The organism is Variovorax paradoxus (assembly GCF_030815855.1).
Classification (GTDB): domain Bacteria; phylum Pseudomonadota; class Gammaproteobacteria; order Burkholderiales; family Burkholderiaceae_C; genus Variovorax; species Variovorax paradoxus_M.
The window spans coordinates 3,362,303-3,472,165 of sequence record NZ_JAUSXG010000001.1 but is presented as its reverse complement, the minus strand read 5'-3'; the positions used below and the strand labels follow the sequence as shown (position 1 = coordinate 3,472,165).

The window sequence follows — 109,863 nt, the reverse complement described above, 5'->3', positions numbered from 1 at the left end:
CGCACCCTGTCGATTTCTGCGGGCGTGTGGACGACATATGGCAATTTCTGTTCGGCGATGACTCGAAGAAACTCCATGGACATGAGCCGTCTCCTTGTCTAGATGGCAGGTACAAACATTTTGCGGAAAAATTCACGTTTGTGCCTAATCCCTGCAAGGCACATGACTTTTGATGTGTACGGAAGTGTTCTTTTTTTGCCGATGCTCGAAACGAAGGTGCCGATTTTCCTCGGCCGACACCGATTACCTGGCGATCTGGATCGGCGCCGGAGCCCTGTCGGACGGAAGAATCCGCCAGCGTGCCGGGTCGATGCCGTCGAATGCAGCCGCATAGCGCTCGGCGCGGCTGTCTTCACCGGTGACGTCGCGGATCGCGATGCTGTCGATGCGATGGGGATGGGCGCGCGCCACCTGCGCATAGATCTCCGGATCGCTTTCGCCCGAATCGCCCACCAGCATGAACCGGCGCTGCGGGAAGTCGGCCAGCAGCCGCTCGATGACGCCGAGCTTGTGGGTGCGCGAATCCTGGTCGCCCGGAATCAGCGTGCGCCAGGTGGTGCTCTCGCGCAGGTGCATGCTGCCTGTCGGAAAACCCGCGTCGCGAACGAAATCCGCCAGGGCAGGGTAGAGCTGTATCGGGCTCGCGGAAAGATAGTGGAACCGCGTGCCCGGCGCTTGCGCCAGCGCGCGGTAATACGCCGCCATGCCGGGCGCCGCTTCGAAGCGACGCGCGAAAGTGTTCAGCAGCATCGCGCGCCGGTCGCGCACCTGCGTGCGCTTGATGGTGTCGTCGATGTCCGAAATGATCGACAGGCCTTGCGCAGGAACGATCAATGCTTCGCCCCTGAAACGGTGCAGCAGCTCGCCGGGGCCGGTCACGGCATGGAACTTCAGCCATTCGTCCGAGGGCGATAGCCTGGGTACGTCGATCACGAGCCGCATGTTCATGCGGCCGTTGGCACCCGAAGGCGGCGAGCTCACGCGCCCGGGGCTGCCGTCGAAGTCGATCTCGAACACCTTGCCTTCTTCCGATTCGGCATGGAACAGCGCGGTGCGCTGGTTGAAGCGCAGGCGCGCCGCGGGCGAGAGCTTGTGGAGGCTCAGCCCCAGGTAGCGCGCGAAGGCGGCGTTCAGGCCCCAGCGCCGCTCGGGTTCGTAGACCCAGGCGTGAATGTCGACCTCGAGCCGGCCATCGTCGGTGGGACGCGCCGTGCCCGGCATGAAGAGCGCTTCTTCGCCGGGTTCGAGCCGCTGGGCCGCGTGCACGGCCTGCAGGGGTGCGAGGCCGCAAAGCAATGCGGCGCCGGCCAGTAACGAGCGGCGCCGCAGCGGCGGGGAGATGGACCCTTCGATGCCGCCGCTCATGTCTTCGCGGGTCCGACGCGTTCGTAGGTCACGAAGCTGAAGTTCAGGCCTTCCTTGGCCGAGACGTGCGGTTCGCGCTTTGTTTCGCGCCACTCGGATGGGTCGAGTTCCGGCGCATGCGCGTCGCCTTCGTAGTCGTGTGCAAGCTCGGTCACGACCGCGTACTGTGCGAGCGGCTCGGCTTCGGCATAGATTTGTGCGCCGCCGATGACCCATACATCGGGCACCTGAGACTCTTCGCAAAGAGCGAGCGCTTCCTGCAGGCTGCCCACACGGTGCGCGCCTTCGGCTTTCCAGTCGTCCTGCCGCGTGATGACGATGTTGTGCCGGCCCGGCAGCGGCCTGAAGCGCGGCGGCAGCGAATCCCAGGTCTTGCGGCCCATGACGACCGGCGCGCCGGCCGTCTGCTGCTTGAAGTGCACCATGTCTTCGGGCAGATGCCACGGCATGGTGCCCTTGGCACCGATCACGCCGTTGGCGGCGCGGGCGAAGATGAGGTGCAGGCGCGGTGTGGGCATGAGGCGGCGCAATCAGGTCAGACGGCCACGGGCGCCTTGATCGCCTCGTGGTGCCGGTAGTCGAGCACTTCGAAGTCTTCGTACTGGTAGTCGAAGATCGAAGCCGGCTTGCGCTTGATGTGGAGCGTGGGATACGGATGGGGCGTGCGGCTCAGTTGCAGCGCCACCTGCTCGGCGTGGTTGCTGTAGATGTGGCAGTCGCCGCCGGTCCAGATGAAGTCGCCCACGTCGAGCTCGCACTGCTGCGCCACCATGTGCGTGAGCAGCGCGTAGCTCGCGATGTTGAACGGCACGCCAAGAAAAATGTCGGCGCTGCGCTGGTAGAGCTGGCAGCTCAGCTTGCCGCGCTCGCCGGGCGCTTGCGGCGGTGCCACGTAGAACTGGAAGAAGGCGTGGCAGGGCATGAGCGCCATCTTCGAGAGCTCGGCCACATTCCATGCGCTCACGATGATGCGGCGCGAATCGGGGTTGGTCTTCAGTGTCTTGATGACCTCGGAGATCTGGTCGATGTGGCCGCCATCGGCCGTGGGCCAGCTGCGCCACTGCACGCCGTACACGGGACCCAGGTCGCCGTCTTCGCGCGCCCACTCGTTCCAGATGGTGACACCGCGCTCCTTGAGCCAGTTGTTGTTGCTGGAGCCGGTCAGGAACCACAGCAGCTCCTGGATGATGGACTTCAGGTGCACCTTCTTGGTGGTCACCAGCGGGAAGCCTTCGTTCAAATCGAAGCGCATCTGGTGGCCGAACACGCTCTTGGTGCCCGTGCCGGTGCGGTCGCTCTTGAGCACGCCGTGGGTGTCCACGTGGCGCATGAAGTCTTCGTACTGGGAGCGGACGGGGCGGGTGGGCGAGGTCATGTTGGGAATTTTACGGGGCGGCGCTAGCATTGGGCGATGACCGGCCATGACCACTCCGACGACCACTCCGACGACCACAGCGAACTCGGCGAAATGGACCTGCGCGTGCGCGCCCTTGAAAGCGTGCTCACGCAGAAGGGCTACATCGACCCCGCCGCGCTCGACGCGCTGATCGACACCTACCAGACCCGCATCGGCCCGCGCAACGGGGCGAGGGTGGTGGCGCGGGCCTGGGTCGACCAAACCTTCCACGAGTGGCTGATGGCCGACGCCACGGCCGCCATCGCCTCGCTCGGCTACACCGGCCGCCAGGGCGAGCACATGGTCGCGGTGCAGAACACCAACGAGCAGCACCACATGGTCGTCTGCACGCTGTGCAGCTGCTACCCCTGGCCAGTGCTCGGCCTGCCCCCCACCTGGTACAAGAGCGCGCCATACCGTTCGCGCGCCGTGAAGGACCCGCGCGGCGTGCTGGCCGATTTCGGCACCGCGCTGCCCGAGACGACACGCATCCGCGTCTGGGATTCGACCGCCGAAGTGCGCTACCTCGTGGTTCCCCAGCGTCCCGCGGGCACCGAAGGATGGAGCGAGGACCAACTTGCCTCCCTCGTTTCGCGCGATTCGATGATCGGCACGCGCCTTGCCGATGCGCCAGCCGACGCAAGGAGCGCCGCATGAGCTACGTCACGCAAGCCGACCTCGGCGGCCTTCCGGGCTTCGGGCCGGTCACGCCCGAGCCCGAAGGCGAACTCTTCCACGCCGGCTGGGAGCCGCGCGCGCTGGCGCTCACGCTCGCGATGGGCGCAACCGGGTCCTGGAACATCGATGCGAGCCGCGCGATGCGCGAGACGCTGCCGGACTACCGCGACCTGAGCTACTACCAGATCTGGCTCGCGGCGCTCGAGCAGCTGATGCTGCAGCGCGGGCAGGTTTTTCCCGACGAGATCGCGACCGGCGAGATGCGCCATCCGGCCGCGCCGGTCGCCCGCGTGCTGCAGGCCGGGAACGTGCCCGCGGTGCTCGCCAAGGGTTCGTCCACCGAGCGCGCCGCGCCGGGACCTGCGCGCTTTGCCGTCGGACAGGCCGTGCGCATGCACATCGGCAAGGTCGACCATCACACGCGGCTGCCGGGCTATGTGCAGGGCAAGCGCGGCACCATCGAACATGTCCACGGCGCGCATGTGTTCGCCGATGCGAACGCGCAGGGCCTCGGTGAACAGCCACAGTGGCTCTACACCGTGGTGCTCGATGAAGCCGAGCTCTGGGGCGATGCAGCGCCGCGCCAGAACCTCTCGGTGTCGGTCGATGCATGGGAGAGCTACCTGGTCGAGGCCGCCGCATGAAGATCGACATGCCACCGCTCGCGCTCTCGCCTGGCATGCCGCGCGATGCCGAGGGCCCGGTATTCCGCGAGCCGTGGGAAGCGCAGGCCTTTGCAATGACGCTTGTGCTGCACGAGCGCGGCCTTTTCACCTGGGTCGAGTGGGCCGAAGCGCTTGCGGCGCAGATCACCGCCGCGCAAGCCGCGGGAGACCCCGACGCCGGCGACACCTACTACCGGCATTGGCTCGCGGCGCTCGAAGGCCTGGTGGCCCGCAAGGGCGCGAGCTCGGGCGACGAACTCGCACGCTACCGCCACGCCTGGGACCACGCGGCCGACCGCACGCCGCACGGCCAGCCGATCGAACTGCGCGGCGAAGACTTTTCGGGCTGAGTCGTCTGGTATTGCTCCTTCCCCCTCCGGGGGAAGGTCGGGATGGGGGTTGCCCCCGCATCTCGTTGCAGCGCCCAATCGGAGGCCGTGTGCCCCACCCCGGCCCTCCCCCGGGAGGGGAGGGAGAAAAACACTAGACGCGGATCACGCGGCCCGGGTTCAGGATGTTCTGCGGATCGAGCCCGCGCTTGATGGCGCGCATCATCTCCAGCGCCACCGGCGACTTGTGCTTCTCGAGCTTGTCGACCTTGAGCGAGCCCACGCCATGTTCCGCCGAGAACGAGCCGCCGAACTTCTCGACTGCGTCGTACACCAGCGTGTTGATGCGCTCTTCCTCGTTCTTCAGGAAAGCCTTGGTGTCGATGTTCTCGGGCGCCTGCACGTTGTAGTGCAGGTTGCCGTCGCCCAGGTGGCCGAAGTTCACCAGCCGCACGCCGGCGATCTCGCGCGCCAGCAGCGCATCGGTTTCTTCCACGAAGGCCGGAATGCGCGAGACGGGAATCGAGATGTCGTGCTTGATGTTGAGGCCTTCCTCGGCCTGTGCGAGCGGAATGCTCTCGCGGATGTGCCAGAGCTGGTGCGCCTGCGCGAGGTTCTCGGCCACGACCGCGTCGGTCACGCAGCCGTCCTCAAAAGCGGTTTCGAGCAGCGCCTCGAAGCGCGCCCGCGCATGGTCTTCGGATTCGCTGTCGGAGTTCTCGAGCAGCACGCAGTACGGCACGGCTTCGTCGCCGACGAAGGGCACGCGCAGTTGCGGCATGTGCTTGTCGACCAGGCTCAATGCAAACCTGCCCATCACTTCGAAGCCGGTGAGGCCCGAACCCAGGTGCTTGTGCGCGAGGCCCAGCAGCGTGACCGCATGGTCGAGCGAGGGCACCGCGGCCCAGGCCGTGAGCTGCGCGGCGGGCAGCGGGTAGAGCTTCAGCGTCGCCGCGGTGATGATGCCGAGCGTGCCCTCGCTGCCGATCATCAGGTCGCGCAGGTCGTAGCCGGTGTTGTCCTTGCGCAGGCCGCTGGTGCCTTCCCAGATTTTGCCCTGCGGCGTGACCACTTCGAGGCCCAGGCACAGCTCGCGCGTGTTGCCGTAGCGCACGACTTGCGTGCCGCCGGCGTTGGTCGCGAGGTTGCCGCCGATGGTGCAGCTGCCCTCGGCCGCGAGGCTCAGCGGGAACAGAAAGCCCTGCTTCTCCGCCGCTTCCTGCAGCGTCTGCAGGATGCAGCCGGCCTCCACCGTCATCGTGAGGTTGGCGGCGTCGATGGTGCGAATGGTGTTCAGCCGCTGCAGGCTCAGCACCACCTGCGTGCCGCTCTCGTCGGGAATGGAGCCGACGGCCAGGCCGGTGTTGCCGCCCTGCGGCACGATGGCCGTGCCGGCCCCGGCGCAGGCCTTGACCACGTCGGCCACCTGCTGCGTGTTGGCGGGCCGCACCACGGCGAGCGACTTGCCGCGCGCGCGCTTGCGCCAGTCTTGTTCGTAGGCGGTGAGGTCGCCTTCGTTCAGCACGTGCGGGGCGCCGACGATGGTGCGCAATTGGTCGATCAATGCGATGGAAGAAGAAGTCATTGGGTCGAAGCCTCCAGTTGACGGGCAGCCTTGGCGTTGCGCAGACGCAGCCTCACGTGCCAGGCGCAGGCTGCGAAGAGCATGAGGCAGAGCAGCACCTCGACCAGCGCAAGCACCTGGCCGACGCCGTTGGTGTCGCTCCAGGCGCGCACCACGCCCTCGGTGAAGTAAAGCCAGATCATCAGGCTGACCCAGCGGTAGGTGTACATGCGGTTCTTGTAGAGCCCCGCGAGCGGAATGACAAGCGGCAGCACCTTCAGCGCCAGCAGCGAACCGCCGGGCCGCAGCGGCGCCAGCCACAGCTCCCAGGCCAGGCCCAGCACGATCAGGCCGACGAGGCTGCCCACGGCAAGCCATCGGGTGGTGCGGACGGAAGAAGAGGCTTGCGGCGTGATGGTTTTCATAGGAGGACACCGCGGAACCGGCTTCGCCGGACCGGCCCTTTCGAAGGGCTGGCGGGGCGACACGAAGCGCGCGAAGACGGGGGGAGGGTTCAGGTTCTTATGATACCGGCCATGAATCGTCGTCAGCTCTGGAGGGATCTTTCACGCTTTCCGTGGGGCAACACCGCGGCGGTGCTGGGCGAGCGCTTCCGCGAAGACCGGCTCGGCCTGACGGCCAGCAGCCTGACCTTCACCACCACCATTGCGATGGTGCCGTTCTTCACGGTGGCACTGGCGCTTTTTACCGTGTTCCCGATGTTCGACAAGCTGCAAGGGCGGCTACAGCGCTGGCTCATCGAAAGCCTGATTCCGGACAACATCGCGCGCCAGGTGCTGGGCTACCTGAACCAGTTCTCGAGCAAGGCCGGGGGCCTCGGCATCGCGGGCCTGGCGGTGCTGCTGATCACCGCCATCGCGCTGATCCTCACCATCGACAAGACGCTCAACAACATCTGGCGCGTGCGCTCGCCCCGGCCTCTTGCGCAGCGCGTGCTGATCTACTGGGCCACCATCACGCTCGGTCCGCTGATCCTGGCGGTGAGCCTGTCGACCACCTCGTATGTGTTTTCTTTCTCGCGCGACGTGGTGGGCGGAAGCATCGTCAAGCTGTTCCTCGACAGCTTCGAGTTCGTGCTGCTCGCGGGGGGCATGGCGTCGCTCTACCACTACGTGCCGAACACCAATGTGCGCTGGTCGCACGCGTGGGCCGGCGGCATCTTCGTGGCCGCGGCCATCGAAATCGCCAAGCGCGTGCTGGGCTACTACCTGAGCCTGGTGCCGACCTATTCGGTGCTCTACGGCGCCTTTGCCACGGTGCCGATCCTGCTGGTGTGGATCTACGTGGCCTGGGTCATCGTGCTGTCGGGCGCGGTGATCGCGGCCTATCTGCCGAGCCTGCTCACCGGCGTGGCGCGCCGCGGCGGCCGGGCGGGATGGCCGCTGCAGCTGGCCATGGAGGTGCTGCAGCATCTGGCGCGTGCCCAGGCCACTCCGGCCAAGGGCATGGGAGCCACCGAACTCGTCACGCGCATGCGGGTCGACACCTTGCAGCTCATGCCGGTGCTCGAAACGCTGGTGGTGCTCGACTGGATCGCGCCGCTGGCCGAGGAGCCGGCCAACGAGGATCCGCGCTATGTGCTGCTGGCCGATCCGTCCACGCCCATCGAGCCGCTGCTCAAGGAACTGCTGATGCCGCAGGCGGAGCCGCTCGAAGACCTGTGGCAAAAAGGCCCGTTGCGCACGCTGCGCCTGGGCGATGTGCTCCTGATTTAGGAGTGGCGGTCAGATCTTGACCTTGCCGAGCCAGATGTCGCGGTACATCGCCCAATCGCCCATGAAGCTGTAGAGCGGGCGCTTGAACGAGGCCGGCTTGTTCTTCTCGAAACCGAAGTGCCCGACCCAGGCAAAGCCGTAGCCCGCCACCAGCCCGGCGAGGAGCCAAAGCGGATTCAGCGTGACCACCAGCGCCGCCAGGCACAGCAGCGAAAGGGTCGAGCCCGCGAAATGCAGGCGCCGGCAGGTGCGGTTGGCGTGCTCGGTCAGGTAGAACGGGTAGAACTCCGCAAAGCTCTTGAAACGTCGCGGATCGACAGCAGATTCCGGGGCGGTCGTGGTGTTCATCGTGCGAGTCTCCTGGGCGCCGGAGGCGCTTTGTTCATAATAGCCACGACGTTCCGGCCGCACCACTGCGGCTTCGTATTCACACCTTCACCGCATCCGCTTTGAGCGCCCTTCCCGCCGCTACAGATTCCGCCGAGCCGGCCAGCGATGCGCCTTGGGTCGTGTGCCTGTGCGCCGAATGGTGCGGCACCTGCCGCGACTACCGGCCGCTGCTCGAGCAGGTGGCGCGGGCGCATCCGCAGTTCCGCTACGCCTGGGTCGACATCGAAGACCATGCCGACATTGCCGACGCGTTCGATGTCGAGACCTTTCCGACGCTGCTGATCGCCGGTGCCGACGGCACCCGCTTTCTCGGCCCGCTGCTGCCGCACGCCGAAACGCTCTCGCGCATGCTCGGCGCGCTGCAGGCGCCGCAACCTTCCAGTCTCGACGTCGACCTGCTGTTGGCGGTGCTGGAGAAGCGTCCCGCCGACTTCGCGGTCTGACACTACAGCGGCGCGCCGGAACGCGCGCGGCCCAGCTTGCGCCGGCCTGCGCTGGCAATGGCGTTCACCATGTGCCGTACGAACTCTTGCGCCAGCGGCGTGAGCGTGCGGCCTTCGAGCGCCAGCACCTGCAACTGCCGCTGCTGCAGCGGCGCTTCGGCGAACGGGCGCGCCACCACCGTGCCCGCATCGATGAGATGAGTGACCGTGAGGTGACCGGAAAGCATCACGTCCGGCGTGCGCAAGAGCGGCAGCAGTACCGATGAAAAGTTGCTGACGAAGATCGCGCGGTATTGCAGGCCCTGCAGGCTGCACGCCTGGTCGAACAGCTGCCGCGCGGTCACGCCCTTGTCGCCGACCGCCAGCGGGTAGCGCACGGCGTCCGCCACCGACACCACACGTTGCCGCGCCAGCGGATGGTCCGGTCGCAGCACTGCAAAGACCGGCGCATTGGCCGAGTGCTCGATCTTCAGGCCGGGCTCCGGCGCCACCACGTATTTCAGCGCAATGTCGGCTTCGCCGCGCGCGAGCAGTGCGCTCACGCCGTCGGGCGAGCCCACATGGAGTTCGAGCTGCGTGCCCGGGTGCGTCGACTCGAAGCTGCGCATGAGCTGCGGCATGAAGTGCGCCGCGAACCCTTCGGTGCACGCGATGCGGATGCGGTGCGCGCTGCGGCCGCCGAGGTCGCGCACCTGTTCGATGACCTGCTCGATGTCGAGCTGCGCATTGCGCAAGTGCGCCGCGAGCCGCTCGCCGGCCGCGGTGAGCGCCATGCCCCGGGCGTGGCGCTCGAACAAGGATGTGCCTAGGCTGTCTTCCAGCTTGGCGATCTGGCGGCTGACCGCCGACGAAGCCACGAACAGCCGCGCAGCGGCCTGGCTCACCGAGCCGCTGCGCGCCACTTCCAGGAAATGGCGCATCGGAATGCTGAGGAGCGGTGGTGTCGTGGCCATGCAAGTGTTGCCTTGAAGGCAATGGTAGCTTGCCAAAACGATGCTGGAAGCATCGCCCGCCAGGCCTTGTACTTGCTGCACCCCACGGAAACAGGAATCCCTTCATGCAACGTACCGAGAGCCTCGCCGCCGCCGCCGCTTATTTCGACGATGGCGGCTTCTTTGCCGACCTGCAGCGGCGCGTCGCCTTTCGCACCGAAAGCGACACCGGCGCCGCCACGCCCGCGCTCGGCGCCTACCTGCGCGACGAACTGGCGCCGCCGCTGGCCGCGCTGGGTTTTGCGTGCCAAATCATCGAGAACCCCGTGGCCGGCGGCGGGCCTTTCCTGATCGCGCGCCGCATCGAAGACCCCGCATTGCCTACCGTGCTGAGCTACGGCCACGGCGATGTGGTGAGCGGGCAGGACGCGCAGTGGGACGACGGCCTCGGCCCATGGGTGCTCACCGTGCGCGGCGACCGCTGGTACGGGCGCGGCACGGCCGACAACAAGGGCCAGCACACCATCGCCCTCGGGGGACTGGCGGCCGCACTGCGCGCGCGGGATGGGCGCCTTGGCTACAACATCACATGGCTCATCGAGACCGGCGAAGAGGCCGCGTCGCCGGGACTGCATGCGGTGTGCGAGCAGCAGCGCGACAAGCTGCGCGCCGATCTGTTCATCGCCAGCGACGGGCCGCGCGTGAGCGCCGCGCGGCCCACGCTGTTCCTGGGCTCTCGCGGTGCTGTCAACTTCAGCCTGCGGCTGCGTGCCCGCGCCCGGGGCTATCACTCGGGCAACTGGGGCGGCGTGCTCGCCAATCCGGCCACGGTGCTGAGCCACGCCGTGGCGTCGCTGGTGGACGCGCGCGGGCGCATCCTGGTCGACGCCTTGCGCCCGCCGACGATTCCGCAGGGCGTGCGCGAGGCGCTGGCCGACATCGCCATCGGCGGCGGCGCCGACGATCCTGCGCTCGACGAAGGCTGGGGTGAGCCCGGCCTGAGCCCGGCCGAGCGGCTCGTGGCGTGGAACACCATCGAGGTGCTGGCGCTCGGTGCCGGGTCGCCGCAGCGGCCGGTGAACGCGATTCCGCCCGAGGCGGTGGCGCATTGCCAGCTGCGCTTCGTGGTCGGAACGCCGTGGCGCGAGTTGGCGGCCATCGTGCGCGCGCATCTCGACGCGCACGGCTTCGGCAATGTGGAAGTGCAGGTCACGCTGGAAGGCGCGGCCACGCGGCTCGATGTGGAGAACCCCTGGGTCGACTGGGCCCGGCGCTCCATCGAAGAGAGCAGCGGCCAGCGCGTCGACCTGCTGCCCAATCTCGCGGGCTCGCTGCCCAACGATGTCTTTGCCGACCTGCTGGACCTGCCCACGCTGTGGGTGCCGCATTCGTACCCCGCCTGCGCGCAGCACGCACCCAACGAGCACCTGCTGGCGCCGCTCGCGCGGGAAGGCCTGCAGATCATGGCGGGCCTCTACTGGGACCTCGGCGAGCCCGGCCTGGCGCCGTGGGCAGCCGGAAAAACACCCCACGCCCGGGCCATTTCCTTCTCCTGACTTTCTTCCTGGACGAACCATGAAAACTGCTCTCGCTACCCGCCTTCGTGGCTTGCTTGTTTGCGCTTCGGCATTCTTCGCGCTCCATGTTCCCGCGCTCGCGCAGGACAGCTGGCCCGACAAGGCCGTGAAGCTGGTCGTGCCTTTCCCGCCGGGCGGCGGCACCGACATCGTCGCGCGGGCGATGGGGCAGGGTTTGTCGGAGCGGCTCGGCCAGCCGGTGGTCATCGACAACAAGCCCGGGGCTGCCACGATCATCGGCACCGACGCGGTCGCCAAGGCCGCGCCCGACGGCTACACGCTGCTGCTCTCGGGCTCCACCAGCTACAGCGTGAACCCCGCACTGCGCGCAAAGCTGCCCTATGACCCGGTGCGCGATCTCGCGCCGATTGCCATCGTCGCGCGCACGCCGCTGGTGCTGGTGGTGGGCGCCGGCACACCGTGGCGCTCATTGCCCGAGCTGGTCGCCGCCGCCAAGGCCAAGCCGAAGAGCATCCGCTACGCCACCTTCGGGTCGGGCTCGGGGCCGCACCTCGCGGGCGAGCTGTTTGCGCTGGCCGCGGGCATCCAGCTGCAGGACATTCCATACAAAGGCAGCAGCCAGGGCTCGATGGCGGTGATCGGCGGAGAGATCGAGATCGGCCTCGACACCGTGGCCGCCGTGGCGCCGCATGTGCGCTCGGGCAAGCTGCGCGCGCTGGGCATCGTGGGCGCGGCGCGCTCCAGCATGCTGCCCGAGGTGCGCACCCTGGCCGAGCAGGGGCTGCCCGACGCCACCTTCGATGCCTGGTACGGCTTTGCCGCGCCGGCACGCACGCCGGCACCGGTGCTCGAGAAGCTGGCACGCGCGGTCACGGCGAAGATGGGCAGTCCGGCCTTGCAGGCGCAGCTGCGCGCGCAGGGCATGGAGCCGGTCGTCATCGGCGCGGCGGCATTCCGCAGCCAGATGGAGGGCGAGATTGCCCGCTACCGCGCGCTGGCCCACCGCACCGGCATCGCGCCGGAATAACGAGCGAGCGGTTGGCTCAGGCCGGCGCGCCGACGAAGTCGCGCAGCGCGAACAGCACTTCGTCGGGCGCCTCGCTCATCAGCGCGTGGCCCGCATGCACGGTGATGACCTTGGCTTGCTTCGCCTTCGCGACGAGCGCTTTTGTGGCACGCGGCGGCGTCATCTGGTCGGCATCGCCGAGCAGGAACAGCACGGGGCACTGCACGGCTTCGATGGCGTTCTCGCCGTTCGCGTAGTCGTTGCAGGCCTTGAAGCCGATGTGGAACACGTTGGCGTCGCGGTTGCTCGCAAGCACGCGGCGCATCAGCGCACGCGAGCTGCCGTAGAGCCAGGTGCCGGGGCCGAGCGAGGAGGGCGGCGGCGCCAGCAGCGAATGCGAGAAGGTGTTGACCATGGCGATGGCGCGCTGCGGATCGTTGAGCGCGCCGTCGAGCAGCGCGGGCGACACCACCATCGGGTAGGCCGTGCCGACCAGCGCCAGATGGGTCACCCGCTCGGGCGCGCGAGAAGCGGCTTCGAGGGCGATCAACGAGCCGAAGCTGTGGCCCACCAGTGCGGCCTTCTGCACGCCGGCCGCGTCGAGCAGCGCAAGCACGAATTGCGCCGCTTCTTCCACGCTCACGGGCGGCGAGCCTTCGCTCTTGCAGTGGCCGGGCAGGTCGATTGCCAGCACATTCCAACCATGGTTGGCGAACCAGCGGCTTTGCAAGATCCACACGCTGTGGTCGTTGAGCACGCCGTGGATGAACACCACGGTCGGCTTGCTTGCATCGAAGGTCTTGCCGCCGGTGTAGCAGTAGGTGGCGTGGCCGTTGACGGTGTAGTTCATGTCAGTTGCTTTACCGTTGTGTTGCGGGTTGCGCGTCGTCTTGTTCGGGGCGCGTGCACAGGCCACCGGGTACTCCCCTCCGCGAATGTCCCCCGGCTTCGCCTCCTCCTTGATTTCGCTGCGGGGAGCACCCGATGCCCTGTGCACACCGGGCGTTGCGCTTGTGCTGGCTGATCAACGACTGCTCTGAATCACGCTCCCGCTGATGGGGTGCCTTGCGCAGCGAAATCAAGGGGGAGGCCGCAGGCCGGAGGACATTCGCGGAGCAAGGTACCCCGTCGGCGGGTGCGCGACCCGAACGAACCCCAGAGCGCTGAACACGAACACAAAGCATCCTTAACCCCCCGCCTTTTCCGCAGCCTTCAACGCACGCTTCAGGTCGTCGATCAGATCGGCCGGATCTTCGAGGCCGATGGAAAGCCGGATCGTCCCCTGCGAAATGCCCGCACCCGCCAGCGCCTCGTCGGTCATGCGGAAGTGCGTGGTGCTGGCCGGATGGATCACCAGGCTGCGGCAGTCGCCCACATTGGCCAGATGGCTGAAGAGCTTCAGTGCTTCGATGAAGGCCTTGCCCTGTGCGCGGCTGCCCTTGATGTCGAAGCTGAACACGGCACCGGCGCCGCGCGCGCCGTGGCGCAACAGTTTCTGCGCCAGCGCATGGCTGGCATGCGATTCGATCAGCGGATGGCCGACTCGCGACACGAAAGGGTGGCTCGCAAGGAACTCGACCACCTTCTGCGTGTTGTCGATGTGGCGTTCCATGCGCAGCGGCAGCGTTTCGATGCCTTGCAATATCAGCCAGGCAGTGTGCGGGCTCATCGAGGCACCGAAGTCGCGCAGGCCTTCGCGCCGGGCGCGCAGCAGGAACGCGCCGACCGTGCTTTCTTCGCTGAAGACCATGTTGTGGAAGCCGTCGTAGGCCTGGGTGAGCTCGGCGAACTTGCCCGACCTTTCCCAGTCGAAACTGCCGCCGTCGACCACCACGCCGCCGATCACGGTGCCATGCCCCGAGAGAAACTTGGTGGCCGAGTGATAGACCAGGTCGGCGCCCCAGTCGAAGGGCTTGATCAGGTAGGGCGAGGTGAGCGTGGAGTCGACCAACAGCGGGACGCCGGCTTCGTGGGCGATGTCGCTCACCGCCGGAATGTCGAGCACGTCGAGGCCGGGGTTGCCCACGGTTTCGCCGAACAGCAGCTTGGTTTCGGGCCGGACCGCGGCGCGCCAGCCGTCCAGGTCGCCGGGCTTCACGAAGGTGGTTTCGATGCCGAAGCGGCGCATCGTGTAATGCAGCAGGTTCTGCGAACCGCCGTAGAGCGCGGTGCTCGCCACGATATGGGAGCCTGCGCCCATGAGCGTGGCGATCGACAGATGCAGTGCGGCCTGGCCGCTGGCGGTGGCGATGGCGCCAATGCCGCCTTCGAGCGCCGAAACGCGCTGCTCGAGCACCGCATTGGTCGGATTGCTGATGCGCGAGTAGACATGGCCCGCGCGTTCGAGATTGAAGAGCGCGGCTGCATGGTCGCTCGACTCGAAAACGAAGGAAGTGGTGAGATGGATCGGCACCGCCCGCGCGCCGGTGGCGGGGTCGGGCGCGGCGCCGGCGTGCAGCGCCAGGGTGTCGAATCCGGGGTCGGAATAGCCGGGCATGAAGGCCTTTCTGGGTTCGTTCGCAATGCCCCGTTACGTCTGCTGATCATGCGCGCGCGTCATGGGTGCATCATGGGCGTCGGGGAGTCGGCGCCGATTGTGGGCTATATTCAATTTCGGCACGCCGCCGAGAACGATTTCCGAGAGGAGCACACGATGAAAGTCAGCGACATCCTTCGCGTCAAGGGCAGTACGCTCTTCACCATCACGCCTGACGACCTGCTGGCCGAAGCAGTCAATACCATGGCGGAAAAGGACATCGGCTCCCTGGTGGTCATGGAACACGGCGATCTGGTCGGCATGCTCACCTTCAGGGAAGTGATCCTGGCCCTGGTCGCCAACGGCGGCCAGGTGGGCGGCACGCTCGTGCGCAAGGCCATGGACGACGCGCCCGTGACCTGCACGCTCGAAACCGAACTCGATGAAATCCGCCGCATCATGCTGGAGCGCCACGCGCGCTACATGCCCGTGATGGACAAGCGCATGCTGATGGGCGTGATCAGCTTCTACGACGTGGCCAAGGCCGTGGTGGACAGCCAGAACTTCGAGAACAAGATGCTCAAGGCCTACATTCGCGACTGGCCTGAAGAGCAGTAACCCGCCGCGATCTGGCTGTGGCCGGCGAGCTCATTCCTTGATATTGGCCGACTGCACGATCTTCTGATTGCGGGCGTATTCGGCCTCCACGAACTGGCCGAATTGCGCCGGCGTGCCGTTGCCGGGCAGGGCGCCTTGTTCGTTGAGTTTGCTGCGCACCTGGTCTTCGGCCAGCACGGCGTTAAGTTCCTGGTTGAGGCGAGCCACGACGGCGGGCGGGGTTTTGGCGGGGGCGAAGATGCCGGTCCAGCTCACCATGTCGTAGCCCTTGAGGCCCGGCATCTCGTTGAAGGTGGGCACGTTGGGCAGTGCGGCCAGGCGCTGGCTGCCGGTGATGCCGAGCGCCTTCAGGCGGTTGCCGTTCACATGCGGAATGGCGCTGGTGCTGACCAGCATCGCCAGGTCGACCTGGTTGCCGATCACGTCGGTGGCGATCTGCGCGCCGCCGCGGTAGGGCACGTGGGTCACGAAGATGCCGCTGCGCTGCTTGAGCAGTTCCATGGCCAGCTGTAGCACCGTGCCGACGCCCGAGGTGGCGTAGTTGTAGGCACCCGGCTTGGCCTTCGCGAGCTTCACGAAGTCGGCGTAGGTCTTGGCTTCGAGGCCGGGCCGTGCGACCAGCACCATCGGCGCGGTGTTGAGCATGCCGACGGGCGCCAGGTCCTTGAGCGGGTCGAACTTGAAGGCCGAGGGGTTGACCAGCCGTCCGATGGCGATCGCGCTGTCGGGGCCGACCACCAGCGTGTAGCCGTCGGGCGTCGCATTCACGGCCTTGGCCACGCCGATGGCACCGCCCGCACCGCTCACGTTCTCGATCACCACCGACTGCTTCAGCCGCTCGCCCAGCCGCGTGGCGACGAGGCGGGCGTTGACGTCCACGCTGCCGCCCGCCGTGTAGGGAACGATCAGCGTGATCGGCTTGGCGGCGGGCCATGCGCCTTGCGCGAGCGCCGCGGCAGGCAACATCGAGCAGACGGTTGCGGCCAGAAGCTGGCGACGGGATGTGTTCATGGTGAGGGTCATGGCAGGTGGTGTGGATGCGGGTCTTGCGCAAGGCGGGCGCGCAGCGTGTCGAACTCGCGGCTCCATTGCGTGCGCCACTCGCGGCGTTGCGTGTCGTCGATCCACGCGCCGTCGAGCCCGTTGTGCATGAAGCCGCGCAGGTCGTCGAGTCCGAAGCCGAAGTCGCGCACCATCATCAGCCAGGCCTGCGTGGGCGTGACCTTGTGCAGCGTCGGGTCGTCGGTGTTGGGGTGGATGCGCAGGCCCAGGGCGGGCATGCGGCGAATGGGGTGGTCGAGCGCCCAGCGCTCGGGCGGCAGTGTGCGAAGGTAATAGGAGTTGGTGGGCACGACGGTAAAGATGACGCCGCGCTCGGCGCACTGGCGCGCGAAGTCGGGCTGGTCGACCACTGTGTAGCCGTGGTCGATGCGGTCGACCTGCAGCACGTCGACCGCGGTGCGCACGTTGGTCCAGGGCATGCCGAACTCGCCGGCGTGCGCGGTGGTCTTGAGCCCCGCGCGCCGCGCTTCGGCATACGCCTGTGCGAAGAGTTCGGGCGGCCGGTCGACCTCTCGGTAGTCGATGCCGATGCCGATCACCTCGTCGCAGCGGTGCGCCTTGACCCACTCCACCATTTCCACGGCCGCCTCCGGGCTGGCCTCGCGGTCGATGGCGGCGATGAGCCGGCCGGTGATGCCGAACTCCTGCTGGGCGTCCTGGATGGCGCGCACGATCGCGCATTGCGCCGTTGGGTAGGCAATGCCCGAGCCGTGCACGGTGCCCGTCGGATTCCAGAAGAACTCGGCGTAGCGCACGTTGTGGGCCGCGGCGTCCTCAAGGTATTCGCGCGTCAGCTGGTAGAGGTCGCCTGGGCCGCGCACCAACTGCGCGTCGAGCGCGCGCAGCACGCGCAGCACGCCGACAGGTTTTTCTCCGCGCGTATAGAAGCCTTCGATCTCCTCGGCCGCGAGCGGCGAACCCGCGCGATGGTTGAGCTGCTTGAAGGTTTCGTGGCGGACCGTGCCGAACAGGTGGCAATGCAGTTCCACCTTCGGAATCGCATGCAGCATGGATTCCAGCGTGAGGGGCGGCGAGGTGGGGCTGGTCATGCCGATCAGTCTAGGGAGTGGAGTGCCATAAGCAAAATTTTGAATTTCTATAATTTGATTCATCGAATCGATAACCAGGACGCCATGGCCTCTTCGCCGCTTCGCGCGCTCACGCTGCGCCAGCTTCAGTTCTTCTCGGTGCTGGTGGAAGAGGGGCACTTCGGCCGCGCCGCGCGCCGGTTGGCCATTACGCAGCCGGCGCTGAGCAACGCCGTCAAGCAGATGGAGAAACTGCTCGGCACCGAGTTGCTGACCCGTTCCACCCACCGCCTGGAGCTCACGCCCGTGGGCGCCGAGGTGCTGGCGCGCACCGATTTCCTGGTCAACGCCTTCGACGTGGCGCTGCGCGACATCGAAAGCACGGTGCAGCGCGGCCGGGCCTTCGTGCGCGTGGGCGTGATTCCGTCGGCCAGCGCGCGCGTGACGGCGGCGGCGAGCGAATTCCTGCAAGGCGGGCAGCGCGAAATCGAGATCGCCTGGCGCGATGCGCCTTCGACCGAGCTGCTGTCCGAACTGCGCAGCGGCCAACTCGACATGGCGGTGGCCGCCATCACGGAGCCGCCCGGCGGCTTGGCCTGCGTCGACCTGTTCCGCGATCCGCTGGTGCTGGTGGTGCGGCGCGACCATGCATTGGCCGCAGCGGCGGACGCGAGTTGGGAGGCCATCGGCAAGGAGCGGCTGGTGCTGTTCGAGAGCGGCAGCATGCCGGCGCTCGGCAACCCCGCACGGGCGCAGTTCGAACAGGGACCCGAACCCTACCGCGTGAGCTATTCCGAAACGCTCTACGCCCTGGTGCGCAGCGGGCAGGCCCTGGGGCTGATGCCGCGGCTCTACACCTCGTCGCTGCGCGATCCCGAACTGGTGGTGCTGCCGCTGCTGAAGCCGCGCATCGAGCGCCGCGTTGTGCTGGCGTACCTGCCGGGCCCGATGCGCAACGTGGCGGCGCAGGAGCTGATCGCGTTCCTGCGCGAGCGGCTGCCGCAGGCCGGAGAAGCGACGGTACGGCGCGTGGCATCGAAGGAGCGGCGCGGCCGGCGCTGAAGCCGGGCGCGCAGGCGCTGCGGTCAGTGCAGCTCGGCGGCCGCGTGAATGGTTTCGCGCACGCGCGGGTAGATCTGCGCGTTCCACTTGCTGCCGCTGAAAACGCCGTAGTGCCCCACGCCGGCCTGCAGGTGATGGGACTTGAGATACGGCCGGATGCCGGTGCACAGGTCTTGCGCCGCCACTGTCTGGCCAACGGCGCAGATGTCGTCGCGCTCGCCCTCCACGGTGAGCAGCGCGGTGCGGCGGATGGCCGCCGGGTTCACGGTGCGGTCGCCCACGGTGAGCACGCCGCGCGGCAGGTCGTAGGTCTGGAACACGCGCTCCACCGTCTCCAGGTAGAACTCGGCCGGCAGGTCGTTCACCGCCAGGTACTCGTCGTAGAAGGCGCCGATGGTGCGCGCCTTTTCGACCTCGCCCTCGACCAGGTGATGCACCATGTCCTGGAACTGCTTCTTGTGGCGTTCGGGGTTCATGCTCATGAAGGCCGAAAGCTGCAGGAAGCCGGGGTACACGCGCCGCATCATGCCGGCATGCGGCCACGGCACGTGGCTGATGAGATTGCGGCGGAACCATTCGATGGGCTTGCTGGTGGCGAGCTTGTTCACACCGGTGGGGTTGATGCGGCAGTCGACAGGGCCGGCCATGAGCGTGAGGCTGCGCGGCGTGGCGGGGCTGTCGTCTTCGGCCATCAGTGCGGTGGCGGCCAGCGCCGCCACGCAGGGCTGGCAGACCGCGACCATGTGCACGCCTGGGCCGATGGCTTCGAGGAACTGGATGAGCTGCAGCGTGTAGTCGTCGAGGCTGAAGCCGCCATGCCACAGCGGCACGTCGCGCGCGTTGTGCCAATCGGTCAGATACACGTCGTGGTCGCGCAGCAGGGTGCGCACGGTTTCGCGCAGCAGCGTCGCGAAATGGCCCGACAGTGGTGCGACCAGCAACACGGGAGGGTGCGTGGCCCGGGTGTCCTTGCGGAAATGCAGCAGGGTGCCGAAGGGCGAAACCAGTGTTTTCTCTTCGTGCACGGCCGTTTCCGCACCGTCGACGGGGACGCTGGCAATGCCGTAGTCGGGCCGCGAATGGGTCAGCCGCAGGCGCGAGAACACCTCGAACTGGGCCGCCATGCGCCGCAGCATGGTGCGTTCGGTGCCGTCCTTCCAGAAGGCGCTGCCGAGGTACTGGGCTGCGAGCCGGGAGGGCGAGAGCAGGTCGGCTTGGTTCTGGTAGGCCCGGTACAGCATATGAGCCGTACAGGCAAGTTGCGGGCCAAGCGGTGGCACAGGCCTTGCACGGCCATGGGAGCCAACCCGGCAGCAAGGCAACCCGCCAAGGAGACCCACGATGGCCAAACCCGTTCTCACCATCAGCAGCAGGAACTACGGCGCCTGGGCGCTGCGGGGTTGGCTGATGTGCAGGCTGGCCGGACTCGACTTCAGCGAGAAGATCATTCCGCCCGACGACCCGGCCATGAAGGCCGAGATGCTGCTGCTCTCGTCGTCGATGCTGGTGCCCTCGCTGCAGCACGGCGGCGTCAAGGTGTGGGACACGCTGGCCATCGGCGAATACCTGAACGAGATCAAGCCCAAGGCCGGGCTGCTGCCGGCCGACATCCAGGCCCGCGCGCATTGCCGCGCGATCTGCGGCGAAATGCATTCCGGCTTCGCTTCGATGCGCGGGGCGTTGCCCATGAACATCAAGGCCCGCTTTCCGGGCTTCAAGATCTGGTCCCGCGCGCAAGCCGACATCGACTGCATCGTCGCCATCTGGCGCGAATGCCTGAAGAGCTACGGCGGCCCCTTCCTGTTCGGCAAGCAGCCAGGCATGGCCGATGCCATGTACGCGCCGGTGGTCACGCGGTTCCTGAGCTACGACGTGCCGCTCGACACTGTTTGCGTCTCGTACTGCAAGCGCGTGATGGAGCTGCCCGCCATGCAGGAGTGGGTGACCGCCGCAAAGCAGGAGCCCGAGGAAATCGACGAACTGGACGCGGAGTTCTGACCGGTTGCGGCGTTGCGGCTAGTGCCGGAACATCCGCAGGTCGAGCGCGCTTTCTTCCCCCAGCCACATGGCATGCGCCGTGTGGTCGGCCAGGTCGTCGCCCGTCACGCCGTGTACAAAAATGTCGAGTCCGTCGCGATGGGCCTCCAGCCATTCGATGACTTGGTCGAACTCGGCCGCATCGAACGCCAGCTGGCAGCTCCAGTGCGGATGCGGGCCGACCAGCCGCTCGTGCACCCGGCCCACCACCACCATCAGCTCGCGGCCCGCGCTCTCGCACAGCTGCCTTGCCTGCGCCACCGTGTCGGGGCCGAAGTAGACATGGGCGTGGTATTGCGGATAGAGGTTTTCAGGGCGGCGCGGCATATCGGCTCATTGTGGCCCTAACCGGAAGCGCCCGCTGTAGCGGAACACGTCGCCGAACCAGCGGTGGCGCAGCACCATCTTCATGGTGAAGCCGTCGGCATCGGCCGGATCGGGCCGCTCCTCGACATAGGCCGTGCCCACCAGCAAGCCCAGCGGCAGCGGCAAGCGCAGCCTGCCAAGGCGCCAGATGTAGCCTTTGTCGCGAAACACCAGCGCGCCATCTTCCGCGCTCACGGCCAAGCGCATGCCGATGCCGAAGCGCACGTATTCGATCACCTCGTTGCCGCGCTCCGCCACATGCGCCATGTGCGAGCGAAAGTGAAACGGCGCCCGGGCTTCGAAACGGAAGACGCGGTCCCAGTACAGGAGGGCGTCGTTCGGTCGGCAGCGGTAGTGCACTTCGATCGGCACGCCGGTGCCGGTGTAGGGAACGAGCGCGCCGAACAGGCGGCCGAAGGGCATCAGCATGCGCGCCCACGGTGCGTGGTGCACCTCGTCCATCGTGCCGCGCACGCACACGTGGGCGTTGGAGAACGGCGCCATCGTGTAGTGCCGGCGGATCACGTCGCCCAGCTGTGCCCAGCCGGGGCCGAGCACTTGCTGGAAGACGGGCCGTGTGTCGTTCATGCGGCCGCCGCGGCGGCTTCGCTGCGCACTTTGTAGAAGCGCAGGATGTGCTCGGAAAAATCTCCGAGGAGAAGCTGTGCCACGCGGTCGGCGTACCAGTTGAAGCGCGTGCTCACGCGCCATGACACGTCGATGCGAAGCTCCGTGCCGCCGTCGCGCGGCGTGAGCGTGTAGGCCGAGTCGCGCAGGTCGAAATAGTGGCCGCCGATGAGCACATGGTCGTCCAGGGCTCCGGCCGGAAAAGAGTCCGGCGAGAAGCGGTAGCGCCATTGCACGCGCTGCAGCGGCTGCCAGTCGGTGACGACTTCGTCGAAGTGCACGTTCTTCTGCCACTGCACCTTGCGCACGCGGCCTTCGGGCGTTTCTTCGGTCACGGCTCCCACCGGCATCGGCACGCCGATGCGGTAGGCCCAGGCATCGCCGACTTCGCTCGGCTGGATGTTGCGTGCATCGTTGAGTTCATGCCACACCCGCTCGGCGGGTGCCGCGATGAAGAGCGTGCGCGACGTGTTTGAAATCTGCTCCGGGTTGGGCAGCTGCGGTTCGATGGCGCCCAGCATGAGCGGCAGCACCGCAAAGCTGTACAGCGCGGGCTTCGGCCACCGGGTCACGCGGCAGACCAGCCCCATGACGAGCCCGCCGACGCTGCCCATGATGGCGAACAGCGGAACGATCACGATGGCGCAGATCATTCCCTCGATGAAGACCAGCAGCGTGCCGACCACGAACAGCGCGGTGGCAACCCACGGTGCCCAGATGTAGTAGCCCCAGCTGCGCCGCTCGATGCGCTCGGCCATGTAGACCGTAACGGCACCGCACACCGCGGGAGCAAGGTAGATGAAGGAGCCCAGCATGGCCGAGAAGCGTTGCCCCGGCAATCCGCTGAAGGCAATGCGCAGCACGAAAGCGGCCGCGGCGCCCACCAGCAGCGGCCAGAACCATGCAAAGGGCATGCGGCGCCTGGGTGCGTCGTGCATTTCCGCGGTGCCGGCCGCGGCGGGTGGCAACTCGCGCGGTGCGGTTTCTTCGGGTTCGGTGCTCATGAAGGTTCCTTCTCCTCGTTGTGTTTGCTGTCTTGTCGTTTTGGCGGTTTTCAGCCGCTGCGCCTGGCGGTGACCATGCAGTAGTCGAAGTCGCGCCAGAAAAGGCCCAGCACCAGGGCGCAATAGCTGGCCACGATGTGCTTGCGGCGCCAGGGGCTGAGCTTGCCGCGCGCCTTCCAGAGCTCGGCCAGCGCAAAGCGCGTGGCCAGCGCCGGGATGTGCAGCGCGCTGGGTGCCACGCGCCAGCGCAGCGATTGCACTTCGATGTCGTCGAAGCCGTTGTCGCGCAGCGCGGCCACGAAGTCGTCCTGCACGGCCAGCGTGGGCACGGCCCAGCTGTCGGCCCAGAGGCGGTGCAACCACCCCGCGACGCGGCCGGGCTGGCGCCGCAGCAGAAAGCCATCGACCACCGCGAGCCGCGCGCCGGGCTTCAGCAGGCGTGCCGCCTCGCGTACGAAGTCGGCCTTTGCCGTGCCGCTCGCATAGCAGGCGCTTTCCACCGCCCAGGCGCCGTCGGCCTGCGCGGCGGGCAGGCCGGTGCGCGTGTAGTCCGCCTCAATGTGCGCCATGCGATCGGCCACGCCAGCACGGGCATCGAGCCGGGCCGAGATGCTGTTCTGCACGGCCACGTTGGTGACGGTGACGGCATACAGCGATGGGTCTTCGCTCACCAGCGTGCGCGCCGTGGCGCCGGCGCCGCAGCCGAGGTCGATCACGCAGCGGCGGCGTGCGGCCGCATGCTTCGGCGCGATGGTGTCGGGTTCATCGAGCTTCAATGCACGGCCGACCGCGCGATTCATCTCCACCAGCATGCCTTCGCGCCGCAGCGGATTGAGCCCGAGCCGCCAGAAACCGAAGTGCATGTTGTAGCTGGGGCTCCATGCGCGGTAGTCGTCGGCCACCTCGGTGAAATAGTCGCGCGTCTCGGCCGTGGTGATGGCGGGGTTGGACAGCGGTGCTTCGGACGGGGCAAGCGCCTGCGGCGCGCGGAAATCGGGCTGGAAAACGTTGGGCACGAGAAGCTCCTTTTTTATTCAGATCCGGCAATTGCCACCGGCGCAGGTGGCGGACGAGCGCGCCGCCTTTCCGGCAAGAAGGATGACCAGCCAGCGCGGCAGCCGATAGCGGTTGCGCGCCAGCAGCGCATAGGCGCGGTCGGCCAGCGGCGCGACGAGCGGCAGATCGAGCAGAAAGCTGCCGCTCGGCAGCCCGACGGCGTCGCGGCAGGCCCGGATGGCAGGGACGCCCGTGAACACCTCTCCACTGGCGTCGACGGCGTGAATCGCTGTCATCAGCGCTTCGCGCGGTCCAGGCCCGGCGTTGAATCCGGCAGGGGAGCAGTCGACGAGGTTCAGGCGCCCGGCGGAATCGCGCGCCTTCATCCCATTCATCTCGGCCGTGCAGAGGTCGCAGGTGGCGTCGTAATAGACCGTGAGGGGATAGGTGACAGCAGGGCGCATGGTTTGTTTCGTTATTTCTGTCAAAACAGAAATGAATAGGCAAAAAAAGAGAAGCTCAGATCATCGGCAGGCTGGCATGGTGGGCATCCGGGTCGTCGTCGTTCTTCCTGGGCGAGGCAGAGGCTGCAGGAGCCGCATCGCCCCGCACGAACTTCTGCACGCTGGCACCGAGCGTGAGCACCTTGTCGAGCGTGCCGGGCGAGAGCCGCAGCATTTCGTCGGCCCAGGTGGCGAGTTTGCTCATCAGCTCCATGGTGGAGCGGATGCGGTCTTGCGCGTCGGCGGGCTCCTTCTGGAAGTCGGGGCTGGCGACGAGTTCGCGCAGCACGCGAATGGTGGGGTCGAACTCTCGTTCCTTGCGCTCGCGCACCACGGTGCGGAACAGCTCCCACACATCGACGCTGGTTTCGAAATAGTCGCGGCGGTCGCCGAGGATGTGCGTTACGCGCACGAGGTTCCAGGCCTGCAGTTCCTTCAGGCTGTTGCTCACGTTGGAGCGGGCCACGCCCAAGGTGTCGGAGAGCTCTTCGGCATGCATCGGCTTGCCGTGCGCGAACAGCAGCGCGTGGATTTGCGACACCGTGCGGTTCACGCCCCACATGGAGCCCATTTCGCCCCAGTGGAGGACGAACTTGCGTTGGATGTCGGTGAGTTCCATGCCTCGCAGTCTAGGATTTTAGAAATTTCTGTCAATAGAGAAATAAAAATTAGTTTGCTGGTTTGCCTGGATTGGATACTGTACAAATAAACAGTACTCAACGAGAAAGAATCTGCCATGCCGGCTGCCCATATCCCCATTCATGCCATCAAGGGCCGCGGTGCGGCCACGCGTCTGGCGCACCGCTTTTCGCGCGACGAGCGCAATGCCTTCGACGACGGCTGGGGCACGCTCGAAGAGGGCGCGGCCGAAGCCGAAGACCTGCCGCCGCTCGCCACCGAAGTGCGCTTCGAAGACGTGAAATCGGTGCTCAACGAAAACGACTCGCCCGACGTGTCGTTCGACCGTTCGCTGAACCCCTACCGCGGCTGCGAGCACGGCTGCATCTATTGCTTTGCGCGGCCCACCCACAGTTATCTCAACCTCTCGCCGGGGCTCGACTTCGAAACCAAGCTGATTGCCAAGCGCAACATCGTCGAGGTGCTGCGCAACGAACTTGGGCGCAAGGGCTACAAGCCCAGCCACATCGCCATCGGCACGGCCACCGACTGCTACCAGCCCATCGAGCGGGAACTGCGGCTGACCCGTTCGATCATCGAGCTGCTGAAGGAGACGCGGCATCCGTTTGCGCTGGTGACGAAGTCAAGTGCCGTCGAGCACGACCTGGACCTGATCGCGCCCATGGCCGCCGAGCACCTGGCCGCGGTGTACGTCACCGTGACCACGCTCGACGGAGAACTGGCCCGCAAGCTCGAGCCGCGTGCGGCCGCGCCGCATCGACGGCTGCGCACCATTCGTACCCTGGCCGAGGCGGGCGTGCCGGTGGGCGTGAGCGTGGCGCCGCAGATTCCGTTCGTCAACGAAGACATGGAGCAGGTGCTCGAAGCGGCGTGGGAGGCCGGCGCGCGAAGCGCCTTCTACACGGTGATACGGCTGCCGTGGGAGGTGGCGCCGCTGTTCAAGGAATGGCTGCAGCTGCACTACCCACAGCGCGCCGACCGCATCATGGCGCGCATCCACGAAATGCGCGGCGGCAAGGACTACGACGCCGACTTCGCCACGCGCATGAAAGGCACCGGCCTCTGGGCCGACCTCATCCGCCAGCGCTTCGAGAAGGCGGCCAACCGCATCGGCTTCAACCGCGAGCGCATTCCGCTCGACCTTGGCGCTTTCCGGCCGCCCGGCGCGGCGGGGCAAGGGAGTCTTTTCTGAAGACTGTTCGTGTGCGGAGGCGGGCGGCGGGCGGGTCGAATTCGTTTCAAATACGCGTTAGATTCAAACCCCCGGGCGGCAGCGGCCGTCCGGCATGGCTGCAAAGGTACGCATGAACGGGATATGGCTGGTGGTAATGGGAGTTTCAGGCTGCGGCAAATCGAGCCTGGGCGCGGCGCTTGCCACAGCCTTCGCGCTGCCGCTGATCGAGGGGGACGACCACCACCCGGCGGCGAACGTCGAAAAAATGCGCCACGGCATTCCGCTGACCGATGCCGACCGCACCGGCTGGCTTGCCACGCTGGGGCGCGCGCTTGCCGCTGAACCGCAAGGCGCGGTGCTGACATGCTCGGCGCTGAAGCTGGCTTACCGCGACCAACTGCGTGCGGCCGTGCCTGGCCTGCGTTTCGTGTTCATGGCCATCGAGCGCGACGAGTCCGAGCGGCGCGTGGCTGCGCGCGCGGGCGAGCACATGTTTCCGGCCAGCCTGGTTGCCAACCAGTTCGCCACGCTCGAGTCACCGGTGGGCGAGCCCGGGGTGGTGGCCGTCGACGCGACCGCACCGCTGATCGAGCTGGTGGCGAAGGTCCAACGCGAAATCGCGGCCGCCAGCCGCTAGGCTCAGATCACTTCGGGCCAGTTGGTGTGGAAGAACTGGCCTTCGGGCTTGTCGATGCGCTCGTAGGTGTGCGCGCCGAAGAAGTCGCGCTGTGCCTGCAGCAGGTTCGCCGATAGGCGCTCGGTGCGGTAGCTGTCGTAGTAGGCCAGCGATGCGCTGAACGCCGGCACCGGAATGCCGTTGCCCACCGCGAGCGCCACCACCTCGCGCCAGTTCTGCTGGGTGCGGTTGAGCAGGTCCTTGAAAAAGGGGTCGAGCATCAGGTTGCCCAAGGCAGCATTGGTGCGGTAGGCCTCGGTGATGTGGTTCAGGAAGCGCGCGCGGATGATGCAGCCGCCGCGCCATATCGCCGCGATGCGGCCGAGATCGAGCTTCCACTCCTTCTTTTCGCCCATGGTCTTGATGAGGTCGAAGCCCTGCGTGTAGCTGATCACCTTCGAGGCATAGAGCGCGTCGTGCACCTTGGCCACCAGCGCCTTCTTGTCGAGCGAGAGTTCGACCTTCGGCCCTTGCAGCACTTTGCTGGCCGCCACGCGCTGCTTCTTTTGCGACGACAGCACGCGCGCCTCGACTGCGGCGTTGATGGTGCTGATGACCACCGCGTTCTCGGCCGCGTTGACGAGCGTCCACTGGCCCGTGCCCTTCTGACCGGCCTTGTCGAGAATGAGCTCGACGATCGGCTGGCCGGTTTCCGGGTCTTTCTGCTCGAGCGCTTTGGCGGTGATCTGGATCAGGTAGCTCTGCAGTTCGCCTTCGTTCCATTCGTTGAAGACCGCCGCCATCTCGTCGGTGCTGAAGCCGGCTGCCTTGAACAGGCTGTAGGCCTCGCAGATCAGCTGCATGTCTCCGTATTCGATGCCGTTGTGCACCATCTTCACGTAGTGGCCCGCGCCGCCCGGTCCGATGTGAATCACGCAGGGCTCGCCGTCCACCTTTGCGGCGATGCTCTCGAAGATCGGCTTCATCACTTCCCAGGTGGAAAGCGGCCCACCCGGCATGATCGACGGACCCTTGCGCGCGCCTTCCTCGCCGCCCGACACGCCCGCGCCGATGAAGCGCAGGCCCTTGCCCGACAGATACGCATCGCGGCGCTCGGTGTCGGTGTAGAGGCTGTTGCCGCCGTCGATCACGATGTCGTCCTTGTCGAGCAGCGGAATGAGCTGATCGATGACCTGGTCGACCGGTGCGCCGGCCTTCACCATGATCTGGATCTTGCGGGGCCTGGCGAGGCTTTGGACGAATTCCTCGAGCGTCTTCGCGCCGACCAGCTTCTTGCCCGGGTTGGCTGCCACGAACGCCTCGGTGGTGGCTTCGGTGCGGTTGTAGACGCTGACCTGGAAGCCGCGGCTTTCCACGTTCAGCACCAGGTTCTGGCCCATCACGGCCAGGCCGATCAAACCGAAATCGCTTTTGTTGCTCATGGCCCTTCTTTCCTGTGCGATGGATGTGAGCGGCATTGTGCCGGGGGTGCCGCGGGGCTGCCTTCGGAGGCGGGCAATACCCGCTTGGCAAGCGCGCGCGGCTTGGGTATGTTGGCGCGATGAACGGAAACGCCTCCGCCGCAATCCATACCTGGTCCACCGATGCCGTGCCGCCTTCGCAGCGGCTCGACTACTGGATCGGCGCGGTGTGCGAAGGCTTCCTCGAGATGGACGTGACCAGTTCCTTTGCCGGCAGCTTCGGCGCCACGCTGGAGTCCGCGCCGCTCGGCGCCATTGGCGTGAACCGGGTCCGCGGCACCGCGCAGGACGTGTACCGCACGAATCGGGCGATTGCACACAGCCGCAGCAACTACTACTACTACCTGCCGCGCAGGACGGCCGCTCGACACGCATGCTCCCGGGCGACGCGGTGCTGGTCGACTCGAGGCGGCAGGCGAGCTGGGCATATCGGAGCGCAGCCTGTATCGCAGCCTGAGCGAAGGAGCGATCACCTTCGCCGCCGCCCTGAGCGGCTTTCGCATGCAGGTTGCGCGGCGCATGCTCGGCGACGCGCGTTTCGACCGGCTGAGCATCGCGGAAATCGGTTTCCGCGTCGGCTTGCCGATGCGTCGCACTTCGTTCGGCAGTGCCGCCGGCATCTCGGTGCGACGCCGGGCGCCTTGCGGCGCCAGCGCTGACGACGAAGCAGGCGCCATTCGGCCATCCGCCTGGCAGCCAGCGGCCATTCGCGCCGCCTCATGTTGACTAAAGTGGTCTCCATTCAACAACGAAGGAGACACGCATGGCCGACACCTATGTTCTCGTACACGGCGCATGGCACACCGGCGCCGAGATGGAAGACGTGGCCGGCGTGCTGCGCGAAGCCGGCCACGCGGTGCATTGCCCCACGCTCGTGGGCAACCGAGCCGGTGACGACCGCTCGCGCGTCGGCCTTGCCGATGCGATCGATTCGGCCGTGCGCTTCATCGAGGAGAAAGATCTGACCGAGGTTCGCCTCGCGGGCCACAGCTACGGCGGCATGGTGATCTCGGGCGTGGCGGACCGCATTGCGCACCGGCTCAAGCGACTGGTCTACGTCAACGCGTTCGTGCCGCTCGATGGCGAGTCGCTCAACGACATGGTGCCGCCGCAGTACGTCGCGATGTTCGACGCCGTTGCCGGGGCCAACGGCAACGCGGTGAGCCTGCCGTTCGAAGTCTGGCGCGAGGCCTTCATCAACGATGCCGACCTGGCGCTCGCGCAGGCGAGCTACGAGCTGTTGAACCCGCAGCCCTACCGCACCTTCACCGACAAGATCCGGCTGCGCGAGCCCTTGGCGGCGCTGCAGCTCGGCAAGTCCTACGTCAACTGCCAGCAGGACACGGCCATGCCGCACAGCTTGCCGTGGCATCCGCGCCTGTCGGAGCGGCTCGGCCTTTTCAGGCTGGTGGAGTGCCCCGGCAGCCACGAGATGTTCTTCTCGAACCCGGGGCGCCTGGCGCAGGCGATCCTCGAAGCGGGGCGGGATTAGTTCAGCCGCCGAAGAGCGCGTCGAACACGCGGATGGACGCATAGGCGTCGTTGGCCGCATAGCGGATCTGCGCTTCGGTCAACTGCCTGTTCGCCCAGTTCGACGTGGTCGCCTTGCGCGACTTGACGAAGCGCCGGTTGAACACCAGCGCCACGGCCGTCTTCACGCCGACCGACTTGCGGTAGCCGCGGCGGCGGAACTCGGTGTCGATGTCGAACACCGCCTTCGGCTCGATGTTGAGGCGGTTGCGTATCAATGTGAGATCGGTCGAAAGGCCGAAGCCGACTTTCCGGAGTTCGGTCGATGCGATCAGCGCCGCCACGACCGGGTTGCATTCGGTGCGGTGCAGCTGGAACAGCCAGGCCTTCTCGCGCGTGGAGAACTGCACCACGTGCGGGCCCCCCGACACTTCGTTCTTTGCGAACGTGGGCTTGGATTCGGTGTCGAAGCCCGCGACACCGGCGGCCAGCAGTGTGGCGGCGGCGTGCTCGGCGTCTTGCAGCGTGGTGACGACCACGATGTCCTGGAGGCCCAGGCCCTCGAAGGCTTCGAGCAAGGCGATCTGCTCGCGTTCGGGCAGCGGTGGCAACGCGATGGTGTCGTCGCTCACGAGGAGGCTGCTTTCTTTTTCTTCTTCACGGGGGCTTTCTTTGCGGTTGTCTTCGTGGCTGCGGCTGCGGCTTTTTTCTTCTTCGGCGGCTGGCCCGAGCGCAACGCGGCTTCGTAGGCGCGGCGTCCCCAGAGTGCGGCTTCCTCGCGGTCTTCGAAAAGATCGGCGGGCGCTTGCCGGTACGACATCGGCATCGTCTTGCCGTTGCGTTCGTAGGTGAACGGCGGCAGGTTCAGCTTGTCGAAATGTTCGGCACTGCCGGCATCGGACTTGAGGTAGAGCGTGTCCTTGGTAACGAACGCGATCATCCGCCCCTCGTGCCACACGCCATGGCCGCCGAACATGCGGCGCGTCTCGATGCGGCCGAGGCGCTCGAAGATCTCGTGCAGGCTCTGGACGAATTCACTCATCGGGCGGCCGCCTTGCGGATCATAGGTGCACCTTCGGCGCTGTGCCTCATGCGGTGATCTCGATACGGTTGCCGTCCGGGTCGAGCACAACGCTCTCGTAATAGCCGTCGCCGGTGCGGCGCGGCCCGTCGAGCAGCGGGTAGCCGTCGGCCTTCAGGCGCTGCGTGAGCTCGTCCACGGCCGTGTCGGAACCTACGCTGATGGCCAGATGCGTCCAGCCCATGCGCTGCGCGCCGGGCTCGGCGGTCACGGGCGACAGGGTGCTGGTGGTCATGGCCTCGATGCGGGCGCCGTCGCCCAGGCTCAGGAAGCAGGAGGCGAAACCCTTGGCCGGGTTGACATAGCCGGCGCCGGGCGTGGCACCGAAGTAGTCGGCGTAGAAGCGCTTGCAGCGTTCGAGATCGGTGGTCCAGAGAGCAATGTGATCGATGCGCATGGGAAAGAAAAACGGGAAAGGAGAGCGCTCTGCCAACCGCCGCGCCTACCGCGGCTTTCGTGAAGGGCTCGTGGGATACCAATGGTAGGCGACCCGCTCGCGTCCGCTCGACGGATGCCGGTCGACCGCCCCGCGCACCAGGCCGTAGCGCTCGTAGAAGCGCTGTGCAGCGGTGTTGTTGATGGCCACGTGGAGCTTCCAGCCGTGCGGCATGCGAAGGCTGGCTTCGTCGAGCAGCGCCTGCCCGAGGCCCTGGTTGCGCAGATGCGGCTCGACAAACAGCTGCGCCACATATTCGCGCCGCGCCAGCAGCACCATGAAGGCCAGCACCTGGCCTTCGCGCTCGGCCAGCACCACGTCGGCGGGGGGCACGAATTCGGTTTGCACGCGTCGCAGCCAGTGCGTGATCGGCTCGATGAGGGTGGCTCTGCGGTTGGCCGCGATCCAGGCCCGGCGCCAGATGCCGGCCAGCACCAGGCTCTCTTCGGCGGCACCGTCGCGGGAGCGCAATTGAAAGGCAGGAATCTGTGCTGCGGACATGAGCCCCATGATACGGCGCCCGTCCGCCGCGGTCGATAAAACCTGCCGCTCAGCCGCGCAGGGTTTGCGCGTGGTGCGCGATGTGGTCCGCCATGAAGGTCTGGATGAAGTAGTAGCCGTGGTCGTAGCCCGCGTGGCGTCGCAGCGTGAGCGGCTGGCCGGCGGCAGAGCAGGCGGCCTCGAAGGCCTCCGGGTACAGCTGCTCGGCAAGGAATTTGTCGGCCAGCCCCTGGTCGATCAATATGCCTTGCGGGTAGGGCGCGGCAGTCTGCGATTTCATGAGTGCGCTGGCGTCGTGTGCAAGCCATGGCGCGCGGTCGCCGCCGGGTTCTCCCAGGTAGCCGCTGAATGCCTTTTCGCCCCACGGGCATTGCGTGGGCGCACAGATCGGTGCGAATGCCGACAGCGACTTGAAGCGCCCCGGGTGCCGCATCGCGAGCGTGAGCGCACCATGGCCGCCCATCGAATGGCCGAAGATGCCCAGGCGCTGGTCGTCGACGGCGAAGTGCTTCGCCACGAAGGGCAGCAGCTCGTGCACGATCCAGCTTTCCATGCGCCAGTGGGCCGACCAGGGCGCTTCGGTGGCATCGAGGTAAAACCCCGCGCCGATGCCGAAATCCCAGTTGGCCGTGGCGCCGGGCAGGCCTTCGACAGTGCTCCCGCGCGGGCTGGTGTCGGGCGCAATCAGCGCGAGACCCAGGCTGGCCGCCATGCGCTGGGCGCCGGCCTTCACTGCGAAAGTTTCCTCGTTGCAGGTCAGCCCTGCAAGGTAGAGCAAGGCCGGCACGCGCTCGTGCGCGGCCTGCGGCGGCAGGTAGACCGAGAAGCGCATCGGCAGGCCGATCTCGTGCGAGGCGTGCTCGTGGAAGCTTTGCACGCCGCCGAAGACATGGTGCTCGGAAAGGGTCTTGAAGAGGTCGGTCATCGGGCGTTGGTGTTGTGTAGTGCGGGCACGAGTTCGAGCACCGCGTCGGCAAAGATGCGCGGCGCTTCCTGCGGCATGTTGTGGCCCGTGCCGGGCACCAGCCGGTGCGAACGCGGTCCGCTGAAGCCGTGTGCATGGGCCGCGGCCTCGGCGGGCGGGCGCACGCCGTCGTCGATGCCGTCGAAGGTGATGGCGGGCACGTCAATCGCAGGTTGCGCGGCCAGGCGGCGTTCGATCTCGGCATACGCCGGGTCGCCCGCAACGAGGCCGAAGCGGTGGCGGTACGAATGGATCACCACCTCGACGAAGTCGGGGTTGTCGAAGGCCGTGGCGCTGCGCTCGAAGGTGGCGTCGTCGAACTTCCAGGTCGGTGACCACAGCTTCCACAGCAACTTCGTGAGTGCCTTGCGGTCCCTCGCGAGGCCGGCGCGGCCGCGCTCGCTGTGAAAGTAATACTGGTACCAGAGGCTGTGCTCGTTCGCGGGCGTGTCGGGCTCCATCGCCTTCGCGATGTTCTGGATGTTGTAGCTGTTGAATGAGACCAGCCCCGCGCAGCGCTCGGGCCAGAGCGCCGCCACCACGCAGGCGGCGCGGCCGCCCCAGTCGTAGCCGGCCAGCACCGCGCGTTCGATCTTCAGTGCGTCGAGCAGCGCGAGCAGGTCGGCGCCGAACGCGGCTTGTTCGCCCGAGCGCGGCGTGGCGTCGCTCAGGAAGCGCGTGGCGCCGTAGCCGCGCATGTACGGAACGATCACGCGGCAGCCTTGCGCCGCGAGCATCGGTGCCACTTCGGCGTAGGTGTGGATGTCGTACGGAAAGCCGTGCATCAGCAGCACGGGTGGGCCGCCGGCCGGGCTCGTTTCGAAGTACGCGACATCGAGAACGCCGGCCTCGATCTTGCGCAAGGGCTCCATTGTTTCCATCGTCGACTCACCTCCGCAGAGCATGTGAGAGTTATTCCAGAAACACCGCGGAACCGGCTTTGCCGGGCCGCTGGTGTTGCCCCCTGAAAGGGGGAAGGCGCGCGCGACACGAAGTGCGCGAAGACTGGGGGTTAGTAAAGAACCACGCCGCGAATGGACTCGCCGCGCTTCATCAGGTCGAAGCCCTTGTTGATGTCTTCCAGCGGCATGGTGTGCGTGATCAGGTCGTCGATGTTGATCTTGCCTTCCATGTACCAGTCGACGATCTTCGGCACGTCGGTGCGGCCGCGTGCGCCGCCGAAGGCCGAGCCTTCCCACTTGCGGCCTGTCACCAGCTGGAACGGGCGCGTGCTGATCTCCGCTCCCGCTTCGGCCACGCCGATGATGATGCTGCGGCCCCACCCCTTGTGCGTGCATTCGAGCGCCTGGCGCATCACCTTGGTGTTGCCGATGCACTCGAAGCTGTAGTCGGCCCCGCCGTCGGTCAGCTGAACGATGGCATCGACGACGTTCTCGGTGTTCTTGGGGTTGATGAAGTGCGTCATGCCGAATTTGCGCGCCATGGCTTCGCGCTCGGGATTCAGGTCGACGCCGATGATCTTGTCGGCGCCCACCATCTTGGCGCCCTGGATCACGTTCAGGCCGATGCCGCCGAGGCCGAACACCACCACGTTGGCGCCGGCTTCGACCTTGGCCGTGAAGAGCACCGCGCCGATGCCGGTGGTGACGCCGCAGCCGATGTAGCAGACCTTGTCGAAGGGCGCGTCTTCGCGGATCTTGGCGAGCGAAATTTCGGGCGCGACGGTGTAGTTGCTGAAGGTCGACGTGCCCATGTAGTGGAAAATGGGCTTGCCGTCCAGGCTGAAGCGCGAGGTGGCGTCGGGCATCAGGCCCTTGCCCTGCGTGCCACGGATCAGCTGGCACAGGTTGGTCTTGCGCGAGAGGCAGAACTTGCACTGGCGGCATTCGGGCGTGTAGAGCGGAATGACGTGATCGCCTTTTTTGAGCGTGGTGACGCCGGGGCCCACGTCGACCACGATGCCTGCGCCTTCATGGCCGAGGATGGCCGGGAAGATGCCTTCCGGATCGGCGCCCGAGAGCGTGTAGTAGTCGGTGTGGCAGATGCCGGTGGCCTTGATCTCGACCAGCACCTCGCCGAACTTCGGGCCCTCGAGGTCGACGGTTTCGATGGTGAGGGGGTCTCCGGATTTCCAGGCGACGGCAGCTTTGGTTTTCATGGGGCTTCAGGGCAAAAGAGGACAAGGGACAAAGGATACCCAGACCGGCGTTCAGGCGGGGCCGGCAGCAAAGATACCCGACATTCCGATGAAACCGGGCAGGTGGCGAAAGTCCCAGACCCAGCTTCGCAACGCGGGGTATTCGTCCAGCGAAATTCCGCCTTCGCCGGCCAGCGCCACGTAGGGAAAGCAGGCCAGGTCGGCCAAGGTCGCGTTCGGGCCGGCCAGCCACTGACGGCCCTCGCAGGCGCGCTCGGCGAGATGGTCGTCCAGCATACGAAAGACCGCATGCGCGCCTCGCCGGCAGACTTCGATGTCGAGATCTTCGTAGCCGAAGGCATCGTGCAACCGGGCGGCGGACGCGGTGCGGGTGATTTCGTCGGCCGCGGCGAACCACGCCGCGATCTCGCCGCGAAGCTGCGGGTCGTCCGGGTACCAGCGGCGCTGCGCGTCGTGCTTGCTCGCCAGGTAGACGAGGATGGCCTGCGCGTCGCGCAGCACGAAGCCGTCGTCGTCGATCACCGGGATCTGCCCCAACGGATTGACATGCGCGAGGAACGCGGCCGACTTGTGCTCGCGGCCCGGATGGAAGTCGACCGGCACGCTCCGGTAGTCCACGCCGAGCCAGGCCAGCATCTGCCGCACCTTGAAGCAGTTGCCCGAAAGAGCGTAGTCGTAGAGCCGGATCATGCAGCCTCCCGCACGCCGAAGCGCATGCCGCGCTCGCGCAGCCAGCGCCGGTAGGTGACCGACGTCGTGTCGCCGCGCGTCGGCGTTTCGGCGCGGCCTTCGAGCGGCATGCGCTTGAAGGCGTGGTTCTCGAGAATCGGCTTGTCCTGTCCGAAGATCGTTTGCTGGAACGCGATGAGCTCGGCGTCGCTCGAGGTGTCGTCGTAGCAGGCAAGCAGCGTGTGGGCGATCACGTGCTCGTCGTCGAGCGGCTGCAGGAACAGGCCGATGGCATCGAGCTCGCCCGCGCGGGAGCTCGACTTGTAGAGCATGGCCGTGAGCGGCTGCATCACCCGGTATTTGTAGACCACTTCGCTGCCGCTGTCGTGAGCGGCCGAGGCGCGCGGTTGCCAGAAGCGGCAGTCGGTGGCCCAGATTTCCTGGGTGGCCGGATCGACCTGCACCTGGTACTTCGCCACCTCGGTATGCGGCACCTGGCCCAGGAAGCCGGCATGCACGAAGGGGAAGTGCGCCATGTCGAGAAAGTTCTCGATCAGGCGCAGCCCGGATACCGCCACGCCGATGCCGCCGCAGTCGACCATGCGGCGCCCGGGTTCGCCGTACTCGGGAAAGTCGAACAAGGGCCGTACCGGATGGCCGCTGGGGCAGACCCAGAGATAGCCGTAGCGCGATTGAATGAGCACTGCCTGCGTGCCAAGCCGGCACTGCGGCGTACCGGTTGCATCGGTCCACAGTTGGAGCATTTCGCCGAGCAGGCGCATCGTGCGGGGCTGCGCATCGGAGGTGCCGGCGAGCGCGGCCGAGGGGCCGACGACCAGCCAGTCGTCGAGCATGTTGGGGTCGTCTGTGATGAAGGGCATGGTTCTCGTCAGGCTGCCTCTTGCGGCCGGCGGCGTTCTTCTTCGATCTCGCTGCGCAGACTGCGTGCGGCAATGTGCAGCGTCGTCATCGCGTTGGTGCCGGGCGCGGCATCGGCCCAGAGGTGAATGAAGGCCAGCTGCGGCTGCGCGTCGAGCACCAGGGCCAGCGTGTCGGCCTGGCCGAGTACGCCGTGCCAGCCCATGCCTGCCGCATCGGCCGCGAAGCCGCGCCGGGCGAGCGCGCCGCGTACGCTGGCTGCATCGGTGCGTGCCGTGAGCGTGCGGCAGAACGACCGGCCGGCAGGCACGATGTCGTCCCGCGGCGGGCGGGGCGGGGCCTCGGATACGAGATTCACCCAGAGCATGCCGGCCGAATCGACCGCGCTGAACACCTTGGCGCATACGTTGCGCGGCGGCGGCATGCCGGGGTGTGCGGGAATGCCGATGCACTGGCCGCTGCCGGCCGCGTATTGCCAGCCGTGGTACGCGCAGGACAGGCTGTCTTGCGCCACCCGCCCCAGCGTGAAGCGCACGCTGCGGTGCGGGCAGCGGTTCTCCCACGCCTGCGCCGCGCCGTCGGCCGAACGCCAGAGCGCGAGCTCCTGGCCTTGGGCAAAGCCCGCGACGATGTTGGCGCCCGGGCGCACATCGGCCGAGCGGGCCACCGGATGCCAGGGTGAAATGCTGTCTGCGTTCGTCATGATGCGCGTTACCTTAGCGCAAGTCTTCGCCGGAGCGCGGCACTCATAATGGCGGCATCGCCAGACGCCATTCATCATGAAGAAAATACTCGTCCTCAACGGCCCCAACCTCAACCTGCTCGGCACGCGAGAGCCGGAGCAATACGGACGCGACACGCTGGCCGACGTCGAACGCCTGTGCACGGAGGCCGGCGCGAAGCATGGCATCGAAATCGAGTGCCGCCAGTCGAACCACGAGGGCGTGCTGATCGACTGGATCCACGAGGCGGGCCGCGAGGTGGCCGCCGGCAACATGCTCGGCGTGGTGATGAACCCGGGCGCCTACACCCACACGTCGATTGCGCTGCACGACGCCATCAAGGGTGCGAGCGTGCCGCTGATCGAGCTGCACATCTCGAACGTGCACGCGCGCGAGGAGTTTCGCCACCGCTCGTACATTTCACCTGCGGCACGCGGCATCATCGTCGGCCTGGGCGTGAAAGGCTACGCACTGGCCATCGCGGCCCTGGTGCCCTGAGCCCTTCAGGTCAATCGATCAGTCGGTCTGTTTCGGCGCCGCGGCCTTCCAGCTACGGCTGATGTGGCCTTGGGCATCGACGCTCTCCAGGTGCACGTCGAAACCCCACAGCCGCGCAACGTGCTTCAAGACCTCTTCGGCGTCGTCGTGCAACGGCAGGTTGTTGCGCTGCGTGTGACGCAGCGTCAGCGCGCGGTCGCCGCGCATATTGACGTTCCACACCTGGATGTCGGGCTCCCTGCTGCTGATGTCGTACTGGCGTGACAGCGATTCGCGCAGCGCCTGATAGCCGCTGTCGTCGTGAATGGCGGAGACTTCGAGCTCGGACTCGCTCTGGTGGTCGCGGATCGAGAACAGCCTGAAATCGCGCATCGTCTTCGGGCTCAGGAACTGGCCGATGAAGCTCTCGTCCTTGAAGTTGCGCATCGCATAGTCGAGCGTCTTGACCCAGTCGCTGCCCGCGAAGTCGGGAAACCAGCGCTTGTCTTCCTCGGTGGGTTTTTCGCAGATGCGCCGCAGCTCCGTGAACATGGCGAAGCCCAGCGCGTAGGGGTTGATGCCGCTATAGGCGCGATGCCCCACGGGCGGCTGGAAGATCACACCCGTGTGCGAACTGAGCCATTCCATCATGAAACCGTCGGCAAGCTGGCCGCGGTCGTACATGGTGTTCAGCAGCGTGTAGTGCCAGAACGTGGCCCAGCCCTCGTTCATGACCTGGGTCTGGCGCTGCGGATAGAAGTACTGGGCGATCTTGCGAACGATGCGCACCACCTCGCGCTGCCACGGTTCGAGCAGCGCGGCGTTCTTCTCGATGAAATAGAGCAGGTTCTCCTGCGGTTCCGAAGGAAAGCGGCGGGACGCGTCGGACTCCGTGGCGTGGTCGCTGCGGCGCGGCAGGGTGCGCCACAGGTCGTTCACCTGCTGCTGCATGTAGCGCTCGCGTTCGGCGCGCTGCGTACCCTCCTGCGCCAGCGATCGTTTCTGGGGACGGCGATAGCGGTCGACGCCGTAGTTCATCAGCGCATGGCAGGAGTCGAGCAGCTGCTCCACGGCGTCGAGGCCGTGGCGCTCTTCGCATTCGGCGATGTAGTGCCGTGCATACACGAGGTAGTCGATGATCGAGGACGCATCGGTCCACATCCGGAACAGGTAGTTGCCCTTGAAGAAGCTGTTGTGGCCATAGGCCGCATGCGCAATCACCAGGGCCTGCATGGCCATGGTGTTTTCTTCCATCAGGTAGGCAATGCAGGGGTCGGAGTTGATGACGATCTCGTAGGCCAGTCCCATGTGGCCGCGGCGGTAGTTCTTTTCGGTGGCGATGAACTGTTTGCCGTACGACCAGTGGCGGTAGATCATGGGCATGCCGACGCTGGCATAGGCATCCATCATCTGCTCGGCGGTGATCACCTCGAGCTGGTTCGGATACACATCCAGTCCGAAGCTCTTGGCCGTCTTCGCGATCTCGGTGTGATAGGTCTCGATGAGATCGAAGGTCCAGTCCGAGGGGCTGGGCAGGCGCTCCAGGCGCCCCGTGGCATTCGTGCGCTCGAGGGAAGGGTGGTCGGAAGTCATTGAGGTCCCTTCGTGCTTTGCACTGCGGTGCGAGCTCCCTTCGGGGTGGCCGGGCGGAGGCTCATGCGGGCACCCCTTCCTTCTTGAAGAGATCGCGGAACACGGGGTAGATGTCCCGCGCGTCCGACACCTTGCGCATCGCGAAGTTGGGCTGTATGCCTTCGAGCTGCGCGTATTCCTGCCACAGGTTCTGCTCGGTTTCGGCGACCTGCACGTAGGCGTAGTAGCGCACCACCGGAAGGATGTGGTCCACCAGCAGCTCGCGGCAGCGCCCGCTGTCCTGGTGCCAGTTGTCGCCGTCGCTGGCTTGCGCGCCGTAGACGTTCCATTCGCCGCTCGGGTAGCGCGCCTTGATGATTTCATCCATCAGCACCAGCGCGCTCGACACCACCGTGCCGCCGGTTTCGGTGGCATGGAAGAACTCTTCCTCGTTCACTTCCTGCGCCTGCGTGTGGTGGCGCAGAAACACCAGGTCGATGGTTTCGTAGTGGCGCGTGAGGAACATGTAGAGCAGCATGAAGAAGCGCTTGGCCATGTCCTTGCGCGCCTCGTCCATCGAGCCGGAAACGTCCATGAGGCAGAACATCACGGCCTTGGCGCTGGGCACCGGCGTCTTCACGCGGTTGCGGTAGCGCAGGTCGATCGGGTCGATGTACGGCACATGCCGAGCGGTTCGCCGCAACTCGGCAATGCGCTCCTCGGTTTCGCGGATTTCCTTCTGGATGAAGGGTTGCGCAACCTGCGGATGCTGCTGCAGGTGCAGCAGGTGCGCCTCCAGGCGGCGCAGCTCCTTGCGCGGCTCGCCGCCGAGCGCAATGCGCCGTGCCAGTGCACCGCGCATGGAGCGCACCACGTGCAGGTTGTTGGGCGTGCCGTCGTTCGTGAAGCCGGCGCGGTGGCTCTTCCATTCAGGCACCTCGGCGATCTGCGTGCGAATGAGGTGCGGCAGCGCCAGGTCGTCGAAGAAGACGCGCATGAATTCTTCGCGCGTGAGGCGGAACACGAAGTCGTCTTCACCCTCGCCGCCGTCCCCGGCCTCGCCGCTTCCCGAGCCGCCGCCGGCCTGCCCTTCGGGCCGCGCGATGCGGTCGCCCTTCAGGTATTCCTGATTGCCCGGATGCACGTACTCGCGGTCGCCGCCGCGCGCATGGCCGAACACCGGTTCGGACACGTCGTGGCGCGGCAGGGTGACATCTTCGCCTTGCTCCAGTTCGCGGATGTTGCGCCCGCTGACCGCGCGCCGCACGGCCTCCTGGATCTGTCCCTTGTAGCGCCGAAGAAAGCGCTCGCGATTGCCAATGGACTTGTTCTTGCCCGAAAGCCGGCGGTCGATGATCTGCTGCAGGATGGCCACGATGATGTCAAAGCTCCTTGCAAAAAGGGGACGAGGCCCCGGCCTCGCCGCTGTGAACTGTCGCTATGAACTCTTGCGTACCCGCAGGTACCACTCGCAGAGCAGGCGAACCTGCTTGGCCGTGTAGCCCTTCTCGACCATGCGGGTCACGAAGTCTTCGTGCTTCTTCTGCTCGTCGGCACTGCTCTTGGTGTTGAAGCTGATCACCGGAAGGAGTTCCTCGGTGTTGGAGAACATTTTCTTCTCGATGACGGCGCGCAGCTTTTCGTAGCTGGTCCAGGCGGGGTTGCGCCCCGCGTTGCCTGCGCGCGCGCGCAGCACGAAGTTGACGATCTCGTTGCGGAAGTCCTTCGGGTTGCCGATGCCGGCGGGCCGCTCGATCTTTTCGAGCTCGGCGTTGAGCGAGGCGCGGTCGAACACCTCGCCGGTGTCCACGTCGCGGAACTCCTGGTCCTGGATCCAGTAGTCGGCATAGGTGACGTAGCGGTCGAAGATGTTCTGGCCGTACTCGCTGTAGCTCTCGAGGTAGGCGGTCTGGATTTCCTTGCCGATGAACTCGGCATAGCGCGGCGCCAGCAGCTCCTTGATGTAGCTGATGTACTTCTGCTCGGTTTCCGGCGGGAACTGCTCGCGTTCGATCTGCTGCTCGAGCACATACATCAGGTGCACCGGGTTGGCTGCCACCTCGGAACTGTCGAAGTTGAAGACCTTCGAGATGATCTTGAACGCGAAGCGGGTCGAGACGCCGCTCATGCCTTCGTCGACCCCGGCGTAGTCGCGGTATTCCTGGATCGACTTGGCCTTGGGGTCGGTGTCCTTGAGGTTCTCGCCGTCGTACACCTGCATCTTGCTGAAGATGCTGGAGTTCTCGGGCTCCTTCAGCCGCGTGAGCACCGAGAGCTGGGCCATCATGCGCAGCGTGCCGGGCGCGCAGGGCGCCTTGGCGAGCGACGAGTTGCGCACCAGCTTCTCGTAGATCTTGATTTCTTCCGAGGCGCGCAGGCAGTAGGGAATCTTGACGATGTAGATCCGGTCGAGAAAAGCCTCGTTGTTCTTGTTGTTGCGGAAGGCCTTCCATTCGCTCTCGTTGCTGTGCGCCAGCACGATGCCGTCGAACGGAATGGCGCCGAAGCCTTCGGTCCCCTTGAAGTTGCCTTCCTGCGTGGCGGTGAGCAGCGGGTGCAGCACCTTGATGGGCGCCTTGAACATTTCCACGAACTCCAGCAGGCCCTGGTTGGCCAGGCACAGGCCGCCCGAGTAGGCGTAGGCATCGGGGTCGTCCTGGGCGTAGGTCTCGAGCTTGCGGATGTCGATCTTGCCGACCAGCGAGGAGATGTCCTGGTTGTTCTCGTCGCCCGGTTCGGTCTTGGCCACGGCGATCTGCCGCAGCACCGAGGGATAGCGCTTGACCACCTTGAACTGCCGGATGTCGCCGCCGTATTCTTCGAGCCGCTTGACGGCCCAGGGCGAGAGGATGCGGTTCAGGTAGCGCTGCGGAATGCCGTATTCCTTTTCGAGGATTTCACCGTCCTCGAGGGTGTCGAACAGGCCGAGCGGCGTTTCGTTGACCGGCGAACCCTGGATGGCATAGAACGGCACGTGCTCCATGAGCTGCTTCAGGCGCTCGGCGATCGAGCTCTTGCCGCCGCCGACGGGGCCGAGCAGGTAGAGGATCTGTTTCTTTTCTTCGAGGCCCTGCGCGGCATGCCTGAAGTACGACACCACCTGTTCGATGGCGTCCTCCATGCCGTAGAACTCCTTGAACGCCGGGTAGATCTTGATGACCTTGTTCGCGAAGATTCGCGAAAGCCGGGGGTCGTTGCGCGTGTCGACCAGCTCGGGTTCGCCGATCGCCTTGAGCATCCGCTCGGACGCAGTGGCATACGCTGTGGGGTCGCGTTTGCAAATATCCAGGTAGTCCTGCAGCGAGAGGACTTCCTCGCGGGTGCGCTCGTAACGGGCGGCAAAGTTGCTGATCACATCCATGGTCACGCCTCCATCAAGTCTGCGGGTTTTTAAGCCCGAGGCCAGCAGCCGCAATGCGTCGCATCTTTTTTAAAGGTGTGCCCGCCCATGGCTGCAAGCCGTGGAAAACTCCCTTAATCACATCTGCACAAACAGCATAAAGCAAAGAGTGCACCCGTAATATTATTTGTTAAATCAGAACCACAGTGCCGAGTAAAGTTCCCAAGAAAAACCCGCACCATTTCGCAAATTCCAGCTAAATTTCAAGGTTCGGCAAACGGTCTTGGTGCAACCCCGGTGCCCAGTGAAAATACCTATGGCAATCGGCCTATGCAGTCATTGCATCTTTTCCGGCGAAAGCTTCTCCTAATGAGCCCCCGTGGCTCAAAAACGGCTACATCACAACAATAACGCGCCGTGGCCTGTTTGGGTTTATTGCTCAAACGAAAATATATAAAAGCAATCTACGCGCCATCTTTTGATGGGCCGGTCGCGCATGTCTGCGTGGGAAAGCGCGCCAAAGCTCGGTCGGCGTGGTTCCGAGCGGTGGGCCGTCGTGGTGCGCGGCACCGAACCGGGTCGGCAGGCACCGTTCGCGTGCGGCGCCATCGGCCGCAGCGGAGCCGGCCCGCGCCGCGGCCGGCAACTACTTGAAAACACAGGGGAAACGGCCGTCCCCTCGGTCGTGTGAACCGCCCCGACAGGGCGCAGGGGACGCGAAACAGGACGCTGCGCGTGCGCCCTGTTTCTTACGGATGCTTCTTCAGCTGAAGAATTCCTTGGCCTTGTCGAGCCAGCCCTTGTCGGTGGGGCTGTGCTTGTCGCCGCCTTTCTTGAGCGACTCGTCAAGCTCCTTCAGCAGCTTGCGCTGGTGCTCGGTGAGCTTGACCGGCGTTTCGACGCGCACGTGGCAGTACAGGTCGCCGGGGTAGCTCGAACGCACGCCCTTGATGCCCTTGCCGCGCAGGCGGAACTGCTTGCCGCTCTGGGTGCCGTCGGGAATATCGATGGCGGCGGCGCCCTTGAGCGTGGGCACGTTGATCTCGCCGCCGAGCGCGGCCGTGGTCACGCTGACCGGCACCACGCAGTGCAGGTCGTCGCCGTCGCGTTCGAACAGCTCGTGCTTCTTGAGGCGGATCTCGATGTAGAGGTCGCCGGGCGGGCCGCCGTTGGTGCCGGGCTCGCCGTTGCCGGTGCTGCGGATGCGCATGCCGTCGTCGATGCCGGCCGGAATCTTGACCTCGAGCGTCTTGTTGTTCTTGATCTTGCCCTGGCCATGGCACACGGTGCAGGGCTCGGGAATGATCTTGCCGCTGCCATGGCAGGTGGGGCAGGTCTGCTGCACGCTGAAGAAGCCCTGTCGCATCTGCACGGCGCCGGCGCCGTGGCAGGTGGTGCAGGTGATGGGCTTGGTGCCGGGCTTGGCGCCCGAACCGTGGCAGGTGCCGCAGTTGTCCCAGCTCGGAATGCGGATCTGCGCTTCCTTGCCTTCGGCCGCTTCTTCCAGCGTGACCTCCATGGCGTAGCTCAGGTCGCTGCCGCGGAACACCTGGCGGCCGCCGCTCTGGCGCCCGCCGCGCGCGCCGCCGAACACGTCGCCGAAGATGTCGCCGAAGGCTTCCGCAAAGCCGCCGAAGCCCTCGGCGCCCGGGCCGCCGCGCATGTTCGGGTCGACGCCCGCGTGGCCGTACTGGTCGTAGGCCGCGCGTTTCTGTCCGTCGGACAGCATTTCGTAGGCTTCTTTCACCTCCTTGAACTTGGCCTCGGCGTCCTTGCTGGTGTCGCCGTGGTTGCGGTCCGGGTGGTGCTTCATCGCAAGCTTGCGATAAGCCTTCTTGATTTCTTCCTCGCTCGCGTTCTTGGGGACGCCGAGGGTTTCGTAGTAGTCGCGTTTTGTGGCCATGGCTGATTCGGTCGGGGCGGGCGTGAAGCCGTAACTTGAAGCGAGAAAGGCTGGAGCACCCGGTCAGGTGATCCAGCCTTGTTCGAAGGGCCGGGGATCAGCCTTTCTTGACTTCCTTGACTTCGGCGTCGACCACGTTGTCGTCGGCCGGTGCGCTCGCAGCTTCCGGGCCAGCAGCGGCACCGGGGCCGCCGGCGGCGCCTGCCGCGGCCTGCGCCTCGGCGTACATTTTTTCGCCCAGCTTCTGGCTCGCGGTCATCAGCGTGTTGGTCTTTTCCTCGATCGAGGTCTTGTCTTCGCCCTTCAGGGCTTCTTCCAGGTCCTTGATCGCGGTCTCGATCGCTTCCTTCTCAGCGGCTTCGAGGCTCGCGCCGTGTTCGCCGAGCGACTTCTTCACGCTGTGCACCATGGCTTCGCCCTGGTTGCGGGCCTGGACGATCTCGAGCTTCTTCTTGTCGTCGGCCGCGTTGAGTTCGGCGTCCTTCACCATCTTCTGGATCTCGTCTTCCGAAAGGCCCGAGTTCGCCTTGATGGTGATCTTGTTTTCCTTGCCGGTGCCCTTGTCCTTGGCACCCACGTGCAGGATGCCGTTGGCGTCGATGTCGAAGCTCACCTCGATCTGCGGCGTGCCGCGCGATGCCGGCGGAATGCCCTCGAGGTTGAATTCGCCGAGCAGCTTGTTGCCCGAGGCGATCTCGCGCTCGCCCTGGAACACCTTGATGGTCACGGCCGGCTGGTTGTCTTCAGCGGTGGAGAAGGTCTGCGCGAACTTCGTCGGGATCGTGGTGTTCTTCGTGATCATCTTGGTCATCACGCCGCCCATGGTCTCGATGCCCAGCGACAGCGGGGTCACGTCGAGCAGCAGCACGTCCTTGCGGTCGCCCGAGAGCACCTGGCCCTGGATGGCGGCGCCGACAGCCACGGCTTCGTCGGGGTTCACGTCCTTGCGCGGCTCCTTGCCGAAGAAGGCCTTCACCTTTTCCTGCACCTTGGGCATGCGGGTCATGCCGCCGACCAGGATCACGTCGTTGATGTCCGACACGCTGATGCCGGCATCCTTGATGGCCAGGCGGCAGGGCGCAATGGTGCGCTCGACCAGCTCGTCGACCAGGCTTTCGAGCTTGGCGCGGGTGAGCTTGATGTTCAGGTGCTTCGGACCCGAGGCATCGGCCGTGATGTAGGGCAGGTTGATGTCGGTCTGCGCGCTGTTCGACAGTTCGATCTTGGCCTTCTCGGCGGCTTCCTTCAGGCGCTGCAGTGCGAGCACGTCCTTGCCCAGGTCGACGCCTTGCTCTTTCTTGAACTCGCCGATGATGTAGTCGATGATGCGCTGGTCGAAGTCTTCGCCGCCCAGGAAGGTGTCGCCGTTGGTCGACAGCACTTCGAACTGCTTTTCGCCGTCGACGTCCGCAATCTCGATGATCGACACGTCGAAGGTGCCGCCGCCCAGGTCATACACGGCGATCTTGCGGTCGGCCTTGTCCTGCTTGTCCAGGCCGAAGGCCAGTGCCGCTGCGGTGGGCTCGTTGATGATGCGCTTGACGTCCAGGCCCGCAATGCGTCCGGCGTCCTTGGTGGCCTGGCGCTGGGCGTCGTTGAAGTAGGCCGGCACCGTGATCACGGCCTCGGTGATGGTTTCGCCGAGATAGTCTTCGGCGGTCTTCTTCATCTTGCGCAGGATGTCGGCGCTGACCTGCTGGGGCGCGATCTTCTTGCCACGCACTTCCACCCATGCGTCGCCGTTGTCGGCCTTCGCGATGGTGTAGGGCATCAGGTCGATGTCCTTCTGGACTTCTTTCTCTTCGAACTTGCGGCCGATCAGGCGCTTGATCGCGTACAGCGTGTTCTTGGGATTCGTGACCGCCTGGCGCTTGGCCGAGGCTCCGACCAGCACTTCGCCGTCTTCCTGGTAAGCCACGATCGACGGCGTGGTGCGCGCACCTTCCGAGTTTTCGATCACACGCGTGGTGTTGCCTTCCATGATCGACACGCACGAGTTGGTGGTGCCGAGGTCGATGCCGATGATCTTTGCCATGTTCTGTACTCCTGAAAGCCTGAAAAATATGTTGTTATGAACTTGTGGATAACCCAGCGCGATTCAAGGTATGAAGCGGGGATTTCCTGTGGGAATCGTGTGTATCGGTCGTGCGGGTTACTTGGGCGCGCTGACGGTGACCAGCGCCGGGCGCAGCACGCGCTCGTTGATGGTGTAGCCCTTCTGGAGCACGCTCACCACGGTGTTCGGCTCCTGGTCGGGCGCGGGCACCACCGAGATGGCCTGGTGCTGGTGCGGGTCGAACTTGGTGCCCGCGGCCGGAGCCACCTCGATCACCTTGTTGCGTTCGAGCGCGCTCTTCAGCTGGCGCAGCGTGGCTTCGGCGCCTTCGCGGATCTGCTCGGGCGTGGCGTCCTTGATGGCAAGGCCGGCCTCGAGGCTGTCGGTCACGGGCAGCAGGCTCTCGGCAAAGGCCTCGACCGCGAACTTGCGCGCCTTGGTGATTTCGTCGTCGGCGCGGCGGCGCGCGTTCTGCACGTCGGCCTGGGCGCGAAGGTACTGGTCGGCCAGTTCGGCATTCTTGGTCTGCAGGGCAGCGAGTTCGCCTTGGGCCGCGGCCAAGGCGTCTTGGGCCTCGGCTTCATTGGCAGCCTGCGCGGCCTCCAGTTCTTCGGGGCTCGGCTCGCCTTGCAGCATTTGCGAATTCTGTGAGGATTGTTGCGGGTCGGACATTTTTCAGAGAACGGTGTGATGCCGGGAAACAAACGATAGCCAGCCACTTGGGGCTGGTCAGGGGCATTTCAAGCGAAAAAATGGGGCAAAAAGGGTCGCGGAGGCATGAAAAAGGCCCGCAATCGGGCCTTCGTGCCAAGTTGGGGGCGAACCTTCAGTGCGCGTCGAGCAGTTCGACGTCGAACTTCAGCGTGGCGTTCGGAGGAATCACGCCGCCCGCGCCGCGTGCGCCGTAGCCCAGCGAAGCGGGAATGATCAGCGTGCGCTTGCCGCCGATCTTCATGCCGGCGACGCCTTCGTCCCAGCCCTTGATGACCTGGCCGGCGCCCAGCGAGAACGCGAACGGGTCGTTGCGGTCGCGGCTCGAGTCGAACTTGGCGCCTTGCACGCCGTCGTTGTAGAGCCAGCCGGTGTAGTGCACGTGCACGTGTTGGCCGGCCTTGGCTTCGGCGCCGTCGCCCACGGTGGTGTCTTCGTATTGCAGGCCGGAGGGAGTGGTAGGCATGTGAACGCTCCTTGCGTCAATGTTGGAGGATGAATGGATGGATAAGCAGACGGAAGGCACGAAGTTTACCGACGCCCCGGCACAGGCCGGCCGAGCTGCTCAATTGGCAGTGTCAAGCGGCGGGGCAGGTGAAGATGGTGCGGACGGCGCCGAGGGAGACGAAGAAGATGGTGGGGCCGGTGCGGCGGGGGAGGAAGCAGCCGGCGCGGGCGCTGCGGGCGCCGCCGCCTTTTTGACCTGGCCCAGTTGCCACTTGCCCGCGAAGGCCTGCAGGTCGGACAGCCGCTTGAGCAGGTCTTGCCCGCTCACCGTGAGGCTGTAGCCGTCGCCGCCATGGCTGACGAGGCCGGCTTCTCGCAGTTCCTTGATACGGGTATTGAGCGTGTTGGGGGTGATGCCGCCGACGCTGTCCTGCAGCAGACGGAAGGTCTGGGCATGGCCGTCGCGCAGCGCCCAGAGCACGCGCAGCGCGTAGCGGGCTTCGAGCAGTGCCAGGAGCTGGCTGACGGCTGCGTTTTCCTTGGTACTCATCGACATCATCTCCTCGGGCTGGGCGGGCCATCGATCCTGGGGGCAGGGCCGGTGCCTCGCGTTCTTGTTGGCTGGCTATGTCCGCTCGTTGGCCGGCGACTATAGCGCAAGGATCACGATGCTACTAGTTTTATAGCTACGGGCGCATGCTGCACGCGGGCCCTGAGACAAAGCCTCACAAATTAACAAAGTCGCCCATGGCTTCGCCCAAGCGGACCGCACGCGTGGGCGACCAGTCGGGATTGAAGACCACCGCCGGCGCCGGGAACAGCATGACGACGGTGGATCCGAGCAGGAAGCGGCCCATCTCCTCGCCTTGCTTGAGCACGATCTGCTGGTCGGCGTAGTGCCATTCGCGCAGCTCGCCCCCGCGCGGCGGATTGACGACGCCGTGCCATACGGTGGCCATGCTGCCGACGATGGTCGCACCCACCAGCACCAGCACGAAAGGCCCGCGCGCCGACTCGAACACGCAGACCACGCGTTCGTTGCGCGCGAACAGGCCGGGCACGCCGCGGGCGGTGGCCGGGTTGACCGAGAACAGGTCGCCGGGCACGTAGATCATGCGCAGCAGCCGCCCGTCGCACGGCATGTGGATGCGGTGGTAGTCCTTGGGGCTCAGGTACAGCGTGGCGAAGCTGCCGTGCGCGAACCGGGCCGCGAGCGTCGAGTCGCCGCCGACCAGCGCGGTCGTCGTGTAGTTGTGGCCCTTGGCCTGGAAGATCTGGTCGCCCTCGATGGCGCCGAACTGGCTGATGGCGCCGTCCACCGGACACACGAGGTCGGCCTCTGCAAGTGGCCGCACGCCGGGCTTGAGCGCGCGCGTGAAGAACTGGTTGAAGCTCTTGTAGTGGTGGATGTCGGACTCGAGCGCTTCGCCCATGTCGACACCGTACTTGGCGACGAAGCGCCGGATGATCCACGTGGTGACGGCGCCGCGTTCCTTGCCTGCGACCCAGCCGGCGAAGTTCGTCAGGGCCTGCTTGGGAAACAGGTATTGGTGCAGTACGGCTGAGCGGTCGGACACGTGTGGAAGGCCGGAAGCCTGGAATGCAAATCGGAGGGGCATTCTATAAAGGCCCCGCGGGGCCGGGCGTAGGAAGCTTCCCTTGTATCGCTCGGCCCTCCCGCGAAATCAATCCGCCTTGATGCCCGCCGCCTTGATCACCTGGGCCCACTTCTCGACCTCGGCCTTCTGGAAGGCCGCGATCTTTGCCGTGCTCAGGTCGGCGGGTTCCATGCCGAAGCCCTTGAGCTTGTCCTGCATCTCGGGCGTTGCAAGAATCTTGCGGATTTCGGTGTGCAGCCGGTCGACGATGGGCGCCGGCGTGCCCGCGGGCACGAAGATCGCCTGCCACGACAGCACCTCGAAGTCCTGCAGGCCCGCGATGCCGGACTCCGCGACGGTCGGCACGTCGGGCATCGAAGCCAGGCGCTTGGCCGAGGTCACGGCAATGGCGCGCAGCTTGCCGCTCTGGATGTGCGGACCCGCCACCACCGTGGTGTCGAACATCATGTCGACCTGGCCGCCGATCACGTCCTGAATGGCCGGACCGCTGCCCTTGTACGGGATGTGCGTGAACTTCACGCCCGACTTGAACGCCAGCAGCTCGAGCGACAGATGCTGCGAGGTGCCCGTGCCGGCCGACGCCGACGACAGCCCGCCCGACTTGGTCTTGCTGGCTTCGAGCACGTCCTTCAAGGTCTTGTAGGGGCTGGCCTGGTTCACCACCAGCACCAGCGGGTTGGTGCCGATCAGCGTCACCGGGGCAAACGACTTCTGCGGGTCGTAGCCGAGTTTCGGGTACAGGCTGATGTTGATCGCATGCGAGCTGACGGTACCGCCGACGAGCATGAAGCCATCGGGCGCCGCGCGCGCGCCGATTTCCGAGCCCACGCTGCCGCCGGCGCCGCCCTTGTTGTCGACGATCACGCTGGTGCCCAGCACCGTGCCGAGCTTCTGGCCGATCAGGCGGGCCAGCACGTCGGTCGTGCCGCCCGCAGGGAACGGCACGAGATACGTGATGGCCTTGCCCGTGGGCCAGTTGTTCGGGCCCTGGGCGAAAGCCGGCAGGCCCGCGGCGAGCGAAGAGGCCAGGGCCGTGCGAATCAGTGTGCGGCGTTGCATTGCGATATCTCCTTTGATGATGATGTTCGGTTTCGTCGTCACGGCGTGTCGACGATTTCGATCCAGTTCGGGTTCTTGCCCAGGCCGAGGCGCGAAGGGGTGCCCAGCGCGCCGGTCGTGGGATCGATGGCGTACAGCGAAACGCCGTGCGATTCCTGCCCGGCGGCAATCAGGTAGCGGCCGCTCGAATCGATTGCGAAGCCGCGCGGCGTTTTCTCGGTCGACGTCTGGCCGAGCGGCTGCAGCTGTCCGGTGGCTGCGTCCACCCTGAAGGCCGAGAGCGTGCTCGAGGTGCGCTCCGACGCATACAGAAAGCGCCCGTCGGGCGTCAGGTGCAGATCGGCCGCCCAGGGCTTGCCCGTGAAGCCCGCCGGCAGCGTGGTGGTGCTTTGCTCGAGCTTGAGCGTGCCGCGCGCGGCGTCCCAGGCGTACACGTGCAAGGCCGCATCGAGTTCGTTCAACAGGTAGACATGGCGCTGTGCCTTGTCCCAGACGAAATGGCGCGGCCCCGATTTCGCGGCGGCCATGGTCAGCGGCGGATCGTTGGCCGAGAGCAGCCCCTTCTCGGCGTCGAAGCGCCAGCTCGACACGTTGTCGCCGCCGAGGCTGGTCGCGAGCACGAAGCGGTTGCTCGCATCGGCATGAACCGCATGTGCGTTCGGTGCGGTCTGCACCAGTTGCTGAATGGCGCCCGCCGCACCGTCCTTGCCGATGGCGTTGACCGAAATCTTGCCGCCCTGGTAAGAGGCGGCAAAGAGCCACTTGCCGCTCGCGTCGAGGTCGATGTTGGCCATGCTGTCGGCCAGCGGCGCCTCGCCGAGCTTCTGCAGCTTGCCGGTGGCCGCATCGATCGACAGGCTGACCACGCGGAACGGCTGCGAGCGGAGCGCGGCATACAGCACGCGCTTGTCGTGGCTGACCGCCATCGGCATGACCGTGCCGCCGACATTGAGCGTCTGCACCGGCGTGAGCGAGCCCTTGTCGCGGTCCAGCGCGAGCACCGAGATTTCCTGGCTGTCCGCGTTGGAGACATAGACCCAGGTGGCGGCCGAAGCATGGACGGCAGCCATCGACAGCAGCGCGAACCCGACACGAAGTGAGCGAAGCATGGGGGTGTTCCTGTTCATGGCTTGATGTTGAGCTTGGCGATCAGCGCCTTGAAGTAGGCGTTGTCCTTGGCCAGCGTTTCCTTGAACACCGCGCCGTCCGTGTAGACATAGCCGAGGTTCTGCTTGTCCATCACTTCATGCATCAGCGGCTCGGCCGCGGTCTTGGCCGTGATCTCGCGCAGCTTTGCCATCACTTCGGGTGGCGTGTTCTTGGGCGCACCGAGGCCGCGCCACGTGCCGATCGACAGGTCGATGCCGCGCTCCTTGGCGGTGGGCACCTTGTCGAAGCCCTTCACGCGCTTGTCGGCCATGACCATCAGCACCTTGAGCTTGCCGGACTGCACATGCGTCGTGACCTCGGCCGGGCTTACCGCCACCGCCTCGATGTGTCCGCCCAGCAATGCGAGCACCGCGGGCGCCGCGCCCTGGAAAGGAATGTGGCCGAACTTGGTGCCGGTCTTGTCTTCGAGCGCCGCCGCGGCCAGGTGCCAGATCGAGCCGTTGCCCGAGTTGCCGACACGCACGCTCTCGGGCGACTTCTTCGCCGCAGCCAGGAATTCTTCGATCGTGTTCCACGGCGCATCGGCCTTGACGGTGATGGCGGCCGGATCGGCATTGAGCTGTGCAATCGGCTGGAAGTCGTCGTAGTTGAACTTGGCCAGCCCCAGGTGCGGCAGCGTGAGCAACTCCACCGTCAGCACCGCGAGCTTGTAGCCGTCGGGCCGTGCGTTGATCACCTCGGTCCAGCCGATGGCGCCGCCGGCGCCGGGGCGGTTGACGATCACGATGCTCTGCGAGGTGTGCTTGCGGCTCGCTTCGGAAAACGCGCGCGCCAGGCCGTCGGTGCCGCCGCCCGGCTGATAGGGCACCAGCAGCTCGATGGCGTGATTCGGAAAGTTGCTGCTGTTGCTCTGGGCCGTCGCGAGCGCTGCGTAGCCGAGCGAAAGGCCCGCTGTCGCCGACAGGGCGGCCAGGCCGCGAAGGAATTTGCTTCTTTTCATTTGGTTGTTGTCTCCGTGATTGATCTTGATTCGGCAAGCCTCGAGAAAAGGCTGAAAGGCGCTCTTCCCGTCAGGGCATGTACTGCCCGCCGTTGACTTCGATCACCTGGCCCGTGACGTAGCCCGAAAGCTGCTCCGAGGCCAGGTAAAGAAAGGCGCCCACGCATTCGTCGGGCGTTCCGATGCGGCCCATCGGAATGCCGGTGCGGAAGGATTCGAGCATTGCGGGCGTCGAGAAGCGGTCCTGGAACGGCGTCTGGATGACGCCGGGCGCGACGGCGTTGACGCGGATCTTGTCGCCGACCAGCTCCCGGGCGAGCCCGTGCGTCGCGGTGCTCACGAAGCCCTTGGAGCCCGCATACAGGTAGGCGCCCGGCCCGCCGCCGGTGCGCGCCGCGACCGAAGTCACGTTGATGATGTTGCCGCCGCCCTGGGTGCGCATGAGCGGAACCACCTCGCGCGCAAACGCAAGCACCGAGCGGGCGTTGATGTGCATCACCTCGTCGAACAGCGCATCGTCGAACTCCGCAATGGGCACGCGCTTCACCAAGCTGCCCGCGTTGTTCACCAGCACGTCGATGCGCCCGAACCGTGCCGCCGTCTGCTTGACGCATTCGCGGATGGCGGCTGTGTCGAGCACGTCGCCCTGCAGCGCGAAGGCGTCGCCGCCGGCTGCGCGAATGGTCTCGACGACATGGTTTGCCGCATCGGCCGAGCTGTTGTAGTGCACCGCCACGCGCATGCCGCGCGCCCCGAACGCAACCGCCACGGCGGCACCGATGCCGGTGCTGGCGCCGGTCACGAGCGCTGTCTTGCCTTTGAGATCTTCCATGGTGTTTCCTTTCGAGGTCAGGTCAGGTCAGGTCAGGTCAGGTCACGGGTGCGGGGTTGAACAGCACCAGCGCGTTGTGCAGCTTCCACTGTTCGGCCCAGGTTTTCTTCCTGCCGCTGGCCACGTCGAGCATCAGCCGGAACATCTCCCAGGCCACGTCCTCGATGGTGGCGTCGCCGTCGGCGATGCGGCCCGCGTTCACGTCCATCAGGTCGTGCCAGCGGCGCGCGAGATCGCTGCGCGTGGCGACCTTGATCACGGGCACTTCGGCCAGCCCGTAAGGCGTGCCGCGGCCGGTGGTGAACACGTGCAGGTTCATGCCGGCGGCCAATTGCAGCGTGCCGCAGATGAAGTCGCTGGCGGGCGTCGCGGCATAGAGCAGGCCTTTCTGCCGGGCTTTCTCGCCCGGAGAAACCACACCCGAGATCGGCGCGCTGCCGCTCTTCACGATCGAGCCCATGGCTTTTTCGACGATGTTCGAGAGTCCGCCCTTCTTGTTGCCCGGCGTGGTGTTGGCGCTGCGGTCGACGCGGCCGCGGTCCAGGTAGGCGTCGTACCAGGCCATCTCGCGGATCATGGCTTCGGCGACCTCGGGCGTGGTGGCGCGCGAGGTGAGCTGGTCGATGCCGTCGCGCACCTCGGTCACTTCCGAGAACATCACGGTGGCGCCGGCGCGCACCAGCAGGTCGGTGCAGAAGCCGACGGCCGGGTTGGCCGTCACCCCGGAAAACGCATCGCTGCCGCCGCACTGCACGCCCACCACCAGCTCGCTGGCCGGCACGGTCTCGCGCCTGCGGGCGTTGAGCCGCTCGAGGTGTTCCTCGGCCTGCCGCATGATCGAATCGATCATCGACATGAAGCCGACGTGCGCGTCGTCCTGCAGGCACACCACGTCCAGCTTGGCATTGGCCGTCTCGCCGATGTCGGCCACGTTGCGCTCGTCCACCAGCGCAATGCTGCCCGGCGGCAGCAGGCGCTCGGGCTGCAGCTTCTCGCAGCCCAGGCTGATGACCATCACCTCGCCGCCGAAGTTCGGATTGAGGCTGATGTTGCGCAGCGTGCGGATGGGGATGACCGCGTCGGGCGCATCGATCGCCACGCCGCAGCCGTAGCTGTGCGAGAGGCCCACCACGTCGTCGACATGGGGGTACTTCGGCAGCAGCTCGGCCTTGATGCGCTGCACCGCGAAGTCGACCACGCCCGCCACGCACTGCACGGTTTGCGTGATCGCGAGGATGTTGCGGGTGCCCACCGATCCGTCGAGGTTGCGGTAGCCCTCGAAGGTGTAGCCCTCGAGCGGCGGTTGCGCCGGCGGCTTCACGGTGGCAATGGGCAGGCCTTCGAGCTCGCGCGCGGCGGGCATGCGCAGCAGCCGCTCGTGCACCCAGCTGCCGGCGGGGATGGGCTTGAGCGCGTAGCCGATCGGCACGTTGTAGCGGCGCACCACGCCGCCTTCGGGGATGTCTTCCAGCGCCACCTTGTGCGCCTGCGGCACCTTGTCGACCAGCGCAAGGCCGGAATCGAGGATGGTGCCGGCGGGCAGGCCGCCGTCGTTCGCGACGATGGCGACGTTGTCCGCCGGATGCATCCGGATGGTGTGGGGCGGTCGGGTGTTCGGGTCGGTCATCGCGGAACTTCCATCTGCTTGCTGCTTGTTATTTCACCACCATGAACATGCTCGGCAGCCAGGTCGAGAACGCGGGAACGAAGGTGACCACGCCGAGTGCGAAGATCAGCGCACCGTAGAACGGCCAGATGGTCTTCATGACCGTGCCGACCGACACGCCGCCGATCGCACAGCCCACGAACTGCGTGGTGCCCACCGGGGGCGTGTTCAGGCCGAGCGCGCAGTTGATCAGCATCACGATGCCGAACTGCACCGAGCTCATGCCGTAGTGCTGGGCAATCGGCAGGAAGATGGGCGTGCACAGCAGGATCGTCGCCGCCATGTCGAGGAAGGTGCCCAGCACGAACAGGATGATGTTGATGAGCAGGAAGATCACCCACGGCGTGCTCGTGATCTGCGACAGCATCTGGCCGGTGAGTTCGGCCACGCCATAAAGGCTGATCAGGTAGCCGAAGGTGCTCGAGATGCCGATCAGGAGCAGGATCACGCCGGTGGTGCGCACCGCCTTCGATGCCGCCTTGACGAAGTGTTCCCACTTCAACGTGCGGTAGACAAAGATGGTGAGTGCCAGCGCATAGAGCACCGCCACGGCCGCCGACTCGGTCGCCGTGAAGATGCCCGACAGGATGCCGCCGAGGATCAGAACGACGATGAACAGGCCCGGCAGCGCCGCCGCGAACGAGCGCGCCACGATGGCCCAGCCCGGGAAGCTGCCGGCCGGATAGCCGCGCTTCACCGCCACCAGGTAAGCGGCCGCAAGGTTGCTGAGCGTGAGCACCGCTGCCGGCAGCAGCGCCGCCAGGATCAGCGCCGCGATCGACACCTTGCCGCCCGCCGCGAGCGAATAGATGATCAGGTTGTGGCTGGTGGGCATCAGCGCGCCGACGAGTGCCGCATGGGTCGTCACGTTGACGGCGTAGTCGGCGTGATAGCCCTCTTTCTTCATCATCGGGATCATCACGGCGCCCATGGCCGAGACGTCCGCCACGGGCGAGCCCGAGACGCCGCCGAACAGCGTGCAGGCCACCACGTTCGACATGCCGAGGCCGCCGCGCACATGGCCGACGACATTGCGCGCGAAGTTGACGATGCGGTCCGCGATGCCGCCGTAGAGCATCAGCTCGCCGGCAAAGATGAAGAATGGAATCGCCAGGAACGAAAAGATGCCCATGCCCGAGGTCATCTGCTGGAAACCGACCTCGAGCGGCAGGCCTTCATACAGCAGCGTGGCCAGGGCCGAGAGGCCGATCGAGAAAGCGACCGGCACGCCCAGCAGCAGGAAGAGCGTGAACGAGAGGCAAAGAATGAGGAGAGGGATCGTCATGATGCGGTTTCAGCCCCAGGCCGGTTCGACTTCGCGGCCTTGAGCCAAAGCGATGATGTGCTCGATCGAGAACATCACGATGAGAACGCCGGCCACGGAGGCGGGCACGTATTTCCAGCCTTCGGAGATCCAGAGCGTGGGCAGCCTGTAGTCCCACACCGATTCGGCGAGCGAGGCGCAGTTCCAGGCCATGGCCAGGCCGAACAGCAGGATCAGCGCGTGGATCAGGTACTCCATCTTCAGGCGCAGCCAGTCGGGCGCGAGCACGAGGAACGATTCGAGGCCGATGTGGCCCGCATCGCGCACGCCGACAGCCACGCCGAACATCGTGACGTAGATGACCAGCAGCAAGGCAAGGCTTTCAGCCCACGTGGGGGTGTTGTTGAGCACGTAGCGGCCGAACACCTGCCAGCTCACCGCGCAGATCACCGCGACGAGACCGAGGATGCCCAACCACATGCAGGCCCGGGCGAGGGTGCGGCAAAGTTTGGTGTACATGAAGGTTCTTTTTTGTCTTGCTCCCTCCCCCTTTGGAGGAGGGTTGGGGTGGGGGCACGCGGCGTCTCTGTGCCAGCGCCGTCGTGCCCCCATCCCGGCCTTCCCCAAAGGGGAAGGAGCCAATTCAACAATCCGGCTTGCTTACTTGGTGTCCTGCACGCGCTTGACGAGGTCCTTGAGCTTCGCGTCGGTGATGAACTTGTCGTATACCGGCTTCATCGCGGCCTGGAACGGCGCCTTGTCGACGTCGATGATCTCGGCGCCACCGGCCTTCACCGTGGCCAGCGACTTGATCTCGCGCTCTTCCCACTGCTTGCGCATGTAGGGCACCGATTCCTTGGCAGCCTGCCGGATCCAGCCCTGCTCTTCGGCCGAGAGCTTGTCCCACGCGCGCTTGGAGAACAGCAGCATCTCGGGGGCCATCGAGTGCTCGGTCTTGCTGTAGTACTTGGCCACTTCGAAGGCGCGGGCGCTTTCATACGTGGGGTAGTTGTTCTCGGCGGCGTCGATCAGGCCGGTCTTCAGGCCCGTGTAGACCTCGCCCATGGGCATCGGCGTGGCGTTGGCGCCCATGGCTTCGAGCATCGACACCCACAGGTCGGATTGCTGCACGCGGACCTTCAGGCCCTTCATGTCGGCAAAGGTGCGCACCGGCTTCTTGGCCGTGAACATCGAGCGCGCGCCGCTGTCGTAGTAGGCGAGGCCGACGAAGCCTTGCTTTTCGCACGACTTCAGGATCTCTTCGCCGATCGGGCCGTCGAGCACCTTGTGCAGGTGGTCGACCGAGCGGAACAGGAAGGGCATGGTCGGCACCTGCGTCTCGGCGCAGATGTTGTTCATCGGCGCGATGTTCACGCGCACCATCTGCAGCGCGCCGATCTTGGTCTGCTCGATGGTGTCTTTTTCGCTGCCGAGCGAACTGTTGTTGAACACCTTGATGGTGTGCTTGCCGCCGGACAGCGCCTTGAGCCGTTCGCCCATGAACTTGACCGCGGTCACGGTCGGATAGTCGTCGGGATGGATGTCTGCCGAGCGGAACTCGGTGGCGCTGGCAGCCAGTGTGGCGAGCGCGGCTGCGGCGCCGACGGCAAGTGCGATAAGAGTCTTGTGGAATTTCATTTGTCTCGTCCTCTGCTTGGGGTTGTTGAAAAAGAAAAAAGAGATCAGCCGCCGAAGGCCGGTTCCGGCATGCCGGCCACGCCGGGCCGCAGCGCGAACACGCCCCCGGCCAGAGGCTGGTCCGACAGGTCGATGCCGCCGGGCCGAATGGAGGTGACGAAAAGCGTGTCGAGCGCTGGACCGCCGAAGGCGCACATCGCGGGCTTCTTGACCGGAACCTCGAGCGAGCGATCGAGCCGGCCGTCGGGCGTGAAGCGGTGCACCAGGCCCGCATCGTTGCCGCAGATCCAGTAGCAGCCGTCGACGTCCACGGCTGCGCCGTCGGGACGGCCGGGCAGGGGTGTCATGTCGACGAACAGGCGGCGGTTGCTCGGGGTGCCGGTGTCGGTGTCGTAGTCGAAGGCCCAAATGGCCTGCACCGTGGGGTGCGAATCCGAGAGGTACATCGTGCGGCCGTCAGGGCTGAAGGCGAGCCCGTTGGGCACGATGAATTCGCCCGGCTGCACGGCAGCGCCGTCGCGGCCCTTGCCGTAGCTGTAGAGGCGGCCGATGCGCGCGCCCGCGGCCATGTCGAGCAGCATCGTGCCGGCCCAGAAACGGCCCTGGCGGTCGCAGCGGCCATCGTTGAAGCGCATGGCGGGCACGGCATGCGCGACGTGCGCGAGCGAGGTGGTGGCCAGCGTTCCGTCGGGCTGTGGCTGCAGCGAGAAGAGACCGCTCTCCATGCCTGCGATCCATGCGCCGGGCGCGTCGGCGCGCGGCGCGATGCAGGCAATCATTTCATTCGCATGCCACCGGGTGTGGCCTTCGCTCGCATGCCAGCGGTTCAGCGCGCGCGCCGGAATGTCGACCCAATAGAGCGCCTGCTCCGCGGCATGCCACACCGGGCTTTCGCCGGTGCCGTTGCGCGCATCGAGAACGAGTTCAGCCTGCATGCCGGTTGTCATTGGTCGCCGAACGGGCCCTGCGCCGTGAAGGCACCGCCCTGGTAGATGGCGTTGGGGTCGGTCGGCGCCACGGGCGGCTGGGCCTCGACCTTGTCGCGGAACACTTCGGAGGTGTCCTGCGGCACGAAGCCCAGGTGCGCCGCCGCGCTGTTGTCCCACCAGACGTCGCGGTTGGCCGACACGCCGTAGACCACGGTGTGCTTCACGTCGGGCGTGAAGAGCGATTTCTCGATCAGTGTCGTCAGGTCGCGGTAGCTGAGCCAGGTGCTCATCATCCGGCGGTTGAGCGGTTCGGGGAACGAGGAGCCGATGCGGATGCTCACGGTCTCGATGCCGTAGCGGTCGAAGTAGAACTGCGCCACGTCTTCGCCGAAGGACTTCGACAGGCCGTAGTAGCCGTCGGGCCGTCGTGCAACGCCGGCGTCGAGCCGCTCGCTTTGCTTGTAGAAGCCGATCACGTGGTTCGAGCTCGCGAACACCACGCGCTTCACGCCGTGGCGACGCGCGGCTTCATAGAGATGAAACACGCCCTTGATGTTGGCCTCGAGAATCTCTTCGAACGGCCGCTCGACCGAGACGCCGCCAAGGTGCACGATGGCGTCACAACCCTCGACCAGCGCATGGACGGCGGCTTTGTCGGAAAGGTCGCAAGGCATGACTTCTTCGTGCGCGCCCTCGGAAGGCGCGAGCGCGGAAATATCGGAAAGGCGCAGGATCTCGGCATAGGGGCGCAGACGTTCGCGCAGTACCTTGCCCAGGCCCCCGGCCGCGCCGGTGAGCAGAATCCGATTTAGCTTGTTGTTCGGGGCTGGTGGGGACGTCGGCATGGGTGTGGCGTGTGAAATGGGTGGGTTCCGGTGCGATGGAGCAGTCACCGAGAACTGGCGGTCATGAATTTCGACGCGGCGCGCTCGGGGAAGACTTCATCCGGGTATCGCATCAGTTCAAATAACCGGTCGATGGATAGAACGGCACTTACAGGCAGGCGTAGTGATAAGTTATCTGTTGTCGTACAACTAATAGGGGATTATTATCGTGACCATGGTCCAAACGGCTACGGGTAATCCCTCAATTTCCGATACAGCGGCGGAAGTCGCTGGCGGCGGCTCCTTCGTGGGGCGCCCGCGCCCGCGCGGCCTGGCCCATGGGCTGGTGGAGGATCTGGGCGAAAAAATCCGCAGTCAGTCGCTGCGTCCCGGCGACAAGCTGCCCACCGAGTCGGCCATCATGAAGTCGTTCGGCGTGAGCCGCACCGTGGTGCGCGAGGCGCTGTCGAAGCTGCAGGCGGCCGGACTGGTGGAAACGCACCATGGCGTCGGCACCTTCGTGCTGCAGCCGCGCGCGGCCGGCATGTTCCGGCTCGATTCCGCGGACATTGCCACCTCGGTGGATGTGCTGGCGGTGCTCGAGCTTCGCATCAGCCTCGAAACCGAATCCGCAGGGTTGGCCGCTACGCGGCGCACCGAGGAGCACCTGCTCGCCATGCGCCAGGCGCTCGACGATTTCGAGCGCAATGTCGCGGTGGCGGGGGACACCGTAGCACCCGACTTCCGCTTCCACCTGCAGATCGCCCAGGCCACCGGCAATTCGTATTTCGCGGACATCATGAGCCATCTCGGCACGACGATCATTCCGCGCACGCGCATCACCGCGATCCGCAACTACGACCGGCGCGGCGAATACCTGAGCCGCGTGAACCGCGAGCATGAAGAGATCTACGCGGCCATTGCGCGCCGCGATCCCGAATCGGCCCGCGCGGCCATGCGCATCCACCTGACCAACAGCCGCGAACGGCTGCGCGTGGCGCAGGAAGCGGCCCAGCAGACTGCCGCAACGCCGCCCGCCGCTTGATGAGCGGAATTTCAGGCAAGACGCTGGACAATCGTCATTTGTAGTTGTACGATGACTGACAACACAACCAGCAGGAGACCTGAATGAGCTTGAAAAGACGCGATCTGATGCTCGGCGCCCTCGGCGGCGGCGTACTCGCAGCCAGCGGTGCACATGCCACCGACAGCTGGCCCTCGAAACCCGTGCGCATCGTGGTGCCTTACCCACCCGGCGGTTCGTCCGACATCATTGCGCGTTCCATCAGCCAGCCGCTGTCGGAGGCGCTGGGCCAGCCCGTCATCGTCGAGAACAGGCCGGGTGCCAACGGCAACCTCGGCGCCGACTACGTCGCCAAGTCGAAGCCCGACGGCTACACGCTGCTGCTGTGCGACGTGGGCGCGCTTGCCATCAGCCCCTCGGTCTACACGAAGCTTTCGTTCGATCCTTCGAAGGATTTGCGCGGCGTGACCATGCTGGCCTATTCGCCGCACCTGCTCGTCGTGCATCCCTCGGTTCAGGCCAACAACCTGAAGGAACTGATTGCGCTGTCGAAGAAGTCGGACATCAATTTCGCCGTGACCGCGACCGGCAGCGCGCCGCACCTTGCCGGCGTGGCGCTCGAGCGCGCCAGCGGTGCGCGCTGGCAGTACGTGCCCTACAAGGGCGGCGTGCAGGCAGTGCAGGACACCGTGGCCGGCCAGACCCAGATTCTGATGAACGGCATGCTGGCCACCCTGCCGCACGTGCAGAGCGGCAAGCTCAAGGTGCTCGGCGTGTCGAAATCGACGCGCATGCCGCTCATCGGCGACGTGCCCACCATCGCGGAGCAGGGCGTCACCGGTTTCGAGTCGGGCACCTGGCAGGGCGTTCGGGTTGCCAAGGGCACGCCCGATGCGATCGTCCAGCGCCTCAACAAAGAGCTGATCACCGTCATTCGCGCCGCCGACATCCGCTCGCGCCTTGCAGGGCAGGGCGCCGAGGTGGTGACCATGGCGCCGACCGAAGAAGAACAATTCTTCGGCAAGGAGCGCGCGCGCTGGGCCAAGGTGGTGGCTGACGCGGGCATCAAACTCGACTGATCCGCTGCGAGCGCGACACCCTCTTTTCTTTGATCTTTTCTTCCATCCTCACGCTTTCTTCATTCCTATGAACCCGCAAGAACTCAAATCCATCATGGGCTCCGGCCTGCTCTCGTTCCCCTTGACCGATTTCGACGCGAACGGCGACTTCAACAAAAGCAGCTACGAGAAGCGCCTCGAATGGCTCGCCCCCTACGGCGCGAGCGCGCTGTTCGCAGCCGGCGGCACGGGTGAGTTCTTCTCGCTGACCGGCGACGAGTACCCCGGCATCATCAAGACCGCGGTCGACACCTGCCGCGGCGTGGTGCCGATCATTGCCGGCGCCGGCGGTCCCACGCGCTTTGCCATCCAGTGCGCGCAAGCGGCCGAGAAGGCCGGTGCGCACGGCATCCTGCTGCTGCCGCACTACCTCACCGAAGCCGGCCAGGAAGGCCTGGCCGCGCACGTGGAAGCCGTGTGCAAGAGCGTGAAGTTCGGCGTGATCGTCTACAACCGCGCAACCAGCCGCCTGTCGCCCGACTCGCTGGCCGGCCTGGCCGAACGCAACCCGAACCTGGTCGGTTTCAAGGACGGCATCGGCGACATCGAAGCCATGGTCGCCATCTACCAGAAGATGGGCGACCGCTTCGCCTACCTGGGCGGCCTGCCCACGGCAGAAGTCTATGCAGCAGCCTACAAGGCCATGGGCACGCCGGTGTATTCGTCGGCTGTCTTCAACTTCATTCCGAAGACCGCGGTGCAGTTCTACGAAGCCGTGCGCGACGACGACATGGCCACCCAGCATCGCCTGCTGAAGAACTTCTTCATGCCCTACCTCGAGCTGCGCAACCGCACGCCGGGCTACGCCGTGAGCATCGTCAAGGCCGGTGCCAAGATCGTCGGCCATGACGCAGGCCCGGTGCGCGCGCCGCTCACCGACCTGAAGCCCGCCGAGATGGAGCAGCTGAAGGCGCTGATCGACGCGCTCGGCCCGCAGTAAACAGAACAGAACAGCCGAATCAACAACAACGGAGACAACGACACATGTTCATCAAGAAGCTTTTTCTCGTGGCCGCTTCGGCGGTCGTGTTCACCGGTTGCGCCATGATGCCCGCGGGTGGCGGCGCCTCGGCGGAGCCCGCGGTGGCCGCGGCCGCCGAGCGGCTGCGCGTGGCGATGATCGATCCGACCCCCGCCGCCCTCGGCGCGCTGGTGGCGGACGACCTGAGCTACGGCCATTCGGGCGGCCGCGTCGACACCAAGGCCAGCTTCATCGGTGACCTGGTTGCCGGCAAGTCGGACTTCGTCAGCATCGCCATCACCGAGCAGACCATCAAGGTGGTCGGCGGCGACACCGCCATCGTGCGTCATACACTGGCGGCCGATACTCTGGATTCGGGCAAGCCCGGCAAGGTGGCGCTGAAGATCCTCGGCGTCTGGCAGAAGCAGGGCGGCGACTGGAAGCTGCTGGCCCGGCAAGCCGTGCGCATCTAGCCTCCGGCCAGGCCCAGCAGGTTCCGCGCAAATGGCATTTTCAGCCTCTACTTCTGCCGTCTCCGGCGCGCCCGTCGTCACCGCCATGCGCGTGGTCCCCGTCGCGGGCCACGACAGCATGCTGATGAACCTGAGCGGGGCGCACGGCCCGTTCTTCACGCGCAACCTGCTGATCCTGACCGACAGCGCCGGCCACACCGGTGTCGGCGAAGTGCCCGGCGGCGAGAAGATCCGCCAGACGCTCGAAGATGCGCGTGGCCTCATCGTGGGCCAGCCCCTCGGCCGCCACAACGCCGTGCTCAACAGCCTGCGCAGCGCCTTCGCCAACCGCGACAGCGGCGGCCGCGGCCAGCAGACCTTCGACCTGCGCGTGACCATCCATGCGGTCACCGCGGTCGAGGCGGCGTTGCTCGACCTGCTGGGCCAGCACCTCGAAGTGCCCGTGGCCGCACTGCTCGGCGAAGGCCAGCAGCGCGACGCGGTGCAGATGCTCGGCTACCTGTTCTACGTGGGCGACCGCACCCAGACCGACCTGCCGTACCAAAGCGCCCCCGGCGCCGACAACGACTGGTTCCGCCTGCGCCATGAAGAAGCGATGACCCCTGAAGCCATCGTGCGCCTGGCCGAAGCCACCCATGCGCGCTACGGCTTTACCGACTTCAAGCTCAAGGGCGGCGTGCTGCGCGGCGAAGAAGAAGTCGAGGCCATCCGTGCGCTGCACGAGCGCTTTCCGCAGGCGCGCGTCACGCTCGACCCGAACGGCGGCTGGCTGCTGCAGGATGCCATTCGCCTGTGCCGCGACCTGCATGGCGTCATGGCCTATGCCGAAGACCCCTGCGGTGCCGAGGGCGTGTTCTCGGGCCGCGAAGTCATGGCCGAATTCCGCCGTGCCACGGGTCTCCCGACCGCCACCAACATGGTGGCGACCGACTGGCGCGAGATGGTCCACAGCCTCTCGCTGCAGTCGGTCGACATTCCGCTGGCCGACCCGCACTTCTGGACAATGCAGGGCTCGGTGCGCGTGGCGCAGCTGTGCCAGGCCTGGGGCCTGACCTGGGGTTCGCATTCGAACAACCACTTCGACGTGTCGCTGGCGATGTTCACGCATGTCGCGGCGGCCGCGCCGGGCAAGGTCACGGCCATCGACACGCACTGGATCTGGCAGGACGGCCAGCACCTGACGAAGGCGCCGCTGCAGATCGAGGGCGGTTTCGTGAAGGTGCCGACGCGTGGCGGACTGGGCATCGAGCTCGACATGGACGAGGTCGAGAAGGCGCATCAGCTGTACCTGAAGCACGGGCTGGGCGCGCGCAACGATGCGCAGGCCATGCAATACCTGATTCCGGGGTGGACTTTCGACAATAAAAAACCATGTCTGGTCCGCTGAGGGTTTAGTCTCCCGTTTCCATTTCCGCAGCCGGACACCCAGTGCCCGGCTTCTTTCTTTTCATCGAGCAGCAAGGAAAAACACATGCAAAACTTCGACAACCTGATCGGCGGCGAATGGCGCGCGGGCGCAAGCTACAGCCCCAACGTGAACCCCAGCAACCTGTCCGACGTGCTGGGCCAGTACACCCAGGGCGACGCCAGCCACGTCGATGCCGCCGTGGCCGCCGCCACCGCCGCCTTCCCCGCCTGGGCCACCGGCAGCATCCAGGCGCGCTCCGACGCCCTGGACAAGATCGGCACCGAAATCCTCGCGCGCAAGGAAGAGCTCGGCACCCTGCTCGCGCGTGAAGAAGGCAAGACCCGCGCCGAAGGCATCGGCGAAGCCACCCGCGCCGGCCAGATCTTCAAGTTCTTCGCCGGCGAATGCCTGCGCCTGTCGGGCGAGCTCGTGCCCTCGGTGCGCCCCAACATCGGCGTGGAAATCACCCGCGAACCCGTCGGCGTGGTCGGCCTCATCACCCCCTGGAACTTCCCCATCGCCATTCCGGCCTGGAAGATCGCCCCGGCCCTGGCCTTCGGCAACTGCGTGGTCCTGAAGCCCGCCGACCTCGTGCCCGGCAGCGCCTGGGCCCTGTCCGACATCATCAGCCGCTCGGGCATTCCGGCCGGCGTGTTCAACCTCGTGATGGGCCGCGGCAGCGTCATCGGCAATGCGCTGGTCAACCACCCCGGCATCCATGCCATCAGCTTCACCGGCTCGGTGGGCGTGGGCCGCAACATCGCCATCCAGTGCGTCACCAACCACAAGAAGGTGCAGCTGGAGATGGGCGGCAAGAACCCGCAGGTCATCCTGGACGACGCCGACCTGACGCAGGCCGTGGAACTCAGCGTGCAAAGCGCCTTCTATTCCACCGGCCAGCGCTGCACGGCCTCCAGCCGGCTGATCGTCACCGAAGGCATCTACCCGAAGTTCATCGAGGCGATGAAGGCCCGCATGGCCAAGATCAAGGTCGGCGATGCGCTGGCCCAGAGCACCGACATCGGGCCGGTCTCGTCCAAGTCGCAGCTCGACCAGGACATGGAATACATCGCCATCGGCAAGGGCGAAGGCGCCACGCTGGCCGCGGGCGGCGAGCTGCTGAAGCTGGAGACCGACGGCTACTACATGTCGCCGGCGCTGTTCAGCGAATCGGCAGCGGCCATGCGCATCAACAAGGAAGAGGTCTTCGGGCCGGTGGCGAGCGTGATCCGCGTGAAGAACTACGAAGAAGCGCTGGCCACGGCCAACGACACGGAGTTCGGCCTGTCGGCGGGCATTGCGACCACGAGCCTGAAGTACGCCACGCACTTCAAGCGCCACAGCCAGGCCGGCATGGTGATGGTGAACCTGCCCACGGCGGGCGTGGACTACCACGTGCCGTTCGGCGGGCGCAAGGGCTCGAGCTACGGCCCGCGCGAGCAGGGCAAGTATGCGCAGGAGTTCTTCACCACGGTGAAGACGGCGTACACGCTGGCTTGATGTTCTCCCGGCCGGGTGCTGCGCGCCCGGCCCTGGTCACTCGCTCTGCAGCGGGTGGCCGCTGCGCGCCATCGAGCGCCGCAGCCCCAGTGCAAGCAGCACACCCATCGCGCCCGCCAGGGCCACGATGACGGCCGCCGCAGGCCAGCCCAGCGAATCCACCGCACCGCCCACGATCACGGGGCCGATCATCTGGCCCAGGTTGCTGCCAAGCATGAGCAGGCCCATCGACATCGGTACCAGCCGCGCGCTGGGCGCCACGATGGGGGAGGTGCCGATCAGCGTGGCAGGAAGCAGGCCGCCCGCGCCCGAAAAAGCCAGGCACAGCAAGAACGCCGGCACCGCACCGAGCACCGGCAGGAAGATGCCGATGGCCGAGAGGCCCATCAACGCGCTGGCCACGGCTGCCAGCAGCCAGCGCGCCACGCCGCGCTTCAGCAGCACGCCGGCTGCCAGGTTGCCCGCCACATTGACGCAGCAGGCCACCGCGCTCAGCGATCCGGCGGCGGCCATGCCTACGCCCATCCGCTCGATCAGCAGCACCGGCAGGAAACTGAAGAGCGCGAAGAACTGCAGGCTGTAGATCACGAACGAGGCCGCGATCAGCGCCGGCGCGCCGGCTTTCGTGGTGGTGGCCGCATCGCGCGCCATGCTGCGCCATGACACCGGCGCGGCACTGGCAGTGGCGCCGCGCGGAATGCCGAGCAGCAGCAACACCGCGAGCAAGGCTGCGAGCGCGGCATTGCCCAGCCAGAAGCCGCGCCAGCCCTCGAGCAGCGAGCCACTGAACAGGGCAATCGCAATGCCGGTGGGCATGAAGCAGCTCCAGATCGCAAAGGCCAGGTCCTTGCCGCTGGACGCAACCATGCGCTGCAGCACCGACGGACCGGCAATGGTGATCAGCACAAAACCCAGGCCCTCGACAACGCGGCCGGCCAGCAGCACTGCCACGCTGTTTGCCAACGCGCCCGCCGTGCTGCCGGCGGCAATGGCCAACAGCCCGGCGAGCACCATGCGCTTGTCACCGGCGCGCGCGACCCATGCACCGACCGGCACGGCGCCGGCCACGCCCAGCAGCGAGAACATCGCCATCAGCCAGCCCACCATCGAGAGGTCGAGGCCGAAATCGGCGCGCAATTGCGGCACCGCGATGGCGACCTTGCCGACCTGGAGAGAGGCCACCACCCCGGCGGCCACCACCAGCGCCACGCCGCGCCAGTGCGTCGAAGAAGACGAGAGGGGAAGGGTGGCGGGCGGTGCGCCGGCCATTTCGAATTGCTTCTGCATGCCGCCACTTTGCGGCGAATGCATGATCAATGAAAGCGAATAATATCGGCCAAGTCAATCGATTGAAAAGATCATGCTGGACATCCTCACGCTCAGCCAGATGCAGATGTTCGTCGCGGTGGCGGACGCCGGCAGCTTTCGCGCCGGTGCCGCACGGCTGCACAGGGTGCAGTCGGCCGTGAGCCATGCCATCGCCAATCTCGAAGAGCAGCTCCAGGTGCGGCTCTTCGACCGCTCCGGCCACAAGCCGGTGCTCACGCCCACGGGCAAGGCGCTGCTCGGCGACGTGAGAGTCATCCTGTCGAAGGTCGAGGCGCTGCGCTCGCGTGCGCAGGGCATCGAGCAAGGCATCGAAATCGGGTTGGCAATCGCGGTCGACACGCTCTTTCCGCCGGATCTTCTGGCGAGCGCACTGCGCGGCATGCATGCGATCTATCCGAGCATTGCCATTCGCGTGGAATACAGCTCGATGGGCGGCACCATCGATGCATTGAATTCAGGGCGGTGCGATCTGGCCATTGCCGCCTTCGGCCACGCCGACGAAAAAATCAGCCGCGAATTCCTGATGCAGCTTCATACGCTGGCGGTGGCCGCGCCTTCGCACGCGCTGGCCGCCCATGCAGGGCGGCATGGTGCCAAGGGACTGGACGCCGCCGCGGCGGAGCACGTGCAGATCGTGGTGGAAGACCCGAGCACGCTGAGCCAGGGCTACGACATCGACGTGCTCTCGCCTTCGACCTGGCGCGTGACCGACATGTACGCCAAGCTCGCACTGCTGCGCGCGGGCCTGGGCTGGGGAAAGATGCCGTCGTGGCTGGTGGCCGACGACCTGGCGGCCGGAACGCTGGTGCATTTGCCGATGAGCCGCATCGGCCCGGAAGGCGCAACGAGCCAGCCATGCCATTTTTGCCACCGTGCCGACAAGACACTGGGCGCAGGCGCCGCGCTGCTGCGCGAACGCCTCATGGCGGAAGCGAAGACGATGGCGGCGCCCGGCGCCGGCGGCGCATCAGCATCTCCACGAGCTCGAAAACCCCCTCGCTCAGCAGCGCCAGCGCCGCGGCCGGCAGCGCGCCCGCCAAAAGCAGCTCGCGGTCGTTGAGCGCCAATCCGGTCACGATGCGTTCGCCGAAGCCGCCCGCGCCGATAAAAGCCGCGATGGTCGCGGTGCCGATGGCAATGGCGGTGGCCGTTCGCACGCCCGCCAGCAGCGTAGGCAACGCAAGCGGCAGCAGCACCAGCCGAAGACTCTGCGGCGGCGTCATGCCGAGGGCGGTGCCCGCCATGCGCAGGCCATTCGGCACTTCGGCCAGGCCCGTCACCGTGTTGCGCATGATCGGCAGCAGCGAATAGAGCGTGAGCGCAATCAGCGCCGGCAGCGCGCCGATGGCGCCGAGCAGCGAGATGAGCACCGCCAGCAATGCCAGCGAGGGCACGGTCTGCAGAATGCTCGCCATACCGAGCACCAGCGCACGCAGCCGCAGATGCGGAAACACCAGGATGGCGAGCGGCACGCCGATCAGGATCGCGACGCCTACCGACACCGCCACCAGCACCAGGTGCTGCCGCGTGAGCTTCCAGAGGTCGGGCCCGAACAGCTTCGCGGTGAAGCCGCGCCGGGGCTCCTGGGACTGAGCAGCCTTGCCGCCGCTGCCCGCGCTGGCGAGGAAGTCGCGCGCAATCGCATCGAACGGCACGCTCTGCAACTCGGCGCGCGCATTCATCGCAATCATCGCGCGCTCGTCGATGCGGCCTTCGAGCGCCTGCAGTGCGGCCCAGGCCTTGGGCAGCCGCGTCGGCAGGTCGAGGCGGTACAGCAGCACGGCGTCATAGCGTGGGAAGTACTTTTTGTCGTCCTCGAGCACGCGCAGGCCCAGATGATCGATCTTGGCGTCGGTGGTGTAGATGTCGATCGCGTCGATCTGCTTCGCGGCCACGGCTTCGTAGGCCAGGCCGTGGTCGAGGCCGGTCGGCGTCTGCGTGAAGCCGTAGCGCGCGGCAAGTCCCTTCCAGCCGTCGGCGCGGCCGATGAACTCGTTCGACAGCCCGAGCTTGAGCTCAGGGTGTTTCGCGAGGTCGCTCAGCGTGCGCAGGCCGATCCGTTCGGCATCGGCCGCGCGCACGGCCAGCGCATAGCCGTCGTTGAAACCCAGCGGAACGGCCACGCCCAGGCCCATCGGCGCGAGCGCCGCGTTCATGGCCTCGCGCGTTTCGGCCGGCGAGCCCTTGAGGATCTCGAGTGCGATGGTGCCGGTGTACTCGGCATAGACGTCGATGGCACCCGAACGCAGCGCCTCGTAGACGATGGCGGTGTTGCCCAGCCCCTGCCGCACGACCGGCGGCGATGCGGTGTGCGGCGCTGCTGTCTGCGCCAGCAGCTCGGCCAGAATGTACGACTCGGTAAAGCGCTTGGAACCGACACGCAGCGTCCCGTCGGCCGGCTGCGCCGATGCGGTGGCGCCGAGCCAGGCGAGAGCGAACAACAGCCAGGCGGCGCGCAGGATGCGATGGGGCAGGTGCATCGGGGGCCAGTGTATAGAGATCGAAGGCGGCCGGGTGCACCCGCCAATCTCCTACAAACCTTGGTGCGCGCTACCGATGCCTTGTAGAAGCGGACTCATCCATATTGGCTGCCATGAACAAGAAAACCCACCTCTTGCCCGGCCCTGACGTTCACGGCCTGCGCGAGCTTCCGGGGCTGCGGGTGGAGGGCTACAGCCTGCAACTGCGCGACCAGGATGGCTTCGTCGGCGACCAGGCGAGCCAGACCGCGTTCAGGGAGCTGCTCGAACGCTGGCGCAAGCGCCGCCGCAAGACCGGCACCGATCCCTTGGGAAAGGAACACTCGCGCGACCTCAGCAAGAAGCAACTGGACCGCGTGCTGAAGAAGCCCTCGGACGCCGGCGACCTGATGCACGGCGCCATCGAGGAGTTTGCCGAAGAACTGGCCTTGGTGATCCAGCGCTTCACGCGCCAGCCTTCATGGAAGAAGGTAGAGCGCATCGTCGTGGGCGGCGGCTTCACCGAAAGCGACGTGGGCGAGCGCGCCATCCTGCAGACCGGGGCCATCCTCGAGGAGATGGGCGTGCATGTTCAGCTGGCGCGGCTGTCGCACGAGGTCGACGACGGCGGCCTGATCGGCTGGGTGCACCTGACGCCGCCGGCCATGCTGAAGAAGCACGACGCCATCCTGGCCGTGGACATCGGCGGCACCAACGTGCGCTGCGGCATCGTGAAGACGCGCCGGCGCAAGGCGGCCGACCTTTCGCGTGCCAAGGTGGTGCGGCGCGAGAAATGGCGCCATGCGGACGACAGCCCCAACCGCACCGACATGGTCGAGCGCATCGCGGCCATGCTCGAGGACATGGTTCGCTATTGCGAACGCAAAGACATCAGCCTGGCGCCGTTCATCGGCATCGCCTGCCCCGGATTGATCCGCAAGGACGGCTCGATCGAGCGCGGGACGCAGAACCTGCCCGGCGACTGGCAAAGCCGCGCGTTTCACTTGCCCAGCGCGCTGTGGCGCCGCATGCCCATGATCGGTTCCGGCCCCACGCTGATACTGATGCACAACGACGCGGTGGTGCAGGGCCTGAGCGAACTGCCCTTCATGCGCGACGTCTCCCACTGGGGCGTGCTGACCATCGGCACGGGCCTCGGCAACGCGAGCTTCACCAACACCTTCTAGCCAGGGGCGGCTCCGGCCGAAGGTGGCATGCCGCCGCCCAGCGCCTTGTAGACGGCCACCATGTTCACTGCCAGCCGGCTCGTGCTCTGCACGCGGTCGCGCCGAGCCTGCAGCAACGTGCGGCGCGCGTCGAGTTCGATACCGAAGTCCGTAAGGCCGTTGGCATAGCGCGCATGCGCCAGCGTGAGCGCGTCGACGCTGTTGCGCTCGCGCTCGACCAGTTCGGCATGGCGCTGGCGTTCGGCGGTATAGGCGCTGAGTGCCGAATCGATTTCGTGCCACGCCTTGAGCACGGTCTGCTGAAAGGCCACCGCCGCTTCCTGCTGCTGCAGTTCGCGCACGGTTACCGTGCTCCGGCGCCGCCCGTTGTCGAAGATCGGCAGGCTGATGGACGGGCCGACATGCCACTGCCGGCTGCCCCATTCGCCAAACCGTTCGCTGCCCACCGATTCGTAGCCGAAGCCGGCACCCAGAGTCACGCGTGGATAGAGCTCGGCCACGGCCACGCCGATGCGTGCGGTGGCGGCATGCAACTGCGCCTCGGCTGCCGCGATGTCGGGGCGGCGCCGCGCCAGGTCGGAGGGCAGTCCCAGCGCCAGGTCGGGCAGAGGTGGCGTTTGCAGCGCGTCGAGTGGGTCGCCTGGCCGATCGGCCGGCGGCGCGAGTTCGGCGTTCAGCGCACCAGGCGATGTGCCGGTCAGCAGCGTGATCTGGTTCATGGCCTGCACCTCCTGCTGCAGCAGCACCGGAAGGCGCGCCTTGAGCTCGGCCAGTTGCGTGCGCTGCCGCGTGGGGTCCAGGTCGGTCACCAGGCCGCCATTGGCGCGGGCCTGCACCAGTTCAAGCGATTCGGCCGCGGCCGCAATGTCGGCGCGTGCGAGGCGAAGTTCACGCTGCGCACCACGCAGCTCGAAGTAGCTGCGTGCCACTTCGGCATGCACGCTGAGCTGGGCCTGCCGAAGAAGTGACATCGATGCGCCGGTGTCTGCATCGGCGGCTTCGATGCTGCGGCGCACGCGGCCCCACAGATCGATTTCCCACGACGCATCGAAGCCGGCCTGATACAGGTCGTAGGGCTCGCTGAGCGTGCGAATCAACTGGTCGCGGTTGGCCACCGACGGGCCCAGCGCATCGATCATCCGCGTGGCGGCGCCGGTCTCGCTTTGCCGCTGCCGGTTGACGGCGCCACTGGCATTGAGTTGCGGGCCCTGCTGCGCTGCCGCCGCCGTGCGCTGGGCGCGGCTTTGCGCAAAACGCAGGGCGGCGGTCTGCAGGTCGTGGTTGGCCGCGAGCGCAAGCGCCTGCAAGCGGTCGAGCAGCGGGTCGTTGAAGGCTTTCCAGTCGCCCGATGCGACGGCCGAAGGCGCCGCATTCCGCTCGGCGCCCAGGAGCGCCAGCGAGCCGCCATGCCATGCGGACCAATCGGCAGGCGCCTGCGCCTGTGCGGGCCGGTGGTCGGGCCCCACGGCACACCCGGCAAGAAGAAGCGCAAGCGCGGAATAGCGGAAGGAGAACAAGGAGTAGGGGGTTCGTGATGCGGACATGCAAAGCTCCCGGGTTCAGACCAGGCGATGGCGAAACAGCCAGGCTGCCAGCGGCAGCGTGACAAGGGCGATGATCGACAGCGGGATCAGGTTGTGCCACACCGTGGCCAGGCCCACGCCCTCGAGGTACACGCGCTGCACCAGGTCGATCGCAAAGCGCAGCGGGTTGGCCGTGGTGATCACCTGCAGCACGTGCGGCATGTTGCGCACCGGCGTGGTCAGGCCCGACAGAAGCATCATCGGCATCAGCAGCACGAAGGTGTAGAGCATGGCCTGCTGCATGTTGGCCGACACCGCCGAGATCGAGAGGCCGATGCCCACGCTGGCCACCGTGAAGAACACCAGCCCGGTATAGAGCGTGGCCAGCGAGCCCGCCATCGGAATGCCGAACCAGAACAGGGCCACCAGCAGGATCAGCGTCGCTTGCGCAAGGCCGACCAGCACCGGCGGCAGCGCCTTGCCGATCATGATTTCGAGCGGCGACATCGGCGTGACCAGCAGTTGGTCGAAGGTGCCTTGCTCGCGCTCTCGCGCGACGGAGAGTGCGGTGAGCAGCAGTGTCTGCAGCATGCTGAGCGCGGCGATCAGGCCGGGCAGCAGGTTCCAGCGCGTCTGGAGGTTCGGGTTGAACCAGGCGCGCGATTCGATGGTGAGCGGGGCGGGCGGCGCACCGGCGCGCGCACGCAGCTCGGCGTTGTAGCGCTCCACCACCGCGCTCACGTAGCCGGCCGCAGAGCCCGCGGTGTTGGAGTTGCGCGCATCCAGAATCAGCTGGATGGCCGCGGGCCGGCCCGCGCTGAGCTGCTGTTCGAAGTCCGGCGCAATCTGGATCACCAGCAGCGCCTTCTCGGTATCGATCACCTCGCGGATGTCGGCCTGCGTGCGCAGCGTGGCCACGCGATGAAAAACACCAGTGCTGTCGAGGTGCGCGATCAGTTCCGTCGCGGCACCCGCACGGCTCTGGTCGAGCAGCGCATAGGGCACGTTCGAAAGGTCGTACGTGGCGCCGTACCCGAAGATGAGGCTTTGCATGATCGCGGGAACGAACAGGATCACGCGGCTTGCCGGGTCCTTGAAGATGGCGAGCAGTTCTTTCCTGCAGAGGTTGGCGATGCGCAGCAGAAAGTCGGTCATGGCGTGCCGTCCTTCAGTCGAGGCGCTTGCGCGTGACGGCGTGGGCGAGCAGCAGCAGGCCCACGGCATAGGCCACCAGGACTGCGCAGTTGCGCCAGATCAGCGGCCAGACATCGCCCGCGAGGAACAGCGTCTTGATCAGGTCCATGAAGTAGGTGGCCGGCAGCACGTGGCCGATCACGCGCACGGCGACGGGCACGTTGCGCAGGTCGAACAAAAAGCCCGACAGCATCATCGAAGGCATGAAGGTGGCAATCAGCGCCACCTGGCTCGCGAGAAACTGATTGCGCGTGACCGACGAGATCACGAGGCCCAGGCTCACCGCCACGATCAGGTAGAGCATGGAGCTGAGCACCACCGCGAACAGCGAGCCGACCATCGGCACCGCGAACAGGAAGCGCGCGGCCAGCAGGCACAGCGCGAGGCCCAGCATGCCGACCGCGAAATACGGAATGATCTTGGCCAGCAGTATTTCCACCGGCCGTACCGGCGTGACGAACAGCGCCTCGAGCGTGCCGCGCTCCCATTCGCGTGCCATCACCAGCGCGGTGAGAAATGCGCCCACCAGCGTCATGATGAGCACGATGAGGCCGGGCACCAGGTACCAGGTGCTGGTGTTCGCGGTGTTGAACCACATGCGCTGCTCCACGGTCACGCGGCCGATGGCGGGGGCGTCTGCGCCGCCGGTGCGTCCGCCGCGGTCGGCCTGCCGTATGGCCGTTTGCGCGAGAGCAGCGCTCACATAGGACTGGATGATGGTCGCGCGCCCGGCATCGGCGCCATGCACGATGAGCTGCACGCGCGCATTGCCCGCTGCCAGAGAGCGCGAGAAATCGGAGGGCACGCGCACGATGCCGTCGATCTTGCGGTCGTGCATCAACGCCTCGGCGTCGTGCATGGAGCCCAGCAGCACCGGCGCGATCGAGGGCGAAAGTTGCAGGCCGGCCATGGCCTCGTGCGCGGCGGGCGAAGGGTCTTCGAGCACCACGCCCACCGGCGCGTTCTTCACGTCGAGCGACATGCCGTAGCCGAAGATCAGGATCAGCACCATCGGCAGCAGGATGCCGATGGCCAGGTTGCTGCGGTCGCGCAGCAGCTGGCGAAACTCCTTGCGCGTGAGCGAGATGAGGCGGGTCCAGAAGCCGCTCATGCCGGGGCTCCTTCGGGTTGCCTGGGGGCGTTCTCCTTGCCCTCGCGGCGCGCCTTCTCGACGATGCCGATGAAGGCCTGCTCCATGTCGATGCGCTTTTCACTGTCGCCGCCGTCGAGCGCCTGCATGCGCACTTCCCGCGGCGTGCCGATGGCCAGCACCTTGCCCGCATCCTGGATCACGATGCGGTCGCAGTACTCGGCCTCTTCCATGAAGTGGGTCGTGATGACGACGGTGGTGCCGCCTTCGGCCAGCGCCGTGATACGGCGCCAGAACTCGCGGCGCGCGAGCGGGTCGGCGCCGCTGGTGGGCTCGTCGAGAAACAGGATCTCGGGCTCGTGCAGCAGGCCCGTGGCCATGGCCAGGCGCTGCCTGTAGCCGCCGGGCAACTGACCGCTCGGCACGTCGAGTTCACGATCGAGGTCGAACTGGCGCAGCACCGTGTCCATGCGGTCGCGCAGCCGTTGGCCGCGCAAGCCGTAGGCGCCGCCGTAGAACGAGAGGTTCTCGCGCACCGTGAGGTTGCCGTAGAGCGCGAACTTCTGCGAGACGTAGCCGATGCGCTGGCGGGCTTGCGCGCGCGCATGGCGCAGGTCGACGCCGGCCACGCGCAGCTGGCCGCCGCTCGCGGGAAGCAGGCCGCAGAGCATGCGAAAAGTGGTGGTCTTGCCCGCGCCGTTGGGCCCGAGCAGGCCGAAGATCTCCCCGCGCCGCACCGAGAAGCTGGTGCTCGCCACGGCCACGAAATCGCCGAAGCGGCGCACCAGGTCTTTCACCTCGATGACGACTTCGCCGGGTTCGCCTGTAGCGCGGCTGGTCGTCGTGGCTGCGTTGCTGCCCGGCGCAGGCGTGTGCTGCGTGCGCAGCAGCGTCATGAAGCCGTCTTCGAGCCGCGGCGGCACGGGCTCGGCGCGCGCGCCGGCCAGCAGCGCCGCAAGCGCCGCATCGTCCGTGCCCTGGCGGCGGATGAAGTGCACTTCGCCGCCTTGCGGCACGGCATCGACGATGTCCTGCCGCGCATCGAGCAGGCGGGCCTGCATCAGGCGCGGTGCCTCGTCGTTCGGCGGTGCGGCGACAAAGCACATGCCTTGCGCACGGTCGCGAATCTCGGCCGGCGTGCCGTCTGCGAGCAGCTGCCCTTCGCGCAGCACGAACACATGGCTGCAGCGCTCGGCCTCGTCGAGGTACGCGGTGCTCACGATGACCGACAGCTTTTCCTCGTCGACCAGCTGCTGCACGATCTGCCAGAGCTCGCGCCGCGAGAGCGGATCGACGCCCACGGTGGGTTCGTCGAGCAGCAGCAGGTCGGGCGAGCGCACCAGCGTGCAGGCCAGGCCGAGCTTCTGCTTCATGCCGCCCGAGAGCTTGCCCGCGGGCCGGGCAGTGAAGCGGCCGAGGTCGGTCATTTCCATCAGCCGCGCATAGCGCTCGCGGCGATGGCTGCCCGACACGCCATGCAGGTCGGCATACAGGTCGAGGTTCTCCTGCACGCTCAGGTCGTCGTACAGGCCGAAGCGCTGGGGCATGTAGCTGATGCGGTCCTGCACTGCCTGCGGGGCGGCCGACACGTCGATGCCGAGCACGCGCAGCTCGCCTTCATCGGCGCGCATCAAGCCGGCCATCAGGCGCAGCAGCGTGGTCTTGCCGGCGCCGTCGGGGCCGACCAATGCGGTGAGGGTGCCGGCGGGTACTTCGAGCGACACGTCGTTGAGCGCGCGTACGGGTGTCTTCGACGCCTTGACCGTGAAGCGCTTGTGCAGCGAGCGTCCGCTGACGGCCGGCTCATTGCACGGCATTCAACGTCCCTCCGAGCATGCGGCCTCGCTCCTTCCCCTTCCGGGGGAAGGTTAGGATGGGGGCAGGGCAGAGCGCTCGATAGACACGCCGCTTGCCCCCCCAGCCCTCCACCGGAAGGGGAGGGAGCCTTGCGCAACGTCGGTCGATGAGGTCTGTCATCGCGGCTTGCCGTTCGAAGGCAGCTGCAGCCGCACGGTCGCCGGCATGCCGAGCCGCAGGCGGTCTTCCTTGTCGTCGACCATCACGCGGATTTCGTAGACCAGGCTGCTGCGCAGTTCCTCGGTCTGCACCGTCTTGGGCGTGAACTCCGCCACCGACGAGATGTAGCCCACCTTGCCCGCGACCGGCTGGCCGGGCTGGCTGTCGGTGGTCACGCTGGCGTCCTGGCCTGGCCGCACGCGGCCGAGGTCGGGTTCGGCCACATAGGCGCGCACCCACTTGGGATCGGTGATCGCGAGCGTGAAGGCCGGGCGCTGCGGCGAAGCCATGTCGCCGGGCTCGAGCAGGCGGGCGCGCACCACGGCGTCGATGGGCGCCTTCAGTTCGGCCTCGGCGAGCTGGTGGTTCATGAGCGCCATATCTGCGCGCGCGGATTCGAGCTGGGCCTGCGCCTGCGCGATGTCTTCCTTGCGCGGGCCGGTCACGACGAGCTGCTGCGCCCTGCGCGCGTTGTCCAGCTGCGCCAGCGCCACCTTGCGGCGGGCCTGCGCACTGTCGAGGTCTTGCTGGCTCACGGCGCGGCCGGCCGTGCTCTGGCCGATGGCCTGCAGGCGCGCGAGCTGCTGCTGCGCCAGGTCGGCGTCGGCCTGTACCGCGGCCACCTGCGCCCGGGCCTGTGCCAGTTCCTCGGGGCGGCTGCCGGTCTTCAGGCGCAGCAGGGCTTGCTCCTGCACGCCGATGCGCGCCTGCGACTGCGCCAAGCGCAGCACGAGCGAGCGGGTGTCGAGCTTGCCGAGCAACTGCCCGGCGCGCACGCGGTCGCCTTCGCGCACAGCGAGTTCGGCGACGCGTTCGTTGGCATTGAAGGCAAGCAAGACCTGGCGTATGTCGACGTTGCCGTAGAGCACGAGCTGGTCGGGCGGCGCGGCCGAACGATGGAGGTACCACCAGCCGCCCGCCGCGGCAGCCAGCACCACGGCGGCAGCGGCTATGAGAGGTTTCTTGTTCATGAGGGCGGGCTCCTGCCGGTTTCCAGATCGGAATACGGCCGGATGTTATCAAATTGAAATTTGAATTTGAAGTAATTTTTCAATTCGATTAACCTCGGGCCATGGTTTCCCGCTCTTCCAGCACCCGTTCTTCCGGCACCCGCCCTGCCGCCCCGCGCCAGGCCGCACCGCGCACCGAGCGCACCGACGGCAGCACCACGCGCCTGCACATCCTCGAAACCGCGGGCCAGCTGTTTGCCGAACGCGGCTTCGCCGAGAGCACCAGCAAGGAAATCTGCACCCGCGCCGGCACCAACATGGCGGCCGTCAACTACCACTTCGGCAGCAGGGACGGGCTCTACGAGGCGGTGCTGATCGAGGCGCACCGCCAGCTCGTGAGCATCGACGAACTGGTCAGCCTGGCCAGCGTGCCGACCGACCCGCGACTCAAGCTGCGCACGTTTCTCGCCCACCTGGTCGAACTGGGCAGCCAGCCCAAGGCGCCTTGGGGATTTCGGGTGGTGCTGCGCGAGGCGCTGTCGCCGTCGCCGGCCATGCCGGTGTTGATCCGGCGGGCGGTGCTGCCCAAGGCCAAGCTGATCCGGGGCTTGATCGGCGGCATCATGGGCTTGCCCGACGACCATCCGTCGGTGCAGCGGGCCATGCTGTTCGTGGTGCTGCCCTGCATCGTGATGACGGTGGCGCCGAAGGACCTGCGCAACGAAGTGCTGCCGGCCCTCAAGAACACCGAAGGCCTGTCGGACGACCTGATGCGCTACGTCTTTGCCGGCCTCGACGCCATCGCGAAGGAGGCCAAGGCCACCACGCCGGCTAAAGCTGGAAAGCGACGGTGAGCAACAGCCCCTCGGCCACGTCGCGCAGCAGGCCGGGCCGCCGCGCGCGGTAGGGCTCGCCCGCCGAGGCCGTGGTCTCGATCCACTCGGCCAGCCAATCGATTTCGCGCGGGCCGTAGAACACCACGGCCGCCTCGTGGTTGAGCAAGAGGCTGCGCAGGTCGAGGTTGATGGAGCCGCACAGGGCCAGCTCGTCGTCGACCACCACGGCCTTGGCGTGCGCCATGAAGGGCAGCATGCGAAAGCTCACGCCCGCGCGGGCCAGGTCGCGCATGGCGCGGGCGCGCACGAAATCGGCGAGGCGGTGGTTCGACCGCGCGGGCATCGCGATGGTCACCTGCACGCCGCGCCGCGCGGCCAGCCGCAGCGCATCGCGCAGCCCGTCGCCGGGAACGAAGTAGGGGGTGACGGCCAGCACGCGGTGCTCGGCGCGAAAACACGCGTCGATCAGCAGCGCATGGGCGGTGTCCTCGGTCTGGTCGGGGCCGCTGGGCAGGAACTGCGCCATGGCGCTGTCCGGGCTTTCCTCCACGTCGTCGGCCGTGATGGCGCGTGGCTTGCGCCCGCGCACCGAGCTCCAGTCGTGGTCGAACTGGCGCGCCGCCGCGGCGGCCACGCTGCCGCGCAGGTCGAACGACAGGTCGGGCCAGGCTTCGGGGTACTTGTCGCTGCCGCTGAAGTATTCGCCCGCGAGGTTGCGCCCGCCGGACCACAGCCAGCCGTCGTCGGCAATGGTGAACTTGCGGTGGTTGCGCAGGTTGCGCGGTCCGATGCGCCGCAGGCTGAAGAAAGGGCGGAACACGGCGACTTCGCCGCCCGCGGCGCGCAGCAGGCGGATCTGCCGGCGTGGCAGCGTCAGCGCGCCGAAGCCGTCGAGCAGCACGCGCACCTTGATGCCCTCGCGCGCACGCTCCGCCAGCCGCTCGATGACCGCGCGGCCCAGCGTGTCGTCGCCGATGATGAAGGTGCCTACGTCGATGCGCTCGCGGGCGCCGTCGATCACCTGCCACAGCGCCTCGCGCGCGGCCTCGCCGTCGGCGTGCAGGCGAATCGCGCAGCGCCCCGGCGGCGCGAGGCCGAAGCTCTCGATCAGGTCGGCCGCCCAGTGGCCCGGTGGTACCGAGCGCGGCGGCCGCGGCGAGCCCGCGGGGCGCAGTTTGCGCTGCCCGAACAGCAGGTACATCGGCAGGATGACGTAGGGCATCAGCACCAGTCCCATCACCCACGCAATGGCCGTGGTGGGGGCGCGCTGCTCGCGGCGCGCGCGCGTGGTCAGCACATAGACCAGCAGCGCAAAGGTGACGACAAGAAAATGCTGGGACGGTGAGGGGAGCCAGTCGAAACTCGTGTTCGGCATGCGGCAATGATGCCTGAGGACCGGGTGGCGCCGCCAGCGATCAGCGCGGCATCAGGAACGAGGCCACGTCGCGCCCTTCCGAGGCCAGGAAGCGCATCATCGGATCGACCACCGTTCGCACCGCGGGCCGCTCGCCCATGCGGCTGCGCCAGGCCAGGAGCCTCGGCGTGGTCTCGGCCATGCGGGCGCCCTTGCGGTCGGCAAAGATGCAGGCCATGTAGAAGGCGATGTCGGCGAACGAGTACGGGCCCGCGAGGTACTCGCGCGCGGCCAGCAGGCCTTCCATCTCGTCGTAGTAGCGCGCGCAGCCGGCGCAGGCCGCGACCGCCGCAGCGCTCTGCATGTCGTGCTGCAGGCCGAAGAGCTTGATCACGTGAGGAAAAAAGACCTCGTCCGACTTCTGCTCGAGTTGCCGTGCGCGGGCCCGCTCGGCAATGCCTTCGGGCCACAGCCGAGGGGTGGGGTAGCGGTCTTCGAGGTATTCGAAGATCTGCGTCGAGTCGAAGAGCTCGACATCGCCGTCGATCAGCACCGGCACCTGCTGCTTGACGGGGTTGATGCGCAGCACCTCGGGATGCTTGGGCTCGTAGGCATCGTCCTTGGTGAACGGCACCATCACCAGCTCGAAGTCGATGCCTTTTTCGAGCGCGGCGATCTGCACCTTCGCGCCGAACATGCTGAGGGGGCCTGAGTAGATGGTCGTCATGTTGCCAATTTGACCAGAAGGGGGGCGCCCAGGCCTTCCGCCGGGCCGCTATTTCAGGCGGAGCCCCAGACCTCTTGTGCGGTCTCCACGACCAGCCGCAGCTTGCTGCGCTGTGCTTCCACCGCGATGTTGTTGCCGTGCACCGTGCTCGAGAAGCCGCACTGCGGCGAGAGCGCGAGCTGCTCCAGCGGCGCGTACTTGGCGGCGTCCTCGATGCGGCGCTTGAGCTCGTCCTTGTCTTCCATCTGGCCGAACTTGGTGGTCACCAGGCCCAGCACCACGGTCTTGCCCTTGGGCAGGTAGCGCAGCGGCTTGAAGTCGCCCGAGCGGGCGTCGTCGTATTCCATGAAGTAGGCGTCGAGGTCCATCTCCTTCAGCAGCGCCTCGGCGACCGGCTCGTAGTTGCCGGCCGCGGCGTGGGTGCTCTTGAAGTTGCCGCGGCACAGGTGCATGGCCAGCAGCATGCCCGGCGGCTTCTGCGCCACCACCTTGTTGATGAATGCGGCATAGCGGTGGGGCAGTTCGTTCGGATCGTCGCCGCGCTTGCGGGCGGCTTCGCGCATGTGCTCGTCGCACAGGTAGGCCAGGTTGGTGTCGTCCATCTGCACATAGGTGCAGCCGGCCGCAGCGAGCGAGCGCAGTTCGTCGCCGTATGCATTGGCCACGTCGTCGTAGAACACCGGGTCGAGCTCGGGATACGCGTCGCGGCTGATGCCGGCGCGGCCGCCGCGGAAGTGCAGCATGGTCGGCGAGGGAATGGTCACCTTCGGCGTGCGGCCGGCCGAAACCTGGCTCTTCAGGTACTGGAAGTCGGCCAGCTGGATGTCCTTGACGTGGCGCACCTTGTCGATCACGCGCATCGCGGGCGGCGCCAGTTCCTCGGTGCCGTCGGGCTTGCGGATGGTGACCGGAATGTCGGTCTTCACGCCGCCGAGCTGGTCGAGAAAGTCGATGTGGAAGTACGTGCGGCGGAATTCGCCGTCGGTGATGCTCTTCAGGCCGATGTCTTCCTGGAACCGGACGATCTCGGTAATGGCCTTGTCTTCGACCTTGCGCAGCTGCTCGGGCGTGATCTCGCCCTTGGCGTTCTGCTCGCGCGCTTTGAGCAGGTATTTGGGACGCAGAAAACTGCCGACGTGGTCGTAGCGGGCGGGCAGGGCGGCGTGCTGGGACATGGAAATCTCCGTCATGGCTGTAAACGAATCGAACATCGTATCGCCTTGGAAACTGGCGTATGTGTATACATAGACCCTAGTATTTACCCTCGATTTGGCGATATCCAGTTGAGTATTCTCGATTTCTGTATACATTGGGTATTCATGAAAACGCCCACGACCGCCTTTCCTTTGAACGCCTGGTATGCCGCCGCCTACGACGTCGAAGTGCGTCATGCGCTGCTGCCGCGCACCATCTGCAATGAAAAACTGGTGCTGTTCCGCCGTACCGACGGTCAGGTGGCCGCGCTCGAAGACGCCTGCTGGCACCGGTTGATGCCGCTGTCGCTAGGCAAGCTCGAAGGCGACGAACTGGTGTGCGGCTACCACGGCCTGGTCTACAACAGCCAGGGCCGCTGCACCCACATGCCGAGCCAGGAAACGCTGAACCCTTCGGCCTGCGTGCGCAGCTTCCCGGTGGTCGAGAAACACCGCTTCGTCTGGATCTGGCCCGGCGACCCGGCCAAGGCCGACCCGGCGCTGGTGCCCGACATGCACTGGAACGACGACCCGGCCTGGGCCGGCGACGGCAAGATGATTCGGGTGGCCTGCGACTACCGCCTGGTGGTCGACAACCTCATGGACCTGACGCACGAGACCTTCGTGCACGGCTCGTCCATCGGCAACCGCGAGGTGGCCGAGGCGCCTTTCGTCGCGACGCACGGCGACCGCTCGGCCACTGTGACGCGCTGGATGGAGAACATCGATGCGCCGCCGTTCTGGGGCGGCCAGATCCGCCATGCGCGCGGCTACACCGGCAAGGTCGACCGCTGGCAGATCATCCGCTTCGAGGGGCCGTGCACCGTGAACATCGACGTCGGCGTGGCCGAGGCGGGCAGCGGTGCGGTACCGAAGGACGGCAACCCCGGCGACCGCAGCAAGGGCGTGAACGGCTACGTGCTCAACACCATCACGCCCGAGACCGACAAGACCTGTCTCTACTTCTGGGCCTTTGCGCGCAACTATTGCCTGGGGGAACAGCGCCTCACGCACGAGCTGCGCGAAGGCGTGGCCGGCATCTTCCGCGAGGACGAGATCGTGCTCGAGGCGCAGCAGAAAGCCATGGACGAGCGGCCCGACCACCAGTTCTACAACCTCAACATCGACGCCGGTTCGATGTGGGCGCGCCGGCTGATCGATCGCATGGTCGAGAAGGAAAAGCCCGCGCGCGCCGCGATCCCGATCCGCCCCGTCGAGAAGCACGCCGCATGAAAGTCACAGCCGTATCTCCCGTCGAGCCCGGCGACGGCGGCAGCTCGCAGGCCGTGAAGGCGCAGCTGCGGTTGCGCGAAATGATCTTGGCCGGCGAACTGCCGGGTGGTGCGCGCATCGCCGAAGTGGCCATCTCCGAGCAGCTCGGCGTCTCGCGCACGCCGGTACGCAGCGCGCTCATGCGGCTGGAGCAGGAGGGCCTGCTCGAGGCGCTGCCCAACGGCGGCTATGCGGTGCGCACTTTCTCCGAGCGCGACGTGGCCGATGCCATCGAGCTGCGCGGCACGCTCGAAGGCCTGGTGGCCCGGCTCGCGGCCGAGCGCGGCGCGGCGCCGGTGGTGCTGCGCGAGGCGCGCGCCTGTCTGGCACGCATCGACGAACTGCTGCGCGAACCGGCGCTGGACGACGCGGCGTTCTCGCGCTATGTCACGCACAACGAGAAGTTCCATTCGCTGCTGTGCGAGATGGCGGCGAGCCCGGTCATCGCGCAGCAGCTCGAGCGCGTGATCAACCTGCCGTTCGCATCGCCCTCTGGCTTCGTCATCGTGCAGGCCAATTCGCCCGCCGCGCGCGACATGCTCGTCATCGCGCAAGACCAGCACCTGCAGGTGCTCGATGCCATCGAGGCCGGCGAAGGCTCGCGTGCCGAAGCGTTGATGCGCGAGCACAGCCGCATCGCGCGGCGCAACCTGCGCGATGCGCTGCACGGCACGCCCAGCGCCGAACAGCGCCCGCTGCCCGGCGTGCAACTGATTCGCCGGCCCGGCTGAGCGGCCGCTTTCCTTTCCTTCCTGTTGGTGTTGTTCCCCGATGAAAAGCGATCTTCAATGGATGCAGGCGCAGGTCGTTGCGCTGCGCGACGTCACGCCCACCGTGCGCGAGTTCGAACTGCGGCCCGAGCCGGGTTTTGCCGCCACGTACGAACCGGGTTCGCACCTGCAGGTGCAGGTGATGGCAGCCGGGGGCAAGCTGCAGACGCGCTCGTACTCGCTGGTGGGCGAGGGCGACGGCCAGTGCTGGCGCATTGCCGTCAAGCGGCTCGACGACGGCCGTGGCGGTTCGCTCGCGATGTGGCGCCTGGCCGAGGGGGACCGGCTGCAGGTGAGCGCACCGCAGAACCACTTCGCGCTCGACCTCTCGGCGACCGGCTACCTGTTGGTGGCGGGCGGCATCGGTATCACGCCGCTGGTGCTGATGGCCGAGCGCCTCGGCGCGCACGCACAGCGCAGCGGCGTGCCCGTGAAGATGCTCTACGGCGCGCGCCATGCCGGCGAGCTCGCGTACCTCGATCGGCTGCGCGAAGCGCTGGGCGACGAGGTCGTGGCGCATGAGGGCGCGGCAGCCATCGACTTTGCGGCCGCCATCGCCGCGCTGCCGCCCGGCGGCCAGCTCTATACCTGCGGACCCGTGCCCATGCTCGAAGCCGTCAAGCGCGCCTGGCAGGCGGCGGGCCGTGCCCCGGCGGACCTGCGCTTCGAAACTTTCGGCAGCAGCGGCCGCCTCCCCACGCAAGCCTTCACAGTGCGCATTCCGCGGCACGACCTGGCGATCACCGTGCCGGCCGATTGCACTTTGCTCGATGCGCTCGACGCCGCCGGTGTCCAGACCCTATGGGACTGCAAGCGCGGCGAGTGCGGCCTTTGCGCCATGGACGTGCTCGCGGTCGATGGCGAAATCGACCACCGCGACGTGTTTCTGAGCGAACACGAGAAGCAGGCGACCACCCGCATCTGCGCCTGCGTGTCGCGCGCCGTGGGTACCCTCACGCTCGATTCCGCGTACCGGCCCGACCACTGAAAAGCACTCTGCGCGATCATCGCGCAGTTCATTTGTTCATCGCGCAACAAAGGCCGGCCGAGGGCCGGAGTAGGTGATTGCCTGCTCCGCCGGATATTGCAAAGTGTTGAAGAATGGCCCCGGTTCCGCATTCCAAGGAAAACCTCATCATGCAAAGACGTCACCTCATCCAGACCGCAGGCCTCACGGCGCTTGCGCTTTCCATGTCGCTCGCCAGCGCACAGGACAACAACAAATTCAAGATCGGCCTGATCCTGCCCATGACGGGGCAGCAGGCGTCTACCGGCCGGCAGATCGAAGCGGCCGCGCGGCTGTACATGGCGCAGAACGGCGACACTGTCGCGGGCAAGAAGATCGAGCTCATCATCAAGGACGACGTGGCCACGCCCGATGTCACCAAGCGCCTCGCGCAGGAACTCATCGTCAACGACAAGGTGAACGTGATCGCCGGCTTCGGCGTCACGCCGGCCGCGCTGGCCGCCGCGCCGCTGGCCACGCAGTCGAAGACGCCGCAGGTGGTGATGGCCGCCGCCACGTCGAGCATCACCGAAGCCTCGCCCTACATCGTGCGCTCGAGCTTCACGCTGCCGCAGGTGTCGGTGGCCATGGGCGACTGGGCGCCGAAGAACGGCGTGAAGACGGTGGTCACGCTGGTGGCCGACTACGGCCCGGGCAACGACGCCGAGAAGTTCTTCAGCGAGCGCTTCCAGCTCAACGGCGGCAAAGTCATCGAGAAGCTGCGCGTGCCGCTGCGCAACCCCGACTTCGCGCCGTTCTTGCAGAAGGTGCGCGACGCCAAGCCCGATGCGCTGTTCGTCTTCGTGCCTTCGGGCGCCGGCGCGGCCGTGATGAAGCAGTTCCTCGAGCGCGGCATGGACAAGGCGGGCATCAAGATGATTGCCACCGGCGACGTGACCGACGACGACCAGCTCAACGACATGGGCGATGGCGCGCTCGGCGTGGTCACCTCGCACCACTACTCGGCCGCGCACCCTTCGGCCGCGAACAAGAAGTTCGTAGAGGCCTTCCAGAAGGCCAACCCGAAGATGCGCCCCAACTTCATGGCCGTGGGCGGCTATGACGGCATGCGCGTGATCTACGAGGCGCTCAAGGCGACCAAGGGGCAGGGTGGCGGTGATGCGCTGCTGGCCGCCATGAAGGGCCAGATCTTCGAGAGCCCGCGCGGCCCGGTGTACATCGATGCGCAGACGCGCGACATCGTGCAGGACGTGTACCTGCGCAAGGTCGAGAAGAAGGACGGGCAGCTCTACAACGTCGAGTTCGATGTGATCGAGGGCGTGAAGGATCCGGGCAAGGCGAAGTAACTGGCTTCAGGGCGGCGCACCCGCCGACGGGGTACCTTGCTCCGCGAATGTCCCCCGCCCTTCGGGCTCCTCCTTGATTTCGCTGCGCAAGGCACCCCATCGACGTGAGCGTTGCACAGAGCGGTCGTTGATCAGCCACGCACCAGCCGCGTGCCCAGGTGCACAGGGCATCGGGTGCTCCCCGCAGCGAAATCAAGGAGGAGGGGCGCAGCCCCGGGGGACATTCGCGGAGGGGAGTACCCGGTGGCCTGTGCACGCGCCCTGAACAGCGGCGCCCAGAACAAAGACGCCCGAACTAGAACCGACAGAAAGCAACGCGAGCCAAACAAACGCCGTAGCGGAACACTGACATGTTGACCATTCTTTTCGACGGCATCGCCTACGGCATGCTGCTCTTCGTGCTCGCCGTGGGGCTGGCCGTGACGCTGGGACTGATGAACTTCATCAACCTGGCGCACGGCGCCTTCGCCATGGCGGGCGGGTACCTCACGGTGTTCGCGATGCAGAAGCTCGGCCTGCCGTTCCTGGCCTGCCTGCCGCTTGCGTTCATCGTCGTCGCGGTGGCCGGCGCGCTCCTCGAACGCACGCTCTACCGGCCCATGTACGGCAAGCCGCACCTCGACCAGGTGCTGTTCTCCATCGGCCTCGCCTTCATGGCCGTGGCGGCCATCGACTACTTCGTCGGCTCGTCGCAGCAGAACATCCAGTTGCCCGAATGGCTGCGCGGCCGCACCGAGATCGGCGACGGCGCGCTGCTGCTCGGCATGGGGCACTACCGCCTCTTCATCATTGCCGTGTGCGCCGTGCTCACCGTGGTGCTCCAGCTCATTCTCTCGAAGACGCGCTTCGGCAGCCGGCTGCGCGCCGCAGTCGACGATCCGCGCGTGGCCGCAGGGCTGGGCATCAACGTCAACATCGTGTTCCTGCTGACCTTCGCAGTCGGCTCGGGCCTCGCGGGCCTGGGCGGTGCACTGGGCGCCGAGATCCTCGGGCTCGACCCGACCTTTCCGCTCAAGTACATGATCTATTTCCTGATCGTGGTGTCGGTCGGCGGCACCTCGTCGATCACCGGCCCGCTCGCGGCCGCGCTGCTGCTCGGCATCGCCGACGTGGCCGGCAAGTACTTCATTCCCAAGATGGGGGCGTTCACCGTCTACCTGCTGATGATCATGATCCTGATGTGGCGGCCGCAAGGCCTGTTCACGCGCAAGGGAGGCCGTTGAATGAGCACGCCTGCCTCGTATGACTCGGCCCTGCTGCGCAAGGCGCGCTGGCGCCCGCTCGAGTTCGTGGTGTGGGCCGCGGCATTTGCGCTGCCCCTCGTCACGCCTTCGCATTCGCTGCTGGTCAACGAGATCGCCATCGTCGCGCTGTTCGCGATGTCGCTCGACCTGATCCTCGGCTACACCGGCATCGTCTCGCTCGGCCATGCCGCCTTCTTCGGTTTCGGTGCCTACACCGCGGCGCTGTTCGCCAAGCTCGTGATGCCGGACCCGACCGTGGGGCTGGTGGTGGCGACCGTGCTGTCGGCCCTGCTCGGCCTCGTGGCCAGCGTGACGATCCTGCGTGGCAGCGACCTCACGCGGTTGATGGTCACGCTCGGCACCGCGCTGCTGCTGCTCGAACTCGCCAACAAGCTCGACTGGCTCACCGGCGGCGCCGATGGCCTGCAGGGCGTGGTGATGGGGCCGGTGCTCGGCCTGTTCGAGTTCGACCTCTTCGGCCGCACGGCCGCCTGGTATTCGCTGAGCGTGATGCTCGTGCTGTTCCTCGTGATGCGCCGCTTGGTGCATTCGCCCTTCGGCGCCACGCTCAAGGCGATTCGCGACAACCGGCTGCGCGCCATGGCCATCGGCATTCCGGTGGTGTCGCGGCTCGCGGTCATCTACACCGTGGCGGCGGGCATTGCCGGCGCCGCGGGTGCGCTGCTGGCGCAGACCACGGGCTTTGCCTCGCTCGACGTGCTGGCCTTCGACCGCTCGGCCGATGTGCTGCTGATGCTGGTGATCGGCGGCGTGGGTTGGCTCTATGGCGGCGTGGCAGGCGCCATCGTCTTCAAGCTGCTGCAGACCTGGCTCTCGGCCGTGACGCCGCAGTATTGGATGTTCTGGATCGGCCTTCTGCTGGTGCTGCTGGTGCTGGTGGGGCGCGACCGCGTGCTCAGGCCATGGACGTGGCTGGGCGGCGGCAAGAAGAAGGGCAGTGCCGTATGACTGACACCGTGCTTTCGATGCAGGGGCTGGTGATGCGCTTCGGCGGCATCACGGCCACCAACAACGTCACGATGGAGCTCAAGCGCGGCGCGCGCCATGCGCTGATCGGGCCCAACGGCGCCGGCAAGACCACGCTCATCAACCTGCTGACCGGCGTGCTCGTGCCGACCGAAGGCCGCATCACGCTGCTCGGTGAAGACATCACCACGCTGGCGCCGCACAAGCGCGTGGCGCGCGGGCTGGTGCGCACCTTCCAGATCAACCAGCTGTTCGACTCGATGACGCCGCTCGAGACGCTGGCGCTCGTGGTGTCGCAGCACCAGGGCATCGCTTCGCAATGGTGGCGTCCGCTGGGTGCCACCCGGGCCGTGACCGAGCGCGCGGCGCAGCTGCTGGAGCAGTTTCACCTCAGCGACGTGGCGCAGCAGCAGACGAAGTTCATGGCCTACGGCAAGCGCCGTCTGCTGGAGATTGCGATCGCACTGGCCTGCGAGCCGCGCGTGCTGCTGCTCGACGAGCCCGTGGCGGGCGTGCCCGCCGGCGAGCGCGAGGAGCTGCTGCAAACCGTGGCCGCGTTGCCGGCCGATGTGTCGGTGCTCTTGATCGAGCACGACATGGACCTGGTGTTCAGCTTTGCCGACCGCATGACGGTCCTGGTCAATGGCACCTTACTGACCGAGGGCGACCCCGAAACGATTGCCAACGATCCGAAGGTCAAAGAGGTCTACTTGGGCCACGGAGAGAACGCCCATGTCTGAACTCTTGCGCATCGAGAACCTGAGCGCCGGCTACGGCGAGGCCGTGGTGCTGCATGACGTGGCGTTTGCGCTCGGCGAAGGGCAGACGCTGGCGCTGCTGGGCCGCAACGGCACGGGCAAGACCACGCTGATCAACACGCTGGCAGGCGCCACCCGGCAGCATGGCGGAACCATCGCGCTCGGCGGCCAGGCCCTGCACAAGCTGGCGCCGCATCAGCGCGCCGCGGCCGGCATTGGCTGGGTGCCGCAGGAGCGCAACATCTTCAAGTCGCTCACGGTGCACGAGAACCTCACGGCGGTGGAGCGGCCCGGCAGGTTCGGAGGGACTTCCAATCCCTGGAACCCGCAGCGCGTCTACGAGATGTTCCCGCGCCTGGCCGAACGCAAGACGAACCTCGGCACGCAGCTCTCGGGCGGCGAGCAGCAGATGCTGGCCGTGGGCCGCGCGCTGGTGCTGAACCCCAAGCTGCTGCTGCTCGACGAGCCGCTCGAAGGGCTCGCGCCGATCATCGTGGAAGAACTGCTGCGCGCCATCCGCCGCATCACGCAGGACGAGGGGCTGGCCGCCATCATCGTGGAGCAGCATCCGCAGGCGATCCTCGCGATTTCCGACCACGCAGTGGTGCTCGACCACGGCACCATCGTCCATACCGACGAGGCCTCGACGCTGCGCACACAGCCCGAGGTGCTTGAGCGGCTGCTGGGTGTGGCGCGGTAGCAGCGGCCCTCACAAAGAACCACCAGGAGACAGACAGATGGCGATTCCCCCAACAGTGTTCAGCGGGGGCGCCATGCTGGCGACCGCCGCCTTGCTCGCCGCATGCGGCACAGCCCCGACCGGCCCCACGCGGCTCGGTCTCGGCGCCGATCCGGCCCAGGCCTGCGCGGCGCTCACTGCGCCGGTGGCTGCCACCGCCATCGGCCTGCCGAGCGGCGCGGCGACGATCGATTCCGCGGCGCTCGTGCCGGCATCCGCGCTCGCCGTGGCCGAGCGTGGCCCCAGCCCTGCGTCGCGCATCACGCCGGCGATGCCCGCGTACTGCAAGGTGCTCGGCCGCATTGCGCCGCTCGATGCAACGGCGCCGCCCATCCTGTTCCAGGTCAACCTGCCGCTCGCATGGAACGGGCGCAGCGTGCAGTACGGCGGCGGCGGCTTCAACGGTACGCTGATCACCGGCCTGGCGCTGGTGCCGGCCGCGCGCTTCGACCTGCCCACGCCGTTGGCGCAGGGCTACGTGACCTACGGCACCGACTCGGGCCACCAGAACGTGCAGGGACAGCCGCCGCAGGTCTTTGCGCTCAACGACGAAGCCCTCGTGAACTTCGCGCACGCGTCGTACAAGAAGGTGCGCGACGCGGCGGTGGCGCTGACGCAGCGCGCCTACGGCCACGCGCCGCAGAAGCTCTATTTCATGGGCAGCTCCGAAGGCGGGCGTGAAGCGCTCACCATGGCGCAGCGCTATCCGCAGGACTTCGACGGCATCTTCAGCCGCGTGCCTGTCATCAACTGGACGGGGCTGCAGCACGCCGGCACGCGCAACGGCATTGCCACTTTCGGCGAAGGGTGGCTGCGGCCCGCGCAGGTGCAGCTGGTGCACGACGCGGTGCTCGCGGCATGCGACGCGGCAGATGGCGTGGCCGACCGCATCGTGTCGAACCCCGTGGCCTGCCTGCAGCGCTTCGATCCGGCCACGTTGCGTTGCGCGTCGGGCACGAGCGGCGACAACTGCCTGAACGACGCGCAGGTGCAGGCGGTGCGCACGCTGCGCTCGCCGTGGCGCTCGCCCGTGCCGCTGGCGCATGGCGTCACCGAGTACCCCGGCTGGGGCATCGGCGGCGAAGGCACGCCGGCCTTCGCGTCGATGGGTGGATGGAACGCATGGTGGACCGGCACCGCCGCGCCGACGGTGCCGCCGCAGCCGAGCAACGGCATCGCGTGGTTCTACGGCAGTGGCGCGCTGCAGTATTTCTACGCGCGCAATCCGTCGCTCGACGTGCGCAACTACCGCGCCGAAGACTTCGCCGCACGCATCGCCGCCGTGTCGCAGCTGATGGATTCGACCAACCCCGACCTCAGCGCCTTCCACGCGCGCGGCGGCAAGCTGCTGATGCTCGAGCACATGGCCGACTACGCACAGAGCCCGTTCGCCGGCATCCGGTACTACGAATCGGTGGTGGCGCGCATGGGCCGCGACAACGTGGACCGCTTCATGCGCCTGTACACCGCGCCCGGTGTCGACCATGTCGGCAGCGGCGCGCCCGCCAACGTCGACATGCTCGGCGCGCTCGTCGATTGGGTCGAGCGCGGCCGCGCACCGGCCGGCCTGCAACTGGCCGAGCAGGAAGTGCAGCCACCGTTCAGGGTCGTGCGCGCCCGCCCGCTGTGCGAATGGCCGCTGTGGCCGCGCTACACGGGCGACGATGCATCGCAGGCGGCCAGCTTCCAGTGCAGCAGGTAGCCGCGCGAAGGCCGTGGCGGCCTAGATTGCGCAGTTGTCCGGACCGCATGACGCCTGGCCGGCGCCAACCTCTGCTGCAGTGCCCGAAGGTGCTGCAAGCGTGGCCAGTTGAGCCTTCCACTCATCGGCGCGACCGAGCCACGGACCGATCTCGATGCGGCTTGTCGTGCCGTCGGCCTGCGCCAGTACGAAGGTCGGAAATCCCTGGCCGCCCGCGCGTTGCAGCAGTTGACGGCTCTCGGCGAAATGCCGCGAGGTTGCCTCGCCTGACAGCCGGGCAAAAGCCGATGCGAATGCCTCACCGTCGAAGCCGAGTTCTGCCGCTATCGCGGTGAGCACGCCGACATCGGCGATGCGCCGGCCTTCGACATAGTGCGCGCGCTGCAGCCGATGGATCATGTCGAGGCCGCCGCCCGTTCGCAGCGCTTCGGCCGCCAGCACCGCGGTGGTCGGCGGCTCGGAATCCATGACCGCGCCCGTGTCGCGCAGCAGCCCTTCGAAGTAGCCTTCGCCGAAGGGCTGGCCCGTGAGTTCGGCAATGCGCCGGTCGTGCGGCATCACGTAGTCGCGCCACTGCGCAGTGATGGCGCGCCGGTTGGCGCCCGTCATCATGCCGCCGCCATGGAACTCGACCCACAGCCCCGGTACGCTGCGCGCCGCGTCGACCAGCGGTGCGGCCGCGTAGCACCAGCCGCACATCGGATCGAAGATGTAGTGCAGCGTGGCGCCCGCCGGCGAGGTGCTGTCGTTCACTGCGGCCACTTCATTTCTCCCTTGATGACCTTGGCGCCCAGTTCGAGCGACGAGGCGTGTTCCAGCTTCGGGTAGCGCTTCTTCATCGCGGCGATGAGGGCGGCCGAGTCCTTGGCCTTGGCGGCTTCGGTTTCGAAAGCCTGCAGGTAGCTGCGCGTGAACTTCACCGAGGCCACCGAGTAGGGGGCCGATCCATCGGCGTTCGGTTCGTAGTGGCCGGGCACCACGGTCTTGGGACGCAGCGCTTCGATGCGGCCGAGCGTCTTGATCCAGTCGCGGCGCGATTCGGGCGTTTGCGTGTCGGCCACCCACAGATGGATATTGGCCGACACGGGCACGCCGCCGACCACGGCCTTGATCGAGGGGATCCACGCGAAAGTGCGCGCCGGGGTGGGGCCGTCGAGCCCGACCACCTGGATCTTGCGGCCTTCGAGTTCGATGCTGTCACCGGCGAGCGGCTCGGGGACCACCACCGTCTTGGGGGCGTTCTCTTTCAGGATCGGGCCCCAATGCGCGAGCTTGCCGTCTTTCGACGCCTGGATGGCGGCCACGGTCTGCGGCGCGGCGACGATCTTCGCGTCGGGGAACGCGGCCTGGACGACGTCGAGGCCGAAGTAGTAGTCGGGGTCGCTGTGGCTGATGTAGACCGTGGTCAGCTTCTTGCCGCTGGCCTTGATCTTCTGCACCAGCGCTTCGGCGTCGTTGCGCTGGAACTGCGCGTCGATCAGCACGGCGTCGGTCTGGCCCGTGACCAGTTCGGACGACACCGGGAACATCGACTTGGCACCGGGGTTGTACACGTCGAGCTTGAGCGGCTGGGCGGCATGGGCCGTCAAGGCGGCGAGGGACAAGGTGGCGGAAAGGGCGGCAGCGGAGAGGAGGGTTCTGCGGAACATGCGGGTCTTTCGAGGATGGCGTTGGAAGGATGGCAACGTGAACAGACCGAATGTTAGGTTTCATGAATGGAAACAAAAACCCCGATTCTTCCAACGAATAGTTTCTGATTCCGGTCGAATCAAACGGCAGCAGCCCGATCGGGCGCGCACCGTTCGAGATGCGCCACCAAGAGCTGCGCTGCCAGCGACAGCGTCGCTTCGTCGCGAAAGCAGATCGCGAAGCGCCGGCGCGCCCAGGCGTCGGCGAGCGGCATCAACCGAAGACCATAGGTGTCGGCAAAGGGCTGGGCCACCTCCGCCGGCACCACGCTGATCGCGAGCCCGGCGCGCACCACGCGCAGGGCGGCGTCGAAGTTGCTCACCAGCACGCGGTACACCAGCGGCTTTCCCGCCACGGCGGCTTCCCGGGCGAGCATCAGCTGTACGGCGCTCAGCGCGGGCATGCCGACGAACTCGTGGTCGAGCACGTCCTCGAACCGCACCTTGCCGCGGTGCACCACCGGGTGCGACGGGTGCGCGACCACGGCCAGGTGGTCGCTGCGGTAGCTGCGCCGCTGCAGGCCCTCGAGGTCGGCGGCGTCCCAGCACAGTCCGATCGATGCGCTGCCCTCGCGGATGCCGCGCACGATCTCGGGGCTCACGCGCTCTTCCATGTCGACCCGGATGTCCCGGTGCGCGGGGTTCTGCAGAAAGTTGGCCACGTCTTCGGCCAGGGACTCGGCCATGACCGAGGCCGAGGCGAGGACGCGCACATGCCCCCGCGCACCACCCGCGTAGGCCGCCATGTCGCGCTCGATGCGCTGCGCGCTGCCGAGCATCGCGCGTGCATGCTCCAACAGAGTTTCACCGGCCGGCGTGGGCACCACGCCGCGTCGCTTACGCAGCAGCAGCGGCGTTCCGACCGCGTCCTCGAGCTGGGCGAGGCGCTTGCTGATGGCCGAGCCGACGATGCTGGCCTGCTCGCCCGCGCGCGCAATGCTGCGGGTTTCGCACACGGAGACGAAGAGGCGAAGGGTGGTCAGGTCGAGGTCTCGCACGGGGCGGTTCCGGTCTGAAGATGAGGTATTCCATTTTGGAACGGATTGGCTTCCAAAATCTATTTTCTGAATCAGATGGGAACTCCTAACATCGGCGCCAGACCACGAAGGAGACACCTTTGAACGACGCATCGGTAGCGCCCGCCGCTCACGCCTTTTTGCCGCCCAGCGCGGTTGTCCGCGAGGTGGGGCTGCGCGACGGCCTGCAGAGCATCGAGAGAACGCTGCCGACCGCGCAGAAGCTCGAATGGATCCGCGACGCGCATGCCGCCGGGCAGCGCGAGATCGAGGTCGGTTCCTTCGTGCCCGCGCGCCTGCTGCCGCAACTGGCGGACACGGCCGAACTGCTGGCATTTGCGAAGACGCTGCCGGGACTCTTCGCCTCGGTGCTGGTGCCCAACCTGCGGGGCGCGGAACTCGCCATAGCGGGCGAGGCCGACCTGATGATGGTGCCGCTGTCGGCCAGCCACGCCCACAGCCTGGCCAACCTGCGCAAGACGCCCGACGAGGTGGTGGCCGAGGTCGCCCGCATCCGCGCCGCGCGCGACGCCGCGGGCTCGAAGACGCTGATCGACGGCGGCGTGGGCACTGCGTTCGGCTGCACGATCCAGGGCCACGTGGCGCCGGACGAGGTGCTGCGGCTGATGCAGGCGCTGCTCGATGCAGGCGCCGACCGCGTGAGCCTGGCGGACACCGTCGGCTATGCCGATCCCGCGATGGTCCGTAGCCTGTTCGAACGCGCGCTGCGCATCGCAGGCGACCGGCTGTGGTGCGGCCATTTCCACGACACGCGCGGCCTCGGGCTCGCCAATGTGTATGCCGCGCTGGAAGTCGGCATCGCGCGCTTCGACGCATGCCTGGCCGGCATCGGCGGTTGCCCCCATGCGCCCGGCGCCAGCGGCAACGTCGACACCGAAGATTTGGTCTTCATGCTCGAGAGCATGGGCGTGCGCACCGGTGTCGATCTACCGAAACTGCTGAATCTGCGCCGGCGCGTGGCCGGGTGGCTGGAGGGCGAGACACTGCAGGGCACCGTGTGGCGCGCGGGCTTTCCCAAGACGTTTGCGCCGGGCGCTGGAGTTGCGGCATGAGCGACAACACGACGAAGCCCGAAGAAAAGCGCCTGCCGCTCACGGGCATCCGCGTGGTCGAATTCACGCACATGGTCATGGGCCCGACCTGCGGCATGGTGCTGGCCGACCTGGGCGCGGAAGTCATCAAGGTCGAGCCCATCGAGGGCGACCGAACGCGGCAACTGCTGGGCGCGGGCGCCGGCTTTTTCCCGATGTTCAACCGCAACAAGAAGAGCATCGCGCTCGACCTGCGCCACCCGCAGGGGCTCGAGGCGGCGCTGCGCCTGTGCGCCACCGCCGACGTGGTGGCGCAGAATTTCAGGCCCGGCACCATGGACAAATACGGGCTCGGGCACGCCGCGCTGAGCAAGCTCAATCCGCGGCTCGTGTACGTGAATCACACCGGCTTCCTGCCGGGCCCCTACGAGCACCGCACCGCGCTCGACGAGGTGGTGCAGATGATGGGCGGCCTGGCCTACATGACCGGCCGTCCCGGCGATCCGCTGCGCGCGGGCACCAGCGTGAACGACATCATGGGCGGCATGTTCGGCGCCATCGGGGCGATGGCCGCGCTGATGCAGCGCGCGCAGACCGGCAAGGGGCAGGAGGTGCAGTCCGCGCTGTTCGAGAACAACGTGTTCCTGGTCGGCCAGCACATGCTGCAGTACGCCATTACCGGCCAGGCCGCCGCGCCGATGCCCGAGCGCATCTCGGCCTGGGCGCTGTACGACGTGTTCACCGTGAAGGAGGGCGAGCAGATCTTCCTGGCCGCCGTGAGCGATGCGCAATGGCGGGTGTTCTGCGATGCGCTCGGCTTCGACGACCTGAAGGCCGACCCTGCCTTGCGCACCAACAACGACCGGGTTCGCGCGCGGCCCGCCTTGCTCGCGGACTTGCGCGGCCGGCTGGCCGACCGCTCGGCCGCCGAGCTGTCGGCGATCTTCGAGGCGTGCGGCCTGCCGTTTGCGCCCATCGTGCGGCCTGAAGACCTCTACGAAGATCCGCACCTGAAGGCCACCGGCGGCCTTGCCGACATCCGCCTGCCCGACGGCGAGCGCGCAGGAGAAACGGCACAGACGACGCTGTTCCCGATCACGCTGGGCGGCGAGCGCCTGGGCGTGCGGCTCGATCCACCGACGCTCGGCGAACACACGCGGGAACTGCTGGCCGAGCTCGGCTATGCCGAGACGCAGGTGGCTGCAATGCAGGCAGAGCTGGCCGTCGCCTGAACTGAATGCTTTTCGAAAACATACAAAGAGAGACAAGACCATGCACACGATGCTCCCCCCGATGACCCGCCGCGCCGCCCTCGGCTTCGGCGCCGGCGCCGCCGCGCTGGCGGCATGCCCCGCACTCGCGCAGGGCTCCGACAAGCCCATTCGCTTCATCCTGCCGATCAGCGCCGGCTCGGGGGTGGACGCCATCGTGCGCGCGGCGTCGGTCGCGCTCGGCAAGGCCTTCGGCCAGCCAGTGGTGATCGAGAACCTGCCCGGTGCGGGCGGCCTCACCGGCACGTCGGCCGTGGTCAAGGCCGCCCCGGACGGGTTGACGCTCGGCATGGTGTCGAACAACCACGTCATCAATCCGGCGGTGTACAAGAAAATGCCCTTCGATGCCGTCAATGACGTGACGCCGATCAGCGTGGTGGGCGCGACGCCGCTGGTGCTGGTGGTGAATCCCAAGCTGCCCGCGAAGAACGTGAAGGAACTCGTGGCGCTGCTGCGCGCGAAGCCCGAGGGCTACAACTACGCGTCATCCGGCAACGGCACCATCATTCACCTGGCCGGCGAAATGTTCCTGGACGAAGCGGGCGTGAAGGCGCGGCACATTCCCTACAAGGGCACCGGCCCCATGGTCACCGACATGATCGCGGGCCAGGTCGAGATGGGCGTGGTGGCATTGCCCGCGGTGCAGCCGCACCTCAAGAGCGGCGCGCTGCGGGCCATCGGCCTGTGCGGGTCGACACGCTCGCCGGCCGCGCCCGACATGCCGACCATCGCTGAGCAGGGCCTGCCCAACTACGCCGTCGAAGGCTGGTTCGCGGTGATCGGGCCGCCGAAGATGCAGGCCGCCGACGTCCAGCGCGTGCACGACGCCGTGGCTGCAGCCTTCACGAGTGCCGAGGTGCGCGAGGCCATGGACAAGCAGGGCAACATCATCAAGCCCACGTCGCCCGAGCAGGCGGCAAGCTACTTCCGCAGCGAAGCCGCGCGCTATGCGGCGCTGGTGAAGAAGGCGAACGTGGTGCTCGAATAGCGGCAGCGCCGGTCGCACCCGCTCAGGCCGGACTGGTGAGCTTGAGCCCGAGGATGCCGGCCACGATCAGGCCCACGCAGACCAGCCGTGCGGCATTGGCGGGCTCGTGGAACAGCACGATGCCCAGGATCACCGTGCCCACGGCGCCGATGCCGGTCCACACCGCATAGGCCGTGCCCACGGGCAGCGAGCGCATGGCCCAGCCGAGCAGCACCACGCTGAGCACCATCGAAATGACGGTGCCGATGGAGGGCCACAGCTTGGTAAATCCTTCGGTGTACTTGAGGCCGATGGCCCAGCCCATCTCGAGCAGGCCCGCCACCAACAACACGATCCACGCCATGCGCGCTCCTTGAAAAAGGGGTTTCAGTTCTCCGGCTGTACGGCGCGGTAGAGGGCGCGCACGAAATCCGACTGCGTGATCATGCCGGTGAGCCGCCTTTCATGGTCGATGATGGGGATATGGTGGTGGCCGCCCTCCGAGAACAGCGGCACCAGGTCGATCACCGGGCGGTCGGCGCTGGCCACGCGCACCTGGCGCGTCATGATCTGGCCCACCACTTCCGGCTTGTTCGACACGACGGTGCGCGTGGCGCGTATCAGGTCGCGCAAGCGCCCCGCAATGCCTTCGTGGTGCTCCAGATCGAGCATGCGGAAGAAGTCGGCCTGGGTGACGATGCCGACCACGCGGCGCGTGCGGTCGGTGACGGGCAGCGCCTTGATGCGGCGCTGGTTCATCAGCGTCCAGGCCTCTTGCAGCGGCGTGCCGAACTCCACCGACACCGGGTCGCGCGACATGATGTCGGCGCAATGCAGCGTGCCGAGGCGGCGCTTGTACGACTCGAGCTCGGTCTGCTGGATCAGCGATTCGAGGTCGTCGCGGCTGATGTCGAGCACCTGGTTGTAGCGCGACAGCACCGCATCGATGTCGGCCTGGCTGAACCGCGCGTCGGCCGACGGCGGCCGCGCCACCTGCACATGCGGATAGCGCCGGCCCGTGAGGGTGTTGTAGGCCACGCCGGCCAGCACCAGCAGCAGCGAGTTCACGAAGGTAGGGAACAGCGCCGCCGAGAAATCGGTGGTGTGCGTCAGCACGGCGAGCAGCGCCGCGGCGCCGCCCGGCGGGTGCAGGCTGCGCGTGGCGAACATCAGTCCGATGGCCGCGCCGACAGCCAGGGCAGCGGCCCAGGCCGGGTCCGGTATCCAGCGCACGCAGGCAATGCCCACCAGCGTCGACAGCGTGTTGCCGACGATGACCGACCAGGGTTGCGCCAGCGGGCTCGCAGGCACGGCAAACACCAGCACGGCGCTCGCGCCCATCGGCGCGATCAGCCAGATGCTGATGCCCGCTGCCTCGGCCATCCAGCGGCACAGCAGCGCGGTGATCAGCAGGCCCACCGCCGCGCCGCCCACGGCGCGCAGGCGCTCGCGCGCATCGACGGTGGTGCGGCCCGGCAGCCAGGCACGCGCATAGGTCAGGAACGGGGAGAACTGCATCGAATCGGTTCTTTCAGTTTTCGTTGGCGAGACTGCGTCCGATGTCGGGCCAGCGGCCGTGCAGCCAGACCCACGCGACCAGGCCGATGCAGAGCATCAGAGTGGAGGTGAGCGCGAGCGCAAGGGTGGAATGCATCACCAGCGGTGCGATGGCGCCGGCCACGAGTCCGTTGGCCGTCGAACCGATCACGGCCTGCAGCGACGAGGCCATGCCGCGCCGCTCGGGGTGCAGGTCGAGCACCAGCAGCGTGACCACCGGCACCATCAACGCCCAGCCGAAGGCGAACACCGCGAGCGGCCAGAGCGCCCACGCCACGTGCGCGTCGAAGAAGGTGTTGGCCACCACGTTGACCACCGAGGTGACCAGCATGATGAGGAAGCCGTCGCGGATCTGCCGCTTGGGCGTTACCTTGCCGGCCATGCGCCCGCTCGCGCGCGCGCCGAGCATGATGCCGCCGATGGTCAGCAGGAAGAACCAGAAGAACTGCTGCGGCTGCAGCGAAAGGTGGTCGCCGAGGAAGGCGGGCGCGGCCAGTACGTAGAGGAACATGCCGTTGAACGGAACGCCGCTCGCGAGCGCGAGCAGCAGAAAGCGCGGGTCGGAGCACAGGTCCCAGTAGCCGCGCAGCAGGTGCCGGACGTGGAACGACTGTCGGTGCGAGGCATGCAGCGTCTCGGGCAGCAGCTTGTAGTTGGCCACGAACAGCACCACGCCGACCGCGACGAGGAACCAGAACACCGAGTGCCAGCCCGCATGCACGAACAGGAAGCCGCCGATGATCGGCGCGATGGCCGGCGCCACGCCGAAATAGATGGTCACTTGGCTCATCACGCGCTGCGCTTCGGCCGGCGGGAACATGTCGCGGATCACCGCACGCGAGACCACGATGCCCGCGCCGGTCGACAAACCCTGCAGCCCGCGAAACAGCACCAGCTGCGTGATGGTCTGCGACAGCGCGCAGCCCAGGGAGGCGATGGTGAACACCGCGAGGCCCCACAGCACCACGGGCCGGCGGCCGAAGCTGTCCGACAGTGCGCCGTGGAACAGGTTCATGAACGCGAAGCCGAACAGGTAGGCCGAAAGCGTCTGCTGCATTTCGGCGGGCGTGGCGCCGATGGAGCGCGCAATGCCCGAGAAAGCCGGAATGTAGGTGTCGATGGAAAAGGGCCCGAGCATGCCGAGCACGGCGAGCAGCACGGCCAGCGCCCAGCGCGGGGCCTGCCAGAGCTTGGCTGCATCGGGATTCATTGGGTTTGCTCCATTTTTCTTATCGTAAAGGCCAAAAAAGAAAGCGCCCTTGCGGGCGCCTCCTCGTCAGAGAAATACCGGGAGACCGGCTTAGAGCGTATCAATAAAGCTGCGAAGCTTGTCCGAGCGCGAAGGATGCTTGAGCTTGCGCAGTGCCTTTGCCTCGATCTGGCGGATGCGCTCGCGGGTCACGTCGAACTGCTTGCCGACTTCTTCCAGCGTGTGGTCCGTGCTCATCTCGATGCCGAAGCGCATGCGCAGCACCTTGGCTTCGCGCGGCGTGAGGCTGTCGAGGATGTCCTTGACCACGTCGCGCAGGCCCGCCTGCATGGCGGCTTCGATAGGGGCCGTGTTGCTGCTGTCCTCGATGAAGTCACCCAGGTGCGAATCGTCGTCGTCGCCGATGGGGGTTTCCATCGAGATCGGCTCCTTCGCGATCTTCATGATCTTGCGGATCTTGTCTTCCGGAATTTCCATCTTCGCGGCCAGGATGCTGGCGTCGGGCTCGAAGCCGAACTCCTGCAGATGCTGGCGCGAGATGCGGTTCATCTTGTTGATCGTCTCGATCATGTGCACCGGAATACGGATGGTGCGCGCCTGGTCGGCGATCGAGCGCGTGATCGCCTGGCGGATCCACCACGTCGCGTAGGTCGAGAACTTGTAGCCGCGGCGGTATTCGAACTTGTCGACCGCCTTCATGAGGCCGATGTTGCCTTCCTGGATCAGGTCCAGGAACTGCAGGCCGCGGTTGGTGTACTTCTTGGCGATGGAGATCACGAGGCGCAGGTTGGCCTCGATCATTTCCTTCTTGGCGTCGCGCGAAGACGATTCGCCTTCGTTCATGCGCTTGTTGATGTCCTTGAGCTGCGTGAGCGGCACCACCACGCGCGACTGGATGTCGGCGAGCTTCTGCTGCAGTTCCTGCACCGGCGGAATGTTGCGCGCGAGCACGGCGCTCCACGGCTTGCCTGCGGCGGCCTGCTTCTCGACCCACTTGAGGTTCAGCAGGTTCGATGCGATGCGGTTGCCGTTCTTGTCGTAGCCGCTGAAGTCGCGAATGAACTCGTCCTGTGGGAAGCCGCACTTGTCCACGATGATGCGGCGCAGTTCGCGCTCTTTCTTGCGCACGTCGTCGACCTGCGTGCGAACCAGGTCGCACAGCTTCTCGATGGTCTTGGCCGTGAAGCGGATGGTCATCAGCTCTTCGGACAAGGCCTGCTGGGCCTTCTCGTACGCGGGCGTGCCGTAGCCTTCCTTGTCGTAGATCTTGTGGACCTTCTCGAACATCGCCGCGATGCGGTCGAAGCGCTCGAGCGCATCGCGCTTGAGTTCCTCGAGCTTCTTGGTCAGGGCCTTGGAGCCGCCCTTGCCGTCGTCGTCGTCTTCCTCGTCGAACTCGTCGAAGTCTTCCTCGGCCACGTAGTCGTCGGCTTCGTTCGGGTTCGAGAAGCCGTCCACCACGGTGGAGATGACGACCTTGCCTTCACGGATATCGGCGGCCAGGCGCAGGATTTCGGCGATAGTGGCGGGGGAGGCCGAAATGGCTTCCATCATGGCCATCAGGCCGCCTTCGATGCGCTTGGCGATTTCGATTTCGCCTTCGCGCGTCAGCAACTCGACCGTGCCCATTTCGCGCATGTACATGCGGACCGGGTCGGTGGTGCGGCCGAATTCGCTGTCGACCGTGGAGAGCGCGGCTTCGGCTTCTTCCTCGGCCTCTTCCACCGTGGTGGCGGTGGGCGCGGTGTTGTTCAGCAGCAGGGTTTCGGCGTCGGGCGTTTGCTCGTACACCGCCACGCCCATGTCGTTGAGCATGGTGACCACGACTTCCATGGTCTCGGCGTCGACCAGCTTGTCGGGCAAGTGGTCGGAGATTTCGCCGTGCGTGAGGTAGCCGCGCGTCTTCCCCAGCGTGATCAGGGTCTTCAGGCGCGAGCGGCGCTTGGCCAGGTCTTCCTCGGAGAGCACGGTCTCGTCGAGGCCGAACTCCTTCATCAAGGCGCGTTCCTTCGCCTTGCTGATCTTCATGCGCAGCGGCTTGACCTTTTCTTCGGTGGTCGTGGCAGTCGCCGGTTCGTCGCCGACCAGGTCTTCCTCGATGTCCGACAGGTCGATGTCACTCTCGGGTGCGTCATTGCCGGCCTTGGGCTTGCGGCCGCGCTTGGCGCCGGTGGCGGGCGCGGCGGCGCCGGCGGCCTTGGGCGGGCGGCCGACTTTCTTGGCCGCAGGGGCGGCGGCGGCCGTCTTGGCGGCGGCTTTTTTCGGATCGTCGATGGAGGTCGATTTCGTGGGCACGGTTTTCACTTTCGTTGCGGCTGCCGATTTGGACGCGGCGGCACCCGGCTTAGTTGCCGGCATAACGCCAGCTTTCAACGGTTTTTCTGCGACAGGCTTTGGGGCGGCGCCTTTGGCGAGTGAAGGAGCAGGCTTCTTTGAACTGGGCATACGACCTCGTTACAGCAAGATGGACCAAGCGAAATCACTGGCGCACCGCCACAACGGGCAGCGCCACCAAGCCCGTGCGGGAACGGGCAAGACTCAAAGCCCGCGCACAGGCACGGACAGAACAATTGGGAAAGAGGAAGTAATTCCTCGTCAGGCAAGATGTCGGGCGAACATTTGGTGTGCAGTCCTTGCGGTTATTGACCCTTTCCGACGGATTTTTTCCGTTGGAGTGCGTTGCGCTAGGGGTCGGCCCGGAGGTGCTGCTGTCGCTCTTGCCTAATTTCGCCAGTTGCGAAGCCTTACATTATAGCCTATTGCGCAAATTTCAAGCAGTTTATGCACTGGACGGATTGAGCCGGGCGCGCAATTCGAGCCTTCGCGCCTCCAGGGCCTTGTAGCGCTCGAGGGCCTTGGGGTCCTTTCCGACCGCGGCAATAGCCTCGCTCTGCTGGGCTTTCAGGCGATCGTCGAGCATGAAGTCGAGCACGCTCGAAAGCTCCTTGGCGGCGTCGGCCAGGTGCTGGTCTTCCTCGCCCTCGGACACCGGCGCCGCCTCGGACACGCTCATGAGCCGTTCCGCCAGCGGCTCGAAGTCGAGCCCGCGCATGCCCTCGCGCAGCGCCGCCCAGGGCTGGACGCCGTGCTCGTGCAACTGGCTGTCGAGCCAGGTAAAAAGCGCGCCGTGCTGTCCAGGCAGGTCGCACAGCATCACGTGGAGTTCATGCGACAGCGCTTCCCACTGCGCCATGTTCGACAGCAGCAGCCGCACCGCCACGTCGGGCCGGCTCGGCGGCTTGCCGCGTCCGCGCAAGGGCTCGATGGGCGTTTCGAACTTGCCGCCCCAGCGCTTGCCCTTGGTGAATTTGCCGCGCGGCTTGCTATCGCTTTCGTAGCGCGGCGGCTCGTAGTCCGACGGGGGCGGCATGTCGGGGTAGTCGAACGGATCGCCCGGCTCGCCGGAGGAGCGCGGGGCGGGTGCTGCGGCGGCCTTGCGCGGGCCGGGCGTGGCGGCCCAAAGCTCCGAGAGGGCGGTGGCGTCCAGCTGCACGAGCGTGGCGATCTCGCTCAGCAGCTGGCGCTTCAGTGCGCCGTCGGGCATGGCGCTCCAGAGCGGCCGCGCGTTGCTGCTCATGTGCGCGCGGCCTTCGGCGGTCGTGAGGTCGCAGCCTTCGCGCGCCGCCTCGATCATGAAGCGCGAGAGCGGCGTGGCCTCTGCCACGAATCGCGCGAAGGCATCGGCGCCGAATTCGCGGATGAAGCTGTCGGGGTCGTGCTCCGCGGGCAGAAACAGGAACTTGATGCTGCGCACGTCGGTGGCATAGGGCAGGGCGCCGTCGAGCGCCTTGCGCGCAGCGCGGCGGCCGGCGGCATCGCCGTCGAAGCTGAACACCACCGATTCGGTGAACCGGAAAAGCTTTTGCACATGCTCGGTGGTACAGGCCGTGCCCAGGGTGGCCACCGCATTCGGAAACCCGAGCTGGGCCAGCGCGACCACGTCCATGTAGCCCTCGGTCACCAGCGCATAGCCGCGCTCGCGGAAGGCGGCGCGCGCCTCGTACAGGCCGTAGAGCTCACGGCCCTTGCTGAACACCGGTGTTTCGGGCGAATTGAGGTACTTGGGCTTTTCGTCGCCGAGCACCCGTCCGCCGAAGCCGATGCATTCGCCCTTGACGTTGCGGATGGGGAACATCACGCGGTCGCGAAAGCGGTCGTAGCGCTTGGCGTCTTCGGCGCCGTCTTCCGTGTTGACGATCACCAGGCCGCTTTCGGCCAGCAAAGGATCGTCGTAGTCGGGAAACACGCTCGCCAAGGCGCGCCAGCCGGCCGGCGCGTAGCCGATGCCGAATTGCTTGGCGACTTCGCCCGAGACGCCGCGGCCTTTCAGGTATTCGATGGCGCCGGGCGCCTGCCGCAAGGACTTGCGGTAGGCCTCGCCGGCCTTTTCGAGCACGTCGGTCAGCGTGGCCTGCTTCTGGCGCTGGTTCGCGGCGCGGGCGCGCTCGGCGGGGGAGGCGTCGTCCTCGGGCACCTGTAGGCCGTATTGGCCGGCGAGGTCGTGCACCGCCTCGACGAAGCCCATGCCCGCGTGCTCCATGAGAAAACCGATGGCATTGCCGTGCACCCCGCAGCCGAAGCAGTGATAGAACTGCTTGGTCGGGCTGACCGAGAACGACGGCGACTTTTCGCCGTGGAACGGGCACAGGCCCATGAAGTTGGCGCCGGCCTTCTTGAGCTGCACATAACGCCCGACGATCTCCACCACGTCGGCGCGCGCGATGAGTTCTTGGATAAAGGAAGCGGGGATGGTCATGTAGGCGAAGAGCGGCAAATCATACGCAAGCGGCCGAACGCCCGCGCGCGGACGCCATACTTGCCGGTTACACCCTCATTGCCCGGATGACGACGCCCCACCCATTGCACCACGCCGCGCCGCTGCTGCGCCATCCCTTGCGATTCGCATGGGACGCGCTCAAGGCGTTCCGCGCCAACCAGGGCCTGCTGCTCGCGGGCGCGGTGGCTTATTACGCCTTGCTTTCCATTGTGCCGCTGCTGATCGTGAGCGTGATCGCGATGTCGCATGTCATCGAACAGGCCGAGCTGCTGCGCACCATCGGCCGGTACCTCGAGTGGCTGTTGCCGGGACAGTCGAAAGCCATCGTTGCGGAGCTGTCGAACTTTCTCGACCACCGCGATGTGATGGGGCCGGTGCTGCTGGTGACGATGATCTTCTTCAGCTCGCTGGCCTTCAGCATTCTCGAAAGCGCAATGGCGGTGATCTTCCATCACCGCAAGGCGGACCACAGCCGGCACTTTCTGGTGTCGGCCGTCATGCCCTACATCTACATCCTGTGCCTGTGCGCGGGCCTGCTGCTGGTCACGCTGGTTTCGGGCGCACTGCAACTGGTCGGACAGGAAAGCGTCGACCTGTTCGGGCGCGACTGGTCGCTGTCGGGCGTGTCGGGGCTGCTGCTCTACCTGCTCGGGCTGGGCGGCGAGATCTTCATGCTGACCTCGCTCTACCTCGTGATGCCGGCCGGGCGGATGTCGCTGCGCCACGCGCTGCTCGGCGGCGTGACCGCCGCGCTGCTGTGGGAGGCCACGCGGCATGTGCTGATCTGGTACTTTTCGACGCTGTCGCAGGTCAACGTGGTCTACGGCTCGCTCACCACAGCCATCGTGGTGCTGCTGAGCCTCGAGATTGCCGCCACGCTCGTGCTGCTGGGGGCCCAGGTCATTGCCCAGTACGAGCGCCTGGACCGCACCGGCAGCACCGCGGTGCCGCCGCTCACCGGGGCGGAAGTCGAATCGCTCCGTCGAGACGAATCACCTCGCCGTTGAGCATGTCGTTCTCGATGATGTGCCTGGCGAGCTTGGCGTAGTCCTCGGGCGTGCCCAGACGGGACGGGAAGGGCACGCTCGCGGCCAGCGCGTCCTGCACGTCCTGCGGCATGCCGAAGAGCATCGGCGTGCCGAAGATGCCGGGGGCGATGGTCATGTTGCGGATGCCGTTGCGCGCCAGATCGCGCGCAATGGGCAAGGTCATGCCGACCACGCCGCCCTTGGAGGCGCTGTAGGCGGCCTGGCCCATTTGCCCGTCGTAGGCTGCGACCGAGGCGGTCGAGATCAGCACGCCGCGCTCGCCCGTGGCTTCGGGTTCGTTCTTGCTCATGGCCTCGGCCGCGAGGCGGATCATGTTGAAGCTGCCGATCAGGTTGACGGTGACGGTCTTGCTGAACACTGCCAGCGCGTGCGCGCCGTTCTTGCCCACGGTCTTTTCGGCCGGCGCAATGCCCGCGCAGTTGACCAGGCCCACCAGCTTGCCGAGCTTCTGCGCCGCGGCAACGGCGGCCTGGCCGTCGGCCTCCTGGCTCACATCGCATTTGACGAACACTCCCCCGATCTCGCGCGCGACGGCTTCGCCCTTGTCAGCCTGCATGTCGGCGATGACCACCTTGGCGCCGTTCGCAGCCAGCATGCGCGCCGTGCCTTCGCCGAGGCCCGAAGCGCCACCGGTCACGATAAAAACCTTGCTGTCGATCTGCATGGAGAGTCTCCTGAAATAAGACCCGCATTATCCAAGCCTGGGGGGCAGCCAAAGTGCTCAAAAAAAAGGCCTCATCCGAAGATGAGGCCCTGAATTGGATCCGTGAGGACCCAAGGAGACAACTGGTAGTGGCCGGCGGCTTAGCGCTTGCGCGAAGTCGTGGCGGTCTTGGCAGCGGCGACGGCTTGCGTCGACACGGCGTTGAAGTTGGCTTCGGCGACGTCGGAAGCCTGCTTGACAGCCTTCTGGACCGATTCGAAAGCGTTGTTGGCGGCAGCCACGGCGCTCTTCAGCACGGCGACGGCGGTTTCCGAGCCGGCGGGTGCATTCTTGGAAGCGCTGTCGACCAGGCCGACAAAGGTTTGCTGGGCTTCGGAGGCCTTGGCTTCGAAAGCCTTGGTGAACTCGGCGCCGGTGCCTTGGGCGATGTCATACAGATGACGGCTGTAGGCGGCGGTCTTTTCGGCCAGGGGCTGGAACAGGCTGGCTTGCAGCGTCAGCAGTTCTTGTGCGTCCTTGACGTTCAGCGCAGCTTGGGCGGTGCCGGCGGCTTCGGCCAGGGCAGCCTTGGAAGCGGTCACGTTCAGTTCGACGAGCTTCTCGACGCCTTCGAAGGCCTTGGTGGTCAGGCCGAACAGGGTTTCGAGGTTTGCTTTTTGGGCGGCGAGGATTTGGTCAGCGGTCAGTGCCATGTGGAATCTCCAGTAAGGATGATGGATAGTCGGTTCACGTTGCGCTGCCTCGTCGTCTTGTTTTTGTTGCGGTGCAGCATGCCTCAAGTATAGGCAGCACAGTTTTCTGATCAAGAGGGTTTTGCTGCTTTGCAGCAATTTAGAACACACTTTCTAAATTCGCTCCGCGCCCCAGAATGCAGGCCATGCGCGCCTTCTATTCCGGCCAGTTCGTCTTGCCTTTGCCGCCCGGCCACCGCTTTCCGATGTCGCGCTATGCCTTGCTGCGCGACCGCCTGCTCGAGTACCTGCCGGCGGTGCAGATGGACCAGGCCCCGCGCGCCACCGATGGCGAGTTGGCGCTGGCCCATACGCCGCAATGGATCGCCGCCGTCAGCGACGGCAGCGTGAGTCCGCAGGCCATGCGCGAGATCGGCTTTCCGTGGAGTGAGGCCATGGTCGAGCGCTCGCGCCGCTCGACGGGGGCCACCATCGCGGCCTGCCGCGCGGCATTCGCCGGGGGCGTGGCGGCCAACATGGCGGGCGGCACGCACCACGCCTATGCCGACAAGGGCGGCGGATTCTGCGTCTTCAACGACGCCGCGGTGGCCGCGCGGCTGATGCAGGCGGAGCACGGCCGCACCGGCCGGCAGCTCCGGGTGGCGGTGATCGACCTCGACGTGCACCAGGGCAACGGCACGGCGAGCATCTTCCGCAGCGACCCGAGCGTTTTCACGCTCTCGCTGCACGGCCAGAAGAACTTTCCCTTCCGCAAGGAGGCGAGCGACCTCGACGTCGAACTGCCCGACGGCTGCGGCGACGCCGACTACCTCACCGCGCTCGAGCACGCGCTGGAGGAGCTGGACCGGCGCTTCTCACCCGGCCTGGTGATCTACCTCGCGGGCGCCGATCCCTTCGAGCGCGACCGGCTCGGCCGGCTCAAGCTGACGTTCGACGGCCTGGAGGCGCGCGACCGGCGGGTGTTCGACTGGGCCTGGCAGCGCCGCATTCCACTGGCCTTTGCCATGGCCGGCGGCTACGCCAGCGATATTGCCGAGACGGTGCAGGTGCAGCTCGGCACCTTCAAGGTCGCTTTCGACTACTGGCGCCGCTGGCAAAATGCCGCGCGATGAGCTCCGCCACCAAACCCACGCCGCATTCCCGAAGCGGCTACCGCGCGTTCCGCAGCATCCCGACGCGCTGGGCCGACAACGACATGTACGGCCACGTCAACAACGTCGTCTACTACAGCTGGTTCGACACGGCGGTGAATGCGCTGCTGATCGAGCGCGGCGCGCTCGACATCCACCACGGGCAGACCATCGGCTTCGTGGTCGAGACGCACTGCAACTACTTCGCGCCGATCGCGTTTCCGCAGACGGTGGAAGCCGGCATCCGCGTGGCCCAGGCGGGGCGTTCCAGCGTGCGCTACGAGATCGCGCTGTTTGCGGAAGGCGCCGAAACCGCGGCCGCGCAGGGGCACTTCGTGCATGTGTATGTGGATCGGGCCTCGCAGCGGCCGGTGCCGTTGCCCGATGCGCTGCAACGCGTGGTCGAGGCGCTGAAAGCCTGACCATGAAAAACGGCGCCCGAGGGCGCCGTTGTCCTTTGCCAAGCGGTCGCCGGGACCGCGATGGCCTTACATGGTCTTCTTGGTTGCCTTGATGTCGGCCTTCGCCTGGGCTTGGTCGGCCTTGGCCTGCTTCTCGCACGCGGACTTGGCCTCGCCCTTCTGGTCGTCGCATTTTTCCTTGGCGACTTCGTACGTGGCCTTTACCTTTTCTTCGGCGACCTTGCGGGCATGCGCGTCGCTCGGCTTGTACTGCTGTTCGAGCTCGGCCTTCGCCACGTTTTCGGTGCCCTTGGCTTCCTTTTGGCAAACGTCCTTCGCGTTGTCCTTCATCGCATCGCACTGCGCCTTGGCGGACTTGTAGTCGGCTTCGATCTTGTCCTTGGCGACCTTGTATTCATCCCGGGTCATCGCGCCCGCCTGGGTGGCCATGAAGCAGGTCGAGGCGAGGGCAAGCATGAGCAGATGTTTTTTCATTGGTTTTTCTTTCCTTGTTTCGCGGTTGAGAAGAGCAGTTGAGAAGCGGTCGGAGGGCAGGGCGGCCTTCGGCCGTCCGGCCGGCGGTCAGTACTTTTCGTACCAGAGGGCATCCGGCGAACGGCCGTCGCGCGATTCCCAGTCCTTGACCTGCTTCTCGGCCTCGTCGCGGCTGATGCCATGGCGTTCCTGGATGCGGCCGAGGAGTTGGTCGCGCTTGCCGGCAATGACATCGAAGTCGTCGTCGGTCAACTTGCCCCATTGCTCCTTGACCTTGCCCTTGAGCTGTTTCCAGTTGCCTTCGATGGTGTCCTTGTTCATGCGAATCTCCTTGTCGGTTGATTCGGTGGGCTCGTTGCCCGCCGTCAACCAACTGTCGGGGGACCGATTCACCCTCACGGTAGGACGTGCTGTGCAGGCCCCGTAGGCACAAGCCGACGCTGCCCGTGATAATCGAACGCACGCCGAAAAGCTTGGGACAACGCGCGCCGCACCATGATCATTCACAGCCTGCTCGACACCGACCTCTACAAGTTCACCATGATGCAGGTCGTGCTGCATCACTTTCCCGGCGCCCAGGTCGAGTACCGGTTCAAGTGCCGCAACCCTGGCGTCGACCTGGCCCAGTTCGCCGGACAGATCCGCGAGGAGGTGCGAAGCCTCTGCTCGCTGCAGTTCCGGGACGCCGAGCTGGCCTACCTGCGGTCGATGCGCTTCATCAAGAGCGACTTCGTCGACTTTCTGGGCC

110 protein-coding genes and 1 pseudogene (2 of these 111 only partly in view) are annotated in these 109,863 nt (G+C 66.5%); 40 read left to right on the top strand and 71 right to left on the bottom strand.

Going from position 1 to position 109,863, the window contains the following annotated elements; all coding sequences use genetic code 11:
* The 4 genes from QFZ42_RS16485 to QFZ42_RS16470 all read right to left on the bottom strand — a co-directional run.
* A protein-coding gene (locus tag QFZ42_RS16485) for a hypothetical protein (RefSeq protein WP_307701984.1) crosses the window boundary here: on the bottom strand, positions 1-83 show its 5' portion. Its footprint begins 157 nt before the window's first position; only the first 83 of its 240 coding nucleotides appear in the window; its start codon is at positions 81-83; its stop codon lies off the left edge, out of view.
* A gap of 160 nt (positions 84-243) precedes the next feature.
* Positions 244-1,365, bottom strand: a complete 1,122-nt coding sequence (locus QFZ42_RS16480) for a phosphatidate phosphatase App1 family protein (RefSeq protein WP_307701983.1) — start codon at positions 1,363-1,365, stop codon at positions 244-246.
* Entirely contained in the window at positions 1,362-1,883 is a 522-nt protein-coding gene (locus QFZ42_RS16475) for a dihydrofolate reductase (protein ID WP_307701982.1), read from the bottom strand. The genes QFZ42_RS16480 and QFZ42_RS16475 overlap by 4 nt, the downstream gene beginning before the upstream one ends.
* 17 nt (positions 1,884-1,900) lie before the next feature.
* Positions 1,901-2,740, bottom strand: a complete 840-nt coding sequence (locus QFZ42_RS16470; RefSeq protein WP_307701981.1) for a thymidylate synthase — start codon at positions 2,738-2,740, stop codon at positions 1,901-1,903.
* 36 nt (positions 2,741-2,776) lie between these two features.
* On the opposite strand from QFZ42_RS16470, the gene nthA reads away from it, so the two are divergent.
* Genes nthA through QFZ42_RS16455 form a run of 3 tightly spaced genes read left to right on the top strand, consistent with a single transcriptional unit; the run spans position 2,777 to position 4,454 of the window.
* Positions 2,777-3,418 (top strand): nitrile hydratase subunit alpha, encoded by a 642-nt coding sequence (nthA, locus tag QFZ42_RS16465; protein ID WP_307701980.1) that lies wholly within the window; start codon positions 2,777-2,779, stop codon positions 3,416-3,418.
* A complete protein-coding gene (gene nthB / locus QFZ42_RS16460; RefSeq protein ID WP_307701979.1) occupies positions 3,415-4,083 on the top strand; it encodes a nitrile hydratase subunit beta in 669 nt (222 codons plus the stop codon). Before nthA ends, nthB begins: the two co-directional genes overlap by 4 nt.
* Positions 4,080-4,454 (top strand): nitrile hydratase accessory protein, encoded by a 375-nt coding sequence (locus QFZ42_RS16455; protein WP_307701978.1) that lies wholly within the window; start codon positions 4,080-4,082, stop codon positions 4,452-4,454. The genes nthB and QFZ42_RS16455 overlap by 4 nt, the downstream gene beginning before the upstream one ends.
* Before the next feature lie 133 nt (positions 4,455-4,587).
* On the opposite strand, the gene QFZ42_RS16450 is transcribed toward QFZ42_RS16455, so the two are convergent.
* A complete protein-coding gene (locus tag QFZ42_RS16450) occupies positions 4,588-6,018 on the bottom strand; it encodes an FAD-binding oxidoreductase (RefSeq protein ID WP_307701977.1) in 1,431 nt (476 codons plus the stop codon).
* Positions 6,015-6,422, bottom strand: coding sequence for a DUF2069 domain-containing protein (locus tag QFZ42_RS16445; protein ID WP_307701976.1), 408 nt, complete (start codon positions 6,420-6,422; stop codon positions 6,015-6,017). Before QFZ42_RS16445 ends, QFZ42_RS16450 begins: the two co-directional genes overlap by 4 nt.
* 99 nt (positions 6,423-6,521) lie before the next feature.
* On the opposite strand from QFZ42_RS16445, the gene QFZ42_RS16440 reads away from it, so the two are divergent.
* Positions 6,522-7,733 (top strand): YihY family inner membrane protein, encoded by a 1,212-nt coding sequence (locus QFZ42_RS16440; protein WP_307701975.1) that lies wholly within the window; start codon positions 6,522-6,524, stop codon positions 7,731-7,733.
* A gap of 9 nt (positions 7,734-7,742) precedes the next feature.
* Here QFZ42_RS16440 and QFZ42_RS16435 read toward each other — a convergent pair whose 3' ends face one another.
* Positions 7,743-8,081, bottom strand: coding sequence for an Mpo1-like protein (locus QFZ42_RS16435; RefSeq protein WP_307701974.1), 339 nt, complete (start codon positions 8,079-8,081; stop codon positions 7,743-7,745).
* 101 nt (positions 8,082-8,182) lie between these two features.
* Between QFZ42_RS16435 and QFZ42_RS16430 the strand changes: the two genes are divergently transcribed.
* The gene (locus tag QFZ42_RS16430) at positions 8,183-8,566 is read left to right on the top strand and encodes a thioredoxin family protein (protein ID WP_307701973.1); all 384 of its coding nucleotides are present in this window, start codon (positions 8,183-8,185) and stop codon (positions 8,564-8,566) included.
* Between the two features lie 2 nt (positions 8,567-8,568).
* Here the strand turns inward: QFZ42_RS16430 and QFZ42_RS16425 are convergent, their stop codons facing one another.
* The gene (locus tag QFZ42_RS16425; protein WP_307701972.1) at positions 8,569-9,519 is read right to left on the bottom strand and encodes a LysR family transcriptional regulator; all 951 of its coding nucleotides are present in this window, start codon (positions 9,517-9,519) and stop codon (positions 8,569-8,571) included.
* 104 nt (positions 9,520-9,623) lie between these two features.
* Here QFZ42_RS16425 and QFZ42_RS16420 point away from each other — a divergent pair, with 104 nt between their 5' ends.
* Complete coding sequence (locus QFZ42_RS16420) at positions 9,624-11,054, top strand: M20 family metallopeptidase (protein WP_307701971.1); 1,431 nt, start codon at positions 9,624-9,626, stop codon at positions 11,052-11,054.
* A 19-nt stretch (positions 11,055-11,073) separates the two neighbouring features.
* Positions 11,074-12,063: a Bug family tripartite tricarboxylate transporter substrate binding protein gene (locus QFZ42_RS16415; protein ID WP_307701970.1), complete on the top strand. Its 990-nt coding sequence runs from the start codon at positions 11,074-11,076 to the stop codon at positions 12,061-12,063.
* 16 nt (positions 12,064-12,079) lie between these two features.
* On the opposite strand, the gene QFZ42_RS16410 is transcribed toward QFZ42_RS16415, so the two are convergent.
* Complete coding sequence (locus QFZ42_RS16410) at positions 12,080-12,892, bottom strand: alpha/beta fold hydrolase (protein WP_307701969.1); 813 nt, start codon at positions 12,890-12,892, stop codon at positions 12,080-12,082.
* Between the two features lie 336 nt (positions 12,893-13,228).
* Entirely contained in the window at positions 13,229-14,539 is a 1,311-nt protein-coding gene (locus QFZ42_RS16405) for an O-acetylhomoserine aminocarboxypropyltransferase (protein WP_307701968.1), read from the bottom strand.
* Between the two features lie 156 nt (positions 14,540-14,695).
* Here QFZ42_RS16405 and QFZ42_RS16400 point away from each other — a divergent pair, with 156 nt between their 5' ends.
* Positions 14,696-15,136 carry a CBS domain-containing protein gene (locus QFZ42_RS16400; protein ID WP_307701967.1) on the top strand — a complete coding sequence of 147 codons (441 nt, stop codon included), beginning with the start codon at positions 14,696-14,698 and terminating at the stop codon, positions 15,134-15,136.
* 30 nt (positions 15,137-15,166) lie between these two features.
* Here the strand turns inward: QFZ42_RS16400 and QFZ42_RS16395 are convergent, their stop codons facing one another.
* Both QFZ42_RS16395 and add read right to left on the bottom strand, forming a co-directional pair.
* The gene (locus tag QFZ42_RS16395) at positions 15,167-16,147 is read right to left on the bottom strand and encodes a Bug family tripartite tricarboxylate transporter substrate binding protein (RefSeq protein WP_307701966.1); all 981 of its coding nucleotides are present in this window, start codon (positions 16,145-16,147) and stop codon (positions 15,167-15,169) included.
* 8 nt (positions 16,148-16,155) lie between these two features.
* On the bottom strand, positions 16,156-17,247 hold the full coding sequence (gene add, locus QFZ42_RS16390) for an adenosine deaminase (RefSeq protein WP_307701965.1): 1,092 nt from the start codon (positions 17,245-17,247) through the stop codon (positions 16,156-16,158).
* 84 nt (positions 17,248-17,331) lie between these two features.
* On the opposite strand from add, the gene QFZ42_RS16385 reads away from it, so the two are divergent.
* The gene (locus QFZ42_RS16385) at positions 17,332-18,288 is read left to right on the top strand and encodes a LysR family transcriptional regulator (protein WP_307701964.1); all 957 of its coding nucleotides are present in this window, start codon (positions 17,332-17,334) and stop codon (positions 18,286-18,288) included.
* A gap of 23 nt (positions 18,289-18,311) precedes the next feature.
* On the opposite strand, the gene QFZ42_RS16380 is transcribed toward QFZ42_RS16385, so the two are convergent.
* Positions 18,312-19,529, bottom strand: a complete 1,218-nt coding sequence (locus QFZ42_RS16380) for a polyhydroxyalkanoate depolymerase (RefSeq protein WP_307701963.1) — start codon at positions 19,527-19,529, stop codon at positions 18,312-18,314.
* Positions 19,530-19,629: 100 nt separating this feature from the next.
* On the opposite strand from QFZ42_RS16380, the gene QFZ42_RS16375 reads away from it, so the two are divergent.
* Positions 19,630-20,286 (top strand): glutathione S-transferase, encoded by a 657-nt coding sequence (locus QFZ42_RS16375; protein WP_307701962.1) that lies wholly within the window; start codon positions 19,630-19,632, stop codon positions 20,284-20,286.
* An 18-nt stretch (positions 20,287-20,304) separates the two neighbouring features.
* Here the strand turns inward: QFZ42_RS16375 and QFZ42_RS16370 are convergent, their stop codons facing one another.
* From QFZ42_RS16370 to QFZ42_RS16345, 6 genes are read right to left on the bottom strand one after another with little or no spacing between them, the layout of a single operon-like run.
* On the bottom strand, positions 20,305-20,652 hold the full coding sequence (locus QFZ42_RS16370) for a DOPA 4,5-dioxygenase family protein (RefSeq protein ID WP_307701961.1): 348 nt from the start codon (positions 20,650-20,652) through the stop codon (positions 20,305-20,307).
* 6 nt (positions 20,653-20,658) lie between these two features.
* On the bottom strand, positions 20,659-21,279 hold the full coding sequence (locus QFZ42_RS16365) for a DUF4166 domain-containing protein (RefSeq protein WP_307701960.1): 621 nt from the start codon (positions 21,277-21,279) through the stop codon (positions 20,659-20,661).
* The gene (locus QFZ42_RS16360; protein WP_307701959.1) at positions 21,276-22,322 is read right to left on the bottom strand and encodes an SRPBCC domain-containing protein; all 1,047 of its coding nucleotides are present in this window, start codon (positions 22,320-22,322) and stop codon (positions 21,276-21,278) included. Before QFZ42_RS16360 ends, QFZ42_RS16365 begins: the two co-directional genes overlap by 4 nt.
* A gap of 50 nt (positions 22,323-22,372) precedes the next feature.
* Positions 22,373-23,338: an SAM-dependent methyltransferase gene (locus QFZ42_RS16355; protein ID WP_307701958.1), complete on the bottom strand. Its 966-nt coding sequence runs from the start codon at positions 23,336-23,338 to the stop codon at positions 22,373-22,375.
* A gap of 18 nt (positions 23,339-23,356) precedes the next feature.
* Positions 23,357-23,782: a thiol-disulfide oxidoreductase DCC family protein gene (locus QFZ42_RS16350; RefSeq protein ID WP_307701957.1), complete on the bottom strand. Its 426-nt coding sequence runs from the start codon at positions 23,780-23,782 to the stop codon at positions 23,357-23,359.
* Positions 23,783-23,837: 55 nt separating this feature from the next.
* A complete protein-coding gene (locus QFZ42_RS16345; RefSeq protein ID WP_307701956.1) occupies positions 23,838-24,440 on the bottom strand; it encodes a GbsR/MarR family transcriptional regulator in 603 nt (200 codons plus the stop codon).
* Positions 24,441-24,557: 117 nt separating this feature from the next.
* Here QFZ42_RS16345 and QFZ42_RS16340 point away from each other — a divergent pair, with 117 nt between their 5' ends.
* Together QFZ42_RS16340 and QFZ42_RS16335 are read left to right on the top strand one after the other, a co-directional pair.
* Positions 24,558-25,652 carry a PA0069 family radical SAM protein gene (locus tag QFZ42_RS16340; protein WP_307701955.1) on the top strand — a complete coding sequence of 365 codons (1,095 nt, stop codon included), beginning with the start codon at positions 24,558-24,560 and terminating at the stop codon, positions 25,650-25,652.
* A gap of 112 nt (positions 25,653-25,764) precedes the next feature.
* Positions 25,765-26,271, top strand: a complete 507-nt coding sequence (locus tag QFZ42_RS16335; protein ID WP_307701954.1) for a gluconokinase — start codon at positions 25,765-25,767, stop codon at positions 26,269-26,271.
* Positions 26,272-26,273: 2 nt separating this feature from the next.
* On the opposite strand, the gene gnd is transcribed toward QFZ42_RS16335, so the two are convergent.
* The gene (gnd, locus tag QFZ42_RS16330; protein ID WP_307701953.1) at positions 26,274-27,692 is read right to left on the bottom strand and encodes a decarboxylating NADP(+)-dependent phosphogluconate dehydrogenase; all 1,419 of its coding nucleotides are present in this window, start codon (positions 27,690-27,692) and stop codon (positions 26,274-26,276) included.
* Positions 27,693-27,811: 119 nt separating this feature from the next.
* On the opposite strand from gnd, the gene QFZ42_RS16325 reads away from it, so the two are divergent.
* Both QFZ42_RS16325 and QFZ42_RS16320 read left to right on the top strand, forming a co-directional pair.
* Positions 27,812-28,390, top strand: coding sequence for a hypothetical protein (locus QFZ42_RS16325; protein WP_307701952.1), 579 nt, complete (start codon positions 27,812-27,814; stop codon positions 28,388-28,390).
* Between the two features lie 104 nt (positions 28,391-28,494).
* Entirely contained in the window at positions 28,495-29,223 is a 729-nt protein-coding gene (locus QFZ42_RS16320; RefSeq protein ID WP_307701951.1) for an alpha/beta fold hydrolase, read from the top strand.
* A gap of 1 nt (position 29,224) precedes the next feature.
* On the opposite strand, the gene QFZ42_RS16315 is transcribed toward QFZ42_RS16320, so the two are convergent.
* From QFZ42_RS16315 to QFZ42_RS16270, 10 genes are all read right to left on the bottom strand, one after another.
* Positions 29,225-29,833 carry a 3'-5' exonuclease gene (locus QFZ42_RS16315; protein WP_307701950.1) on the bottom strand — a complete coding sequence of 203 codons (609 nt, stop codon included), beginning with the start codon at positions 29,831-29,833 and terminating at the stop codon, positions 29,225-29,227.
* Positions 29,830-30,243 carry a TfoX/Sxy family protein gene (locus tag QFZ42_RS16310; RefSeq protein WP_307701949.1) on the bottom strand — a complete coding sequence of 138 codons (414 nt, stop codon included), beginning with the start codon at positions 30,241-30,243 and terminating at the stop codon, positions 29,830-29,832. Before QFZ42_RS16310 ends, QFZ42_RS16315 begins: the two co-directional genes overlap by 4 nt.
* 46 nt (positions 30,244-30,289) lie before the next feature.
* Complete coding sequence (locus QFZ42_RS16305; protein WP_307701948.1) at positions 30,290-30,679, bottom strand: VOC family protein; 390 nt, start codon at positions 30,677-30,679, stop codon at positions 30,290-30,292.
* Between the two features lie 45 nt (positions 30,680-30,724).
* Positions 30,725-31,219 (bottom strand): GNAT family N-acetyltransferase, encoded by a 495-nt coding sequence (locus QFZ42_RS16300; protein WP_307701947.1) that lies wholly within the window; start codon positions 31,217-31,219, stop codon positions 30,725-30,727.
* A gap of 49 nt (positions 31,220-31,268) precedes the next feature.
* Positions 31,269-32,144, bottom strand: a complete 876-nt coding sequence (gene fghA / locus QFZ42_RS16295; RefSeq protein WP_307701946.1) for an S-formylglutathione hydrolase — start codon at positions 32,142-32,144, stop codon at positions 31,269-31,271.
* Positions 32,141-33,064, bottom strand: a complete 924-nt coding sequence (locus QFZ42_RS16290; RefSeq protein ID WP_307701945.1) for an alpha/beta fold hydrolase — start codon at positions 33,062-33,064, stop codon at positions 32,141-32,143. Before QFZ42_RS16290 ends, fghA begins: the two co-directional genes overlap by 4 nt.
* Positions 33,065-33,195: 131 nt before the next feature.
* The gene (locus QFZ42_RS16285; protein ID WP_307701944.1) at positions 33,196-34,302 is read right to left on the bottom strand and encodes an S-(hydroxymethyl)glutathione dehydrogenase/class III alcohol dehydrogenase; all 1,107 of its coding nucleotides are present in this window, start codon (positions 34,300-34,302) and stop codon (positions 33,196-33,198) included.
* A 51-nt stretch (positions 34,303-34,353) separates the two neighbouring features.
* Entirely contained in the window at positions 34,354-34,992 is a 639-nt protein-coding gene (locus QFZ42_RS16280) for a glutathione S-transferase family protein (RefSeq protein WP_307701943.1), read from the bottom strand.
* A complete protein-coding gene (locus QFZ42_RS16275; protein WP_307701942.1) occupies positions 34,989-35,852 on the bottom strand; it encodes an aromatic ring-hydroxylating oxygenase subunit alpha in 864 nt (287 codons plus the stop codon). Before QFZ42_RS16275 ends, QFZ42_RS16280 begins: the two co-directional genes overlap by 4 nt.
* A gap of 8 nt (positions 35,853-35,860) precedes the next feature.
* The gene (locus QFZ42_RS16270) at positions 35,861-36,553 is read right to left on the bottom strand and encodes a Rieske 2Fe-2S domain-containing protein (RefSeq protein ID WP_307701941.1); all 693 of its coding nucleotides are present in this window, start codon (positions 36,551-36,553) and stop codon (positions 35,861-35,863) included.
* Between the two features lie 76 nt (positions 36,554-36,629).
* On the opposite strand from QFZ42_RS16270, the gene aroQ reads away from it, so the two are divergent.
* Positions 36,630-37,070 carry a type II 3-dehydroquinate dehydratase gene (gene aroQ / locus QFZ42_RS16265; RefSeq protein ID WP_307701940.1) on the top strand — a complete coding sequence of 147 codons (441 nt, stop codon included), beginning with the start codon at positions 36,630-36,632 and terminating at the stop codon, positions 37,068-37,070.
* Positions 37,071-37,088: 18 nt separating this feature from the next.
* Here aroQ and QFZ42_RS16260 read toward each other — a convergent pair whose 3' ends face one another.
* The 19 genes from QFZ42_RS16260 to QFZ42_RS16170 all read right to left on the bottom strand — a co-directional run bounded on the left by QFZ42_RS16260 (position 37,089) and on the right by QFZ42_RS16170 (position 59,040).
* The gene (locus tag QFZ42_RS16260; RefSeq protein ID WP_307701939.1) at positions 37,089-38,642 is read right to left on the bottom strand and encodes a SpoVR family protein; all 1,554 of its coding nucleotides are present in this window, start codon (positions 38,640-38,642) and stop codon (positions 37,089-37,091) included.
* Positions 38,643-38,703: 61 nt separating this feature from the next.
* Positions 38,704-39,996 (bottom strand): YeaH/YhbH family protein, encoded by a 1,293-nt coding sequence (locus tag QFZ42_RS16255; protein WP_307701938.1) that lies wholly within the window; start codon positions 39,994-39,996, stop codon positions 38,704-38,706.
* Between the two features lie 63 nt (positions 39,997-40,059).
* On the bottom strand, positions 40,060-41,982 hold the full coding sequence (locus QFZ42_RS16250) for a PrkA family serine protein kinase (protein WP_307701937.1): 1,923 nt from the start codon (positions 41,980-41,982) through the stop codon (positions 40,060-40,062).
* A gap of 742 nt (positions 41,983-42,724) precedes the next feature.
* On the bottom strand, positions 42,725-43,864 hold the full coding sequence (gene dnaJ, locus QFZ42_RS16245) for a molecular chaperone DnaJ (RefSeq protein WP_307701936.1): 1,140 nt from the start codon (positions 43,862-43,864) through the stop codon (positions 42,725-42,727).
* A gap of 97 nt (positions 43,865-43,961) precedes the next feature.
* Positions 43,962-45,899 (bottom strand): molecular chaperone DnaK, encoded by a 1,938-nt coding sequence (gene dnaK / locus QFZ42_RS16240; RefSeq protein ID WP_307701935.1) that lies wholly within the window; start codon positions 45,897-45,899, stop codon positions 43,962-43,964.
* A 117-nt stretch (positions 45,900-46,016) separates the two neighbouring features.
* Entirely contained in the window at positions 46,017-46,592 is a 576-nt protein-coding gene (grpE, locus tag QFZ42_RS16235) for a nucleotide exchange factor GrpE (RefSeq protein WP_307701934.1), read from the bottom strand.
* Between the two features lie 154 nt (positions 46,593-46,746).
* Entirely contained in the window at positions 46,747-47,097 is a 351-nt protein-coding gene (locus QFZ42_RS16230) for an FKBP-type peptidyl-prolyl cis-trans isomerase (RefSeq protein WP_012746856.1), read from the bottom strand.
* 99 nt (positions 47,098-47,196) lie between these two features.
* On the bottom strand, positions 47,197-47,628 hold the full coding sequence (locus tag QFZ42_RS16225; protein WP_307701933.1) for a winged helix-turn-helix transcriptional regulator: 432 nt from the start codon (positions 47,626-47,628) through the stop codon (positions 47,197-47,199).
* A gap of 175 nt (positions 47,629-47,803) precedes the next feature.
* On the bottom strand, positions 47,804-48,655 hold the full coding sequence (asd, locus tag QFZ42_RS16220) for an archaetidylserine decarboxylase (RefSeq protein ID WP_307701932.1): 852 nt from the start codon (positions 48,653-48,655) through the stop codon (positions 47,804-47,806).
* Between the two features lie 108 nt (positions 48,656-48,763).
* Positions 48,764-49,756, bottom strand: coding sequence for a Bug family tripartite tricarboxylate transporter substrate binding protein (locus tag QFZ42_RS16215; protein WP_307701931.1), 993 nt, complete (start codon positions 49,754-49,756; stop codon positions 48,764-48,766).
* A gap of 38 nt (positions 49,757-49,794) precedes the next feature.
* Positions 49,795-50,865 (bottom strand): lactonase family protein, encoded by a 1,071-nt coding sequence (locus QFZ42_RS16210; RefSeq protein ID WP_307701929.1) that lies wholly within the window; start codon positions 50,863-50,865, stop codon positions 49,795-49,797.
* Between the two features lie 14 nt (positions 50,866-50,879).
* On the bottom strand, positions 50,880-51,866 hold the full coding sequence (locus QFZ42_RS16205; RefSeq protein ID WP_307701928.1) for a Bug family tripartite tricarboxylate transporter substrate binding protein: 987 nt from the start codon (positions 51,864-51,866) through the stop codon (positions 50,880-50,882).
* 70 nt (positions 51,867-51,936) lie between these two features.
* Positions 51,937-52,698 (bottom strand): SDR family NAD(P)-dependent oxidoreductase, encoded by a 762-nt coding sequence (locus tag QFZ42_RS16200; RefSeq protein WP_307701927.1) that lies wholly within the window; start codon positions 52,696-52,698, stop codon positions 51,937-51,939.
* A 37-nt stretch (positions 52,699-52,735) separates the two neighbouring features.
* Complete coding sequence (gene garD / locus QFZ42_RS16195) at positions 52,736-54,325, bottom strand: galactarate dehydratase (RefSeq protein ID WP_307701926.1); 1,590 nt, start codon at positions 54,323-54,325, stop codon at positions 52,736-52,738.
* A 28-nt stretch (positions 54,326-54,353) separates the two neighbouring features.
* Positions 54,354-55,649 (bottom strand): TRAP transporter large permease, encoded by a 1,296-nt coding sequence (locus QFZ42_RS16190; RefSeq protein ID WP_307701925.1) that lies wholly within the window; start codon positions 55,647-55,649, stop codon positions 54,354-54,356.
* A 9-nt stretch (positions 55,650-55,658) separates the two neighbouring features.
* The gene (locus QFZ42_RS16185; RefSeq protein WP_307701924.1) at positions 55,659-56,147 is read right to left on the bottom strand and encodes a TRAP transporter small permease; all 489 of its coding nucleotides are present in this window, start codon (positions 56,145-56,147) and stop codon (positions 55,659-55,661) included.
* A 141-nt stretch (positions 56,148-56,288) separates the two neighbouring features.
* Complete coding sequence (locus QFZ42_RS16180; protein WP_307701923.1) at positions 56,289-57,266, bottom strand: TRAP transporter substrate-binding protein; 978 nt, start codon at positions 57,264-57,266, stop codon at positions 56,289-56,291.
* A 44-nt stretch (positions 57,267-57,310) separates the two neighbouring features.
* Positions 57,311-58,201 carry an SMP-30/gluconolactonase/LRE family protein gene (locus QFZ42_RS16175; protein WP_307701922.1) on the bottom strand — a complete coding sequence of 297 codons (891 nt, stop codon included), beginning with the start codon at positions 58,199-58,201 and terminating at the stop codon, positions 57,311-57,313.
* 8 nt (positions 58,202-58,209) lie between these two features.
* Positions 58,210-59,040 (bottom strand): NAD-dependent epimerase/dehydratase family protein, encoded by an 831-nt coding sequence (locus QFZ42_RS16170; RefSeq protein WP_307701921.1) that lies wholly within the window; start codon positions 59,038-59,040, stop codon positions 58,210-58,212.
* A gap of 214 nt (positions 59,041-59,254) precedes the next feature.
* Here QFZ42_RS16170 and QFZ42_RS16165 point away from each other — a divergent pair, with 214 nt between their 5' ends.
* The 6 genes from QFZ42_RS16165 to QFZ42_RS16140 all read left to right on the top strand — a co-directional run bounded on the left by QFZ42_RS16165 (position 59,255) and on the right by QFZ42_RS16140 (position 65,503).
* Complete coding sequence (locus QFZ42_RS16165) at positions 59,255-60,064, top strand: FadR/GntR family transcriptional regulator (protein WP_307704256.1); 810 nt, start codon at positions 59,255-59,257, stop codon at positions 60,062-60,064.
* Positions 60,065-60,147: 83 nt separating this feature from the next.
* Positions 60,148-61,122, top strand: a complete 975-nt coding sequence (locus tag QFZ42_RS16160) for a Bug family tripartite tricarboxylate transporter substrate binding protein (RefSeq protein WP_307701920.1) — start codon at positions 60,148-60,150, stop codon at positions 61,120-61,122.
* Positions 61,123-61,189: 67 nt separating this feature from the next.
* Complete coding sequence (kdgD, locus tag QFZ42_RS16155; protein WP_307701919.1) at positions 61,190-62,101, top strand: 5-dehydro-4-deoxyglucarate dehydratase; 912 nt, start codon at positions 61,190-61,192, stop codon at positions 62,099-62,101.
* Positions 62,102-62,145: 44 nt separating this feature from the next.
* A complete protein-coding gene (locus QFZ42_RS16150; RefSeq protein ID WP_307701918.1) occupies positions 62,146-62,595 on the top strand; it encodes a nuclear transport factor 2 family protein in 450 nt (149 codons plus the stop codon).
* A gap of 31 nt (positions 62,596-62,626) precedes the next feature.
* Complete coding sequence (gene gudD, locus QFZ42_RS16145) at positions 62,627-63,982, top strand: glucarate dehydratase (protein WP_307701917.1); 1,356 nt, start codon at positions 62,627-62,629, stop codon at positions 63,980-63,982.
* A gap of 84 nt (positions 63,983-64,066) precedes the next feature.
* Complete coding sequence (locus tag QFZ42_RS16140) at positions 64,067-65,503, top strand: aldehyde dehydrogenase family protein (protein ID WP_307701916.1); 1,437 nt, start codon at positions 64,067-64,069, stop codon at positions 65,501-65,503.
* 36 nt (positions 65,504-65,539) lie between these two features.
* Here the strand turns inward: QFZ42_RS16140 and QFZ42_RS16135 are convergent, their stop codons facing one another.
* Entirely contained in the window at positions 65,540-66,790 is a 1,251-nt protein-coding gene (locus QFZ42_RS16135) for an MFS transporter (protein WP_307701915.1), read from the bottom strand.
* A gap of 73 nt (positions 66,791-66,863) precedes the next feature.
* Here QFZ42_RS16135 and QFZ42_RS16130 point away from each other — a divergent pair.
* Positions 66,864-67,703, top strand: a pseudogene (locus QFZ42_RS16130) (LysR family transcriptional regulator); the annotation flags it as partial.
* 49 nt (positions 67,704-67,752) lie between these two features.
* Here QFZ42_RS16130 and QFZ42_RS16125 read toward each other — a convergent pair.
* Positions 67,753-69,312: an ABC transporter permease/substrate-binding protein gene (locus QFZ42_RS16125; protein ID WP_307701914.1), complete on the bottom strand. Its 1,560-nt coding sequence runs from the start codon at positions 69,310-69,312 to the stop codon at positions 67,753-67,755.
* 113 nt (positions 69,313-69,425) lie between these two features.
* Between QFZ42_RS16125 and QFZ42_RS16120 the strand changes: the two genes are divergently transcribed.
* The gene (locus QFZ42_RS16120) at positions 69,426-70,478 is read left to right on the top strand and encodes an ROK family protein (protein ID WP_307701913.1); all 1,053 of its coding nucleotides are present in this window, start codon (positions 69,426-69,428) and stop codon (positions 70,476-70,478) included.
* Here the strand turns inward: QFZ42_RS16120 and QFZ42_RS16115 are convergent.
* From QFZ42_RS16115 to QFZ42_RS16095, 5 genes are all read right to left on the bottom strand, one after another.
* Positions 70,475-72,022, bottom strand: coding sequence for an efflux transporter outer membrane subunit (locus QFZ42_RS16115; protein WP_307701912.1), 1,548 nt, complete (start codon positions 72,020-72,022; stop codon positions 70,475-70,477). The genes QFZ42_RS16120 and QFZ42_RS16115 overlap by 4 nt on opposite strands.
* A gap of 15 nt (positions 72,023-72,037) precedes the next feature.
* Positions 72,038-73,156, bottom strand: a complete 1,119-nt coding sequence (locus tag QFZ42_RS16110) for an ABC transporter permease (RefSeq protein WP_307701911.1) — start codon at positions 73,154-73,156, stop codon at positions 72,038-72,040.
* 13 nt (positions 73,157-73,169) lie between these two features.
* Positions 73,170-74,306 (bottom strand): ABC transporter permease, encoded by a 1,137-nt coding sequence (locus QFZ42_RS16105; RefSeq protein WP_307701910.1) that lies wholly within the window; start codon positions 74,304-74,306, stop codon positions 73,170-73,172.
* Positions 74,303-76,102 (bottom strand): ATP-binding cassette domain-containing protein, encoded by a 1,800-nt coding sequence (locus QFZ42_RS16100; RefSeq protein WP_307701909.1) that lies wholly within the window; start codon positions 76,100-76,102, stop codon positions 74,303-74,305. Before QFZ42_RS16100 ends, QFZ42_RS16105 begins: the two co-directional genes overlap by 4 nt.
* A gap of 156 nt (positions 76,103-76,258) precedes the next feature.
* The gene (locus QFZ42_RS16095) at positions 76,259-77,272 is read right to left on the bottom strand and encodes an HlyD family efflux transporter periplasmic adaptor subunit (RefSeq protein ID WP_307701908.1); all 1,014 of its coding nucleotides are present in this window, start codon (positions 77,270-77,272) and stop codon (positions 76,259-76,261) included.
* 101 nt (positions 77,273-77,373) lie between these two features.
* On the opposite strand from QFZ42_RS16095, the gene QFZ42_RS16090 reads away from it, so the two are divergent.
* A complete protein-coding gene (locus QFZ42_RS16090; RefSeq protein WP_307701907.1) occupies positions 77,374-78,105 on the top strand; it encodes a TetR/AcrR family transcriptional regulator in 732 nt (243 codons plus the stop codon).
* Here the strand turns inward: QFZ42_RS16090 and QFZ42_RS16085 are convergent.
* Genes QFZ42_RS16085 through QFZ42_RS16075 form a run of 3 tightly spaced genes read right to left on the bottom strand, consistent with a single transcriptional unit; the run spans position 78,083 to position 81,343 of the window.
* Positions 78,083-79,462: a phospholipase D-like domain-containing protein gene (locus QFZ42_RS16085; protein WP_307701906.1), complete on the bottom strand. Its 1,380-nt coding sequence runs from the start codon at positions 79,460-79,462 to the stop codon at positions 78,083-78,085. The genes QFZ42_RS16090 and QFZ42_RS16085 overlap by 23 nt on opposite strands.
* Before the next feature lie 40 nt (positions 79,463-79,502).
* Positions 79,503-80,168, bottom strand: a complete 666-nt coding sequence (locus QFZ42_RS16080) for a glutathione S-transferase family protein (protein ID WP_307701905.1) — start codon at positions 80,166-80,168, stop codon at positions 79,503-79,505.
* 53 nt (positions 80,169-80,221) lie between these two features.
* The gene (locus tag QFZ42_RS16075; RefSeq protein ID WP_307701904.1) at positions 80,222-81,343 is read right to left on the bottom strand and encodes a 5-methyltetrahydropteroyltriglutamate--homocysteine S-methyltransferase; all 1,122 of its coding nucleotides are present in this window, start codon (positions 81,341-81,343) and stop codon (positions 80,222-80,224) included.
* Between the two features lie 144 nt (positions 81,344-81,487).
* Here QFZ42_RS16075 and QFZ42_RS16070 point away from each other — a divergent pair, with 144 nt between their 5' ends.
* The 9 genes from QFZ42_RS16070 (at position 81,488) to QFZ42_RS16030 (ending at position 91,146) form a co-directional block, all read left to right on the top strand.
* Entirely contained in the window at positions 81,488-82,594 is a 1,107-nt protein-coding gene (locus QFZ42_RS16070) for an aromatic ring-hydroxylating dioxygenase subunit alpha (RefSeq protein ID WP_307701903.1), read from the top strand.
* On the top strand, positions 82,591-83,364 hold the full coding sequence (locus QFZ42_RS16065; protein ID WP_307701902.1) for a GntR family transcriptional regulator: 774 nt from the start codon (positions 82,591-82,593) through the stop codon (positions 83,362-83,364). The genes QFZ42_RS16070 and QFZ42_RS16065 overlap by 4 nt, the downstream gene beginning before the upstream one ends.
* A gap of 40 nt (positions 83,365-83,404) precedes the next feature.
* Entirely contained in the window at positions 83,405-84,391 is a 987-nt protein-coding gene (locus QFZ42_RS16060) for a PDR/VanB family oxidoreductase (RefSeq protein WP_307701901.1), read from the top strand.
* A 149-nt stretch (positions 84,392-84,540) separates the two neighbouring features.
* Positions 84,541-85,716 (top strand): ABC transporter substrate-binding protein, encoded by a 1,176-nt coding sequence (locus QFZ42_RS16055; protein WP_307701900.1) that lies wholly within the window; start codon positions 84,541-84,543, stop codon positions 85,714-85,716.
* A gap of 350 nt (positions 85,717-86,066) precedes the next feature.
* Positions 86,067-86,939: a branched-chain amino acid ABC transporter permease gene (locus QFZ42_RS16050; RefSeq protein WP_307701899.1), complete on the top strand. Its 873-nt coding sequence runs from the start codon at positions 86,067-86,069 to the stop codon at positions 86,937-86,939.
* A complete protein-coding gene (locus tag QFZ42_RS16045; RefSeq protein ID WP_307701898.1) occupies positions 86,940-87,929 on the top strand; it encodes a branched-chain amino acid ABC transporter permease in 990 nt (329 codons plus the stop codon). It abuts the gene before it with no gap.
* Positions 87,926-88,687 (top strand): ABC transporter ATP-binding protein, encoded by a 762-nt coding sequence (locus QFZ42_RS16040; RefSeq protein WP_307701897.1) that lies wholly within the window; start codon positions 87,926-87,928, stop codon positions 88,685-88,687. The genes QFZ42_RS16045 and QFZ42_RS16040 overlap by 4 nt, the downstream gene beginning before the upstream one ends.
* Complete coding sequence (locus QFZ42_RS16035) at positions 88,680-89,405, top strand: ABC transporter ATP-binding protein (protein WP_307701896.1); 726 nt, start codon at positions 88,680-88,682, stop codon at positions 89,403-89,405. Before QFZ42_RS16040 ends, QFZ42_RS16035 begins: the two co-directional genes overlap by 8 nt.
* Before the next feature lie 37 nt (positions 89,406-89,442).
* On the top strand, positions 89,443-91,146 hold the full coding sequence (locus QFZ42_RS16030; protein WP_307701895.1) for a tannase/feruloyl esterase family alpha/beta hydrolase: 1,704 nt from the start codon (positions 89,443-89,445) through the stop codon (positions 91,144-91,146).
* Positions 91,147-91,167: 21 nt separating this feature from the next.
* Here the strand turns inward: QFZ42_RS16030 and QFZ42_RS16025 are convergent, their stop codons facing one another.
* The 3 genes from QFZ42_RS16025 to QFZ42_RS16015 all read right to left on the bottom strand — a co-directional run bounded on the left by QFZ42_RS16025 (position 91,168) and on the right by QFZ42_RS16015 (position 93,832).
* Positions 91,168-91,908, bottom strand: coding sequence for a DsbA family protein (locus QFZ42_RS16025; protein WP_307701894.1), 741 nt, complete (start codon positions 91,906-91,908; stop codon positions 91,168-91,170).
* Entirely contained in the window at positions 91,896-92,750 is an 855-nt protein-coding gene (locus QFZ42_RS16020) for an MBL fold metallo-hydrolase (protein ID WP_307701893.1), read from the bottom strand. The genes QFZ42_RS16025 and QFZ42_RS16020 overlap by 13 nt, the downstream gene beginning before the upstream one ends.
* A 164-nt stretch (positions 92,751-92,914) precedes the next feature.
* Complete coding sequence (locus QFZ42_RS16015) at positions 92,915-93,832, bottom strand: LysR family transcriptional regulator (protein WP_307701892.1); 918 nt, start codon at positions 93,830-93,832, stop codon at positions 92,915-92,917.
* 119 nt (positions 93,833-93,951) lie between these two features.
* On the opposite strand from QFZ42_RS16015, the gene QFZ42_RS16010 reads away from it, so the two are divergent.
* The 3 genes from QFZ42_RS16010 to QFZ42_RS16000 are packed head-to-tail and all read left to right on the top strand — an operon-like array spanning position 93,952 to position 97,161.
* Entirely contained in the window at positions 93,952-94,923 is a 972-nt protein-coding gene (locus QFZ42_RS16010; protein WP_307701891.1) for a hydroxymethylglutaryl-CoA lyase, read from the top strand.
* A complete protein-coding gene (locus QFZ42_RS16005; RefSeq protein WP_307701890.1) occupies positions 94,920-96,134 on the top strand; it encodes a CaiB/BaiF CoA transferase family protein in 1,215 nt (404 codons plus the stop codon). The genes QFZ42_RS16010 and QFZ42_RS16005 overlap by 4 nt, the downstream gene beginning before the upstream one ends.
* A gap of 40 nt (positions 96,135-96,174) precedes the next feature.
* Positions 96,175-97,161: a tripartite tricarboxylate transporter substrate binding protein gene (locus QFZ42_RS16000; protein WP_373423346.1), complete on the top strand. Its 987-nt coding sequence runs from the start codon at positions 96,175-96,177 to the stop codon at positions 97,159-97,161.
* Between the two features lie 22 nt (positions 97,162-97,183).
* Here QFZ42_RS16000 and sugE read toward each other — a convergent pair whose 3' ends face one another.
* The 5 genes from sugE to dnaG all read right to left on the bottom strand — a co-directional run bounded on the left by sugE (position 97,184) and on the right by dnaG (position 104,663).
* A complete protein-coding gene (sugE, locus tag QFZ42_RS15995; RefSeq protein WP_307701889.1) occupies positions 97,184-97,504 on the bottom strand; it encodes a quaternary ammonium compound efflux SMR transporter SugE in 321 nt (106 codons plus the stop codon).
* Between the two features lie 23 nt (positions 97,505-97,527).
* Entirely contained in the window at positions 97,528-98,658 is a 1,131-nt protein-coding gene (locus QFZ42_RS15990; RefSeq protein ID WP_307701888.1) for an HPP family protein, read from the bottom strand.
* 13 nt (positions 98,659-98,671) lie between these two features.
* The gene (locus tag QFZ42_RS15985) at positions 98,672-99,907 is read right to left on the bottom strand and encodes a multidrug effflux MFS transporter (protein ID WP_307701887.1); all 1,236 of its coding nucleotides are present in this window, start codon (positions 99,905-99,907) and stop codon (positions 98,672-98,674) included.
* Between the two features lie 90 nt (positions 99,908-99,997).
* Entirely contained in the window at positions 99,998-102,352 is a 2,355-nt protein-coding gene (rpoD, locus tag QFZ42_RS15980; protein ID WP_307701886.1) for an RNA polymerase sigma factor RpoD, read from the bottom strand.
* Positions 102,353-102,686: 334 nt separating this feature from the next.
* Positions 102,687-104,663, bottom strand: a complete 1,977-nt coding sequence (gene dnaG / locus QFZ42_RS15975; RefSeq protein ID WP_307701885.1) for a DNA primase — start codon at positions 104,661-104,663, stop codon at positions 102,687-102,689.
* An 86-nt stretch (positions 104,664-104,749) separates the two neighbouring features.
* On the opposite strand from dnaG, the gene QFZ42_RS15970 reads away from it, so the two are divergent.
* Positions 104,750-105,691 (top strand): YihY/virulence factor BrkB family protein, encoded by a 942-nt coding sequence (locus QFZ42_RS15970; protein WP_307701884.1) that lies wholly within the window; start codon positions 104,750-104,752, stop codon positions 105,689-105,691.
* Here QFZ42_RS15970 and QFZ42_RS15965 read toward each other — a convergent pair.
* Positions 105,639-106,397 carry a 3-hydroxyacyl-CoA dehydrogenase gene (locus QFZ42_RS15965; protein ID WP_307701883.1) on the bottom strand — a complete coding sequence of 253 codons (759 nt, stop codon included), beginning with the start codon at positions 106,395-106,397 and terminating at the stop codon, positions 105,639-105,641. The two genes, QFZ42_RS15970 and QFZ42_RS15965, sit on opposite strands and share 53 nt — an antisense overlap.
* Before the next feature lie 140 nt (positions 106,398-106,537).
* Entirely contained in the window at positions 106,538-107,089 is a 552-nt protein-coding gene (locus QFZ42_RS15960; protein WP_307704254.1) for a phasin family protein, read from the bottom strand.
* 185 nt (positions 107,090-107,274) lie between these two features.
* Between QFZ42_RS15960 and QFZ42_RS15955 the strand changes: the two genes are divergently transcribed.
* Both QFZ42_RS15955 and QFZ42_RS15950 read left to right on the top strand, forming a co-directional pair.
* A complete protein-coding gene (locus tag QFZ42_RS15955) occupies positions 107,275-108,201 on the top strand; it encodes a histone deacetylase family protein (protein ID WP_307701882.1) in 927 nt (308 codons plus the stop codon).
* Entirely contained in the window at positions 108,198-108,641 is a 444-nt protein-coding gene (locus QFZ42_RS15950) for an acyl-CoA thioesterase (RefSeq protein WP_307701881.1), read from the top strand. The genes QFZ42_RS15955 and QFZ42_RS15950 overlap by 4 nt, the downstream gene beginning before the upstream one ends.
* A gap of 66 nt (positions 108,642-108,707) precedes the next feature.
* Here the strand turns inward: QFZ42_RS15950 and QFZ42_RS15945 are convergent, their stop codons facing one another.
* Together QFZ42_RS15945 and QFZ42_RS15940 are read right to left on the bottom strand one after the other, a co-directional pair.
* Positions 108,708-109,115 carry a hypothetical protein gene (locus QFZ42_RS15945; protein WP_307701880.1) on the bottom strand — a complete coding sequence of 136 codons (408 nt, stop codon included), beginning with the start codon at positions 109,113-109,115 and terminating at the stop codon, positions 108,708-108,710.
* A gap of 87 nt (positions 109,116-109,202) precedes the next feature.
* Positions 109,203-109,436 (bottom strand): CsbD family protein, encoded by a 234-nt coding sequence (locus QFZ42_RS15940; protein ID WP_153285107.1) that lies wholly within the window; start codon positions 109,434-109,436, stop codon positions 109,203-109,205.
* 174 nt (positions 109,437-109,610) lie between these two features.
* Here QFZ42_RS15940 and pncB point away from each other — a divergent pair, with 174 nt between their 5' ends.
* Positions 109,611-109,863 carry the start of a nicotinate phosphoribosyltransferase gene (pncB, locus tag QFZ42_RS15935; RefSeq protein WP_307701879.1) on the top strand. It continues 968 nt past the right edge of the window, so only the first 253 of its 1,221 coding nucleotides appear in the window; it begins with the start codon at positions 109,611-109,613; the stop codon falls past the right edge of the window.

Excerpts from the sequence above, each read along its gene's own strand:
- QFZ42_RS16480 (WP_307701983.1), bottom strand. The coding sequence starts at position 1,365 with ATGAGCGGCGGCATCGAAGGGTCCATCTCCCCGCCGCTGCGGCGCCGC.
- QFZ42_RS16475 (WP_307701982.1), bottom strand. The coding sequence starts at position 1,883 with ATGCCCACACCGCGCCTGCACCTCATCTTCGCCCGCGCCGCCAACGGC.
- QFZ42_RS16470 (WP_307701981.1), bottom strand. The coding sequence starts at position 2,740 with ATGACCTCGCCCACCCGCCCCGTCCGCTCCCAGTACGAAGACTTCATG.
- nthA (WP_307701980.1), top strand. The coding sequence starts at position 2,777 with ATGACCGGCCATGACCACTCCGACGACCACTCCGACGACCACAGCGAA.
- nthB (WP_307701979.1), top strand. The coding sequence starts at position 3,415 with ATGAGCTACGTCACGCAAGCCGACCTCGGCGGCCTTCCGGGCTTCGGG.
- QFZ42_RS16455 (WP_307701978.1), top strand. The coding sequence starts at position 4,080 with ATGAAGATCGACATGCCACCGCTCGCGCTCTCGCCTGGCATGCCGCGC.
- QFZ42_RS16450 (WP_307701977.1), bottom strand. The coding sequence starts at position 6,018 with ATGACTTCTTCTTCCATCGCATTGATCGACCAATTGCGCACCATCGTC.
- QFZ42_RS16445 (WP_307701976.1), bottom strand. The coding sequence starts at position 6,422 with ATGAAAACCATCACGCCGCAAGCCTCTTCTTCCGTCCGCACCACCCGA.
- QFZ42_RS16440 (WP_307701975.1), top strand. The coding sequence starts at position 6,522 with ATGATACCGGCCATGAATCGTCGTCAGCTCTGGAGGGATCTTTCACGC.
- QFZ42_RS16435 (WP_307701974.1), bottom strand. The coding sequence starts at position 8,081 with ATGAACACCACGACCGCCCCGGAATCTGCTGTCGATCCGCGACGTTTC.
- QFZ42_RS16425 (WP_307701972.1), bottom strand. The coding sequence starts at position 9,519 with ATGGCCACGACACCACCGCTCCTCAGCATTCCGATGCGCCATTTCCTG.
- QFZ42_RS16420 (WP_307701971.1), top strand. The coding sequence starts at position 9,624 with ATGCAACGTACCGAGAGCCTCGCCGCCGCCGCCGCTTATTTCGACGAT.
- QFZ42_RS16415 (WP_307701970.1), top strand. The coding sequence starts at position 11,074 with ATGAAAACTGCTCTCGCTACCCGCCTTCGTGGCTTGCTTGTTTGCGCT.
- QFZ42_RS16410 (WP_307701969.1), bottom strand. The coding sequence starts at position 12,892 with ATGAACTACACCGTCAACGGCCACGCCACCTACTGCTACACCGGCGGC.
- QFZ42_RS16405 (WP_307701968.1), bottom strand. The coding sequence starts at position 14,539 with ATGCCCGGCTATTCCGACCCCGGATTCGACACCCTGGCGCTGCACGCC.
- QFZ42_RS16400 (WP_307701967.1), top strand. The coding sequence starts at position 14,696 with ATGAAAGTCAGCGACATCCTTCGCGTCAAGGGCAGTACGCTCTTCACC.
- QFZ42_RS16395 (WP_307701966.1), bottom strand. The coding sequence starts at position 16,147 with ATGAACACATCCCGTCGCCAGCTTCTGGCCGCAACCGTCTGCTCGATG.
- add (WP_307701965.1), bottom strand. The coding sequence starts at position 17,247 with ATGACCAGCCCCACCTCGCCGCCCCTCACGCTGGAATCCATGCTGCAT.
- QFZ42_RS16385 (WP_307701964.1), top strand. The coding sequence starts at position 17,332 with ATGGCCTCTTCGCCGCTTCGCGCGCTCACGCTGCGCCAGCTTCAGTTC.
- QFZ42_RS16380 (WP_307701963.1), bottom strand. The coding sequence starts at position 19,529 with ATGCTGTACCGGGCCTACCAGAACCAAGCCGACCTGCTCTCGCCCTCC.
- QFZ42_RS16375 (WP_307701962.1), top strand. The coding sequence starts at position 19,630 with ATGGCCAAACCCGTTCTCACCATCAGCAGCAGGAACTACGGCGCCTGG.
- QFZ42_RS16370 (WP_307701961.1), bottom strand. The coding sequence starts at position 20,652 with ATGCCGCGCCGCCCTGAAAACCTCTATCCGCAATACCACGCCCATGTC.
- QFZ42_RS16365 (WP_307701960.1), bottom strand. The coding sequence starts at position 21,279 with ATGAACGACACACGGCCCGTCTTCCAGCAAGTGCTCGGCCCCGGCTGG.
- QFZ42_RS16360 (WP_307701959.1), bottom strand. The coding sequence starts at position 22,322 with ATGAGCACCGAACCCGAAGAAACCGCACCGCGCGAGTTGCCACCCGCC.
- QFZ42_RS16350 (WP_307701957.1), bottom strand. The coding sequence starts at position 23,782 with ATGCGCCCTGCTGTCACCTATCCCCTCACGGTCTATTACGACGCCACC.
- QFZ42_RS16345 (WP_307701956.1), bottom strand. The coding sequence starts at position 24,440 with ATGGAACTCACCGACATCCAACGCAAGTTCGTCCTCCACTGGGGCGAA.
- QFZ42_RS16340 (WP_307701955.1), top strand. The coding sequence starts at position 24,558 with ATGCCGGCTGCCCATATCCCCATTCATGCCATCAAGGGCCGCGGTGCG.
- QFZ42_RS16335 (WP_307701954.1), top strand. The coding sequence starts at position 25,765 with ATGAACGGGATATGGCTGGTGGTAATGGGAGTTTCAGGCTGCGGCAAA.
- gnd (WP_307701953.1), bottom strand. The coding sequence starts at position 27,692 with ATGAGCAACAAAAGCGATTTCGGTTTGATCGGCCTGGCCGTGATGGGC.
- QFZ42_RS16325 (WP_307701952.1), top strand. The coding sequence starts at position 27,812 with ATGAACGGAAACGCCTCCGCCGCAATCCATACCTGGTCCACCGATGCC.
- QFZ42_RS16320 (WP_307701951.1), top strand. The coding sequence starts at position 28,495 with ATGGCCGACACCTATGTTCTCGTACACGGCGCATGGCACACCGGCGCC.
- QFZ42_RS16310 (WP_307701949.1), bottom strand. The coding sequence starts at position 30,243 with ATGAGTGAATTCGTCCAGAGCCTGCACGAGATCTTCGAGCGCCTCGGC.
- QFZ42_RS16305 (WP_307701948.1), bottom strand. The coding sequence starts at position 30,679 with ATGCGCATCGATCACATTGCTCTCTGGACCACCGATCTCGAACGCTGC.
- QFZ42_RS16300 (WP_307701947.1), bottom strand. The coding sequence starts at position 31,219 with ATGTCCGCAGCACAGATTCCTGCCTTTCAATTGCGCTCCCGCGACGGT.
- fghA (WP_307701946.1), bottom strand. The coding sequence starts at position 32,144 with ATGACCGACCTCTTCAAGACCCTTTCCGAGCACCATGTCTTCGGCGGC.
- QFZ42_RS16290 (WP_307701945.1), bottom strand. The coding sequence starts at position 33,064 with ATGGAAACAATGGAGCCCTTGCGCAAGATCGAGGCCGGCGTTCTCGAT.
- QFZ42_RS16285 (WP_307701944.1), bottom strand. The coding sequence starts at position 34,302 with ATGAAAACCAAAGCTGCCGTCGCCTGGAAATCCGGAGACCCCCTCACC.
- QFZ42_RS16280 (WP_307701943.1), bottom strand. The coding sequence starts at position 34,992 with ATGATCCGGCTCTACGACTACGCTCTTTCGGGCAACTGCTTCAAGGTG.
- QFZ42_RS16275 (WP_307701942.1), bottom strand. The coding sequence starts at position 35,852 with ATGCCCTTCATCACAGACGACCCCAACATGCTCGACGACTGGCTGGTC.
- QFZ42_RS16270 (WP_307701941.1), bottom strand. The coding sequence starts at position 36,553 with ATGACGAACGCAGACAGCATTTCACCCTGGCATCCGGTGGCCCGCTCG.
- aroQ (WP_307701940.1), top strand. The coding sequence starts at position 36,630 with ATGAAGAAAATACTCGTCCTCAACGGCCCCAACCTCAACCTGCTCGGC.
- QFZ42_RS16260 (WP_307701939.1), bottom strand. The coding sequence starts at position 38,642 with ATGACTTCCGACCACCCTTCCCTCGAGCGCACGAATGCCACGGGGCGC.
- QFZ42_RS16250 (WP_307701937.1), bottom strand. The coding sequence starts at position 41,982 with ATGGATGTGATCAGCAACTTTGCCGCCCGTTACGAGCGCACCCGCGAG.
- dnaJ (WP_307701936.1), bottom strand. The coding sequence starts at position 43,864 with ATGGCCACAAAACGCGACTACTACGAAACCCTCGGCGTCCCCAAGAAC.
- dnaK (WP_307701935.1), bottom strand. The coding sequence starts at position 45,899 with ATGGCAAAGATCATCGGCATCGACCTCGGCACCACCAACTCGTGCGTG.
- grpE (WP_307701934.1), bottom strand. The coding sequence starts at position 46,592 with ATGTCCGACCCGCAACAATCCTCACAGAATTCGCAAATGCTGCAAGGC.
- QFZ42_RS16230 (WP_012746856.1), bottom strand. The coding sequence starts at position 47,097 with ATGCCTACCACTCCCTCCGGCCTGCAATACGAAGACACCACCGTGGGC.
- QFZ42_RS16225 (WP_307701933.1), bottom strand. The coding sequence starts at position 47,628 with ATGAGTACCAAGGAAAACGCAGCCGTCAGCCAGCTCCTGGCACTGCTC.
- QFZ42_RS16215 (WP_307701931.1), bottom strand. The coding sequence starts at position 49,756 with ATGCAACGCCGCACACTGATTCGCACGGCCCTGGCCTCTTCGCTCGCC.
- QFZ42_RS16210 (WP_307701929.1), bottom strand. The coding sequence starts at position 50,865 with ATGCTTCGCTCACTTCGTGTCGGGTTCGCGCTGCTGTCGATGGCTGCC.
- QFZ42_RS16205 (WP_307701928.1), bottom strand. The coding sequence starts at position 51,866 with ATGAAAAGAAGCAAATTCCTTCGCGGCCTGGCCGCCCTGTCGGCGACA.
- QFZ42_RS16200 (WP_307701927.1), bottom strand. The coding sequence starts at position 52,698 with ATGGAAGATCTCAAAGGCAAGACAGCGCTCGTGACCGGCGCCAGCACC.
- garD (WP_307701926.1), bottom strand. The coding sequence starts at position 54,325 with ATGACCGACCCGAACACCCGACCGCCCCACACCATCCGGATGCATCCG.
- QFZ42_RS16190 (WP_307701925.1), bottom strand. The coding sequence starts at position 55,649 with ATGACGATCCCTCTCCTCATTCTTTGCCTCTCGTTCACGCTCTTCCTG.
- QFZ42_RS16185 (WP_307701924.1), bottom strand. The coding sequence starts at position 56,147 with ATGTACACCAAACTTTGCCGCACCCTCGCCCGGGCCTGCATGTGGTTG.
- QFZ42_RS16180 (WP_307701923.1), bottom strand. The coding sequence starts at position 57,266 with ATGAAATTCCACAAGACTCTTATCGCACTTGCCGTCGGCGCCGCAGCC.
- QFZ42_RS16175 (WP_307701922.1), bottom strand. The coding sequence starts at position 58,201 with ATGCAGGCTGAACTCGTTCTCGATGCGCGCAACGGCACCGGCGAAAGC.
- QFZ42_RS16170 (WP_307701921.1), bottom strand. The coding sequence starts at position 59,040 with ATGCCGACGTCCCCACCAGCCCCGAACAACAAGCTAAATCGGATTCTG.
- QFZ42_RS16165 (WP_307704256.1), top strand. The coding sequence starts at position 59,255 with ATGGTCCAAACGGCTACGGGTAATCCCTCAATTTCCGATACAGCGGCG.
- QFZ42_RS16160 (WP_307701920.1), top strand. The coding sequence starts at position 60,148 with ATGAGCTTGAAAAGACGCGATCTGATGCTCGGCGCCCTCGGCGGCGGC.
- kdgD (WP_307701919.1), top strand. The coding sequence starts at position 61,190 with ATGAACCCGCAAGAACTCAAATCCATCATGGGCTCCGGCCTGCTCTCG.
- QFZ42_RS16150 (WP_307701918.1), top strand. The coding sequence starts at position 62,146 with ATGTTCATCAAGAAGCTTTTTCTCGTGGCCGCTTCGGCGGTCGTGTTC.
- gudD (WP_307701917.1), top strand. The coding sequence starts at position 62,627 with ATGGCATTTTCAGCCTCTACTTCTGCCGTCTCCGGCGCGCCCGTCGTC.
- QFZ42_RS16140 (WP_307701916.1), top strand. The coding sequence starts at position 64,067 with ATGCAAAACTTCGACAACCTGATCGGCGGCGAATGGCGCGCGGGCGCA.
- QFZ42_RS16135 (WP_307701915.1), bottom strand. The coding sequence starts at position 66,790 with ATGCAGAAGCAATTCGAAATGGCCGGCGCACCGCCCGCCACCCTTCCC.
- QFZ42_RS16125 (WP_307701914.1), bottom strand. The coding sequence starts at position 69,312 with ATGCACCTGCCCCATCGCATCCTGCGCGCCGCCTGGCTGTTGTTCGCT.
- QFZ42_RS16120 (WP_307701913.1), top strand. The coding sequence starts at position 69,426 with ATGAACAAGAAAACCCACCTCTTGCCCGGCCCTGACGTTCACGGCCTG.
- QFZ42_RS16115 (WP_307701912.1), bottom strand. The coding sequence starts at position 72,022 with ATGTCCGCATCACGAACCCCCTACTCCTTGTTCTCCTTCCGCTATTCC.
- QFZ42_RS16110 (WP_307701911.1), bottom strand. The coding sequence starts at position 73,156 with ATGACCGACTTTCTGCTGCGCATCGCCAACCTCTGCAGGAAAGAACTG.
- QFZ42_RS16105 (WP_307701910.1), bottom strand. The coding sequence starts at position 74,306 with ATGAGCGGCTTCTGGACCCGCCTCATCTCGCTCACGCGCAAGGAGTTT.
- QFZ42_RS16100 (WP_307701909.1), bottom strand. The coding sequence starts at position 76,102 with ATGCCGTGCAATGAGCCGGCCGTCAGCGGACGCTCGCTGCACAAGCGC.
- QFZ42_RS16095 (WP_307701908.1), bottom strand. The coding sequence starts at position 77,272 with ATGAACAAGAAACCTCTCATAGCCGCTGCCGCCGTGGTGCTGGCTGCC.
- QFZ42_RS16090 (WP_307701907.1), top strand. The coding sequence starts at position 77,374 with ATGGTTTCCCGCTCTTCCAGCACCCGTTCTTCCGGCACCCGCCCTGCC.
- QFZ42_RS16085 (WP_307701906.1), bottom strand. The coding sequence starts at position 79,462 with ATGCCGAACACGAGTTTCGACTGGCTCCCCTCACCGTCCCAGCATTTT.
- QFZ42_RS16080 (WP_307701905.1), bottom strand. The coding sequence starts at position 80,168 with ATGACGACCATCTACTCAGGCCCCCTCAGCATGTTCGGCGCGAAGGTG.
- QFZ42_RS16075 (WP_307701904.1), bottom strand. The coding sequence starts at position 81,343 with ATGTCCCAGCACGCCGCCCTGCCCGCCCGCTACGACCACGTCGGCAGT.
- QFZ42_RS16070 (WP_307701903.1), top strand. The coding sequence starts at position 81,488 with ATGAAAACGCCCACGACCGCCTTTCCTTTGAACGCCTGGTATGCCGCC.
- QFZ42_RS16065 (WP_307701902.1), top strand. The coding sequence starts at position 82,591 with ATGAAAGTCACAGCCGTATCTCCCGTCGAGCCCGGCGACGGCGGCAGC.
- QFZ42_RS16060 (WP_307701901.1), top strand. The coding sequence starts at position 83,405 with ATGAAAAGCGATCTTCAATGGATGCAGGCGCAGGTCGTTGCGCTGCGC.
- QFZ42_RS16055 (WP_307701900.1), top strand. The coding sequence starts at position 84,541 with ATGCAAAGACGTCACCTCATCCAGACCGCAGGCCTCACGGCGCTTGCG.
- QFZ42_RS16050 (WP_307701899.1), top strand. The coding sequence starts at position 86,067 with ATGTTGACCATTCTTTTCGACGGCATCGCCTACGGCATGCTGCTCTTC.
- QFZ42_RS16045 (WP_307701898.1), top strand. The coding sequence starts at position 86,940 with ATGAGCACGCCTGCCTCGTATGACTCGGCCCTGCTGCGCAAGGCGCGC.
- QFZ42_RS16040 (WP_307701897.1), top strand. The coding sequence starts at position 87,926 with ATGACTGACACCGTGCTTTCGATGCAGGGGCTGGTGATGCGCTTCGGC.
- QFZ42_RS16035 (WP_307701896.1), top strand. The coding sequence starts at position 88,680 with ATGTCTGAACTCTTGCGCATCGAGAACCTGAGCGCCGGCTACGGCGAG.
- QFZ42_RS16030 (WP_307701895.1), top strand. The coding sequence starts at position 89,443 with ATGGCGATTCCCCCAACAGTGTTCAGCGGGGGCGCCATGCTGGCGACC.
- QFZ42_RS16005 (WP_307701890.1), top strand. The coding sequence starts at position 94,920 with ATGAGCGACAACACGACGAAGCCCGAAGAAAAGCGCCTGCCGCTCACG.
- QFZ42_RS16000 (WP_373423346.1), top strand. The coding sequence starts at position 96,175 with ATGCACACGATGCTCCCCCCGATGACCCGCCGCGCCGCCCTCGGCTTC.
- sugE (WP_307701889.1), bottom strand. The coding sequence starts at position 97,504 with ATGGCGTGGATCGTGTTGTTGGTGGCGGGCCTGCTCGAGATGGGCTGG.
- QFZ42_RS15990 (WP_307701888.1), bottom strand. The coding sequence starts at position 98,658 with ATGCAGTTCTCCCCGTTCCTGACCTATGCGCGTGCCTGGCTGCCGGGC.
- QFZ42_RS15985 (WP_307701887.1), bottom strand. The coding sequence starts at position 99,907 with ATGAATCCCGATGCAGCCAAGCTCTGGCAGGCCCCGCGCTGGGCGCTG.
- rpoD (WP_307701886.1), bottom strand. The coding sequence starts at position 102,352 with ATGCCCAGTTCAAAGAAGCCTGCTCCTTCACTCGCCAAAGGCGCCGCC.
- dnaG (WP_307701885.1), bottom strand. The coding sequence starts at position 104,663 with ATGACCATCCCCGCTTCCTTTATCCAAGAACTCATCGCGCGCGCCGAC.
- QFZ42_RS15970 (WP_307701884.1), top strand. The coding sequence starts at position 104,750 with ATGACGACGCCCCACCCATTGCACCACGCCGCGCCGCTGCTGCGCCAT.
- QFZ42_RS15965 (WP_307701883.1), bottom strand. The coding sequence starts at position 106,397 with ATGCAGATCGACAGCAAGGTTTTTATCGTGACCGGTGGCGCTTCGGGC.
- QFZ42_RS15960 (WP_307704254.1), bottom strand. The coding sequence starts at position 107,089 with ATGGCACTGACCGCTGACCAAATCCTCGCCGCCCAAAAAGCAAACCTC.
- QFZ42_RS15955 (WP_307701882.1), top strand. The coding sequence starts at position 107,275 with ATGCGCGCCTTCTATTCCGGCCAGTTCGTCTTGCCTTTGCCGCCCGGC.
- QFZ42_RS15950 (WP_307701881.1), top strand. The coding sequence starts at position 108,198 with ATGAGCTCCGCCACCAAACCCACGCCGCATTCCCGAAGCGGCTACCGC.
- QFZ42_RS15945 (WP_307701880.1), bottom strand. The coding sequence starts at position 109,115 with ATGAAAAAACATCTGCTCATGCTTGCCCTCGCCTCGACCTGCTTCATG.
- QFZ42_RS15940 (WP_153285107.1), bottom strand. The coding sequence starts at position 109,436 with ATGAACAAGGACACCATCGAAGGCAACTGGAAACAGCTCAAGGGCAAG.